This window comes from Peribacillus sp. FSL K6-1552 (assembly GCF_038005205.1).
In the GTDB taxonomy this organism is placed as follows: Bacteria; Bacillota; Bacilli; order Bacillales; family DSM-1321; genus Peribacillus; species Peribacillus butanolivorans.
The window spans coordinates 3,574,072-3,689,414 of sequence record NZ_JBBOST010000001.1 but is presented as its reverse complement, the minus strand read 5'-3'; the positions used below and the strand labels follow the sequence as shown (position 1 = coordinate 3,689,414).

112 protein-coding genes and 2 pseudogenes (2 of these 114 only partly in view) are annotated in these 115,343 nt (G+C 36.7%); 88 read left to right on the top strand and 26 right to left on the bottom strand.

Features of this window, described 5'->3' with window-relative positions; all coding sequences use genetic code 11:
* The 14 genes from NST21_RS17645 to NST21_RS17585 all read left to right on the top strand — a co-directional run.
* Positions 1–474, top strand: partial view of a PTS sugar transporter subunit IIC gene (locus tag NST21_RS17645; protein WP_201185545.1) — the final stretch only. The gene continues 816 nt to the left of window position 1, outside the view; the window shows 474 of its 1,290 coding nt (coding positions 817–1,290); its start codon lies beyond the left edge, outside the window; the stop codon is at positions 472–474.
* 74 nt (positions 475–548) lie between these two features.
* Complete coding sequence (locus tag NST21_RS17640; RefSeq protein ID WP_056524851.1) at positions 549–833, top strand: hypothetical protein; 285 nt, start codon at positions 549–551, stop codon at positions 831–833.
* 54 nt (positions 834–887) lie between these two features.
* On the top strand, positions 888–2,231 hold the full coding sequence (locus NST21_RS17635; RefSeq protein WP_340890454.1) for a 6-phospho-beta-glucosidase: 1,344 nt from the start codon (positions 888–890) through the stop codon (positions 2,229–2,231).
* Positions 2,232–2,327: 96 nt separating this feature from the next.
* Entirely contained in the window at positions 2,328–2,657 is a 330-nt protein-coding gene (locus tag NST21_RS17630) for a PTS lactose/cellobiose transporter subunit IIA (protein ID WP_056524848.1), read from the top strand.
* Between the two features lie 27 nt (positions 2,658–2,684).
* Positions 2,685–3,770 carry a DUF871 domain-containing protein gene (locus NST21_RS17625; RefSeq protein WP_340890452.1) on the top strand — a complete coding sequence of 362 codons (1,086 nt, stop codon included), beginning with the start codon at positions 2,685–2,687 and terminating at the stop codon, positions 3,768–3,770.
* Between the two features lie 68 nt (positions 3,771–3,838).
* Positions 3,839–4,735, top strand: a complete 897-nt coding sequence (locus tag NST21_RS17620; RefSeq protein WP_340890451.1) for an N-acetylglucosamine kinase — start codon at positions 3,839–3,841, stop codon at positions 4,733–4,735.
* A 24-nt stretch (positions 4,736–4,759) separates the two neighbouring features.
* Positions 4,760–5,635: a MurR/RpiR family transcriptional regulator gene (locus NST21_RS17615; RefSeq protein WP_340890450.1), complete on the top strand. Its 876-nt coding sequence runs from the start codon at positions 4,760–4,762 to the stop codon at positions 5,633–5,635.
* A 152-nt stretch (positions 5,636–5,787) separates the two neighbouring features.
* Positions 5,788–6,516 (top strand): GntR family transcriptional regulator, encoded by a 729-nt coding sequence (locus tag NST21_RS17610; RefSeq protein WP_340890448.1) that lies wholly within the window; start codon positions 5,788–5,790, stop codon positions 6,514–6,516.
* Positions 6,517–7,871: 1,355 nt separating this feature from the next.
* Positions 7,872–9,320 carry a sensor histidine kinase gene (locus NST21_RS17605; RefSeq protein ID WP_340890446.1) on the top strand — a complete coding sequence of 483 codons (1,449 nt, stop codon included), beginning with the start codon at positions 7,872–7,874 and terminating at the stop codon, positions 9,318–9,320.
* Entirely contained in the window at positions 9,317–10,003 is a 687-nt protein-coding gene (locus NST21_RS17600) for a response regulator transcription factor (protein ID WP_053346696.1), read from the top strand. Before NST21_RS17605 ends, NST21_RS17600 begins: the two co-directional genes overlap by 4 nt.
* A gap of 151 nt (positions 10,004–10,154) precedes the next feature.
* A complete protein-coding gene (locus NST21_RS28915) occupies positions 10,155–10,442 on the top strand; it encodes a deaminase (protein ID WP_445670602.1) in 288 nt (95 codons plus the stop codon).
* A gap of 77 nt (positions 10,443–10,519) precedes the next feature.
* Positions 10,520–11,218: an ankyrin repeat domain-containing protein gene (locus NST21_RS17595; protein ID WP_340890445.1), complete on the top strand. Its 699-nt coding sequence runs from the start codon at positions 10,520–10,522 to the stop codon at positions 11,216–11,218.
* A 41-nt stretch (positions 11,219–11,259) separates the two neighbouring features.
* Entirely contained in the window at positions 11,260–11,643 is a 384-nt protein-coding gene (locus NST21_RS17590; protein ID WP_340890444.1) for a hypothetical protein, read from the top strand.
* Positions 11,644–11,846: 203 nt separating this feature from the next.
* Positions 11,847–12,929, top strand: a complete 1,083-nt coding sequence (locus NST21_RS17585; protein ID WP_340890443.1) for a hypothetical protein — start codon at positions 11,847–11,849, stop codon at positions 12,927–12,929.
* 536 nt (positions 12,930–13,465) lie between these two features.
* Here NST21_RS17585 and NST21_RS17580 read toward each other — a convergent pair.
* Positions 13,466–14,854, bottom strand: coding sequence for a cytochrome P450 (locus NST21_RS17580; RefSeq protein ID WP_340890441.1), 1,389 nt, complete (start codon positions 14,852–14,854; stop codon positions 13,466–13,468).
* A 1,639-nt stretch (positions 14,855–16,493) separates the two neighbouring features.
* Between NST21_RS17580 and NST21_RS17575 the strand changes: the two genes are divergently transcribed.
* Complete coding sequence (locus NST21_RS17575) at positions 16,494–18,683, top strand: PrsW family glutamic-type intramembrane protease (RefSeq protein WP_340890440.1); 2,190 nt, start codon at positions 16,494–16,496, stop codon at positions 18,681–18,683.
* A gap of 22 nt (positions 18,684–18,705) precedes the next feature.
* A complete protein-coding gene (gene cdiI, locus NST21_RS17570) occupies positions 18,706–19,068 on the top strand; it encodes a ribonuclease toxin immunity protein CdiI (protein ID WP_056524806.1) in 363 nt (120 codons plus the stop codon).
* Between the two features lie 503 nt (positions 19,069–19,571).
* Here the strand turns inward: cdiI and NST21_RS17565 are convergent.
* Complete coding sequence (locus tag NST21_RS17565; protein ID WP_340890439.1) at positions 19,572–20,501, bottom strand: PhzF family phenazine biosynthesis protein; 930 nt, start codon at positions 20,499–20,501, stop codon at positions 19,572–19,574.
* Between the two features lie 520 nt (positions 20,502–21,021).
* Positions 21,022–22,194: an MFS transporter gene (locus NST21_RS17560; protein WP_340892583.1), complete on the bottom strand. Its 1,173-nt coding sequence runs from the start codon at positions 22,192–22,194 to the stop codon at positions 21,022–21,024.
* 302 nt (positions 22,195–22,496) lie between these two features.
* Between NST21_RS17560 and NST21_RS17555 the strand changes: the two genes are divergently transcribed.
* From NST21_RS17555 to NST21_RS17530, 6 genes are all read left to right on the top strand, one after another.
* Positions 22,497–23,039 carry an ester cyclase gene (locus tag NST21_RS17555; RefSeq protein ID WP_445670530.1) on the top strand — a complete coding sequence of 181 codons (543 nt, stop codon included), beginning with the start codon at positions 22,497–22,499 and terminating at the stop codon, positions 23,037–23,039.
* A 44-nt stretch (positions 23,040–23,083) separates the two neighbouring features.
* Positions 23,084–23,665: a TetR/AcrR family transcriptional regulator gene (locus NST21_RS17550; protein ID WP_340890438.1), complete on the top strand. Its 582-nt coding sequence runs from the start codon at positions 23,084–23,086 to the stop codon at positions 23,663–23,665.
* 615 nt (positions 23,666–24,280) lie between these two features.
* The gene (locus NST21_RS17545) at positions 24,281–24,403 is read left to right on the top strand and encodes a hypothetical protein (RefSeq protein ID WP_340890437.1); all 123 of its coding nucleotides are present in this window, start codon (positions 24,281–24,283) and stop codon (positions 24,401–24,403) included.
* A 342-nt stretch (positions 24,404–24,745) separates the two neighbouring features.
* Complete coding sequence (locus NST21_RS17540) at positions 24,746–25,228, top strand: DUF2975 domain-containing protein (protein ID WP_252434241.1); 483 nt, start codon at positions 24,746–24,748, stop codon at positions 25,226–25,228.
* A gap of 10 nt (positions 25,229–25,238) precedes the next feature.
* On the top strand, positions 25,239–25,460 hold the full coding sequence (locus tag NST21_RS17535) for a helix-turn-helix domain-containing protein (protein ID WP_056524788.1): 222 nt from the start codon (positions 25,239–25,241) through the stop codon (positions 25,458–25,460).
* Positions 25,461–25,556: 96 nt separating this feature from the next.
* Positions 25,557–26,348, top strand: coding sequence for a DUF817 domain-containing protein (locus NST21_RS17530; RefSeq protein ID WP_340892582.1), 792 nt, complete (start codon positions 25,557–25,559; stop codon positions 26,346–26,348).
* 360 nt (positions 26,349–26,708) lie between these two features.
* Here the strand turns inward: NST21_RS17530 and NST21_RS17525 are convergent, their stop codons facing one another.
* Positions 26,709–26,987, bottom strand: coding sequence for a hypothetical protein (locus tag NST21_RS17525; protein WP_340888220.1), 279 nt, complete (start codon positions 26,985–26,987; stop codon positions 26,709–26,711).
* A 5-nt stretch (positions 26,988–26,992) separates the two neighbouring features.
* On the bottom strand, positions 26,993–27,940 hold the full coding sequence (locus tag NST21_RS17520; protein WP_340888221.1) for an IS110 family transposase: 948 nt from the start codon (positions 27,938–27,940) through the stop codon (positions 26,993–26,995).
* Between the two features lie 534 nt (positions 27,941–28,474).
* Here NST21_RS17520 and NST21_RS17515 point away from each other — a divergent pair.
* From NST21_RS17515 to NST21_RS17495, 5 genes are all read left to right on the top strand, one after another.
* On the top strand, positions 28,475–28,918 hold the full coding sequence (locus tag NST21_RS17515) for a carboxymuconolactone decarboxylase family protein (RefSeq protein ID WP_056524782.1): 444 nt from the start codon (positions 28,475–28,477) through the stop codon (positions 28,916–28,918).
* Positions 28,919–29,172: 254 nt separating this feature from the next.
* Complete coding sequence (locus NST21_RS17510) at positions 29,173–29,640, top strand: hypothetical protein (protein ID WP_340890436.1); 468 nt, start codon at positions 29,173–29,175, stop codon at positions 29,638–29,640.
* A gap of 622 nt (positions 29,641–30,262) precedes the next feature.
* Complete coding sequence (gene ltrA, locus NST21_RS17505) at positions 30,263–31,525, top strand: group II intron reverse transcriptase/maturase (protein ID WP_053344638.1); 1,263 nt, start codon at positions 30,263–30,265, stop codon at positions 31,523–31,525.
* A gap of 183 nt (positions 31,526–31,708) precedes the next feature.
* Complete coding sequence (locus tag NST21_RS17500) at positions 31,709–32,734, top strand: DUF1835 domain-containing protein (protein WP_340890435.1); 1,026 nt, start codon at positions 31,709–31,711, stop codon at positions 32,732–32,734.
* Between the two features lie 654 nt (positions 32,735–33,388).
* Positions 33,389–34,306 carry a DUF3885 domain-containing protein gene (locus NST21_RS17495; protein WP_340890434.1) on the top strand — a complete coding sequence of 306 codons (918 nt, stop codon included), beginning with the start codon at positions 33,389–33,391 and terminating at the stop codon, positions 34,304–34,306.
* A 522-nt stretch (positions 34,307–34,828) separates the two neighbouring features.
* Here the strand turns inward: NST21_RS17495 and NST21_RS17490 are convergent.
* Positions 34,829–36,103: an IS110 family transposase gene (locus NST21_RS17490; RefSeq protein WP_340890433.1), complete on the bottom strand. Its 1,275-nt coding sequence runs from the start codon at positions 36,101–36,103 to the stop codon at positions 34,829–34,831.
* Between the two features lie 177 nt (positions 36,104–36,280).
* On the opposite strand from NST21_RS17490, the gene NST21_RS17485 reads away from it, so the two are divergent.
* The 3 genes from NST21_RS17485 (at position 36,281) to NST21_RS17475 (ending at position 38,346) form a co-directional block, all read left to right on the top strand.
* On the top strand, positions 36,281–36,481 hold the full coding sequence (locus NST21_RS17485; protein WP_340890432.1) for a hypothetical protein: 201 nt from the start codon (positions 36,281–36,283) through the stop codon (positions 36,479–36,481).
* A gap of 144 nt (positions 36,482–36,625) precedes the next feature.
* On the top strand, positions 36,626–36,907 hold the full coding sequence (locus tag NST21_RS17480) for a hypothetical protein (RefSeq protein WP_340890431.1): 282 nt from the start codon (positions 36,626–36,628) through the stop codon (positions 36,905–36,907).
* Between the two features lie 164 nt (positions 36,908–37,071).
* Entirely contained in the window at positions 37,072–38,346 is a 1,275-nt protein-coding gene (locus NST21_RS17475; protein WP_340890412.1) for an IS110 family transposase, read from the top strand.
* Positions 38,347–38,982: 636 nt separating this feature from the next.
* Here the strand turns inward: NST21_RS17475 and NST21_RS17470 are convergent.
* Positions 38,983–39,099 (bottom strand): annotated as a pseudogene (locus tag NST21_RS17470) (YjcZ family sporulation protein); the annotation flags it as partial.
* 320 nt (positions 39,100–39,419) lie between these two features.
* Here NST21_RS17470 and NST21_RS17465 point away from each other — a divergent pair.
* Positions 39,420–39,551, top strand: a pseudogene (locus NST21_RS17465) (recombinase family protein); the annotation flags it as partial.
* Between the two features lie 197 nt (positions 39,552–39,748).
* Here NST21_RS17465 and NST21_RS17460 read toward each other — a convergent pair.
* The 3 genes from NST21_RS17460 to NST21_RS17450 form a co-directional block, all read right to left on the bottom strand.
* Complete coding sequence (locus NST21_RS17460; protein ID WP_214796378.1) at positions 39,749–40,042, bottom strand: putative quinol monooxygenase; 294 nt, start codon at positions 40,040–40,042, stop codon at positions 39,749–39,751.
* 60 nt (positions 40,043–40,102) lie between these two features.
* A complete protein-coding gene (locus NST21_RS17455; RefSeq protein ID WP_056529677.1) occupies positions 40,103–40,744 on the bottom strand; it encodes a nitroreductase family protein in 642 nt (213 codons plus the stop codon).
* Between the two features lie 79 nt (positions 40,745–40,823).
* Positions 40,824–41,252, bottom strand: a complete 429-nt coding sequence (locus NST21_RS17450) for a MarR family winged helix-turn-helix transcriptional regulator (protein WP_214796381.1) — start codon at positions 41,250–41,252, stop codon at positions 40,824–40,826.
* A 1,036-nt stretch (positions 41,253–42,288) separates the two neighbouring features.
* On the opposite strand from NST21_RS17450, the gene NST21_RS17445 reads away from it, so the two are divergent.
* The 6 genes from NST21_RS17445 to NST21_RS17420 all read left to right on the top strand — a co-directional run bounded on the left by NST21_RS17445 (position 42,289) and on the right by NST21_RS17420 (position 48,809).
* Positions 42,289–42,738 (top strand): hypothetical protein, encoded by a 450-nt coding sequence (locus NST21_RS17445; protein WP_340890430.1) that lies wholly within the window; start codon positions 42,289–42,291, stop codon positions 42,736–42,738.
* A 751-nt stretch (positions 42,739–43,489) separates the two neighbouring features.
* The gene (locus NST21_RS17440; RefSeq protein WP_157443972.1) at positions 43,490–43,648 is read left to right on the top strand and encodes a hypothetical protein; all 159 of its coding nucleotides are present in this window, start codon (positions 43,490–43,492) and stop codon (positions 43,646–43,648) included.
* Positions 43,649–43,996: 348 nt separating this feature from the next.
* Positions 43,997–45,538, top strand: a complete 1,542-nt coding sequence (locus tag NST21_RS17435; protein ID WP_340890429.1) for a multicopper oxidase family protein — start codon at positions 43,997–43,999, stop codon at positions 45,536–45,538.
* Positions 45,539–45,974: 436 nt separating this feature from the next.
* Positions 45,975–46,514: a hypothetical protein gene (locus tag NST21_RS17430; protein WP_340890428.1), complete on the top strand. Its 540-nt coding sequence runs from the start codon at positions 45,975–45,977 to the stop codon at positions 46,512–46,514.
* Between the two features lie 644 nt (positions 46,515–47,158).
* Complete coding sequence (gene ltrA / locus NST21_RS17425) at positions 47,159–48,337, top strand: group II intron reverse transcriptase/maturase (protein WP_340890427.1); 1,179 nt, start codon at positions 47,159–47,161, stop codon at positions 48,335–48,337.
* A 58-nt stretch (positions 48,338–48,395) separates the two neighbouring features.
* Positions 48,396–48,809 (top strand): hypothetical protein, encoded by a 414-nt coding sequence (locus tag NST21_RS17420; RefSeq protein WP_340890426.1) that lies wholly within the window; start codon positions 48,396–48,398, stop codon positions 48,807–48,809.
* Between the two features lie 341 nt (positions 48,810–49,150).
* Here the strand turns inward: NST21_RS17420 and NST21_RS17415 are convergent, their stop codons facing one another.
* The 3 genes from NST21_RS17415 to NST21_RS17405 all read right to left on the bottom strand — a co-directional run bounded on the left by NST21_RS17415 (position 49,151) and on the right by NST21_RS17405 (position 51,160).
* Positions 49,151–49,777, bottom strand: coding sequence for an FMN-dependent NADH-azoreductase (locus NST21_RS17415; protein ID WP_340890425.1), 627 nt, complete (start codon positions 49,775–49,777; stop codon positions 49,151–49,153).
* 71 nt (positions 49,778–49,848) lie between these two features.
* Entirely contained in the window at positions 49,849–50,433 is a 585-nt protein-coding gene (locus NST21_RS17410; RefSeq protein WP_340890424.1) for a DUF3238 domain-containing protein, read from the bottom strand.
* 142 nt (positions 50,434–50,575) lie between these two features.
* Positions 50,576–51,160: a DUF3238 domain-containing protein gene (locus NST21_RS17405; RefSeq protein WP_340890423.1), complete on the bottom strand. Its 585-nt coding sequence runs from the start codon at positions 51,158–51,160 to the stop codon at positions 50,576–50,578.
* Positions 51,161–51,311: 151 nt separating this feature from the next.
* On the opposite strand from NST21_RS17405, the gene NST21_RS17400 reads away from it, so the two are divergent.
* The 3 genes from NST21_RS17400 to NST21_RS17390 all read left to right on the top strand — a co-directional run bounded on the left by NST21_RS17400 (position 51,312) and on the right by NST21_RS17390 (position 54,476).
* A complete protein-coding gene (locus NST21_RS17400) occupies positions 51,312–51,785 on the top strand; it encodes a MarR family winged helix-turn-helix transcriptional regulator (protein ID WP_340890422.1) in 474 nt (157 codons plus the stop codon).
* Between the two features lie 360 nt (positions 51,786–52,145).
* Complete coding sequence (locus NST21_RS17395) at positions 52,146–52,529, top strand: YkvA family protein (RefSeq protein ID WP_340890421.1); 384 nt, start codon at positions 52,146–52,148, stop codon at positions 52,527–52,529.
* A gap of 1,326 nt (positions 52,530–53,855) precedes the next feature.
* Positions 53,856–54,476: a hypothetical protein gene (locus NST21_RS17390; RefSeq protein ID WP_340888982.1), complete on the top strand. Its 621-nt coding sequence runs from the start codon at positions 53,856–53,858 to the stop codon at positions 54,474–54,476.
* A gap of 421 nt (positions 54,477–54,897) precedes the next feature.
* Here NST21_RS17390 and NST21_RS17385 read toward each other — a convergent pair.
* Positions 54,898–56,048 (bottom strand): IS3 family transposase gene (locus NST21_RS17385; RefSeq protein ID WP_445670500.1). Its coding sequence is split into 2 segments (ribosomal slippage): positions 54,898–55,799 and positions 55,799–56,048, totalling 1,152 coding nucleotides; the frame shifts between segments, so codons are not numbered across the junction.
* A 232-nt stretch (positions 56,049–56,280) separates the two neighbouring features.
* Here NST21_RS17385 and NST21_RS17380 point away from each other — a divergent pair.
* Entirely contained in the window at positions 56,281–56,475 is a 195-nt protein-coding gene (locus tag NST21_RS17380) for a hypothetical protein (RefSeq protein ID WP_340890420.1), read from the top strand.
* Positions 56,476–56,751: 276 nt separating this feature from the next.
* On the opposite strand, the gene NST21_RS17375 is transcribed toward NST21_RS17380, so the two are convergent.
* Both NST21_RS17375 and NST21_RS17370 read right to left on the bottom strand, forming a co-directional pair.
* Positions 56,752–57,030, bottom strand: a complete 279-nt coding sequence (locus tag NST21_RS17375; protein WP_340888220.1) for a hypothetical protein — start codon at positions 57,028–57,030, stop codon at positions 56,752–56,754.
* Between the two features lie 5 nt (positions 57,031–57,035).
* On the bottom strand, positions 57,036–57,983 hold the full coding sequence (locus tag NST21_RS17370) for an IS110 family transposase (RefSeq protein WP_340888221.1): 948 nt from the start codon (positions 57,981–57,983) through the stop codon (positions 57,036–57,038).
* Positions 57,984–58,365: 382 nt separating this feature from the next.
* Here NST21_RS17370 and NST21_RS17365 point away from each other — a divergent pair, with 382 nt between their 5' ends.
* The 3 genes from NST21_RS17365 to ltrA (NST21_RS17355) all read left to right on the top strand — a co-directional run bounded on the left by NST21_RS17365 (position 58,366) and on the right by ltrA (NST21_RS17355) (position 61,490).
* On the top strand, positions 58,366–58,536 hold the full coding sequence (locus NST21_RS17365; RefSeq protein WP_207196649.1) for a Fe3+ hydroxamate ABC transporter substrate-binding protein: 171 nt from the start codon (positions 58,366–58,368) through the stop codon (positions 58,534–58,536).
* Between the two features lie 196 nt (positions 58,537–58,732).
* Positions 58,733–59,500 carry a hypothetical protein gene (locus NST21_RS17360; protein ID WP_340890419.1) on the top strand — a complete coding sequence of 256 codons (768 nt, stop codon included), beginning with the start codon at positions 58,733–58,735 and terminating at the stop codon, positions 59,498–59,500.
* A 727-nt stretch (positions 59,501–60,227) separates the two neighbouring features.
* Entirely contained in the window at positions 60,228–61,490 is a 1,263-nt protein-coding gene (gene ltrA, locus NST21_RS17355) for a group II intron reverse transcriptase/maturase (RefSeq protein WP_053344638.1), read from the top strand.
* A 619-nt stretch (positions 61,491–62,109) separates the two neighbouring features.
* Here the strand turns inward: ltrA (NST21_RS17355) and NST21_RS17350 are convergent.
* Entirely contained in the window at positions 62,110–63,372 is a 1,263-nt protein-coding gene (locus NST21_RS17350; protein WP_340890418.1) for a cation:dicarboxylate symporter family transporter, read from the bottom strand.
* A 1,391-nt stretch (positions 63,373–64,763) separates the two neighbouring features.
* Here NST21_RS17350 and NST21_RS17345 point away from each other — a divergent pair.
* The 3 genes from NST21_RS17345 to NST21_RS17335 all read left to right on the top strand — a co-directional run bounded on the left by NST21_RS17345 (position 64,764) and on the right by NST21_RS17335 (position 66,966).
* A complete protein-coding gene (locus NST21_RS17345) occupies positions 64,764–66,170 on the top strand; it encodes a catalase (protein WP_340890417.1) in 1,407 nt (468 codons plus the stop codon).
* A 167-nt stretch (positions 66,171–66,337) separates the two neighbouring features.
* Positions 66,338–66,550, top strand: coding sequence for a DUF6366 family protein (locus tag NST21_RS17340; RefSeq protein ID WP_340890416.1), 213 nt, complete (start codon positions 66,338–66,340; stop codon positions 66,548–66,550).
* Between the two features lie 272 nt (positions 66,551–66,822).
* Complete coding sequence (locus tag NST21_RS17335) at positions 66,823–66,966, top strand: hypothetical protein (RefSeq protein ID WP_162245338.1); 144 nt, start codon at positions 66,823–66,825, stop codon at positions 66,964–66,966.
* 108 nt (positions 66,967–67,074) lie between these two features.
* On the opposite strand, the gene NST21_RS17330 is transcribed toward NST21_RS17335, so the two are convergent.
* Positions 67,075–67,236 (bottom strand): hypothetical protein, encoded by a 162-nt coding sequence (locus tag NST21_RS17330; protein WP_098178196.1) that lies wholly within the window; start codon positions 67,234–67,236, stop codon positions 67,075–67,077.
* 667 nt (positions 67,237–67,903) lie between these two features.
* Between NST21_RS17330 and NST21_RS17325 the strand changes: the two genes are divergently transcribed.
* The 3 genes from NST21_RS17325 (at position 67,904) to NST21_RS17315 (ending at position 70,870) form a co-directional block, all read left to right on the top strand.
* Positions 67,904–68,293: a cupredoxin domain-containing protein gene (locus NST21_RS17325; RefSeq protein WP_340890415.1), complete on the top strand. Its 390-nt coding sequence runs from the start codon at positions 67,904–67,906 to the stop codon at positions 68,291–68,293.
* 986 nt (positions 68,294–69,279) lie between these two features.
* Positions 69,280–69,969 (top strand): alpha/beta fold hydrolase, encoded by a 690-nt coding sequence (locus tag NST21_RS17320; protein WP_340890414.1) that lies wholly within the window; start codon positions 69,280–69,282, stop codon positions 69,967–69,969.
* A 388-nt stretch (positions 69,970–70,357) separates the two neighbouring features.
* A complete protein-coding gene (locus NST21_RS17315) occupies positions 70,358–70,870 on the top strand; it encodes a DUF2306 domain-containing protein (RefSeq protein ID WP_340890413.1) in 513 nt (170 codons plus the stop codon).
* 556 nt (positions 70,871–71,426) lie between these two features.
* Here NST21_RS17315 and NST21_RS17310 read toward each other — a convergent pair.
* A complete protein-coding gene (locus NST21_RS17310) occupies positions 71,427–72,701 on the bottom strand; it encodes an IS110 family transposase (protein ID WP_340890412.1) in 1,275 nt (424 codons plus the stop codon).
* 401 nt (positions 72,702–73,102) lie between these two features.
* Complete coding sequence (locus NST21_RS17305) at positions 73,103–73,882, bottom strand: IS3 family transposase (RefSeq protein WP_445670528.1); 780 nt, start codon at positions 73,880–73,882, stop codon at positions 73,103–73,105.
* Between the two features lie 285 nt (positions 73,883–74,167).
* Here NST21_RS17305 and NST21_RS17295 point away from each other — a divergent pair, with 285 nt between their 5' ends.
* The 3 genes from NST21_RS17295 (at position 74,168) to NST21_RS17285 (ending at position 76,731) form a co-directional block, all read left to right on the top strand.
* On the top strand, positions 74,168–74,458 hold the full coding sequence (locus NST21_RS17295) for a GNAT family N-acetyltransferase (RefSeq protein ID WP_340890411.1): 291 nt from the start codon (positions 74,168–74,170) through the stop codon (positions 74,456–74,458).
* Positions 74,440–74,550 carry a GNAT family N-acetyltransferase gene (locus tag NST21_RS17290; protein ID WP_340890410.1) on the top strand — a complete coding sequence of 37 codons (111 nt, stop codon included), beginning with the start codon at positions 74,440–74,442 and terminating at the stop codon, positions 74,548–74,550. The genes NST21_RS17295 and NST21_RS17290 overlap by 19 nt, the downstream gene beginning before the upstream one ends.
* A 510-nt stretch (positions 74,551–75,060) precedes the next feature.
* The gene (locus NST21_RS17285) at positions 75,061–76,731 is read left to right on the top strand and encodes a M4 family metallopeptidase (RefSeq protein ID WP_340890409.1); all 1,671 of its coding nucleotides are present in this window, start codon (positions 75,061–75,063) and stop codon (positions 76,729–76,731) included.
* A 632-nt stretch (positions 76,732–77,363) separates the two neighbouring features.
* Here the strand turns inward: NST21_RS17285 and NST21_RS17280 are convergent.
* Entirely contained in the window at positions 77,364–78,053 is a 690-nt protein-coding gene (locus NST21_RS17280; RefSeq protein ID WP_340890408.1) for a DGQHR domain-containing protein, read from the bottom strand.
* Between the two features lie 188 nt (positions 78,054–78,241).
* On the opposite strand from NST21_RS17280, the gene NST21_RS17275 reads away from it, so the two are divergent.
* From NST21_RS17275 to NST21_RS17260, 4 genes are all read left to right on the top strand, one after another.
* On the top strand, positions 78,242–80,416 hold the full coding sequence (locus NST21_RS17275) for a DNA topoisomerase III (protein WP_340890407.1): 2,175 nt from the start codon (positions 78,242–78,244) through the stop codon (positions 80,414–80,416).
* Positions 80,417–80,518: 102 nt separating this feature from the next.
* Complete coding sequence (gene mntR / locus NST21_RS17270; protein WP_053346643.1) at positions 80,519–80,947, top strand: transcriptional regulator MntR; 429 nt, start codon at positions 80,519–80,521, stop codon at positions 80,945–80,947.
* 315 nt (positions 80,948–81,262) lie between these two features.
* Positions 81,263–81,958, top strand: a complete 696-nt coding sequence (locus NST21_RS17265) for a class I SAM-dependent methyltransferase (RefSeq protein WP_056520867.1) — start codon at positions 81,263–81,265, stop codon at positions 81,956–81,958.
* On the top strand, positions 81,958–82,653 hold the full coding sequence (locus NST21_RS17260) for an AIM24 family protein (RefSeq protein WP_056520866.1): 696 nt from the start codon (positions 81,958–81,960) through the stop codon (positions 82,651–82,653). Before NST21_RS17265 ends, NST21_RS17260 begins: the two co-directional genes overlap by 1 nt.
* A gap of 175 nt (positions 82,654–82,828) precedes the next feature.
* Here the strand turns inward: NST21_RS17260 and metA are convergent, their stop codons facing one another.
* The gene (metA, locus tag NST21_RS17255; protein WP_056520864.1) at positions 82,829–83,737 is read right to left on the bottom strand and encodes a homoserine O-acetyltransferase MetA; all 909 of its coding nucleotides are present in this window, start codon (positions 83,735–83,737) and stop codon (positions 82,829–82,831) included.
* A gap of 181 nt (positions 83,738–83,918) precedes the next feature.
* Here metA and NST21_RS17250 point away from each other — a divergent pair, with 181 nt between their 5' ends.
* The 9 genes from NST21_RS17250 to NST21_RS17210 all read left to right on the top strand — a co-directional run bounded on the left by NST21_RS17250 (position 83,919) and on the right by NST21_RS17210 (position 93,616).
* On the top strand, positions 83,919–84,458 hold the full coding sequence (locus tag NST21_RS17250; protein WP_340890405.1) for a hypothetical protein: 540 nt from the start codon (positions 83,919–83,921) through the stop codon (positions 84,456–84,458).
* Between the two features lie 80 nt (positions 84,459–84,538).
* The gene (locus tag NST21_RS17245; RefSeq protein ID WP_098176277.1) at positions 84,539–85,015 is read left to right on the top strand and encodes a glutathione peroxidase; all 477 of its coding nucleotides are present in this window, start codon (positions 84,539–84,541) and stop codon (positions 85,013–85,015) included.
* 175 nt (positions 85,016–85,190) lie between these two features.
* Complete coding sequence (locus NST21_RS17240; protein WP_340890404.1) at positions 85,191–86,036, top strand: DegV family protein; 846 nt, start codon at positions 85,191–85,193, stop codon at positions 86,034–86,036.
* Positions 86,037–86,086: 50 nt separating this feature from the next.
* The gene (locus tag NST21_RS17235; RefSeq protein ID WP_057216833.1) at positions 86,087–86,731 is read left to right on the top strand and encodes an HD domain-containing protein; all 645 of its coding nucleotides are present in this window, start codon (positions 86,087–86,089) and stop codon (positions 86,729–86,731) included.
* Entirely contained in the window at positions 86,728–88,605 is a 1,878-nt protein-coding gene (locus NST21_RS17230; RefSeq protein WP_340890403.1) for an ABC-F family ATP-binding cassette domain-containing protein, read from the top strand. Before NST21_RS17235 ends, NST21_RS17230 begins: the two co-directional genes overlap by 4 nt.
* A gap of 129 nt (positions 88,606–88,734) precedes the next feature.
* Positions 88,735–89,871, top strand: coding sequence for a conserved virulence factor C family protein (locus NST21_RS17225; protein ID WP_340890400.1), 1,137 nt, complete (start codon positions 88,735–88,737; stop codon positions 89,869–89,871).
* Positions 89,872–90,427: 556 nt separating this feature from the next.
* Positions 90,428–92,098, top strand: a complete 1,671-nt coding sequence (gene ilvD, locus NST21_RS17220) for a dihydroxy-acid dehydratase (RefSeq protein WP_056520884.1) — start codon at positions 90,428–90,430, stop codon at positions 92,096–92,098.
* A gap of 231 nt (positions 92,099–92,329) precedes the next feature.
* Entirely contained in the window at positions 92,330–92,764 is a 435-nt protein-coding gene (locus NST21_RS17215; RefSeq protein WP_056520852.1) for a BrxA/BrxB family bacilliredoxin, read from the top strand.
* Positions 92,765–92,836: 72 nt separating this feature from the next.
* Positions 92,837–93,616, top strand: coding sequence for a class I SAM-dependent methyltransferase (locus tag NST21_RS17210; RefSeq protein WP_340890398.1), 780 nt, complete (start codon positions 92,837–92,839; stop codon positions 93,614–93,616).
* On the opposite strand, the gene ggt is transcribed toward NST21_RS17210, so the two are convergent.
* Positions 93,617–95,305, bottom strand: a complete 1,689-nt coding sequence (gene ggt, locus NST21_RS17205; protein WP_340890397.1) for a gamma-glutamyltransferase — start codon at positions 95,303–95,305, stop codon at positions 93,617–93,619.
* 436 nt (positions 95,306–95,741) lie between these two features.
* Here ggt and NST21_RS17200 point away from each other — a divergent pair, with 436 nt between their 5' ends.
* Positions 95,742–96,359 (top strand): YpjP family protein, encoded by a 618-nt coding sequence (locus NST21_RS17200; protein ID WP_056520848.1) that lies wholly within the window; start codon positions 95,742–95,744, stop codon positions 96,357–96,359.
* Between the two features lie 200 nt (positions 96,360–96,559).
* Entirely contained in the window at positions 96,560–97,330 is a 771-nt protein-coding gene (locus NST21_RS17195) for a TerC family protein (protein ID WP_340890394.1), read from the top strand.
* 34 nt (positions 97,331–97,364) lie between these two features.
* Here the strand turns inward: NST21_RS17195 and NST21_RS17190 are convergent, their stop codons facing one another.
* Positions 97,365–97,607 (bottom strand): hypothetical protein, encoded by a 243-nt coding sequence (locus NST21_RS17190; protein ID WP_340890393.1) that lies wholly within the window; start codon positions 97,605–97,607, stop codon positions 97,365–97,367.
* Between the two features lie 225 nt (positions 97,608–97,832).
* On the opposite strand from NST21_RS17190, the gene NST21_RS17185 reads away from it, so the two are divergent.
* The 11 genes from NST21_RS17185 to NST21_RS17135 all read left to right on the top strand — a co-directional run bounded on the left by NST21_RS17185 (position 97,833) and on the right by NST21_RS17135 (position 106,467).
* Positions 97,833–98,543 (top strand): anthrax toxin lethal factor-related metalloendopeptidase, encoded by a 711-nt coding sequence (locus tag NST21_RS17185; protein ID WP_340890392.1) that lies wholly within the window; start codon positions 97,833–97,835, stop codon positions 98,541–98,543.
* 57 nt (positions 98,544–98,600) lie between these two features.
* Entirely contained in the window at positions 98,601–99,395 is a 795-nt protein-coding gene (locus NST21_RS17180; protein ID WP_053346627.1) for a thymidylate synthase, read from the top strand.
* Positions 99,392–99,877 (top strand): dihydrofolate reductase, encoded by a 486-nt coding sequence (locus tag NST21_RS17175; RefSeq protein ID WP_340890391.1) that lies wholly within the window; start codon positions 99,392–99,394, stop codon positions 99,875–99,877. The genes NST21_RS17180 and NST21_RS17175 overlap by 4 nt, the downstream gene beginning before the upstream one ends.
* A gap of 149 nt (positions 99,878–100,026) precedes the next feature.
* Positions 100,027–101,295, top strand: a complete 1,269-nt coding sequence (ilvA, locus tag NST21_RS17170) for a threonine ammonia-lyase IlvA (RefSeq protein ID WP_340890390.1) — start codon at positions 100,027–100,029, stop codon at positions 101,293–101,295.
* 193 nt (positions 101,296–101,488) lie between these two features.
* The gene (tatA, locus tag NST21_RS17165; protein WP_056520838.1) at positions 101,489–101,680 is read left to right on the top strand and encodes a twin-arginine translocase TatA/TatE family subunit; all 192 of its coding nucleotides are present in this window, start codon (positions 101,489–101,491) and stop codon (positions 101,678–101,680) included.
* A gap of 85 nt (positions 101,681–101,765) precedes the next feature.
* Complete coding sequence (tatC, locus tag NST21_RS17160) at positions 101,766–102,518, top strand: twin-arginine translocase subunit TatC (protein WP_056520836.1); 753 nt, start codon at positions 101,766–101,768, stop codon at positions 102,516–102,518.
* 49 nt (positions 102,519–102,567) lie between these two features.
* Positions 102,568–102,921, top strand: a complete 354-nt coding sequence (locus NST21_RS17155) for a DUF2535 family protein (protein WP_340890388.1) — start codon at positions 102,568–102,570, stop codon at positions 102,919–102,921.
* Between the two features lie 225 nt (positions 102,922–103,146).
* Entirely contained in the window at positions 103,147–103,989 is an 843-nt protein-coding gene (locus tag NST21_RS17150; RefSeq protein WP_056520834.1) for a DegV family protein, read from the top strand.
* 165 nt (positions 103,990–104,154) lie between these two features.
* Positions 104,155–104,745: an SCO family protein gene (locus NST21_RS17145; RefSeq protein WP_340890386.1), complete on the top strand. Its 591-nt coding sequence runs from the start codon at positions 104,155–104,157 to the stop codon at positions 104,743–104,745.
* Positions 104,746–105,043: 298 nt separating this feature from the next.
* Complete coding sequence (locus NST21_RS17140; RefSeq protein ID WP_340890385.1) at positions 105,044–105,886, top strand: SGNH/GDSL hydrolase family protein; 843 nt, start codon at positions 105,044–105,046, stop codon at positions 105,884–105,886.
* On the top strand, positions 105,883–106,467 hold the full coding sequence (locus NST21_RS17135; protein ID WP_053346618.1) for a YpmS family protein: 585 nt from the start codon (positions 105,883–105,885) through the stop codon (positions 106,465–106,467). Before NST21_RS17140 ends, NST21_RS17135 begins: the two co-directional genes overlap by 4 nt.
* A 55-nt stretch (positions 106,468–106,522) precedes the next feature.
* Here the strand turns inward: NST21_RS17135 and NST21_RS17130 are convergent, their stop codons facing one another.
* Complete coding sequence (locus NST21_RS17130) at positions 106,523–107,266, bottom strand: DUF4397 domain-containing protein (protein ID WP_340890384.1); 744 nt, start codon at positions 107,264–107,266, stop codon at positions 106,523–106,525.
* Between the two features lie 242 nt (positions 107,267–107,508).
* Here NST21_RS17130 and msrA point away from each other — a divergent pair, with 242 nt between their 5' ends.
* Both msrA and msrB read left to right on the top strand, forming a co-directional pair.
* Positions 107,509–108,000 (top strand): peptide-methionine (S)-S-oxide reductase MsrA, encoded by a 492-nt coding sequence (gene msrA / locus NST21_RS17125; protein WP_445670601.1) that lies wholly within the window; start codon positions 107,509–107,511, stop codon positions 107,998–108,000.
* Positions 107,990–108,418: a peptide-methionine (R)-S-oxide reductase MsrB gene (gene msrB / locus NST21_RS17120; RefSeq protein WP_340890382.1), complete on the top strand. Its 429-nt coding sequence runs from the start codon at positions 107,990–107,992 to the stop codon at positions 108,416–108,418. Before msrA ends, msrB begins: the two co-directional genes overlap by 11 nt.
* Positions 108,419–108,461: 43 nt before the next feature.
* On the opposite strand, the gene NST21_RS17115 is transcribed toward msrB, so the two are convergent.
* On the bottom strand, positions 108,462–109,565 hold the full coding sequence (locus NST21_RS17115) for a GDSL-type esterase/lipase family protein (RefSeq protein WP_340890381.1): 1,104 nt from the start codon (positions 109,563–109,565) through the stop codon (positions 108,462–108,464).
* 314 nt (positions 109,566–109,879) lie between these two features.
* Here NST21_RS17115 and NST21_RS17110 point away from each other — a divergent pair, with 314 nt between their 5' ends.
* From NST21_RS17110 to NST21_RS17080, 7 genes are all read left to right on the top strand, one after another.
* Positions 109,880–110,023: a YjcZ family sporulation protein gene (locus NST21_RS17110; protein ID WP_340890380.1), complete on the top strand. Its 144-nt coding sequence runs from the start codon at positions 109,880–109,882 to the stop codon at positions 110,021–110,023.
* A gap of 330 nt (positions 110,024–110,353) precedes the next feature.
* Positions 110,354–111,328 carry a S66 family peptidase gene (locus NST21_RS17105; RefSeq protein ID WP_056520822.1) on the top strand — a complete coding sequence of 325 codons (975 nt, stop codon included), beginning with the start codon at positions 110,354–110,356 and terminating at the stop codon, positions 111,326–111,328.
* Between the two features lie 261 nt (positions 111,329–111,589).
* A complete protein-coding gene (locus tag NST21_RS17100) occupies positions 111,590–111,919 on the top strand; it encodes a hypothetical protein (RefSeq protein ID WP_057216807.1) in 330 nt (109 codons plus the stop codon).
* Between the two features lie 196 nt (positions 111,920–112,115).
* Complete coding sequence (locus NST21_RS17095; RefSeq protein ID WP_340890379.1) at positions 112,116–113,468, top strand: aspartate aminotransferase family protein; 1,353 nt, start codon at positions 112,116–112,118, stop codon at positions 113,466–113,468.
* A 17-nt stretch (positions 113,469–113,485) separates the two neighbouring features.
* Entirely contained in the window at positions 113,486–114,199 is a 714-nt protein-coding gene (locus NST21_RS17090; RefSeq protein ID WP_340890378.1) for a CoA transferase subunit A, read from the top strand.
* Positions 114,166–114,831: a 3-oxoacid CoA-transferase subunit B gene (locus tag NST21_RS17085; protein WP_057216799.1), complete on the top strand. Its 666-nt coding sequence runs from the start codon at positions 114,166–114,168 to the stop codon at positions 114,829–114,831. The genes NST21_RS17090 and NST21_RS17085 overlap by 34 nt, the downstream gene beginning before the upstream one ends.
* A gap of 17 nt (positions 114,832–114,848) precedes the next feature.
* Positions 114,849–115,343, top strand: partial view of a peptidase gene (locus NST21_RS17080; RefSeq protein WP_340890377.1) — the beginning only. It continues 771 nt past the right edge of the window; only the first 495 of its 1,266 coding nucleotides appear in the window; it begins with the start codon at positions 114,849–114,851; its stop codon lies beyond the right edge, outside the window.

Genomic DNA, 115,343 nt, shown 5'->3' with positions numbered 1-115,343 from the left:
GAAACATTCTTTCAATGGTTTATTTGGATTGGTGGGTCTGGTGCAACCTTGGGGTTAGTAATTGCTATGCTCTTAACTGCAAAATCTACTTATAGTAAAGCCATGGGGAAAGCAACAATTGTTCCAAGCATCTTTAACATCAATGAACCAGTTATCTTTGGGATGCCAATTGTATTAAATCCAATATTGATTATTCCATTTATCATAACTCCACTAATTGGTGCGACACTTGCATATATAGCAACGTCTATTGGGCTAGTAAACCCCACATATGTAATGGTTCCCTGGACATTACCAGCTCCAATAGGTGCCTATCTTTCAACAGGCGGTGATTGGAGAGCAATTATTCTCGTGCTGGTGAATTTAACAATCTCAGTTGTTATTTATCTGCCATTCTTTAAAATGTACGATAAAAAGCTTTTGGCACAGGAAAACATGGTAGAAACAACAGATAATAAAAATATCGCTTTATAAGGAATATCTGAAAGGGAGTTTGGGACTAAAAGCTCCAAACTCCTTTTAATATAATAGAGAGAGGGAGGATAAACATGAATTCAACAACCAGAATTCACTTTTTTAGTTACAAAAGTGCCTTTCTATTTTTTAGTTTTATTCTTGTTTTTAATTTTATCTTTAACACATTAATGAATGCCTTTGGGATAGATAAACAATTATCACTGTACTTAGGAAATACCTTTGCCATAAGCGCAGGATTGACGATTGTTATTATTTTGGTTGAAGGTAAGTTTAAAAACAAGAAACAAGCGACACTTTTATTCTTGTCTTTATTAGCAGTAAGCGCACTGGTTTGTTATGCAATTATCTATGCGTAAATGAAAAATTGCAGGTTTTTGTTAAATAAATGCTTACTATGAGGTGTTAGGAAAATGGAAATGAAAAAAGGATTAAAAATTGCTACAATTGGAGGCGGCTCTAGTTATACACCAGAATTAATAGAAGGTTTTATTAAACGTTTTGATGAGTTACCTATTAGAGAACTTTGGTTAGTGGATATCGAAGCAGGAAGAGAAAAACTTGAGATTGTAGGAACCTTCGCAAGGAGAATGGTAGAAAAAGCAGGAGTTCCAATGGAAATTCATCTAACATTAGACCGCCGTCAAGCATTGCATAATGCTGATTTTGTCACTACGCAAATGAGAGTTGGTTTACTTGATGCACGAGTCAAAGACGAGCGTATCCCATTGGAATTAGGATTAATTGGTCAAGAAACCAATGGTGCAGGTGGTTTGTTTAAGGCACTACGAACCATACCTGTTCTACTAGAAATCGCAGAAGAAATGCAAGAGCTTTGCCCCAATGCATGGTTAATTAACTTCACAAACCCAGCTGGAATGGTAACGGAAGCTCTTCTCCGTTACAGCAAGCATAAAAAGGTCATTGGGGTATGCAATGTCCCATTTAATATGCATATGTCTATTTCTAAAATGTTGGGTGTTGAAATGGAGAGAGTACACATAGATTTCGCTGGGTTAAACCATATGGTATTCGGGATTCATGTGTTCGTTGATGATCAAGAAGTAACAGATAAAGTGCTTGAAATGCTGGGTAATCCAGAAATTCAGATGACGATGAAGAATATTGCTCCTCTGGCTTGGAACCGAAGATTTTTGAAATCATTAGGAGTTGTACCTTGTCCTTACCATCGCTATTATTACAAAACACAAACTATTTTAGATGATGAGTTAGAAGCATTCAAATCAGGGGAAACTCGAGCTGAAATTGTGAAAAAATTAGAAGTAGGTTTGTTTGACCTATACAAAGATGAAACCCTTGACATCAAGCCTCCACAATTAGAGCAACGCGGCGGTGCTTACTATAGCGATGCAGCGTGTAATGTAATTTCTTCTATTTATAATGATAAAAAAGACATTCAAGTTTTAAATGTACAAAACAAAGGAGCGCTTACTGAAATTGATTATGATTCAGCAGTCGAAGTAAGCTGTATCGTCACCAAAAATGGACCAATTCCTATGACAATGGGTAAATTACCCGTACAAGTACATGGCTTAATTCAACAAATTAAATCATTTGAAAGAATAGGTGCAGAAGCAGCTGTTACAGGTTCTTATGATAAAGCGTTATTAGCTTTAACTATTAACCCCCTTATTCCAAGTGATGATCTAGCTGAATTGGTTTTACAAAAACTATTAAAAGCGCATGAAGAATACTTACCACAATTCTTCAATCAAAATGGTCTACCTAACATCTAGTAAATTTTCTCCAGTAATTCAAACTGGAATATTATAATCCAATCTTTTTAATGAGAATATTGCTTTCATAATATATTTAAATAGGAGTGTAATTATATGTCATCTGAAATTAACAATAACGAAATGGAAATTTTTGAAATAATATCACATAGTGGAAATGCGAGAGGATTAGCATTTGAAGCATTGGCAGAAGCGGAAGAATTTAATTTTGAAAAAGCAGTAGACCTAATTAAACAAGCTGAGGAAGAATTAAACTTGGCCCATAAGACACAAACCAAGTTAATTCAGGCTGAATTGAATGGAGTTCCCAGTGAAAAAACTTTATTAATGATTCATGCTCAGGATCACTTAATGACGGCAATGAGTGAACAAAAACTAATTGAACATATGATTCGTATTATAAAAAAACTAGCCCCACAACAGTAAAAAAATAAACAAAGAGGTGATTAAACTATGGGGAAACTTGGTATTTCTATCTATCCAGAACATTCAACCGTTGATAAAGACATAGAATACATTGCGCTTGCACACAAATATGGATTCAGAAAAATTTTTACTTGCTTGCTTTCAGTTGAAGGCGATAAAGAGAAGATTTTAAAAGAATTTAAAGAAACGATTTTGTTTGCAAATCAACTGAATATGGAAGTGATGGTCGATATTGCTCCTCGAGTATTTGGGGCGCTAGGTATATCTTATAATGATTTATCATTCTTTGCAGAGTTAGGTGCGTATGGAATCAGGCTAGACATGGGTTTTACAGGAAATGAAGAGTCCATTATGACACATAATCCATATGATTTAAAAATTGAAATAAACATGAGCAATGCAACAAAATATTTAGAAAATATCATGGATTACAAACCTAAAAAAGAAAATTTAGTTGGATCACATAACTTCTATCCTCATCGCTATGCAGGATTGAGCTATCCACATTTTATAAAATGCTGTGAACAATTCAAAAAGCATAATATTCACACGGCAGCTTTCATTAGCTCACATGCAGCGACGTACGGACCTTGGCCTATAACTGAAGGATTATGTACATTAGAAATGCACCGGGAATTACCCATTACTACACAAGCGAAGCACTTATTTGCAACTGGATTAATTGATGATGTAATTATTGCAAATGCCTACGCATCTGAAGATGAATTAAAACATCTTAGTATGTTAAACAGTGGATTGATAACATTTAATGTTAATCTTCACGACACTATAACAGATTTAGAGAAAAAAATAGTATTGGAAGAATTTCATTTTTACCGTGGAGACGTATCTGATTATCTTATTCGCTCCACACAATCACGCGTAAAATATAAGAATGAAGATTTTAAACCAACATTCACCCCTGATATTAGACGTGGTGATATTTTAATTGAAAATGAGCTCTATGGACAATATAAAGGTGAATTGCAGATTGCATTGAAAGAAATGAAGAACTCAGGGAAAACAAATGTAGTTGGCCGATTAGCAGAAGAGGAAATTTTTCTGCTAGATTATTTGGAACCATGGGGGAAATTCCAATTCAATATTAATTAGAATCTTCAAAGAAGATAAAGGGAAGGAACAGTGATACTCCTTCCTTTTTTACTGAATAGGAGAATGATATGAGTTATATTATCGGTGTTGACGGTGGTGGCTCTAAAACCGAAGCAGTTGCTTATGATTTAGAGGGTAATAAATTAAGTGAAGGCAAATCGGGATATGGAAATTTGCTTATAAATGAAAAACAAGCCATTTCTAACATTATTCAGGCAATTGAACAATGCGTAGCTCCTATTAATAATGGAAATTGTCACTACATTTGCTTAGGATTAGCAGGGTATGGAGGAGTTAAAAATCCACAGGGGATAAAAAGTGCATTAAGCAAGGCATTTAATATCCCATTTACAATTGTAAATGATGGAATTATTGCTCATGCTGCTTTACTAAAAGGAAAAGATGGCATTTTGACAATTTCAGGAACAGGTTCTGTAAGTATTGGAATTCATAATAGTATTGAGAAATTGGCTGGTGGCTGGGGACACATTCTTGGGGATGAAGGAAGCGGCTATTGGATTGCCATGCAGACTTTTATAAAAATGACGAAAGAAGAAGATGAGGGATTAAATTATAGCCATTTAACTAAGTTAATACTTACAAAACTTGGCTATCACAGTGTATTAGAACTGAAGAAATTTATTTATACCGCAACGAAAGCCGAGATTGCTGCATTTGTTCCACTAATTGTCCAACATGCAGAAACCGGCGATGATTTCTCGCAAAATATTCTGAGACAGGCAGGATATCACCTTTCTAAGAATACCCTTGATGTTTGCAAGAAGTTGAATTTTAGAGAGAATGTTACAATTGCAATTAAAGGTAGTATATTGACTAATATACCATTGGTGCAAAGCTCTTTTATTAATCATATTAAACTTGAAAAACCGGAAGTAAAACTTGTTTTAGAAGACGTATCTTCTACATTAGGTTGTTATTACATAGCATTGAAGCATATAAGTTAATTAAAGATCAAGGGAGAAAATAATATGCACGTTGAAAATGTTTTATTAAGAATTGAAAGTTTATTAAATCAATTGCCTAAATCAGAAAGAAAAATTGCACAATATATCTTAGAAAATCCAAAGGATATTATAAGAATGACTATACATGAATTAGCTGCTCAAGCCAATGCCAGCAGTTCGGCTGTAACAAGATTTTGTCGTTCTATAAAAGTTAACAGCTTTTCAGAACTAAAGGTATCTTTATCATCTCTTATTTCGCAACCAGAGAAAAAAGGTTTCTATGACATTGAACCTAATGAAACAATAGCGTCCATTAAAGATAAAATAGTTTCTAACTCTGTACAAGCTATACAAGAAACCGCACATTATTTGGATGAAGCCGTTCTAGACAATATAGTTGAAACCATGAAAAGTGCAGATGTAATTTACGTCTATGGAATAGGAGCTTCATGGCTCATTGCTGAAGATATTACACAGAAATGGTTACGATTAGGAAAGATTGTAAGTGCAAATCAAGACCCTCATATTACTGCCACAGCGCTTGCTGCATCATCAAAGAATACCGTTTTTTTCTGTATATCTAATAGTGGCGAAACTGAAGAAGTTCTGCAACTTGTTGATATTGCTAAAGCATATGGTATTAAAACAATTGGCTTATCACGATTAGGGAACAATGGATTAACTAAAAAAGTCGATATGTCTTTACACCATGTACGTGCACCAGAGGCTAAATTTCGAAGCGCAGCAACAAGTTCCCTGTTTGCACAATTTCTAACGGTTAGTATTATTTTCTATGCGTATGTTTCAAAGTTCTATAATGAGAATAAAAATGAAATTGAACGTTCAAGAGAGTCTGTATTAAAATTCACAAAAAGAAATCTAGATACTTTAGAAAAGTGAATCTAATCTGCTGAAATTTTTTATCGTGTGTTTTTTACTTTCAAAAAGCATTGGTAGGATCAGGAATGATTTTACGCTATTTTAGCTTGAGATGATCCCGATCAGGATGCCTTTTCAAAATTACATCACGATGAAAGGAAGATGTACGCTAAATGATCCAAAAGAATTCTCCGCTTCCGATTTATTATCAACTTGAAGAGGCGATTAAAGAAGCGATTCAAAACCATGAATTAGAGCCAGGCGAGATGACACCTTCAGAAAGAGAATACACTGAAAAATATGAAATAAGCAGGATGACGGTGAGACAAGCCATTTCTAATCTTGTGAATGAAGGTTATTTATACAGGCAGCGCGGAAAAGGAACATTCGTTGCCCACAAGAAAATCGAGCAACCCCTGCAAGGATTAACAAGCTTTTCAGAGGATATGCGTTCAAGAGGACTTGAACCAAGTACACGTGTTATCAGTTTTACAGAGGTCAACGCAGATCATGATCTCGCTGCAAAGCTTGAGGTTGAAGCAGGAACTCCTATTTTCGAGCTGAAACGTGTAAGGCTTGCTGATCAGCAGCCGATGGCATATGAAATGCTATATATTTCAAAAGATCTTGCCCTGGGTCTAACGAAAGAAATAGCCATAACCTCCATTTATAGCTATGTAGAAACAACGTTTGGCTTAAAAATTCAGCATGGCAGACAGGTGATTGAAGCATCAATTGCTCAAAAAAAAGAGGCGGAAATGCTAGAGATAGCTGAAGGGGCCCCGGTATTGCTAATTGAACGAATAAGCACGCTTGATACAAAAAAACCACTTGAGGTTGTAAGATCCGTCTACCGTGCAGATCGATATAAATTCACAATGAATATGGAGCGACTATCATAATTAGTAAAAGGCTATAGAAGCAAAAAGTGAGAGGACTACGATATTAACAGGTAAGTTGTCTTCAACTCTAATTGGGTACATTTGAAGTGAAATCCACGCTAATACTTTTAAGTATTTAAAAGGATGATATGGACTCTAAGCAGTTATCCTAAAACGTACTTCTCAAAAAATAGTGGTAATTTGTTTTGGGGAAGTAGTTTGGGAGTGAAAATACGACGAATTGAGTAGTTTGATAGTCAATCATATAACTTCCTATAACAACCAATTAAGGTAATACCCTTAATTATCAAGGGTGTCAGCTTTAGTACGGAACATGTGATAAAAAGTTGTTGTTTTCAATAGAAGAAACTCGTTGACGATAATCGCTTAATATTTTTCTTAAGCCTAATAAAAATTGTTAGTGAAAAATGAATAGGTACAATAATTTGTAAGTGATATATTTGATTCCTGAAAACCAAATATAAAGAGGGCGATTCTATATTAAGAAGGATCGCCTTTTCGTGTGTCAGCATGTTAGTAATGACTGTTAAATAACCCGATCTGAGTGGGCAGAAAAATTAGAAAAACCGTAGTGTTTTCGTATTTCTTCCATATCATCTTGTGTAAGGGTATAGTCGTATGCTAATTCTCAATTGCTTAAAGTAGAAATGATTGTCAAGAGATCCTTTCTTTTATCAGTTGCAAGTAGTTCCGTTGCTCTTATGTCCACAGGATAATCCCTCTATTCCAACCCCAAGGTTAAATTTTTTCCTAAGCTCGATATAATACTGATCTACTAACACCCGTCATATCCGTAATTTCTTTGATGTTAAATTGATGAGAAGTATGTAGTTTTAAAGCACCTTCTACCATCTTATGGTCTTTGAAGGTCTTCTTCTGTATCGACCCATTCTTGCAGATTGTAATCCTGATAGGGTAAGCTCACTGATAATATCCCGTTTTTTAGAAAATTTTAGAGAAGTGGCATTTACCTGACTCATCCTATTCATCCTTTTTAATTCCCTGAAAAAATACTTCTGCCATTTCATGAAACAATAAGAAGACCTAGCGCTGTCAATCGGTTGGAATTATCCCATTTTGAAATCGACCAAGTTCGTCTGATGTGATATTTCAACAAGATATTTTAAAATGTTTAGGGATTTTTCATACATATTTTAGAAAGTTTTAAGGTTTGTATGATATTGTTCTTTTAGTTTCTTTGTAAATGGTAAATCCCCATTTTAAGCACAAGCTAGTGATAAGGTGTTTAATACACCATACTGAATAAAAAACAAAAATTCTAAGGAAAATGGTTTATATAGTGCCAAATATACTTTTAAGAAGCAGAGTGAAAAGTAAGTACTGAGGTGATTAACATGTCAATTAAAACGAGATTTCTATTGTCTTATGTTGGAGTGATACTTTTTTCTATCACTTTATTGTTAGCGGCTGGGTTTTTAATTATTATTGCGATAACGGGCGATATAAAATCTATAGAGTATTTTTACAAAAAATCTTATGTCCAAAAACCATTGACTACAATAGAAGAAAGTGCGTTTCTCGATTTAAAGCTATTGGCTAAAAATAATCCTACACAGCTTCTAAACGAAGAGCAGCTGAAGAAAATTGAACAGAAGGATATCGAGATTGTTGTTAGAAAAGATACGAACATCGAGTATGCTTCCCCCTCTTTGGATAAGCAGGTATTGGTTAAGTCGCTTCCTGGATTTGAAGAAACAAACATCAATACGCGAGATACGATTAAAATCGAAGACTTTTTTTTCACGTATGTGAAGTTTGATTTTTATTTTTTGGATAAAAGCAAAGGAAGTATTTTTGTATTGAGAAAGGCGAGTTCCTATGCCGAGTTGGCTCGAGAGTTGTTTCCAATTTTATTTGGTCTATTGCTATTTATGTTTATTATGATTATCGGGCTTTTAAACTATTTAGTTTCACGAAGCATCATCAAGCCCATCTCAGTTCTTAAAGAAGGTGCCAAACGAATAAAATCAGGAGATTTAAACTTTGAAATCAAAGCTACTTCGAATGATGAAATCGGACAATTAAATAGAACGTTTGATGAAATGAGAATAAAATTAAAAGAGTCCGTTACTATCCAGCTTCAGTATGAGGAAAATCGAAAAGAACTTCTATCAAATATTTCACATGATTTGAAAACGCCGATTACTTCGATTATTGGATATGTTGAGGGTATAAAAGACGGTGTAGCAAACACCCCACAGAAAATGGAAAAGTATTTATCAACTGTATACTTAAAAGCTAAAGATATGGATTCATTGATAGATGAACTGTTCTTATTTTCTAAGCTGGATTTAAAAAAAGAACCATTCACTTTTGAAACTGTCGAACTGGATAAATATATGAGAGACTACGTAGAAGAGCTTCATTTGGATTTACTTCAACAAGGGATCCAGATTGAACTTCATATTATGTATAAACTGAAAAACGTGACAGCAGATAGAGAGAAATTAAAACGCGTATTGGCTAACCTAATCAGTAATTGTGTGAAGTATACGAATAAAGAAAAAAAGAACATTGCCATTTCTCTGCATGAAGGACCATATGATGTAGTCGTGCAAGTAACAGATAACGGGCAAGGAATAGAGCCATCTGCTTTACCTTACATTTTTGATCGCTTTTACCGCGCAGAACAATCTAGAAATTCTCAGACAGGCGGAAGTGGCTTAGGACTTGCGATTGCAAAACAAATTATTTACGAGCATGGAGGGGATATTTGGGCTACTAGCGAAATAGGAAAAGGCACAAGTGTCTTCTTTTCCCTAAAGAAAGGTGAGGAAATATGAAAAAAATATTACTTATTGAAGACGATGTTAGCATTGCAGAATTGCAGAGAGATTATTTAGAAATTAATGATTTTAGTGTCAATATTCAACATACAGGTGATGCTGGACTTCAACAGGCTCTTCAAGAAAATAATGATTTAATTATTCTAGATATCATGCTTCCAGGAGTAAATGGATTTGAGATATGCAAACAAATACGTGCTGTCAAAGACATTCCAATTTTGCTTGTGTCCGCCAAAAATGAAGATATTGATAAAATTCGAGGTCTTGGTTTAGGGGCAGACGATTATATTACAAAGCCTTTTAGTCCAAATGAACTGGTTGCTAGAGTGAAAGCGCATTTAGCCCGTTATGAACGTTTAGCAGGAAGTCAAGCCAAAACAAATACAGTTTTCGTTCATGGAATTTCAATCGATAAGTCGGCGCGAAAAGTTCATGTTAATGGAGAGGAAATTCCGTTTACTACAAAGGAATTCGATTTGTTACTGTTTCTTGTGATGCACCCGAACCAAGTGTTGAGCAAAGAGCAACTTTATGAAAGAATTTGGGGGATGGAGTCAGCTGCGGATGTTTCAACTGTGACCGTCCATATCAGAAAATTACGTGAAAAAATCGAAAGAGATCCTGCACATCCAAAATTCTTGGAAACCGTTTGGGGAGCCGGATATCGCTTTAATGTTTAAATAATGTGTTTTGACCCGTCACAAAGGTGGCGGGTATTTTTTATAAACATTAATAAATTTTATTAATAAGTTTATCTTTTTTTAAGAAATTGTTTAGAGGGAGTTTAAGATTAAGTACTAACATAATTTAAGACGGAATAAAAAAGTTTAACTGAAAATTTATAAGGGAGGAATATTTCATGGAGCCTCAATAATTGCACATCAGAATGTACCTGAAAAAGGAGAACGTCCTTTAGGGGCTGTTATTGTACAAAACGGGAAAATCATTGCTATCGGTATTAATGATGCATTGGAAACAAGGAATCCGACAAATCACACCGAAATGAAAGCATTCGGGAAGCGAATTTCTCTCCGTTTGAGAGATTTAAGCCAGTGGCGACCTTGCCCTACGTGTTTAGGAGAGATGAGAAAGAAGGACACTTTCATAATATTGAGATGAAAAGTGCATCTAGGCCTTTGATTTATGGGTCAAGGAAAAACAGTGATAATAACAAATTTTAAAGGAACGTGTATTTTATGCGGAAGTGGCTGGCAGTAATCATAGGATGCATTCTCTTGCTTCAAGGGTGTGTCTCAGAAGACAAGGAAGACCTGAAAATACAGGGAAAGGAGAGAGAAGGAGTGAATGAACAACTAATTCAAGCAGCAGAACGAAAAGAAACAGAAACGATAAGCAGGTTGATTGAGGAAGGTGCAGATATTAATACACAGGACTCCGAAGGGCGAACTGCCACTATGATTGCGACTTATAACAATGATGTTGAGACTGCAAAAATCCTAATTACAGCAGGTGCAGATGTTAATATCCAAGATGACATGAAAAACAATCCCTTCCTATATGCGGGTGCAGAAGGTTACCTTGAAATCCTGAAGCTTACAATTAATGCAGGTGCGGATCCCACGATTACCAATCGTTATGGAGGAACTGCTTTGATCCCTGCTTCGGAACATGGCTATGTGAATGTGATCAAAGAACTTCTTACCAATACTGATATTGATATAAATCACGTTAATAACCTAGGTTGGACGGCTCTATTGGAGGCAATTATATTGAGTAATGGAGATGAAAAACAGCAGCAAACAGTACAATTGCTGATAGATCATGGGGCGGATGTGAACATAGCTGATCATAATAATGTGACCCCTTTGCAACATGCCCGCGAGAAAGGCTTTAAAGAGATTGAACAGATTTTGACAAAAGAAGGGGCAAAATAACCAGATGGTCTAAGCCTTCCTATTGTGGTGAAATCAAACTGTTGCATTTACCAGAAGGTCAAAATTTAACATCTTATACGACATATACCGTAATATGTGATTGGGCAAAAATCAAAAATCCAAGCTTTATTGCTGAAGCGATTGCCTCACCTCCACTCAAGTCTGCAGAAGCAATCGACAACAAATTGTTCCAGATAACTTTTGATAAAAATCTGGGTATGGAGCTATTTCCTGGTCGTAAAGTGGAATTAAAGGGTGATGACGGCAGAAATATAGAAGCTCAATACCGCTTCTCCCCCTGCAAAGGACCATACGGAATCTTTGATGTGTTAAACGATAATACATTTAAATCAGGCGTCAAATACTCAGTAGTAACTATGGGTAACTGGGCAAACCCAGATACAGTCACATTAACAGCAAAATAAGAAGAGAATCTATAAGAACTCAATAATATATCAAGCTGAAAAGAGGGATCCTATTCGTCCAGAGTTCCCTATTTTATGTAGTTTTCATAGTAAAAGAAATTAATAAATTTAATATTTTATTAAGAATTTTTTTATAGCCAGTTTAGATGTTACTTGTATTATAAATTTTATAACAAATAACAAAATAAAGGAGATAGAGAAAAATGAATATAAAAAAACGTATAGTACCAGCTGTATTAGTTGTATCTGTAATATCGTCTGGAATAGCGACATATAACCAAACATTAAACGTAGAGGCTTCAGGTAACCACCTAGTAGAACAAGAAAAGAAACAACAAGAAGCAAGGATTACGAACATAAATGTATTGAATACGATGACTTTACAGGTCACTTTTAATAAACCATTAGCTGCAGAAGATGTGGATCCAAACAATTTGGAGAATATTAAGAAACAATTCGAATTTAATCATGGCATGAGCATAGTCAATGTTCCACGTTTGAAAACAGGAGCAAAAAGCACATACATCGTGCCAGTTACAATACAAAAGGATGACACCAAATACTCAATGAGCTACAAAGGGCAACGAGTAAAAACCTTTGAAGGAACAGATGAGAAAATTAATATTCGTAACACCCAACAAGTAACAAATGACACATTTGAATTGGAATCATTTTTAGAAGATGGTGTAACAGACTACGCAAATATTATCGAAGCGTATCGGGCAGGTCGAGGTGATTTAGCATTTGAATTAGATAACAGAAACAAAGACGAAAATGGGAAACGTTTCGAAATTATTTCGTCCTTACGTGATCGTGTTGTAACGATTACAGGCAGAAACGGAGAACGTTTCGTTGCGAATTACGTTCCTTTTACACAAGCAGCAGATGGAAGACAAGCCCCAAAATTTCGATTACCAGCAGGACAACAATTGAAACCAGGTGTAACATATACAGTGACATCAAAATGGGCAGATCTTGAAAATAAAAGGTTTAAAGCACAATACATCGCCCCACTTAAACTTCAATCGGCAGAAGCTATTGATAACAAGACCATTAAAATTGTATTAGATAAAGACCCAGGCATGGAGTTATTTGCAGGCAGAAGCATACAATTGCAAGGCGAAGATGGAAGCACGGTACAAGCACAATATCGTTTCTCTTCTCGTAAAGGCTCGGTTGGTATTTTCGATGTTACAAATAACACATTGAAGACTGGTGTAAAATATAAAGTAGTACCCATGAACAATTGGGCAACTGCAGATTTTATACCTTTAATAGTTAAGTGAAATTTAGTATAATAGGAAGAGAGACAATTAATGTTCTCTCTCTTTTTCTTGTAAGGAAGTTGGCTTTTATTGACATAAAATGTCGTAGCCTAGGTTTTATGTCAAAATGTTGGCGGAACCCCATGCAATCAAGCTAACAACGTAATTTACTAGATTCGAAATGATCCTTTTTTCAAAATCAGCGAGTGTAAAAAATAGCCATACAATCTTTCATGCCGGTGATATAAATTCATGTGTCCAATAATTTAATAGCTATCCTGAAGCTTTAAATATATGTATCTATCATTTTGGCATAATGCCTAGAAACATGAAAAGACCGCAATGCTTTCTTGAAGAAGAACATTGCAGCCTTTTGTTTCTTTGTTTCAGAGGTTAAAATGAATAGTGTTTTCTTAGAAATCTATCACATGATATTATGTCTCCTACGAAAGATCTGCTAAAAATGGTTACTGAAAGAATAGGATCTTTTAAAATGGCCAACACACCCAAATACTCCAAACCCAAATGGCCGCCTCAAGTCATTTAAATCTATATTACTATTCATCAACTAAGGGTTCACGAAAAGACTCTTTTCTATCTTCGACTATCATGCGCAATCCACGCTTTGGTCTAAGTGTAATAGACGGAAGTGGTTTTACTTCATGATGGTCCGGCGCAAGCCTTATCCGATATCGTTGAGCAATGCACGCTAGGACAAGCACAGCTTCCATCATTGCGAAATGATTACCGATACAAACTCTCGCACCTCCGCCAAACGGAAAGTAAGCGAACTGAGGTAGAGTTTTCACAAAGTTGTTTTCAAATCGCTCAGGATTAAAAGAATCTGGATTATCAAAATACTCAGGCTTGTGGTGCATAACATACTGACTTATCAAGATCATATCGCCTTTTTTAAAATGATATCCTCCTATTACTACATCCTCCTCCGCTTTCCGTGATACGATATAGCCAGGCGGGTATATACGCATTGATTCCATGATAATATTTTGTGTGTACGTTAATTTCATATAATCGCCAGGTGTAGGGTTACGATTACCGATTACGCTATCTATTTCATTGAAAAGTTTAGTTTCCACATCAGGGTGTTGTGAAAGCAAGTATAAGGTCCAGGAAAGTACGTTTGCAGTTGTTTCGTGACCGGCAAGGAAAATGGTCATTAGCTCATCACGTACCTGCTGGTTTGTCATAGCTAAACCATCCTCATCATCTCGAGCATCCATTAGAATCCCAAGCATATCCTCATGTCTCTCTGCATCTGCCCTACGTTTTTCAATAAAGCTATAAATCACTGTATCAAGTCTTTGTATCGAATTTTTAAATTCACGGTTATTTTTAGTTGGAACCCATAGTGGCAATTGAAGAAGTGTTCTCATCCTTTTAACAGCAATTCTCATAGATGATTCTATAGGTTCCCCGAGCTCGTCATATCCTTCTTTGAGGTTCATACTGAACATGGTCTTGCTGATAATACCGAGAGCAAGGCTCATCATATCCTCCGTCATAATCCGTTCTTCCCTGTTTTTCCAAGTGGAAATATAGTTCATTGTTATATCAATCATATCCTGTGCATAATTGCTAATATGAGACTTTTTGAAAGCAGGTTGAATAAGCCTTCTTTGGCGCATGTGAATTTCTTTTTCACTTGTAAGAAGGCCTTCTCCAAGTAATGGTTTTAAAGCATGGAAGTCCTTAGATTTCAAGAAGGATTTTTGTTTTGTTACAAGTACCTGCTTAATTAAATCTGGATTTGAAATGAAGTAAACATTTTGGAAAGGTCCAAAACGAATTTTAGCAACATCTCCATATTCTTTTGCTAAGTGGGTAAGAAAGCCAAGTGTATCTGAAATAAACTCCTTTGAATGGCCAGTAATTAGTCTTCCTTTTGGGCCCTTGGGAGAATCATGTAATAAATCTGTGTCACTCAATGGTTTGTTTCCTCCATTTCGATATAAGTACTTTTAATCATTCTATGAGGAAAGTATTAATTGGTTTGGACAGGTTGTTAAAAAGAATACTAACAAATATTTTTTTTAAAAAAAGTTTAAACAAATTGAATGAAATTACAAATGTGGATAATGGAATACAGTTTAAAACCGAGGCTAAAATGTTTAAGAAATTGTAAAGTAAAACACAATGGAAGATAAATTTATTTTAATAAACGAGTGGTATTGGGTAAATTGCTTAATCTCCTTTCTTATTCAGCTAACTTCAATAAAGTTTTTTCGATAAGTTAAACATAGAAAATAACAATTTTTAGAAAAGATAAGAGAGTTAATCAATTTTGTAGAATGATAATTGGAGTTTGTATAGTTTCATGGGCACATTTTAGTTAAGTCCTTACAATGATTTTTGAGAGGATGTGATCGTCATGGAACGAAAGAATACAGGTGAAAAATATAATAATAAATTCAAGAAAATCATAGTAAATCTTTATCACACGGGTATTCGGTACGAGAACTAAGCAGCGAATATGGCATATCAGAAGTTCCTATTAATATATGGGTTAAAGAATTTACTTCTATGCTAAAGCTTGTGCAGACAGGTTGTGGGTATGAATGCATCAAGAGCGTATAGTATTTTATAGAAACAAAGGGGCGTGTCGGATGTTTTTACAGCTGGCAGGATTCAGACGCATACCCTCGCTTTGAGCTCAAGTCTGAACTGTTTTAGGAAGTGTTTGCTGACTTCAAGATGGATGGAAAGAAATATCAAGGAAAGTGGAAGTTGAACAGCGAGTTCTAGAATCAAGTCAAAAGAAACTGCTGATAAAATAGCCGCCTTTTTCAAGGGGAATGAAGCTGAAATACTAAGAATTATTCATATATAAAAAGCTGATTGGCAACTAACACCAATCAGCTTTTTTGAAATATTACATCTTTCTATATGTTTTATAGCCTGTAATTGCATTAAAGCCTCTTTCTAAAAAAAACTACATCCTTGATCAGCAAGGATCGTAGGCTTTTTAGTTATTATTTAAATTCACTTTTCACAACGCCATTTCCTTCTATAAATTCTTTATTCAATGCATAGTAATCTTTTACCTCATCTATAATCCATAGTTTAGAATTTTCATTAAAAGTTAAAAACGATGTACCATTTGAGGAATGGTTCTATTTAGAGGAATCAAAGGGGAAATAACTATAAAAATCCAAAAGTTACAGACTGTTATTTGTGCTGGTGTTATTGGATGTATGATGATAGGTGGATTCTTAGGTGTATAAATAAGGGGTGAAGAAACTGGTTAATACTGGGTGCGAACTAGGCGCTTGTAAAAAAGGGCTATGGTATCCATTCTTGTCACAACCAAGGTATATATCAACAAATAATTCATTCATAGCTCAGATTTTTATCCTCTAAAACCCTGATGTTGTTGTCTTTAGGTTTTTTTGAGTTCCTATTTTTACCATCCAATTATGTATATGTCCTTTTCTAGATATTAATATAGGAATAATGAATTAAAAATATTTGTAAAATTCGACCTATTCCATTTTTTAGCTAATTGGAGTATAGTATGAAATCGTAAGAAGCGGTTATCCTCATAAACTTTATTTAAATCATGTAGGAATGAAAATAACTGCATCGGAGTGGTGCAATATGACGAGTCAGGTTGAAAAGTTTAGAGTGACTTTAAGGAAGAAGCTCGAGTCTATCTTTCACCTTTGGAATGTATGGATTCAGAACCATCCATACATTTTAAGAATCTTTACGATTTTTTCTTGGATATCGCTATGTGCCTTGGTATTAAGCTTAATTTTTATGGAAGACTCCCGAAAAATGTTCGTCCAGTTTTTGTGGTCATTTTACGTCATTTTGCAATTTTGGTTTTTATGTCGTAGTAAAACTTTAACATGGAAGAAGTACACCTATTTCTTTTTGGTGGGGGCATGGATAATCGTACCGTTGAATTCTTTTATCGTTAGTTTCATTACGGCTATTTTCGGTGGGATGGAACAGGATGTATGGAGTCAAGCATTTATAACCCCGATTGCTGAAGAAGTGTTAAAACTGATCCCCATTGGAGTTTATCTATTTTTGTCACGACGTGCATCCAGTTTAAGTTTAAGCGATTATGCCCTTATTGGTGCGGCAACGGGAGCTGGTTTTCAATTTTTGGAGGAAACCACACGTCGATTGGTTTCTGGAGGTATTTTCGATTATGGTGTGACACTATTTGGAGGGAAAGTGCTCCATTGGGATTTATTCACACTATTTCCTGGCTACTTTGAGGAGGGCTTTTTACCTGACAAAATGTCTGCTGGACATTCGTTGCTAACCGCTATGGTAACGTTAGGAATCGGGTTAGCAGTGAGGTTTAAAAGTAAATTAAAGAGATCTTCTTATATTTTTCCTGTTATCCTTTTAGTTTGGGCCATTTTTGATCACTCAATATGGAATGCTAGTTACCGAGCTCCGGATTGGTTAACCGGAATTCATGATTTATTAGGAAGCGGCTATGCCGCAAAACCGGTGTTTTTAATGATGCTCGGTGCTGCGGTAATCATCGATTATTGGGAATTGAACCGAGTAAGAGAGAAGATTCTTCTGCTGGATGGGGAAACCATTATCAATCCTGTTTCTGAATTGTGGAATTTATTCAGAAGTGTTTTTGAGGAAAGACAGCGTTTTGGATACTTGCTACTATTTTATCGAGAACGGAGAGAACTAGGATTTACACTGTTACACGGTAAAACAGAAGCCAGGGAACTTTTATCAGGCTTAGAAGTCAATATTCAGAAGTACTACAAAGCTTTAATCGTCGTGTTTGTAGCATTATTCACAGCTATGTTTCTATCTAACTGGGGAATTACAGCCAATGGCACCGAGGCTTGTATTGCCTGTTTATTTGATAATCTTCAAAACTGGTGGAATGGTTTATCTGCTTGGGAAAAAGGGTTGATTGTACTTGGAGCATTTGCCTTAACGTTCCCGTTATTAGGATTCTGGTCGGCAATAGGTGCTGTATCGACTGGAATCGGAATTGCTGCAGGTGGTAGTCAGATTGCAGACATCATCCGCAATCCTAAAAAATTACTTACGCCAGAAACGGCTCTTGCACTGGGAATTAGTGCACTGTTAAGTCGAATTCCATTTGGGAAAGCCCTTGTAAAACTAGGTGACTCGGTTTCACCGAAACTAAAACCTTATATAAAAAAGTTCTTAAAATCGTTCACTGGAAAGAAAAGTAATAGTAACAAACAACACCATGACCAGAATTCCTCTGGGAAAAAAGCTCACCAGGAAGAAGATCCTCAGAATAAGAACGATAGTAAAGATGATTCTAAAGAAACTAAGGAACTGAATAAAAATATTACGTTTAAACCAGGATATGAAAAACATTTAGCGGAAGTAGAAGATATTGTTAGGAAAAAAGGCAAGGGTGTAGTTGGAGGACATAATCTCCATAATTTCGAAAAAGCATTTAAAGAGAAGGGGTGGGATTTAGAGGAATGTATCATATCAAAAAGAAAGCACCCATCTATCGAGGGAGTATATGAAATAGAATATGGCTTACCTAAACTAGACATGGAGGGGAAGTTAATACCTGGAGAACTTAAGAATGTTTCCCATCCAAAAACAGTTTACGATCCTAACACAATATCAGACAAACAGATACTAAAATGGGGAGAAGAAGCTATGAAAAATGGGAAGATCGTTGGGAGAGAGATAACAGGTGTTTCCCCTAACGGACTCCAATTTAGAGGATTTATTAATGAATCCGGAGAAATATCAAATTTCTTCCCTACACTAGATTAATTATTAAGGAGTTGGAAGCATCGTGGAAGATAAAAAGAGAAAATTGATAAGGTACTTCTATCACCATATGGGAGACGGTAAATTTTTAAGAATCTTAAGAAGTTATGCGGATGGTGAAGGATATGGAACCGAATATGCAAGGTTTGTGTTTGCCGACTATTATGAAGAGTGGGAAGAAGATTATTTTGGTAAAGAAGGAATAGCCTATTACATTGATCGTCCTGCAGTAGAGGAAGACGAAGAAATTATTTTAGATTATCTGACATTCTATAGATATCTAAGAGAAGATTGTGTTAGTTATCTTGAAGACTATCCCCAAGATAAATCAGAAGTAGAAGAACAATTAGAAAGGATTAAAGAAAGATTTAATATACAAGAACCTTGATTAGCTTTATCCTACTACTAAAAAAGAAAGTTAGGTCAAGATTTAAAATGGAGGATTACATGCGTAACCAAGTGTTGTCGCATAACTTACATTATTTCTAGCAGGTTCTAAATTCTAAGGGTTTTTCTTTATATCTGATGGTAAAAGTTTTTATCGTACATTCTAACTAAAAAAAATCCTATGGTATTATGTCGCTTGTTGAACTAACAGGTGCGTTAGTAGTATAAGAAAGCCACCAATTTGGTGGCTTTTGTTGGTTTGGAATAAAGTTTGATTAAAAGTATCGTGAAAAGCCTTACTTAGAAACAAATAAAAACGAACCGGTTTGAAAAAATTTGAGTAAAACCTTTTATGATTTTCGGATAATAACATTTCTGTTTGTAAAAAAGTTTAATCATTTCGGTAGACGAATCTTCCATTTTCGCCTCATAGGAAAATAAAAAAGCTTAGATATCATCTAACCTATACCTTATCTACGCCAGTTATATTATGTTTAAATTTGCTTATACTTCGTCATGTAAATAAATTTGACCCGAACCGATGATTATTGCTGGCCCGCCAACCTTAATTTGTTGAATTGTATTTTGAGTTTTTTGAATGGTTATGTCGATATAGCTTCGGCGTCCCATTTCAAATCCTTGCTCACCGCGAATATGGTATACTCCTTCTTCTGTACTAGGTATAACACCATATTCTATTAAATAAGCACCTAATGGTCCACTTGCTCCACCTGTTGCTGGATCTTCTGCAATTCCCATGGCAGGTGCAAACATACGGCTATGTACATGGGAGGTTTTCTCAACTGTTTCTGTCGTAAAAGTAAAAATATGCTGGCGTTCTAGATTTGCGCTAAAATGCTCTTTCCAAATATCTGTGCGGAAGCGAATTTTTTCCATCGCCTCTAAAGAACAAATTGGGATAAATAAAAATGGGACACCCGTCGAAACCGTTTGTATAGGTAGTGTTGTATCAATATCATCAGTATGGAGTGATAATAGCTGTGCGACCACTTCCGCATCCAAAAACTTTTCGCCAAACTCCGCAAGGGGCTGTTCCATTTCAGTTTTTTTAATGACATCCTTCTCTTTATGTACAGTTAGTGGAATATCGCCTACTCCTTCTTCAAAAACCCATTCATTGCGACCTTCTTCTGTAGCAACGATTTCCTTTGCTGCTAACACGGTGGCTGTTCCTATTGTCGGATGCCCTGCCATTGGAAGTTCTAACTTCGGTGTAAAAATGCGCACCTTTTTCGTCTTGTGCGGTTCACTTGCTGAAAATACAAAGGCAGTCTCAGATAAATTCAATTCATTTGCAAGCACTTGCATCATTTTTGTAGTAAGCCCTTCTGCATCTTCAAAAACGGCAAGTTGATTGCCTCCGAATGATTCCGTCGTAAATACATCGACCAATGTATACTCGTATTTTTTCATAAGCCTTTCTCCTTGTCTAATACTACTGTCCGAATAATAAATATCTAAATATTCAATATTCTTTTTTAACTGTAACATAAATAACAAAAAAGACACTATTTCTAGTATCGGATCTCATATTTTATTGAACCTACAGCGAGAAAACGGCCGAAATTTTTTATAAACCTCGCGAATTTATTCAAATGGCTTTTTGACAGTAGCCACAACATGAAAAATACCTTGTATTACTGTTGTTAATTGGCAATAAAGATGTTTAAACCAGTAAATAAAGTTGCTATATTTATTAATTTTGTTTAAAAACGTTAGTCGTGTTATTCCATTAAAGGGCCATTTAAATGAATAAGTGTATATTGAAATAAAGCTGCACTGCTTTGAAAAAACTCTGTATATATACGTGCGTTTGTTGAACAAGAAGTAAAAGGGTGATACATATTATACATGACTAATATGTATCATCCTTTTTTGTAACTTTGTATGATTTTAGGTCTTGAAAAATTTCAAACCAACATAAAAATCGGTATTATTTCTCTCTAATCTGCTCCGTTAGACGGTAGGTTATTACCCAATACAAAAGGGCCAAAGCGCTGACAGTGGCACCAAATAGACATACTCCGATCCATCCATAGTTTGCGTATATATTGGTTGAAACAATTGAACCCATGGCACTGCCGATGGAATAAAAAATCATGTAAGCAGCAGTAAGTCGGCTTCTCGCCTCAGGACGCACTGTGAAAATCATACTCTGATTGGTGACATGTACTGCTTGCACAGCCAGGTCAAGAAAGATAACGCCAATAACTAATGCGATCAGTGAGTGTTCGGTAAAGCTGATTAGGAACCATGATGCTAGCAATAAAACTAGGGCTATGCAGGTTGTTCGCTGCCCTAACCCTCGATCAGCCAGACCCCCAGCACGAGCAGCAGCTAATGCTCCGGCAACTCCAGCGAGACCAAACGCTCCAATAGCGGTATGTGAAAGAGAGTATGGTGGAGCACTGAGAGGTAGCACCAGCGAAGTCCACAATGTACTAAACGCGGTAAAAATCAGCAAAGCCAGTACTCCGCGGATGAGTAGGATTCGTTCTTGCATGAACAATGTGAGCACCGAACGAAGCAGCTGCGGATAGGATAGTGACTCTCTTTCGCTTTCATCACGCGGAAGTACTCGGAACAACACGCCAGTCATGATGAGCATCATCGCGGCAGAAACTAGATAGACCGAACGCCAACCGGCGAGATCGGTTAGTACACCAGCGAATGTTCGTGCGAGCAGAATGCCGATCACGACTCCGCTTTGCACCAAGCCGACTATACGTCCACGATCGGCTGGGGCAGCCAAAGTCGATGCGAACGCTACGAGCACCTGAGTCACCACGGCAAGCAGTCCGACCGCAGCTAACCCCGTGAACAGCACTGTGATGATGGGGGCGATGCTAACCACAATCAGAGACAACACGGATAAAAGCATCTGACCGACGATTAGCCGACGTCGATTCAGTAGATCACCGAGCGGTACCAGCAGTAGCAGTCCTAGCGCGTAACAAAGCTGAGTAATGGTAATGACAATGCCGATGGATGAATGGGCGATACCGAACTCGGTCGCCAGAGAGTCTAGCAACGGTTGTGCATAGTATATGTTGGCGACAGCCATCCCGCAGGCTGTTGCAAACAATAGTGCCATATAGCGAGTCATGGTTGATCTGGATACTATTTGTAACTGATCCGTTCTCGTATCATGATCTTCAACTTTAATTGTTGTTTTTTCTTTAACCTTTACCATTACTTACATCCCCTTTTTATACTTAACAGTATAATATATCGTTCGGTATAAAATAATTCCTAATAAGGATAACCAACAAAATGTTTTGATGTCAAGTAAGTTATGCAGTTGTTTGAATACTGTTCTTGAAAGAATCATCACAATTTGACAATAGGACTTTAATTAAATAAAATCATAATATACCGATTGGTAATTAAAAGGAGGATTAATTTTCCATGGATCGAATTCGGCAACTTGATAAGGAAAGGACATTAGATGAATTGAATCAATTACCGGGGAATAACGAATTAACTGAAATATCTGGGGGCGATTCACCATCTCCAAAATTCCTACAGACAAACGAACAGATTATAAAAAGCTTCTTTGAAGTTGTCAGATCAGGTTGCACTCCCGAACAAGCTAAGGTTTTTATGGCGAAAGAGGTAAGAGCACATCAAGTGAATTCAGAAAGCATGGTGACAATTATAAGGTCACCTGAGAATTATGCCGATCATATAAGAGAAATGATAGATTCATGGGGGAAATTTAAAATAGAAATTCAAGAATTAATTTCTCAAAATCAAAAAGTTCATGTCAGATGGAAGCAGACAGGAATGCATATTGGAGAGTATGAGGATTATCTGCCTACAAATAAAGAGGTTATTGAAATAGGTAGTGCCGTATACCGATTAGAGGATCGAAAAATAGTGGAATACTGGATTCAAGTGGACAGATTCGGAATCATTGAGCAAATAAAAAAGAATCAAGAACAAGATTAATTATCTAGTGAAGAAATTTTGTTTTTTGAAATGAGGGATTTATTATGGTTCGACAACGTGAATTTGATGAGGAAAAAGCGTTGGATGATGCTATGTGGCTTTTTTGGGAGAAGGGGTACAAGGCTACTTCGCTAAGCGATTTGACTGCCAAAATGGGGATACAACGACCAAGCTTATACTCAGCTTTTGGAGACAAAGAGGAATTGTTTGAAGCTGCATTACGCAAATATACAAAGCTACATGCTTCCCATGTTCGAACAAAACTTCAAAACAATCTATCTGTAAAGGAAGCATTTAACACATTTTTTGAAGATTTGGTGGAAGAGGAATATAAAGAAAGTACGAACAAGGGATGTTTTTGCATTAATACAATGGTGGAACTTGCCCCTCACGATGAAAAATTTGAAATCCTTACAAGGGAGCATCAGATGTATCTTTCGATCATATTTCAAGAAACGATTGTCCGAGGTATTCGCTCAGGTGAGCTCGAAAGCAGCCTTAATGCTAAAGTTTTAGCACAGACACTAGTCGTTTCATTAATCGGACTTACCGTGTTAATGAAATCTCGTCCAGAGCGTTCATTTGTAGATAATTCTGTAGCGATGATATTATCATTATTAAAATAAATTTATCAAAATTCCAGTTTTATCAATCATGTCAGTCTCCGTGAATAAAGGGGGTTTGTATAAAGCCCAATCTATAAAATCGATTGCAGCTGTAATTCTAATTTTTATTAATCAAGTTACGGCAAGTTTTTTTAATAAAAGAATGATTCATTGATTATATTAAAAGCGTATTTTGATCAATCTTTTTTCAAAACACGCTTTTTCTTTTTGTTCGTTTATCAAGGTTATTAGTATCAATTTGATCAAACTTTATTTAAAGCAACAATACCATTGAGTTTTCACCTGATATTTTTGCAATTAGTTAACAGCAATACTAACTAATATTAGTAAAGTATTCTTCAATTAAAGGGCGCAATTGTTGAATAATTCCCATTTCTCATTTATATCACTGAGAGATTGGGATTTTTTAATATTGGAATATCTTTAACGTTGTAAATCCGCGTTTTGCTGGCGGTACCCCATTAAGAAGGATCGCTTTTTCTTATGCAACTAAAGGGGCAGGATAGTTTAATAAGATAACCCCAATAATCACCAAAGACTGAATGGTGATTATTTGTTACAATCCCCTAAGTAGAGACGCTTGACTACTATCCAGTAGTTATAAGAGGTGTATTCATGGGTACTCGTCTTATATTCTTAGCAATTTATTGGGTTGGAATAATTATTTGGTCACTAAGAAATATGGAAAAGGCTAAAAAAGAATTACTTCAAATAAAAACAATTGGAAGACAGGAGTAATAGTATTTTTACTTGTTTTTTTCCATTTTTAGTTGTGGCTCTTATGGCATTTGTACTGTAATTTATTGTACCTTATTAAACTAACAGGTGTTTTACTTCAATAACAGGTGGTTGCTCTTTTCCTATGGAACTAACGGGGCAGGTTAGTAGAACAAGTTATGAATTGAATAGTTTAAAGTTATAGAGCATTTCTTCGTAATGAGGAATGCTTTTTTATCTTTTTTTAAAATGAAAGGATATTTCGGTAACAATAATTATATAATAAAAAACAACAATGTTTTATTGTAAAACGATAAATAGCGTGTTAAATTAAATTGACAATAAATAAGTGAGGTGCTTTTTATGAAACGAGGAACAACACTCTTTTTAAAGATAGCTGTTATTCTTATTGGAATTCCAGTTCTTGCTTTGTGCATATTTTTGGTGCCTGAGATAGCGAAGTTTGCAGCAGAATTGTATCCGGATATGACTTATATCAAATATCTCGTATTAATCGATTTGTATGCATCGGCGATACCTTTTTACTTTGCTCTATATCAAGCTTTTAAACTTTTAAGCTATATTGACAAGAACAAAGCTTTCTCGGAATTATCTGTAAGAGCTTTAACAAAAATAAAATACTGTGCAATCACAATCAGTATCTTGTATGTGGTAGGCATGCCGCTCTTTTATCTCATAGCGGAGCTGGACGACGCCCCAGGTATCATATTAATCGGATTGGTCATAATTTTTGCTTCAATGGTCATTGCAGTCTTTGCTGCTGTTCTTCAAAGGCTTTTACAAGAAGCCATCGATATAAAATCAGAGAATGACTTAATAGTCTGAGGTGAATAACATGGCAATTATAATCAATATTGATGTGATGCTGGCTAAAAGGAAAATGAGTGTTACAGAACTTTCTGAGAGGGTTGGAATAACGATGGCTAACCTTTCTATATTGAAAAACGGCAAGGCAAAAGCGATTCGATTATCAACTTTAGAGGCGATTTGTAAGGCTTTAGAATGTCAGCCCGGAGATATTTTAGAATACCGAAATGATGAAGACACCCAGAATTAATAAAGTGGGAATATTTAAGATTGAAAAGAAAAGAAAGATTTCATAAAAGGGGAGTTACTCATGAATTTAACCATTAAAAAAATGGAGGCACAAATCATGAGAGCACTAAAACAACTCGTTCGTTTTGGTTGGGAGCAGGTCCTATCATGTTTATTTCCTGCCGTTATTTTTGCCTCTTTGGCTTTTACAAAATTCATGCCGCTTCCCTTCCTGCCAAGGTATGACTGGCTGCTCATCATCTGCCTTCTGATGCAGTGGTGGATGGTGCGTTCTGGGCTTGAAACACGGGATGAACTAAAGGTTATCACATTGTTTCACCTTATTGGTCTTGCTCTTGAACTTTTCAAGGTACATATGGGCTCCTGGTCTTATCCAGAGGAAGGGTTTTTCAAAATTTTTGGAGTGCCTTTGTATAGCGGATTCATGTACGCAAGTGTAGCGAGTTATCTTTGCCAGGCGTGGAGAAGGTTAGAGGTTGAACTGGTTAAGTGGCCACCGTTTTTGGTAGTTGTTCCTCTTGCAGCTGCGATTTATTTGAATTTTTTCACCCACCATTATTGGATTGATGTTCGTTGGTTGTTGTCTGGACTTGTCATTATCGTCTTTTGGCGATCATGGGTCATATACGAGGTTGCTGGAACTCGTTATCGTATGCCAATCGCACTTTCTTTTGTGCTCATCGGATTTTTTATATGGATAGCCGAAAATATCGCAACGTTCTTTGGAGCTTGGGAATATCCAAACCAAACCGATGCATGGAGTCTCGTTCATCTAGGAAAGGTAAGTTCATGGCTCTTATTAGTGATTGTTAGCTTTCTTATAGTAGCGACGTTAAAGCAGGTTAAAGGGAAAAATTCCACTAGGATAGATACTAGTCAATTTTTATAACTGGTAAGAACCCTCTTTTAAAAAAGTCGGATCCTTAGCATAGTAAGGAATTCGACTTTTTTTAGGCTGAAGTTCTCCTAGCGTACAAAATTCTGAATAAGATAAATTGGAAAAAGCAACTTTCGAATTGTTTCTTTTTTCTTTATAAATAGCTTTTGATAATACTGCCGGAATGCATTTATTAGGGGTTCTTGTGAAAATATTCAATTAAACTATAGGGTGCTTTACTTGAATAAGGGAGGTTGCTGCGGCAGCCTTTTTTGTATGAAAACACTTTAGTGAAAGGCCATACTTAAATAAGCCCACCATATTCTAATTTTTTTGAAGGACGTAAATGTACTATGTCGTTATTTTAACTGGTTATGCAGTTTTTTGTTCTGATGGATCGATTGTATAGCCTTTCTTTTTTAGGTATTCGATCATTTTTAATTCTTTGTTCATTTGTTTTTCTTCAAGGTAATTTGAGCCTAGTTCATGATAGGGTTCTCCGGTTTTTAAGATGTTGTAAGCAATCGTCAATAGTAAATGAGCAGAAGCAATTCGTCCCTTCATTTTCCCCTGTCGTTTGGTAATCCTTTTTCGATGTGAAGCAATTCGATTATTTTGCCTTGAGGTTGCCAGTACACACTCTACGGCCATCGTTTTTAATGCTTTGTTTCCTTCTGTGGTTTTACTTGTTTTTTTTTACCAGCACTTTCATAATTTCCGGGACTCACGCCAGCCCATGAGGCAAGATGTTTAGCCGACTTAAATACGGTCATATTAACGCCCATCTCTGCGATAAAAGTTGCTGCGGCTGCTTTGTTCACACCAGGTATACCATCCAATAATTCTACTTCCTTACGATATGGGGACAGGAGTTGATCGATTTGTTTTTCCAATTCTTCTATGGCTTCTTCTAAATAACCCATATGTCCCCAATGGTAACGCAACATATCACGATGATGACGGCGAATACGACCATTAATTGCACTGGAAATGTCCGTAATACTAGCTTTTGTTCGCCTATCCACCATTTTTCGAAGACCATCGGTCTCTATTTTTTCACCGTTTAGAATCGCTTCAAGGATACGGCGTCCCGATACACCAAAAATGTCTGATAGAACGGATGTTAGCTTGATATTAGCATCTTGAAGAATTTTATGAATGCGATTCTGCTCTGAGGTGCGATGATGAATCAATTTTTTTCGATAACGAGTAAGATCTCGTAAATCACGAATATCCTCCGGTGGAACAAAATTGCTTTCAATAAGTCCGCATCTTAGAAGCTTGGCAAGCCATTCGGCATCTTTCACATCAGTTTTACGCCCTGGAACATTTTTGACATGTCTGGCATTGGCAAGAACAAGGTGAAAAGAATCTTCGAGTATATTCCATATTGGTTTCCAGTAGACTCCAGTACTTTCCATTACAACATCGGATACCTGAAGGGTAGTTAACCAATCACTTAAAGCCAAGAGTCCTGTTGTTGTAGTTGAAAAAGTTTCAATAGAGGTATTTGGCTTTTTATCTAATGGACCAAATAATACACAGGCTACTACTGTTTCTTGGTGTACATCTAGGCCAGCACACCGTTCAATCATTGCTTCCATAGGAGAATCACCTCAATAAAAGATTAACAATACATATGACAGGAGATTTGTTACAAAAATTTTTGTATACGTACTTGTAGTACACTAAATGGTTCTTCAATACTGTCACAACCAGTTTCTTATACAGGGTATCTTCCTTAAGATCCACCAAAAAAGATTCAGCCTGGTTGTATTGTTATCATCCATTATTGTCAAGGGTTTAATGGGTTAGACTTTATCTTGGGTAAAGAGCAGGTTTTCGTGGTAGATGGTGGCGGCGAGAATCGCCGCCATAGAAGTTTCTTATGGAACTAGAGAGGTAGTTTAGTTGAAGAAGCTTAATGTAAACGCACAGTTAATGACGTTTGCTTTCACAATATGACTGTATGGATATGTGCAGTACAGTCTCTCGGTTTAAACGTACTGCGAAGCAACTAGATGTACTATTTCAGCTAAAATTTCTCTTGATTATAAATATCTATAAAGTAAAATATTGGTAAAGTCGGTCGTCGGCAGGTATAATAAAATTATCTTAAAGGAAAGGGGTTGTGCCTTATGAGTCAACGAATCTCCTACAATGATGTTGCACCCGATGGTATGAAAATTATGATGGATATGGAGAAGTACACTAAAAACTCTTCTATTAATCGAACTACTAGAGAGTTGATCAAAATTAGAGCTTCTCAAATTAACGGTTGTGCCTTCTGCATCAATATGCATACATCCGATGCTCGTAAGATGGGTGAAACTGAACAAAGAATTTATTGTTTAAATACCTGGGAAGAATGCGATTTTTATTCACCTGAAGAAAAAGTTGCTTTGGAACTTACTGAGCATATTACCTTGATACCAACAAAACGAGTTCCTGATGACTTATACAAGCGTGTCCGAGGACATTATGATGAGAAACAATATGTTGATCTAGTTCTTATTATTAATCAAATAAACAGTTGGAATAGAATCTCTATTGCAATGGGCAATACTGCAACTAAGAGTTAATTTTCTTAACGAACATCCTATGGTGTTCGTTTTTTCATTTATTTTGTTGCACAATTTGTGTCAACTCTACAATAGGTCTTATAGAACTAACGGGTGCTTTACTTCAATAAGTGAGGTTGCTGCGGCAACCTTTTTCATACGGAACTAAAGGGGCAGGTTAGTACATTAAGAATTCACACTTATTTTGGAAATCATTGTTATAATAAAGTGAATAATTTCGTTAGTACAGTTCCTGGTCAAGGTGGAGTATAGATATGAAATCTAAAAAGACAGTAGTGATTATTGCTTTCGGTATAATATGTATAGCTATCTTTATAAATCTATTAAAGAAGGATTTATGGGATGTAAACGAAGAGTTATTAAAAGAAGAAGTATTATCAATTGGACATTCCCTTGAAACAATAAATTTATTAGATGTAACACCGTTTGACTGGGATGTAGTATATTCCTTTAAACCATATACCCCGAAAGATGATATATATGAAACGGTAGGTTATAAATGGGATACTATTAGCGAAACTGTAAGTGAAGGAATGAATCAAGTTGTATTTTTGAAAGATGGAAAAGTGGTCTGCTATTTATATGGTTATCCTGGTAATAATGGATATGGTATATCTTTTGAATCTGAGAATTATAAAGATGCTGGTTATATGCTTAATATTAAGGATGATTTAAATTTTCAAGTAGAAAGAAGCGACAGTGTCGTAAATTTGAGAAACTAAGCAAGGATATGATTACTTCAACTAACAGGTGCTTTTTCAACAATGAAGGTTGCTGCGGCAACCTTTTTCGTGCGCCCGGCATGGGTGCAATCTATAGGGTGAAAGTCCCGAACCATGAAGGCAGTAGTAGTGGTTAGCTTAATGCAAGGGTGTCCACGGTGACGTGGAATCTGAAGGAAGCAAGCGGCAAACCTCCGGTCTGAGGAACACGAACTTCATATAAGGCTAGGTATCATTGGATGAGTTTGCGAAACAAAACAAAGTCCTTACTGCCGAAGGTGGTACAGAGTAAATGAAGCAGATAGATGGAGGGAAAGATTGCACTCTTACCCGGGGAGGTCTGATGACAGCCAAGTACACTTGGTAACCTGTCCAGTGATGGACAGCTGAATCATCAGAAGTCAGCAGAGGTCATAGTACTTGTCTACTCGAGAAGATAAGGAAGGACCGAACAGATTAAGGAGGATGAATACTAGGCGTTCGTTATCTGCGAAGAAGCAAACAATTCCTAACGGAACTTATTTGAAGGAAGAAGTGGTGAATACACGGGGAACTTCAAAAGGGCGGAGCAGATAAAGGCACAAATAGACCATCTCGTCCACGCAGGGAAAGGATATCAACGATGTTAATGGAACAGATACTAGAGAGGGAAAACTTAATACAGGCATTGAAGCGTGTAGAAAGAAATAAGGGAAGCCATGGTGTAGATGGAATGCCGGTTCAAAACCTGAGACCGCACCTCGCAACCGAATGGTACAACATGAAAACTGCCCTTTTACAGGGTACCTATCAACCGCAGCCCGTCCGTCGTATCGAAATCCCGAAACCAAACGGCGGAGTTCGGCTATTGGGTATTCCAACCGTTCTAGACCGTTTCATTCAACAAGCCATTGCCCAAATATTGACTAAGATATATGACTCAACCTTTTCGGAGAATAGCTATGGATTTCGCCCTAACAAACAAGGGCACCAGGCGGTTCGAAAGGCAAAGTCCTATATAACCGAAGGTTATACATGGGTAGTGGATATGGACTTGGAGAAGTTCTTCGATAAAGTGAATCATGACAAGCTCATGGGAATGTTAGAGAGGAAAATTGAAGATAAAAGAGTTCTCAAACTGATTCGTAAATTCCTTCAAGCAGGCATTATGATAGGCGGACTTTTTCATAAAAGTGAGGAGGGAACTCCGCAAGGAGGTCCGTTAAGTCCTTTATTATCTAATATCATGTTAGACGATTTAGATAAAGAACTAGAGAAACGCAATCTTCGATTCGTAAGGTATGCGGATGACAGTACTATCTTTGTGAAGACACGAAAAGCCGCCAAACGTGCAATGGGAAATATCTCAAGCTTCATTGAAAATAAACTGAAGCTAAAGGTCAACTACGAGAAGTCGAAGTATGATCGCCCTTGGAACAGAACGTTTCTCGGTTTTAGTTTCACGAAGTCAAAGAAGAACCCGAAGGTTCTACTGGCTAAACAAACGGTGAAGAGAGTAAAGAAACGAATCAGGGAAATGACCTCGAGAAAATTACCGATACCCATGAAACTCCGAATAAATAAGTTAAAGCAATACCTTAGAGGTTGGATGGGGTATTTCGCCCTCATTGATACTCCGAACGTATTGAAGAATTTAGATTCATGGATTCGAAGAAGACTCAGGATGTGCCTATGGAAGCAATGGAAATTGCCAAGAACGAGGGTGAAGAAACTCAAAGGATTAGGCGTCCCATTTGGAAAAGCATATGAATGGGGAAATAGCAGAAAGGGTTATTGGCGCATAGCGCATAGTCCTATTCTAGACAAAACCCTTAATAATGTTTATTGGCTCCATCATGGGTTAGTAAATCTATATGAACGATATACAAAACTACGTCAGACTTAAACTGAACCGCCGTATACCGAACGGTATGTACGGTGGTGTGAGAGGTCGGAGGCTAGGCGCCTCCTCCTACTCGATTTATGCAACTAACGGGGCAGGTTAGTGGGAGAAGGTTTGGGAACAATATCCTAAAAAGGATACGTTAATGTGATTACTTTTAATAGATAAGATAAGGGGTTTTTTTAGATGGATATTCTCGATATAAAAAAAATAGTTAAGGACCTACCAGAACAGGAAGTAAAGTTATATCTGCAAATTATTCTTTTAAAGATTGGATTGTTGGAGGATAAGGAAAATTCTTTGGTTGAGTTTACAAATGATCTTAAAGAAATTTATAACAAAATTCTTAATCCAAAAGACAAAAACCAAAATACATTTGATAAAGGTAATTACCAAAAAGTTCATATACAATTTGGATATCCATATTTAAGACAAACATTAAAAGAATTAAATTTACTTGAAGAAGATTTTATAATTACTTTCGACGACAATATTGCTATTGCTCCAATAGGTAATTTGGATACAGAAAAAGGACAAACAGATAGATTTAATTGGTTAAAAAACAACTTACCAGATGAATATGAAATTGAAGATTATCGAGAGAGTTTTCCGAGAGTAATTTCTCAATTATTATCAATTCCTGTAAATGTACCTATTTACATATGGGTATCAGAAAATGCAAATGAACAAACAGGTCTTCTATTTACAATGTACTTGTTAAGGGAAAGGAAGAACAATATCTTTATCATTGATACTGCAACATTTTATAGAGAATTGTTTGAAAAAAAGGCTAAAAAATATGTATCATTTTTTTCTGGGGGACTAATTTTAAAAGACTTACAAACGATTTATAAATATAGTCAAGAGAATCAAAAAAATACATCTGACACAGAGCGTAAACATTTTGAAACAAAATGGTTAGATCTATCAAAAAATCCTGGTACGTTAAGAATATGGGAAAACGGAGAAATAAAGATTGTTTCGGAAGACTATTACGATTATTTTATAATAGAAAAAGCCAAGAAGCTGATTGGGAAGAAAAAGGGATTTATTATGTGTGCAAGATTAGTCGGTGAAGTGTATGGACATATTTTTCAATATATCGGCGACGGCTATTTGGAATATAGGGTTAGAAAATTAATTGAAAAGGGAATTTTTGAATATGAAGGAAGCCTAGAGGCAATGCGTTGTTATGGTATTAAATTTAGGTAATTATTTTATTGAAAGACACAAAGAAACTTCTCTATTTTTTAATAATTCTTCTTTAACTTTTGTAAAAATGTTTGTGAAAGATTGTACTTAAACTAACGGGTGCAAGAGTTGAAGATCTGGCTGCTAAAAAAGTAGCCTTTTCTTATTGAGCTAACGGAGCAGGTTAGCGGAAGAAGGTTGGAGAAAATGATTATTAATTTATCTAAATAGGGTGGGACATAACATTATGGATATGAAGTCTAAAAATAAAAAATTAACAATACTGAGTTTAGTAGTAATTTTATCTGTGTACTTTATATATTATTTTATTGGTTATTTATTTAACACTGACATCTTAAATGCTATAACTCCCCGTAGAAATGGATTTTCAATCAGTTTTATTGGGATTTTTGTATTATTAGGTACATCACTTTTAGTTATATATGTTATCGGTAAATATATAGACAAAAGAAAGAAATAAGTAGTCGTTCTTCAACTAACGGGTGCTTTACTTCAATAAGGGAGGTTGCTGCAGCAACCTTTTTGTTATGCAACTAAAGGGGCAGTTTAGTTCAACAAGGAAATGTTAAAATAGCAATGAGTGATTTTATGGGGCTATTGTTGGTTGTATATCAATCGAAGAAAATAACAGACTTAAACCATAAGGAGATAAAGATGAGATTATTGGATCAATTAAAGAAGAACTCAAATTATTCGATTCGTTTTGAATTGGGACTTATCCAATTAAAGGGTAAGGAATATTTCGATGAAATGCATCATCGAGCAACGACTATACTCAATTCTATATTCGATAAAAATGATGACATTTTGATCGTTGTTTGTATTAGTAACCCTATTGATTACAAAAAAATTGATAGTCCTAATATAAAGCGTTTTATTAAAAACAAAAAGCTGATCTACGATTTGAAATGTAAAACTATAGCTTTTGAATTTGATGAAGAAGATACAGAAATGGAAACAAAACAATACAGTTTAAAAGTTAAGAAACATGATATTCGTTTAGGCTATCTTATTCAATCAATAGGCTTTAAAGAATTTGGAATGAAACCAAGGGTTAACGGATCTTTTTATTTATTAAATTTGACGAAAGAGACGTTGTTTCATATGTATGATGATCGAGGATGTGATGTTTATGGTTTAGAAAAAGAAAAGTTACTGCCTTTATACTATAAATTCAGAAAGTGGATTTTAGACTATGACCGTATCCGATTTGACCGTATGTTTGAACAAGGCCTGTTCAATATTTATGAATCACCAGAAGATATGGAAAAAAGACTTGAATTAAACGAAAAGAAGGTGAAGGAAACAGGAATTAATCTATATCAAGTTAACACATGCTACATCACCCATGAATTCGAAATTCCGAAAGAATTTGCAGAAGAATGTTTAAGTGAGATGACACAAACAGGTTTTGAAATTAATTTTGAACAGAAGCTTAGTGACTCCATTATTCTTAGGGCAACCAAAAAGGAAGCTCTAGCACTTGTGGATTACCAAACGGAACTTATGTCTCTATATTCAAGAAAATATAAAGGGAAGTATAACGGGTGGTCAGCAATTAAAGCTTTTTGAAACAGAGAGTGAACAAGGGTCAATAGCCAATATATGAATGCTACGTCGTTCCTTTTCTTGTTGAACTCCCTCAGTATGATAGCTATATCTCTCGAATGCTCACTTATTCGCAGGATTTCATAACCCTTGAAAATACATTAACGGTTAAAAGCAATGAGCTCAGATCATTTTGGTTTCATGGAGGCATAGTTAAATAAAGGAGTAATAGGAAACTCCATATTCTACCATATAATGCACATAATCTCCACGCCGCCCCTGGAGGCTTTCCCTCCCATGTCTCAACGGGTCATCGAAAAATATGCCCTCTCATTCCTTCGTCATGCCTATCCAAGGGGTGGAGGCCAGTTATGCTAACCTAATGGGTCGGTGCCCTTTTGTTCAAGAAATCTGGTACTCCGTGCATCTTTGAGATCCTACGAATAAGAAAACATTCGACAAAAGATAAGCTGAAAATAAAGTATTAATTATTTTCAAGTGAGGTTCCCTTCGAGAACCTGTAAAGCATGATTTATTCAATAAAAACTAGGCTGTTAGAGCTGAAAAAGGTTGTAATTTTTCTGGGGAATAAGATTCATTTCGTTTGGCTATGCCTACAAATACTCGAGCCAGTTTACCAACCAATTTCATAATTGATTTCATTTTCTTTATTTTTTTCACCTTAACATTATTAGCGTGCAACGCTTTAAACTCAGGGTTATTCATGACAAGGCACATCGTCGCTAGGTATAAGAAACGCCGCAGTCTGGATCTCCCACGTTTAGAAATGACAATCTGACCTTTCCATTTACCAGAGCTCGCCTCGGAAAGATGTAACCCTGCATGACGAAGGAGAGAATTACCATGGGCGAATCCACTTAAATCTCCAGCTTCCCCTAAAATTCCAGCTAAAGAGATTTCACTGATCCCTTTAATAGCCAACAGTTTCTTTGCGAAAGGAATTTGTTGAAGCACGTTAGTGACTTCTTGTTCCACTCTTTCGAGTTGCGTTGTAGCTAGATCATACTCTTCCAGTAGTTGTTCTAAATGTAGCTTGTAAGCATCATGTGCTTGGTGGGATCCGATAGAGCGTTTAGCTAAATCTATAAGTTGATAAGCTTTTTTCAACCCAGGCTGACGCTTCATTACCGATTTCCATTTGGCTACAATATCTTGAGGTTGCATCGATCGTAACTCGATTGGTGTCGGAAACAAACGTAGAGTTGCGATTGCCCCTTTTCCTTTCACATCTTTAAACACTTGTCGTAGCTCAGGAAAGACAACATCTACCCATCGATTTAATTGATTAATAGAACTAACGAGACGTTTTACGATTACGTCACGGTTGGACATAAGAACTCGAAGTTTTTCGAAAGACTCTGAAGCCACATGAACAAAAGAATAGTATCCATTCTTGACCATATCCGCAATCACGAGAGCGTCTTTTTTATCACTTTTGGACTGAGTGTTATCTCGATTTTCTTTATTTCTTTTTACAAGGTGAGGATTGACTGTTACGACATCAACCTTTTCGTTAGATAACCATTTCGATAGATTAATCCAGTAATGACCTGTAGGTTCCATACCGACAATAGTTGTGTCTAATCTGTTTTTACCTTTTAGTTTATTAATCCATTCTAGAAATCTGTTAAAGCCTTCTTCGTTATTTTCAAAAGTAAGAGGATCACCTACCACGATTCCTCGATAATTTACAGCTCGAGCAACGTGAAATTGTTGGGCGATATCCACGCCAACAACGAGATGTCGATCAGAAATTCGTTCAATGAGTTGATTTTGTTTGTCCTGCATTTTAAAATTCATATTAGGGTTCCTCCTAAGGTTTTGAGTTAGAGTGATGTCTTACTCATATCTTACTGAGGAGCCCTATTTTTTTCAAAGTTAATAATTAACGCTCTACAGGAATGCTAACGGGGCAGAAAAGTTCAAGAAAGATAACAAAAAATATTAGTGAATATGTTTGGCGTGAAAGGAAAAGTAATGGATAAGGTAAAACTTTATTTAAAATATCGAAAGAAATCATATCTTTTAAATACTGCACTTTTTATTGCAGGTTTCATTGTTGTTATCTTTATATTTGGACCTCCGAAGTATTATGTTGTCCCCATTTTATCAATGATAACGGCTTATGGTTTTTTAGAGTTTGTAGAATATAAACGTTGGAAAAAAGAAAATTATTGAGTTTAGCATCCTCAACTAACGGGTGCTTTACTTCAATAAGGAAGGTTGCTGAGGCAGCCTTTTCTTATGGCACTAACGGGGCAGGTTAACATAATAAGAATATATCAATAAACGGTAGATAAACTTGGAAAGCAGGTGTTTCCAATGGAGAATGTTAAATGGATAAATGGAAGTTATAAAGAAGATAATCGTATTTTTGATTCAGAAATTCAAGCCGAAGAATGGGTGGATGCCTTATATCCAGATTTTGTTCCGTATTTATTTAATAAGATTAATGTTGGATATGCTACACCTGACGAGAAGGTATTCAAATACTTAGTAAATTACTTACCAGAATGGGCTCGTTATAATAATGTGAATGTTAGTATCTATACAGAGAAAATAACTAAAGATGGTCAAGTTATTTTTAAAATTTGGACACAGTAGAAGATATGAACAATGCAAGATTGTGAAAAAATGTACTTAAACTAACGGGTGCGTTAGCATTCCTGTAGATCGTTAAACATCAGGTTTGAAAAAAATAGAGCCCCTCAGTAAGATACGAGTATAGAGTCCAATCTAACTCAAAGTCTTAAGGAGGAAGCCCTACTATGAATTTTAAAATGCAAAACAAACAAAATCAACTAATTGAAAGAATTACGGATCAACATCTAGTTGTTGGTGTGGATATCGCCCAACACGTACACGTGGCCCGTGCTGTAAACTATCGGGGCATTGTGATCGGGAAACCTTTGTCTTTTGAAAATAACGAAGAGGGTTTTACTAGATTACTAAACTGGATCAAGGAACTAAAACACATGAAAAACCTAGACACCACGATAGTCGGAATGGAACCTACCGGTCATTATTGGATGAACCTTTCAAAGTGGCTAGTCAAACAAAACATTGATGTCGTTACGGTCAATCCTCACCATGTCAAAAGAAACAAAGAAAATCGTGATAATACGCAATCCAAAAGTGATAAAAAAGATGCCCTTGTCATCGCTGATATGGTGAAGAATGGCTATTATGCCTTCGTTCGTTCCACTTCAGAATCATTTGAAAAACTTCGTGTCCTTATGGCTAACCGAGATGTGATCGTTAAGCGTCTTGTTAGCTCCATCAACCAAATTAATCGCTGGGTGGATGTTGTCTTTCCCGAGCTCCGGCAAGTGTTTAAAGACGTATCATGTAAAGGGGCAATCGCAACCCTACGCCTCTTTCCTACCCCAGCTGAATTAAGTTCCTTACAGCCTCAAGATATCGTAACCGGGTGGAAATCATGTATGAAGCGACATTCCGGGCATAAAAAAGCCCGTTCCCTGCTTACATTGGCCAAGCGTTCAATTGGTACGAAACAAGCCCTTGATGCATATAAACTTCACTTGGAACAGTTATTAGAGGAATATGATCTCGCTTCATCCCAACTCGAAAGAGTGACGCAAGAAGTCACAAACGTCTTGGAACAGATTCCATTCGTTAAGCAAATACTTGCCATTAAAGGAATCAGCGGAATTTCACTGGCGGGCATCTTAGGAGAAGCTGGAGATCTGAGTGGGTTCGCTCACGGGAATGCGCTCCTTCGTCATGCAGGATTGCATCTCGCTGAGGCAAGCTCTGGGAAGTGGAAAGGCCAAATTGTTCTTTCCAAACGTGGAAGATCACGCCTGCGGCGTTACCTCTTCCTTGCGACCATGAGTCTGGTGATGAATAACCCTGAGTTTAAAGCCCTACACTCGAACAATGTTAAGGTGAAGAAGATTAAGAAAATGAAATCCATCATGAAACTATGTGGAAAACTCGCCCGTGTCCTAGTAGGGATTGCTCGTAATGGCTCTGCCTATAAACCGGAAATGATCTTCCCTCTTGAACAACTAGCAGCGTAAATTTACATTCACATTGTTATTTAACGAAAGTTGGCTTATTCGTAGGATTTCAAAGAAAGCACGAAGTACTGGATGTAATGAACAAAAGGGCAATGACCCGTTCCGTTAGCAAAACCAGCCTCCACCCCTTGGATAGGCATGACGAAGGAATGAAAGGGCATATGATTATGACCCGTTGAGACATGGGAGGGAAAGCCTCCAGGGGCAGCGTGGAAAATGCGTGCAGCATATGTAATAATATGGGATTCTCAATAGATCCCCTATTTCAATCTGCCCTCATCTTATCAAAACGTTCCTATCTCTTTCGTTCATCTAAAGCAACCTATACCATGTGGTTTGAAATCCTGCGAATAAGCGAGTATTCGTGAGCATTATCTATTAAACTGAGGGAGTTCATTAAGATATGAGATCCTTGAAGATTCTAAGCGTAGGAAATTCGGGGCTTTATTTTTCATAGAATGTATTATTATAGTTTTTCGCGCTTTGTCGTCTGGACCATAATTAGAGTCCTCAAAATAGCTGTCATTCCCAGAAATAGGAATCAAATTTGAAGAAGCCGACCAATAAAGGTCAGCTTTTTTCATACTATTTTTAACAACAGGCGCCATATCCGTAACCGCCGCCGTAACCACCGCCGTAGCCACCAACAAAGCTAGCTCCAACAATGATTAAGAGTATAAACAAGACGACTATAAAGGCGAAACCTCCACCAAATCCAAAACCGTCGTCACACCTTGATTCACAACCTGACATAAGACATCTCCTTAATTGTTTTTAAGGAGGAAATTAATTAAATGGGTTATATACCTTATGCTCTAATTAGGAAAATGACACAATAGTCTCCATCTCTGTTCATAGGATAAAAAAAATTCTCCGAAATGGGTGGTATAGCATTGTTGCTACCGTTCGTAAAAGTAGATTTTTACGAACGGTTCTTTTTTTTATAAAATAAACTCATTTTCACGTTCAATTAAAGTTGAAAAACACTTTATGAACGTTCGTGATTTTACATACACTTTTACGAACGCTTTTGGTAGAATAATAGGAAAGTAAGTAGAAAAAGGAGTAAAAAGATGGAAGTTCGTAAATTCGGATACATAAGAGTTAGTAGCAAAGATCAAAATGAAGGACGTCAACTTCAGGCCATGAAAGAAAAAGGATTAGATGAACGAGATATCTTTATGGATAAACAAAGTGGGGAAAACTGAAATTCGATAAATAAATGGAACTATTTGCATTCCTCTTTCCATGGAAATTGTCACACAAATTATGTACGCCAAATAAGCACGTGATGTTCGAGAAAATGGAATAGAAATAAACAAGAGTTGCAGCTTGTTTTACCGAAGCAGCAACTCTTTGTTTTATAAGATGGGATATAGGAAATCCCATACATTTTAACTCATTATTTTAATGGTTGTCCTTCAAATGCGTTAACATTTAAAGGTGAAGAGAGGAATTCTTTAGCTTTACCAACAAACGAGGTGAAGTGCTCACTTGAATTATGGCTTGCAACCGCTAGATGATCTTGCCAAACTTCAACCATTGTAAATTCATTGTCTTTTTCTGTAGCTTTGTGAAGATTGTAAGAAACATTTCCACTTTCCGCTCTTGAAGCTGCGATTAGCGGTTGAATCTCCTCTAGAAATGCATCTTGTTTTGCTGGATTAATATTGAATACGGCATGAATGATAATCATTAAACGTCATCCTCTCTTTTGTTAAGCATAAAAAATTTAATGAATGGATTCTTTATTACATTACTTCCATTGTGCGACTTTATCAATTGGAAGACGAACTGATTGATGGCCATTATCTGCTGCTTTACCGATTGAAATTAGCATAACTGGTACGTATCGATCTTTATCTAATCCAAAAGCTTCTGCAATCTGGTCTTTTTCATAGCCACCGATTGGATTTGTATCATAGCCATAAGCACGAGCCGCAAGCATTAGTTGCATGGATACAAGACCACCATCAACTAGAACGACCTCTTTCATCTCTTCACTAGTGATTTTTTCGAAATATCCAGCAAATGAGGCTAATATGTTTTCTTTTACTTCTAAAGGCATAAGCCCTAAATCTACAGCTTTACCGTAGATTTCTTCGCCGTTATCAAAATTGTTCATATCACCAAATACGGCAATTACTGCGGAAGATGTTTCGACTTGATTTTGGTTAAAGCGAGCAAGAGGTGCAAGTGTTGCTTTTCCCTCAGGACTATCAATTACAAGGAAGCGCCATGGTTGCATATTAACTGAAGAAGGAGCAAGTGTTGCTAAGGTAAGTATTTCCTCCATTTCTTCCCTACTGATTTTTACGGATTTGTCGTAATTTTTTATGGAGCGGCGTCCTGTGACAATTTCTTTGAAATCATTTGTTAATTGTGCTGTAGTAGTCATAGTTGATAATCTCCTCTTTTTAACTTTAGTAGTTTAATTTATAGTTATTCTCATTTCACAAATTGTAACGAATCAAGTGTTAGACTTGGCTTATATTTTTTTGAATGCGTGTCAGCATATCTGTTAACTCTTGACGTTCTTCTTCTTTAAAATCTTTAAGCATCAAAGTGACAAAACGAGCCTTTTCAGCTTGGTAGAGAATAATTTGTTTGCGACCATGATCTGAAAGACAGACAAGAGTAAATCGATTATCCTCCGGATCTTTGCGTCTTAAAATCATTCCAGTCGCTTCAAGTTGTTTTAAATGCCGGGTAATCGCTGCACCGTCAATGTTAACCTCTTTTTGAAGTGCTGTTTGACTAATTTCATCAACTTGATAAAGCTGATATAAGATATCATGTCTTGATTGACTAATGCCCGTACAACTTTCAAATTTTGAACTTATCTGTTTGTTAAGGCAGCTCATTATATATAAAATAAAAGATTCATTAGAACATGAATTCGTCAAGAAACACCCTCTTTTCATACGTTAGACAAAATAATTGATAGCTCAATAGTTGATGCGTCAATTAATATACTATACCCTAAATAATAAAGCAAGTATTTTAGTACTGCAACTTTTGCTTAAATATGATCTAGACCAAAATGTTGCTCTATCTCCTTTTTGATTAGGAAATCTTTTCAAGAAAGCTCAGTAAACCTTTGGAGCTTTTAGCCAAGGTATAAGTATGATAATCACCATGTTATAAAAACTGCCCTTAAATAAGGTGGAAAAGTTCATCTGATAGCCGTAGACCAAGACAATTCTTCGATTTATGTGCCATAATACAGAAAGTGAAGGAGCGAATGCTCCATCCTTTTCTGTATGCTACTTCAATCAATTAAATTTCATTGAGTACGATGCCTGTAAATGATATTCAAGTTCTTTGTCAGTTATTGTGTGTGGAGATTTAAATCTAATGGTGTTTGTGCACTGAATGGGCTCCTATCATCAATAAATCCAGCTAGACATAAAACAGAAGGGTTAAGTTTAGAACCATACTTTTCACACCGCATCATACAAAAGGAAATACATGAGGATAAAGTATTCGTACCAATAGATTTAAAGAGAATTTGGAATCGTTTATAGCAATGAAAAAAAGCAACCGTTTGGATATAAAACGGTTGCTTCTTTATAAACTGTGGTCTAGGAGTTTTATAATAGTCCTTTCGGGATTCCTTCGCAGGGTGCAATAATGAATATGCATTTACAGGTCCAAGTACGGAAGTTCAACATTTGTGGTTTGCTCTGTTTACTATGCTCAATATAAGGTTATCAGAAAAGTGAGCTCATTTTAGTTTACATAACACCAATTATTTACAGTATTAAAGTAGAACGAAAGAGTACAGTTTAAACCCTTGGTACATAAGGGTTTTTCCTATTTTCAGCAATGTATCAAATGAACTAACGGGGCAGATTAGTTGAATAACAATTGAGCTATTACACCTCAAAAACTGGACTATTTTTCTTGAAATTAGGAAAGATAACTTATGAGGTTAGTTTTATGAAAATGCTATATATATATATATATATATATATATTGATTATTACCATTCCGATGTTGTTTTTTTGTTCAATTCAAGGATACGCACAACCTAAAGAATGTCCTGTGTTAAGTGAATTAGAGAAAACATCGATTAAGGATAAAAAAGAGGTAATAAAAGCGTTAACTTTAATACCAAAAACTTATGGAACTGGAATAGATGATTTTCCTGACATATATACTAAGTGGGATGTAGTAACTGCCAAACCTTTTCCCGAAACAGTTGGCAATAAAGATGAAGAAGACTATTTTGGAATGGCAAAGACCTTTTGTGGCAAAGAAATTGCTGAAAAATCATGGCTTGTACGTTTAGATTTCCCCAAAGCACCTGGAGCTAGCTTAGGCCAAGGTCAAATATTTTTAGCTAAAAGTAAGGAAAAAGGATGGTTTGTTTGGTTTCAATACCATTAAACTGCTATTCCTTCTTGAACTCCCATGAAAATTAAAAATGCTCAAAATCCACCACAACAAAATAGACCCAGTAAAAACGCTTTTTAAAAAAGGCTGAGCCCTATGAGTGATCTATTTAAGTTTGGTAAATCGTTAAACAAAAACCTCCAATCATAGCAAATTAAGTAGAGGCTAGCGCGACGACCAAAAAAGGATTAATCTCCCATGAGTGCTACCCATAAAGGGCGCGACAATCGGTGGTACACCGTGGTCGTTGGAGTCAGACTAACGGGTGGGCTCAAAGGCTCCATTGTTCAACGACCTTCTTCGCCAGCCATTAAAACATTATCGACATAGAGACCAATTTTCATTCTCTGTGGTGAAGCGCTGATTTTTGCGCTTCATGGATGGCTAACGGGTGCGTTAGTTTATTAAGACAAATAAAAAATCTATTTCTTAATGTACAGGAAATCGATTTTTTGATAAGTGTATTTGAGACGCTTTAAAGGATTGATGACAGGGTAGCTGTTCTAGTCCACAGGATTACCACCAATAAAAGTAAATTGATTCTATAAATTTGTGAAGTATTGGTGATAACTCCCTAAAATTCAAAAGGTGTTCTAAAAATACCAATCAACGAAGTTTATCGGGAACTTTTTCAGTTCCTTTGTAATATTCTTCGAATAATGACCTGCTCTGAGGGTAATCTAACTATTGGTGATATTTCATTTTGTTGAAATTTCATTATCACATTAATAGGAGGAAAATATTAATGACACAACATCAACACTCTCACAAAACAGGTGAATCAGTTATGGAAACAGGTCACTATATTGACGCGGATGGTGATCATGTTGAATTAACAGCAGGACAAAAATTTCCTAGTTGCCCTTCTTCAGGACAATCTACAAGTTGGAAACATGAACAATAAAATATCGTTTTAAATAAAAAGACAGCTTACGATAAAGTAAGTCTGTCTTTTTATGTAGATAGAAATACATAGAAATATAAATAAACAAATATTAGTCCTAATGACATTTTTCTCATTTCATCTCTTACTCTTAACTCACTCTCTCCTACTTCCCCTCACACTCACTTATACTCGGGGTTTGTGTAGTAACGGAATGTATTTGATTAGGGATATTTTCAGAATACTTTTTGAATTCTACGGATTTTTCATCAACAATTCTCCAAATTTAAAATTTATTTTATTAATTCCATAATTTTTGCATATTTTTTTGTTACAGTTTTTTTGTAATAAACAGAGGGAGGAAGTAAGATGAAATCGAAATTATGGATTTTTACATTATTAGTAAGTGCAGCCATCATTGGCGGCTGTAGTGCAAGTGATTCAGATTCTGATGGAAATGCAATGGACAATTCCAACATGACCGAAGAAGAAATGGCCGATATGGAAGGCATGGATCATTCCAACATGACTGAAGAAGATATGGCTAATATGGAAGGTATGGATATGGAAAATGGCGATGCAAGCCATACAAATCAATTAGCATTAAATAACTCTACTGGAGAAAATGAACTTGCACTTCCGCCATTAGTTGAACCAAAGGATGGAATTGTTGATATTACTGCTCAACAAGGAACAACTGAAATATTTAAAGGAGTTCAAACAGAAACATTAGGATATAATGGTTCATTCTTAGGACCGGTTATTCGTATAAATAAAGGTGAAAAAGTAACATTTAGAACAGGGAATGAGATGTCGGAACCAACAACGTTTCACTGGCATGGAGTCGAGATACCTGGAGAAGGCGATGGTGGACCACATCAAGTAATACAACCTGGTAAAGCTAAAGATGTTGAATTTACAGTAAATCAAGGTGCTGCGACATTATGGTTCCATCCACATCCAGTAGGTGCCACTGCAGAACAAGTATATAAAGGTTTAGCAGGTTTCATTTATGTAGAAGATGAAAATTCTAAAAAACTTAGGTTACCCGATGAATATGGGGTTAACGATTTTCCAGTAGTATTCCAAGATAGACAATTTACTGAGGAAAAACAATTCGATTACCAAGCTGTTCTTAATGAAGATGGTACAATTGGAGATACATTATTAATTAATGGTACGTTGAATCCAAAACTTACCGTTGGGAAAGAAAAAGTTCGTTTACGTTTATTGAACGGCTCAAATGCGCGTAACTATACTTTTAAATTAAATACAGGAGATTCATTCCAACAAATTGCAACGGATGGTGGTTTGGTGAATGAACCAAATGAGATGAATGAAATTACATTAACTCCAGGTGAAAGAGCAGAAATTATTGTGGATTTTTCAAAATATAATGCAGAAAGTGACATTGCTCTTGTAAATGAAGAGGATACAATTTTATTACCATTCAAAATCGAAGGACAAAAAACAAACTCAATTGAGATTCCGGAAACATTAAATGATTATGTTGTTACAGAAGAGGAAAAAAATCTACCTGTTACGAAAAAGCTGGAGCTATTCGGTATGGGAAAAATGGTATATATTAATGGAAAACAATTTGATATGAACCGTATTGATTTCACGCAAAAACAAGGTGAAACAGAAATTTGGGAAATATATAACAAGCCTGATAAGATGGGTGGTATGACTCATCCATTCCATATTCATGGTACACAATTCAAAATTGTTTCAATCGATGGAAAAGAACCACCAATAAGTCAACAAGGATGGAAGGATTCCATTGGAGTTGAAGCTGGACAAACAGTAAAATTGGCAGTGAAATTCAATAATAAAGGTGTCTATATGTTCCACTGTCATATTCTTGAACATGAAGAAAATGGTATGATGGGTCAAGTTGAAGTTATTTAATTAAGCAAACCCCTCTAATTAAATATAGATTAATCTCCAAGTTGAATTGAGTTGATCATTCGAGTTGGAGATTTTTTATAAATGATATGCTTATCTTTAACTGATATGAACGAAACTGTCAACCCACCACACCCAAATGGTTTTAAATGGGGTTTCATTCAGAAATGGATACAATCCTAAAAGTTGAAAAGGAAAACCTTAAAGACTTGGCACGAAGGCAAAAATGCTGACGGTGGTATACAAACTGATATGCGTGGGTTGGCTACCACATTTCATTCCATCCATCACGGAGCTGCTGATCAGCTCCTTTTATTATGGAACTAAAGGGGCAGTTTAGTTCAATAATGTGGAAATATTTTCATATATGAAATAGGATTTTTTTCGCTTATGCTGAAAGTAAAAAAGTAAAATTAAAAATTTGAAAGGATTTAATGTAATGGACGATATCGATAACAAACAATCTATCAAACGAGAAAAGTCGCCCTTAATTCTTAGTAAACTATTTAAACGTATTTGGTATGTTTCCCTTGCTGTAGGAGCTGCGGTAATCATGTTACAAGGTAAATTTGCGTTTAAGGAAATGTTTTGGATTATCTCTATAAGTACACTATTCCTTGCTTTTTCTTGTGCTGTCATGCTCTTTAAAAAAGACTTTGAATTAGTAGAACGTATACTTTACGCAATCGCTACGATAGTTTTGATGTTTTTTAATCCTCATTGGTTAGACATTCCTGCTTATTTAACAAATGATTATAGAGTTATTGAAGGGGTTCCGACTGAATTTGATCATAGAAGTCCATATAAGTCGGGCAGTTATCTGCATGTTAAAGTTAATAATGAAGATCTTAAATTGCCAACAAGTATTTCAAATTCATATTCTGATAGATGGTTTGTCATTCATTACCTTCCAAATTCCAAATTCATCATGGATTACAAAATCCTAACCAAACAAGAAACGAAACTGAAAAAAGAATAATTCCCTTTGAAAAATGATTGGAAATAAGATGATGATATTAAAATCTTGATGGCTAACAGGTGCGTTAGCTGAAGATTGGAGCTGTCTTTAAGGCAGCTTTTTCGTGCGCCCGGCATGGGTGCAATCTATAGGGTGTGATGAAGGCAGTAGTAATGGTTAGCTTAATGCAAGGGTGTCCATGGTGACGTGGAATCTGAAGGAAGCAAGCGGCAAACCTCCGGTCTGAGGAACACGAACTTCATATAAGGCTAGGTATCATTGGATGAGTTTGCGAAACAAAACAAAGTCCTTACTGCCGAAGGTGGTACAGAGTAAATGAAGCAGATAGATGGAGGGAAAGATTGCACTCTTACCCGGGGAGGTCTGATGACAGCCAAGTACACTTGGTAACCTGTCCAGTGATGGACAGCTGAATCATCAGAAGTCAGCAGAGGTCATAGTACTTGTCTACTCGAGAAGATAAGGAAGGACCGAACAGATTAAGGAGGATGAATACTAGGCGTTCGTTATCTGCGAAGAAGCAAACAATTCCTAACGGAACTTATTTGAAGGAAGAAGTGGTGAATACACGGGGAACTTCAAAAGGGCGGAGCAGATAAAGGCACAAATAGACCATCTCGTCCACGCAGGAAAGGATATCAACGATGTTAATGGAACAGATACTAGAGAGGGAAAACTTAATACAGGCATTGAAGCGTGTAGAAAGAAATAAGGGAAGCCATGGTGTAGATGGAATGCCGGTTCAAAACCTGAGACCGCACCTCGCAACCGAATGGTACAACATGAAAACTGCCCTTTTACAGGGTACCTATCAACCGCAGCCCGTCCGTCGTATCGAAATCCCGAAACCAAACGGCGGAGTTCGGCTATTGGGTATTCCAACCGTTCTAGACCGTTTCATTCAACAAGCCATTGCCCAAATATTGACTAAGATATATGACTCAACCTTTTCGGAGAATAGCTATGGATTTCGCCCTAACAAACAAGGGCACCAGGCGGTTCGAAAGGCAAAGTCCTATATAACCGAAGGTTATACATGGGTAGTGGATATGGACTTGGAGAAGTTCTTCGATAAAGTGAATCATGACAAGCTCATGGGAATGTTAGAGCGGAAAATTGAAGATAAACGAGTTCTCAAACTGATTCGTAAATTCCTTCAAGCAGGCATTATGATAGGCGGACTTTTTCATAAAAGTGAGGAGGGAACTCCGCAAGGAGGTCCGTTAAGTCCTTTATTATCTAATATCATGTTAGACGATTTAGATAAAGAACTAGAGAAACGCAATCTTCGATTCGTAAGGTATGCGGATGACAGTACTATCTTTGTGAAGACACGAAAAGCCGCCAAACGTGCAATGGGAAATATCTCAAGCTTCATTGAAAATAAACTGAAGCTAAAGGTCAACTACGAGAAGTCGAAGTATGATCGCCCTTGGAACAGAACGTTTCTCGGTTTTAGTTTCACGAAGTCAAAGAAGAACCCGAAGGTTCTACTGGCTAAACAAACGGTGAAGAGAGTAAAGAAACGAATCAGGGAAATGACCTCGAGAAAATTACCGATACCCATGAAACTCCGAATAAATAAGTTAAAGCAATACCTTAGAGGTTGGATGGGGTATTTCGCCCTCATTGATACTCCGAACGTATTGAAGAATTTAGATTCATGGATTCGAAGAAGACTCAGGATGTGCCTATGGAAGCAATGGAAATTGCCAAGAACGAGGGTGAAGAAACTCAAAGGATTAGGCGTCCCATTTGGAAAAGCATATGAATGGGGAAATAGCAGAAAGGGTTATTGGCGCATAAGGGGCAGGTTAGTTTAACAAGAATTCCCTTAAATATTTGGTGTTTTGGTAAAATTAAGTTGTGGGAGGGGTTGAAATGGATAAAGAACTTGAAGATATAATTGTTAAATCTTTTTTTAATAGAAGAATCCAACAAAGAGTTTTGTTCGAACTTTTTTCGGCAAAAAAACGAATGGATGCAATAGGTAGATTAAATCATAATTACTTAACTACACTCAGGGAGGAATTTATGATTGAAATACCAAAGCCTAATTCTGACCCAGAAGAAATAGAAAATCTATTGAAAAAACAAGGTGCTGGTAATGATTGTTACGCAATGTCTTGGAATGATTCTATCGACGGAAAGTATATGTCTTTAACTTCGGCTTTAGAGGTGTCAGTCGGTGAAGGATTTCCATCAATAATCTCGTGTATCCCTGGAAAACTCGCCTACTTTGAAGCAGAACAGTCATATGGTCCTCCACCAATGTTTATTCTGAAAAGAAAATAATCCTTGTTGAACTAACGGGGCAGGATAGTTGAAGAGTGCTGTTTGACCTTTGTTCAACAATTGGGCCAGATTGTGGAAGATCATTTTAAAAGAAAATTCGATATTTGTCGGTGAGATTTTGAAGGATTGTACTTAAGCTAAAGGACAGAATAGTTGATTTTGTCCATCAACTTTTCATTGTAATGTAATCCTTCTTTCTATCGTTTTATAAGATTAAAATGGAATTATTACATCAATTGGGTTCTAACTCCTCCAAAAGTAGCAAGATAAGCGAATAAAAAAAGCAGTACCACCGCTAAAAGTGTTGGTACTGCTATATTGAGTGACAAGTTTTATATTAATTAGAATGTACTTGCTACTTTAACAGCTTTTTCAAGCCCTGCAGCAATAATTTCTTCTGCTTTATCTGAGAATTGATTGTGACCTTCAATCACTACTTTCTCTATATTTTTTACACCGAAGAAGCTCATCATACTTGCTACATATTTAACAGCCATTTCTACTTCAGCTTTTGGTCCTTCAGAATATACACCGCCACTTGCGTTTAATAATACAATTTTCATATCTCCAATCAGACCTACTGGACCTTCTGGCGTATATTTAAATGTTTTGCCCGCGCGGTTTAAATAATCAATATATGTGTGTAGTACAGCCGGAATTGTTAAGTTCCATAATGGGAATCCAAACACAACTTTATCAGCTGCAAGGAATTGTTCTAAATATTTATCAGCAACAGTTACTGCTTTTGCTTCTTCTGCTGTTAAATCAAGTCCTCTACTAGCCTTAAATGTACCGTTAATCATATCTACTCCTACATATGGCAATTCTTCCTTGTATAAATCAAGTTCTACCACTGTATCATTTGGATGTGATTCTTTATAGCTTGCTAAAAAAGCCTCATATAATTTCACACTCACCGCTTGGTTTGCGGGACGATTGTTTGCTTTTACAAATAAAACTTTTGTCATTCTCTTTTCCTCCTGTTACTCACTCTTATGTTGTTATATATTTATTCACTAAAAAAGGAATCCTATTATCTTTACAATATCTTTTTAAAACTATATTCCATGTCTCCACCTAGAGCTTCAGCTGTATCACCAGTTTCTCTGAAGTCATGTGTATGAATCTTTTCAAACTGACCATAGTTTACTTGCTTATAAAATTCATAACAAGGGAATCCGTCATGTGCACCTTGAATATCGACAGTACCATCTTTTTTGACATGTACAGTTAATAGATAATCAACGGGAGGTGCATATACATTTAATGGGTTGCTAGCACTAGCACTCATTTGAAATTTGACGTCATCTGACCTCCATACAACATCAGTGCACAAAATACCTTCCGTACTAGCTTTTCCTGTTTTTTTATTAACGGAACCATCAGTAGTTGTGATTCTTTCTGTTGTTATGCCAGTATTCGCATATGTGAAGATTTCTTTTTTATAAAAATCTACAACTACTTCTTGTTCAATTCTAGAACGCATAGCGTTTACAGCATGTGGTGAAAATTCACGTGAGTCACCTTCGAATTGAATCACGTTTCCTGTTTGAGTATCCTTCTTAGGTTCAGTCCAAGACATTGGAATAAATACACTTGCTCTAACTTTAACGATATTAGTCATGAGACACACCTCTATGATTTTTAATTTTATTTTGGATAATAATATTGAGCCATTGAGCAAAACAGATCGCAATTTCTTTCGTATAAATTATTGCTTTTCCTTTAATATTTGCTGCTTGTAAACTTCTACTTAGTATTTATATCTAGATTGTCGTTTTAAAACTGTATTCCATTTCCCCAGCTAGCGCTGCTGGAGTGTCACCAGTTTTTCTGAAATCATGTGTATATATTAATTCAAATGGAGCAAAATCTGTTTGTTTATAAAATTCATAGCAGGGGAACCCATCATGTGCACCTTCAATTTGTGCAACACCACTCTTGTTAACATGTATAGTTAATAAATAATCAGCCGCAGGTGCTGCTGCATTTAAAGGATTGCTTGCACTTGCCCTCATTTCAAAAGAAACTTCATCAGTGCCCCACGCAACATTAGTACATACAATATTTTCTGTACTTGTTTTTCCTTTTTTATAATCAATAGAACCATCTGGATTTGTAACTTTTACAGTTACGATACAAGCATTTGTATATGTGAAAATTTCTTTTTTATAAAAATCAATAATCACTTCTTGCTCTAATCTTGACCGCATAGTGTTTACAGCGTTTGGTGTAAATTCACGTGCATCACCAGTGTATTCGAATATCTTTTCTGTTACAGAATCTTTAATAGGTTCCAACCAAGCATACGGTGCAAATACACTTCCTCTAATTTTAACGATGTTAGCCATGAGAACCCTCCATAATGTATTAATTTTGTTTCGGTGAATCCTATTTCTTTTATAATTAAACTATGGTCAACTTGATTGACTACATGGTGTATAGTACAATGGACTTCAAATAAAGTCAACCTAATTGACTTTATTTAAGGAGGTTTTATGTATGAATCATGAAGTATTTAGTGAATTGGATCTTACATCACTTTTATCATTATCCTTTAGTACATCAATTAATGAATTACATGACAGATTGAGTGAATTGGGATTTGGAGATATTAGACCTGCACATGGTTTTATGTTTAAATACATCACTCCCAATGGAGCAACAGGTATAGAACTAGCCGAATATTTAGGAATTACAAAGCAAGCTGTGAGTAAAATGGTGGATTATCTTGAGAAAAGTGGCTATGTAATGCGCAAAGCTCATCCCACTGATAAGAGAGGGAAAATTATTGTTTTGACCGAACGAGGTTGGTTAGTAGTGAAAGCAAAAGAGAAGATACTAACTGAGATTGAGCAACGTTGGATTAAAAACATAGGTGCTGAACGCCTGCAAATGCTCAAAGAAGATTTAACAAAATTAGTTTATGAAGAAAATGAAGATAAACTATCATCGAGGTTAAGACCTGTCTGGTAACTATAGAGTTATAAAGGGAACTTTTAATCGTGCTTAAATTCGTACTAACAGTACAGCATTCCTGTAATGATATAAATTAGCAGCAAGGTTTGTGAAGAATTGTACGAGAGCGTTAGTTTAAGAAAACAAGCTAAATTGCATTTGTGTTTCTATTTTCATTGTTCCATTAAAGGGCGCGATTCTTGAATAAGGTTCGCTTTTCTTATAGAACTAACGGGTGCGTTAGCTGAAGATCGGAGCTGTCTTTAAGGCAGCTTTTTCTTTATGCAACTATCGGGGCAGGTTAGTGTTATAACAATCCTTTGTAAATCTTATTTTGTTATAATGGAAATAAAATCTTAACTATTATTAGGAGATAAATTGTTTAAGAAAATTAAGACTTGGGCGAGAAATTTAAAACGACAGATTTTTATCCTTTACTTTGCTTGTAAAGATGAAAGGGTACCTTGGTATGCAAAAGTATTTACGGCTTGTGTTGTAGCTTATGCATTCAGTCCGATTGACCTAATACCTGATTTTATACCCATTCTTGGCTACTTAGACGATGTAATTCTCGTTCCAATAGGGATAATGATTGCATTAAAGATGATACCAAAGACTGTACTAACCGACTGTGAAGTTAAGGCAGAAGAAATGATGAAAAACGGTAAGCCGAAGAATTGGATAGTCGGCTCAATGATAGTATTGATTTGGGGCTTAATTATAATATGGGCTATTATTAATATTTATCGCTTACTTAACTAACGGGTGCTTTAGTTCATTAACAGGGGTTGCTGCGGCAGCCTTTTTCTTATGGCACTAACGGGGCAGGTTAATGAAAGATGAAAAGGGAGTATAATATAGCAAAATAGAATGTTTAATAATTAAGGGGTTAAACCGTGAGAAACCAACATAATCAAGAAAAGACATCCAAATTAAATAAACTCTTTAAGATGTACGAAAAAGGATTAAAGAAGTTTTTAGACCTATTGTTTACAAGATAAATTATACCTCTTGTTAAGCTAACGGGTGCCTTACTTCAATAAAGGAGGTTGCTGAGGCAGCCTTTTTCTTATGGAACTAGAGAGGTAGTTTAGTTGAAAAAGCTTAGTGTGAACGCACAGTGAATGACGTTTGCTTTCACAATGTGACTGTATGGATATGTGTAGTACAGTCTCTCAGTTTATTCGGACTGTTCAGTAGCGTTTTTTTTATAACTTCCTCCTAATTTTTCGTCTAATAATATATAAAACTCGCGATAATATAGTAAACATAAGTTAAAAGACTAATTAGGATTAAGAAAATTGAACAGATATTTATTAACTTTGAATACCCCACCTTTTTAAAAAGACGGTAGAGTAATAAGAAAAGACCTAGAATAATCAATTGTAATATAAATGTTATATAGAGGTATGCATGTAAAGACTCTCCTCCTCCAATGTAAATACCTGTACCCACTAAAATAACTCCTAATAGTCCAGATATCCCAATAATATTATTACTTTCTACTATTTGTGCAGGAAACAATGTTATTCCTAACACCATGAAACATATCAAAATATGAAGCGACCATACTAACATGATTAAATCTCCTATCTTCACCTAATCGCATTTGATGCTCTGTATAATTTAGCTTTTAGAGAATTTATTCTAGCTTTTTTAATTCCTTCCTTTAATTATCGTCATTATTCCAACTATCGTAAATACCCCGTAATTTAAATGATACTTCGCAGTTTGTGTCAAGTCTACAATAAGTCTTATAGAACTAACGGGTGCATTAGTTCCATAAGATGCAATAAAAGAGACCACTTAATAGGTGGTCTCTTTTATTTGTTCTCATCGATAGAAAACGTTCCTATCTTTGAATATTTTCTCGTGTTCTCCCGAACCTTGAGACTCCTTTTCTTTTCTCTTCCTTTCCCGAGATTATTAGAGAAAATAAAATTTTGATTCCTTAACATTATAGGTACAATATATACATTATTTTAAAAAAAGAAAAAAACAGGAATTCAAGTCTCCTGTGTAGTGCTATTACATTATTAAATTAGTGAAATGGTATATATATACTTCGTTGGAAAGGAAAGTGAATCAATGCTCCAAACTAAAAAAGGTAAAGTAACACTAGCTATAGTAGGAGGCATTTGTATTTGCTGGTTTTTATATCACAATTTAGGAATCGACGATTTAGTAGAAAAAAACAAGATATATTCTAGGGCAGAGGAATCTTTTTCTGATGGAGATTACTATTTGGCAGCAAACCGTTTTAAAATGATACCCGGATTTAGAGATTCTGACCAACAACTTAAAGAGATTTATACAATCGTCGCCAAAGACTGCACGGAATTTTTGACTCAAAGGAATATGGTAAAAGCCAAACAATGTTTTGAAATGGTGAAAGATGTTCCTAAATACTCCAAACAAGCTAATGTTGCTTTACAACAGATAGAAGTAAAACAAGGAGAAAAATTAAAAAACATAGAACCTTACGAGGGAATGATTTCCTCTAATATCAAATACTCTTCCTGGGGTCCGCCTACTGAAATAGAACGAGAAGTAAACTATGATTCTTTGCGTCCAGATCGACGAGTCGAACATTATAAATGGATAGAAAAAGACGAACAGGGAAGGACCATAAGAATAAAAAGCTTATATGTTAAACAGGGTTTTGTTTTGGGTGATCCTATAATAAGCAATTACTATGTAGGTCAATAAGGTACATATATGTACCTCAAAGGGAAGTGAATCAATGCTTCACACTAAAAAGTTTAAAGTAATACTTGCTATAATAGGGGGCTTCGTGATTTGCTAGGGATTAGCTGTCTTTTAGGACGGCTTTTTTATTTATTGTTAAGATTGTGAAAGAGTGTACTTAAACTAACGTTGAGGGGTAGATTGGTATAAATAAAAAGCTAAGTTTAAGCATTTCATTAGGTATCATTATTCTAATTGGGGTCTTTTTGTTGAGTTTTATAGATAATTTAAATGTTTCAAGAATTGTTTCAAGAATCCTTGTGATATTAGGAATTGTTAACTTATTTTTTACTTTAAATATTAAACAAAAATAAAAATTAACCGTTATAAAATGTATTACTTTGGATTTGAGTCAATATTTTGGACACTAAAAAGTTAAATCTTAAGCTGTATTCCTAATTCGATCTTCAATGGCTTGTGGGGTTTGATAGCCCAGGCTGCTGTGAATTCTTTTTCGGTTATACCAACCTTCAATAAATTGGAACATCGCTAATTTAGCTGTTTGATAGTCTAGATATTGTACGTGGTTGACTTCTTCCTTTTTTAATAGGGCATGAAAGGATTCAATACAGGCATTATCGTACGGGCAACCTTTCTGACTAAAGGATTGCTTAATATGATGGTTTTGGATATGTTGAGTAAACTCACTGCTTGTATATTGTGAGCCAAGATCTGTATGAAGAACTAAGCCCTCCGAGGGCTTTTGTGAAATGTGTGCGTTATTGAAAGCTTTTATGACCAGTTCTGTCGTCATTGAACGAGAAAATGAATACCCTACTATTTTCTTAGAATGAAGGTCCAATACCGAAGCTAAATAACACCATCCGTCTTTTAACGTGTGGATATACGTAATATCTGCTACCCATTTCTCATTAATGGTCTGAGTAGTGAAGTCTCGTTTTAGCAAATTATCCAATTGAATAACCTTTTCTTTAGATGGATAGGGACGGTATTTTTTCTTAGTAATAGAACGAATTCTTGCCTTGCTCATTAAACGTTGAACACGCTTTAGACTTAGGGAAAACCCTTTGGTTAATAAGCTTTCATGAATCTTTGGAGCCCCATATCGTCCCTTGCTTTCCAGGTAAATCAGATGAATTTCCTTCGTGAGTTCTTGGTTTTCCTGTTCGCGATTTGATACGACTATTTGAAGGGACTGATAATGGCTGCTTCTTGGGATTTCTAGTATTTCACACATCTTCTGTACGGGATATTGTTTCTTGTGTTCCTCAATAAATTCGGTAAGATCTGTCTCGGTTACTTTTTCGCGAATATGGCCATAGCCTTTTTTAAGATTTCAACTTCTTGCTTTAACCGAAGGTTTTCCTTCTGTATGGCGGCTAATTCCTTTGGAGTCATGGACTCTTCCCCTAAACCGATAGGAGTAAATTCTTTAACCCATTTATAAATGGTAACTTCTGATACGCCATATTCGCCGCTTAATTCTTTGACCGAATTACCCGAGTGATAAAGATCTACAATAGTCTTCTTGAATTCATTATTATATTTTTTACCTGTATTTTTACGTTCCAAGACGGACACATCCTCTCAAAAATCATTGTAAGGACTTAACTAAAATGTGTCCATGAAACTATACTAACTCCACTTTAACAAGATATGTTTTTCTTATTGAGCTAAAGGGTGCGTTAGCTGAAGATCGGAGCTGTCTTTAAGGCAGCTTTTCCTTATGGAACTAAAGGGGCAGGTTAGCATAATAAGAATATATCAATAAACGGTAGATAAACTTGGAAAGCAGGTGTTTCCAATGGAGAATGTTAAATGGATAAATGGAAGTTATAAAGAAGATAATCGTATTTTTGATTCAGAAATTCAAGCCGAAGAATGGGTGGATGCCTTATATCCAGATTTTGTTCCGTATTTATTTAATAAGATTAATGTTGGATATGCTACACCTGACGAGAAGGTATTCAAATACTTAGCAAATTACTTACCAGAATAGGCTCGTTATAATAATGTGAATGTTAATATCTATACAGAGAAAATAACTAAAGATGGTCAAGTTATTTTTAAAATTTGGACACAGTAGAAGATATGAACTATGCAAGATCGTGAAGAAATGTACTTAAACTAACGGGTGCTTTAGTTCATTAACAGGGGTTGATGCGGCAGCCTTTTTTGTATGAAAACACTTTAGTGAAAGGCCATACTTAAATAAGCCCACCATATTCTAATTTTTTTGAAGGACGTAAATGTACTATGTCGTTATTTTAACTGGTTATGCAGTTTTTTGTTCTGATGGATCGATTGTATAGCCTTTCTTTTTTAGGTATTCGATCATTTTTAATTCTTTGTTCATTTGTTTTTCTTCAAGGTAATTTGAGCCTAGTTCATGATAGGGTTCTCCGGTTTTTAAGATGTTGTAAGCAATCGTCAATAGTAAATGAGCAGAAGCAATTCGTCCCTTCATTTTCCCCTGTCGTTTGGTAATCCTTTTTCGATGTGAAGCAATTCGATTATTTTGCCTTGAGGTTGCCAGTACACACTCTACGGCCATCGTTTTTAATGCTTTGTTTCCTTCTGTGGTTTTACTTGTTTTTTTTTACCAGCACTTTCATAATTTCCGGGACTCACGCCAGCCCATGAGGCAAGATGTTTAGCCGACTTAAATACGGTCATATTAACGCCCATCTCTGCGATAAAAGTTGCTGCGGCTGCTTTGTTCACACCAGGTATACCATCCAATAATTCTACTTCCTTACGATATGGGGACAGGAGTTGATCGATTTGTTTTTCCAATTCTTCTATGGCTTCTTCTAAATAACCCATATGTCCCCAATGGTAACGCAACATATCACGATGATGACGGCGAATACGACCATTAATTGCACTGGAAATGTCCGTAATACTAGCTTTTGTTCGCCTATCCACCATTTTTCGAAGACCATCGGTCTCTATTTTTTCACCGTTTAGAATCGCTTCAAGGATACGGCGTCCCGATACACCAAAAATGTCTGATAGAACGGATGTTAGCTTGATATTAGCATCTTGAAGAATTTTATGAATGCGATTCTGCTCTGAGGTGCGATGATGAATCAATTTTTTTCGATAACGAGTAAGATCTCGTAAATCACGAATATCCTCCGGTGGAACAAAATTGCTTTCAATAAGTCCGCATCTTAGAAGCTTGGCAAGCCATTCGGCATCTTTCACATCAGTTTTACGCCCTGGAACATTTTTGACATGTCTGGCATTGGCAAGAACAAGGTGAAAAGAATCTTCGAGTATATTCCATATTGGTTTCCAGTAGACTCCAGTACTTTCCATTACAACATCGGATACCTGAAGGGTAGTTAACCAATCACTTAAAGCCAAGAGTCCTGTTGTTGTAGTTGAAAACGTTTCAATAGAGGTATTTGGCTTTTTATCTAATGGACCAAATAATACACAGGCTACTACTGTTTCTTGGTGTACATCTAGGCCAGCACACCGTTCAATCATTGCTTCCATAGGAGAATCACCTCAATAAAAGATTAACAATACATATGACAGGAGATTTGTTACAAAAATTTTTGTATACGTACTTGTAGTACACTAAATGGTTCTTCAATACTGTCACAACCAGTTTCTTATACAGGGTATCTTCCTTAAGATCCACCAAAAAAGATTCAGCCTGGTTGTATTGTTATCATCCATTATTGTCAAGGGTTTAATGGGTTAGACTTTATCTTGGGTAAAGAGCAGGTTTTCGTGGTAGATGGTGGCGGCGAGAATCGCCGCCATAGAAGTTTCTTATGGAACTAAAGGGGCAGGATAGTTGAAGAAACTATTATAAAAGTTATTCGTATAGGTATTAAGGAAATTATTATTTGGCGGAGGAGGTTTAGTTGTGTTGTGGGATAAACCTAAATGTATTGTATGTGATAAAGAGATTAAGGAAGATGACTTTGTTTTTGTAAAAATGCGTTACCCAAAACGAAAAGGTTTTACTGAGATAAAAGCTTATTTAAGAAACGAAGGCAAATTCATTTGTGAAGACTGTTTTAATAATAAATCCTACTAAACTCTATTCAACTAACGGGGCAGGTTAGTTGCATAACAAATATGGGCTATTGTGGTAATCTTAGGTTGTAGAGGGGTGACTAAATAAATTATTTCTTTTTTAATTATTTCTTTATTAACTTTTGTAGGAGTGTGCTGTGATTGTGGAATCATACTATTTTCGTATAAAAAAATATACAACTAAAGGGAGGGATTAAATGGATGTTGAAAGTCTGATAAAGAGGAAAATAACAGTCACATATGTCACGACAACGATTACTTCTATTATCTTAGCTTATTTATATATGGCTGGCGGAATTAAGGTGGGAACTCCCTATAATTTAGGAGGTGAATTTTTAGGCTGGTTATCTATATATAGTATGTATGTGGGTGCAATTGTCTTGATTTATGGAAACCTGGTTTCGGTAGGCATTGAATATCTACAAACAAAATGGTTTATTAAACATACATGGCTTTACGTTTTGTTTCATGGTTTTTTCGGTTTATCAAATGGTTTGTTTTTTCAGGAAACGACATTAGCATTAGCCGGAATGGTAGTTGCTTTATTCTATGCTTTTATTGATAGATGGCTATATGTTAGAGCTAAAGTTCAACTGAGTACAAAGATGTTTTTTCTTTTCCCTGTCTTAGCATGTGGTTTGCTATCGGGATATTTTCAGATAATATCAGAACCTTTGCCACCCTTTTCAATGGAAGAGGCTGTTGAATTTGCCACTGCTGGTAATGGTACTGTTACTGATGTTTTCCCTGAAAATGTTGGCAAATGGGATGGAATGATTGACGGTTATCATGTCGAGAGAGAAACATCTGCAAAAGAAATAGGAAAAGAAAAATATATCATTACTTTTACTGAGGGATGGGACAAAGGAAAGGAAAAGGGTTCCTGGTTCTTTTCGTATGAAGTAGAACGTGGAACTTTATCCGCTAATGGTGGTGAGGGGGCTTACCCTCCATACTATAAATAAATGAATGGAATCTCCCAGACTCTTTTAGCTATTTGTCTTGTCCTTCATATCTTACTGGATGATATGCTAGTAAAATTCTATAACTAAATAAAGGTTGCTGCGACAACCTTTTTTCTTACGGAACTAACGGGTGCGTTAGTTGAAGATCAGAGCTGTCTTTAAGGCAGCTTTTTCGTGCGCCCGGCATGGGTGCAATCTATAGGGTGAAAGTCCCGAACCATGAAGGCAGTAGTAGTGGTTAGCTTAATGCAAGGGTGTCCACGGTGACGTGGAATCTGAAGGAAGCAAGCGGCAAACCTCCGGTCTGAGGAACACGAACTTCATATAAGGCTAGGTATCATTGGATGAGTTTGCGAAACAAAACAAAGTCCTTACTGCCGAAGGTGGTACAGAGTAAATGAAGCAGATAGATGGAGGGAAAGATTGCACTCTTACCCGGGGAGGTCTGATGACAGCCAAGTACACTTGGTAACCTGTCCAGTGATGGACAGCTGAATCATCAGAAGTCAGCAGAGGTCATAGTACTTGTCTACTCGAGAAGATAAGGAAGGACCGAACAGATTAAGGAGGATGAATACTAGGCGTTCGTTATCTGCGAAGAAGCAAACAATTCCTAACGGAACTTATTTGAAGGAAGAAGTGGTGAATACACGGGGAACTTCAAAAGGGCGGAGCAGATAAAGGCACAAATAGACCATCTCGTCCACGCAGGGAAAGGATATCAACGATGTTAATGGAACAGATACTAGAGAGGGAAAACTTAATACAGGCATTGAAGCGTGTAGAAAGAAATAAGGGAAGCCATGGTGTAGATGGAATGCCGGTTCAAAACCTGAGACCGCACCTCGCAACCGAATGGTACAACATGAAAACTGCCCTTTTACAGGGTACCTATCAACCGCAGCCCGTCCGTCGTATCGAAATCCCGAAACCAAACGGCGGAGTTCGGCTATTGGGTATTCCAACCGTTCTAGACCGTTTCATTCAACAAGCCATTGCCCAAATATTGACTAAGATATATGACTCAACCTTTTCGGAGAATAGCTATGGATTTCGCCCTAACAAACAAGGGCACCAGGCGGTTCGAAAGGCAAAGTCCTATATAACCGAAGGTTATACATGGGTAGTGGATATGGACTTGGAGAAGTTCTTCGATAAAGTGAATCATGACAAGCTCATGGGAATGTTAGAGCGGAAAATTGAAGATAAACGAGTTCTCAAACTGATTCGTAAATTCCTTCAAGCAGGCATTATGATAGGCGGACTTTTTCATAAAAGTGAGGAGGGAACTCCGCAAGGAGGTCCGTTAAGTCCTTTATTATCTAATATCATGTTAGACGATTTAGATAAAGAACTAGAGAAACGCAATCTTCGATTCGTAAGGTATGCGGATGACAGTACTATCTTTGTGAAGACACGAAAAGCCGCCAAACGTGCAATGGGAAATATCTCAAGCTTCATTGAAAATAAACTGAAGCTAAAGGTCAACTACGAGAAGTCGAAGTATGATCGCCCTTGGAACAGAACGTTTCTCGGTTTTAGTTTCACGAAGTCAAAGAAGAACCCGAAGGTTCTACTGGCTAAACAAACGGTGAAGAGAGTAAAGAAACGAATCAGGGAAATGACCTCGAGAAAATTACCGATACCCATGAAACTCCGAATAAATAAGTTAAAGCAATACCTTAGAGGTTGGATGGGGTATTTCGCCCTCATTGATACTCCGAACGTATTGAAGAATTTAGATTCATGGATTCGAAGAAGACTCAGGATGTGCCTATGGAAGCAATGGAAATTGCCAAGAACGAGGGTGAAGAAACTCAAAGGATTAGGCGTCCCATTTGGAAAAGCATATGAATGGGGAAATAGCAGAAAGGGTTATTGGCGCATAGCGCATAGTCCTATTCTAGACAAAACCCTTAATAATGTTTATTGGCTCCATCATGGGTTAGTAAATCTATATGAACGATATACAAAACTACGTCAGACTTAAACTGAACCGCCGTATACCGAACGGTATGTACGGTGGTGTGAGAGGTCGGAGGCTAGGCGCCTCCTCCTACTCGATTTATGGAACTATCGGGGCAGGATAGTTGAAGAACTTAGGAATTTGAAACTTTAAATCGGTTAAATCGTAATAAAGATAAATGTCAAAGGCGAAGGGAATAATCAGAGGTGAAATCCTTGAGAAATGATGAAGGTAAACGTAAAAAAAGCAAAATTGATACTGATGATGGATGGAATAGAACGTTTTATGGAAGCCCCACAATTGGAGGGGTTATTGTAGTTGGGGCAATTGTTCTATACTTTATATTTAAATAGATTTATTCTACTAACGGGCAGGTTAGCATTCCTGTAGATAGCTATTTTTTGATTTTGAAAAAAATAGAGCTCCTCAGTAAGATATGAGATTAACGAAGGAAGTAAAGCCTTAAAAGAAAGTAAATGTTAATTGAACATCTGGCAATCTGGCATTTTCATTTTTAAGACTTATGACTGAGACAAAATGAAAGTCACTAAATTTGGAAGCAGGAAGGAATGATCTGACGTGAAGGTAAACAGAAAACTACACAAAAAAAATCCAGAGTGACACACTACTCTGGATTTTAATATTAAGATACTTGTTCTAGAATTTTATTATTGGCAGGAGGGTGGAATTGACCTTCCCATTTAGAAATGACGATTGCTGCAAGTGCATTACCTACAACATTCACTGCCGTACGACCCATATCAAGAATACGGTCAATACCAGCAATAAATGCTAAGCCTTCAATTGGAATACCGACGGTGCCTAGTGTTGCCAAAAGGACGACGAAGGAGACACCTGGTACACCTGCAATTCCTTTAGATGTAATCATCAACACTAGCATTAAGGTAATTTGCTGCATGATGCTCAAATCAATTCCATACATTTGAGCAATGAAAATGGCTGCTAATGCTTGATATAACGTAGAACCATCAAGGTTGAAAGAGTAGCCTGTCGGAATTACGAATGATGCAATATGTTTTGGACATCCGGCCTTCTCCATTTTTTCCATGATTTTTGGGAGGACGGATTCCGAACTAGCTGTTGAAAATGCTAAAATTAACTCTTCTTTTAGAAGCTTAATCAATTTAAAAATACTAAACCCTACTACTTTAGCAATAATTCCAAGAACGACAAGTACAAAGAAAAGCATTGTTCCATATACTGAAAGCGCTAACTTACCTAAAGGAATTAATGACGCCAAACCGAATTTAGAGATAGTTACCCCTATTAGTGCAAATACACCGACTGGAGCGAATTTCATAATCAAGTTGGTTAAGTAGAACATCCCTTCTGCCGTACCTTGGAAGAATCGAAATACCGGTTTACCTTTTTCTCCAATTGCGGCAATACTAACGCCAAATAATACAGAGAAGAAAATAATGGCTAGCATATCGCCTTCTACCATCGCTTTAATCGGATTCGATGGTACGATGTGAACAATTGTATCTACAAAAGATTCATGCTGCTTAGTTTCTGCTGTATCTACATAACTGGATATATCTGTTTGTTCAAGCTGGTTCATGTTTATACCAGCGCCCGGCTGAAGTAAATTAGCGGAAACCAGACCAACAAGAATTGCTATTTGCGTTACTACCACAAAGTATAAAAGTGATTTGGCACCAATTTTACCTACTGATTTCAAATCGCCTACCCCTGCAACGGCAACAATCAGACTTGAAACAATGATTGGTACAACAATCATTTTAATCATGCGTAAGAATATATCTCCCAATGGTTGTAAATAGCCTTGGGCAGTCTCATTACCATAAAAAATGGCACCAACAATAATCCCTAGAATTAATCCAATGAATATTTGGCTAGCTAAACTTAATTTAATTTTCTTCATTTACTTTCCTCACATTCCATAAAGTCTTTGATGTAAAAACATTTTGTCTCGTAAGGGATACAAGTTATTAAATAGAAAGAAAGTGATTTTTATTTTTTAAAAATTCTGTCTTTATACCGAAAGAAAAGACACTTCGTTTGTCGATTCCTATTGGCGTGACTATTCATACATGTTCCCTTTAGAAGCTGACGAGGTTAGCGCTGTCGGGTTAGGAATTGGAAACACAAATACCCTATTATCTCTGAGTTCACCCCTAGTGGAAAACATCTGAAAAATGGTTTCCGGTTCTATTAATAAGATTAAGAGAACCAACTTATAATAAAAATATTAATCTATAAATATTTATTATAGGATTAAGGGACACGCCATCTTTCTCTACGATAATAAAAATTCATCCTCTTCAAATGATATTAAAACATGAGACATTTAAAATCTTTTTAAAATCGCAAGTTGGATATAAAGTTTGGTAATCTTTGAGATATGTGTGTGGTGTAAATCCCCATTTACGCTTCCTCTTTTACCAATTTCATCCTCCTTTTTTATCTATGTAGTTCTATTCAGTGAATATAAAATACTTCCTTTCTTCCTTATTTTTAAGGGATGAATCAATAATGTAACATTAAAATGAAGCGCTTACAATAATTATTTAAAGAAAATTCGGGAATATAAGACTTTTTTCGACATTTTTCGATAATTTCCGTATTGATCACGCACCACCATTATTGTTCTCAATATAAACACTTAATTTTCTTTATATATCGGATGATTCCTACATTTTTCAAGGTAAACTTGATTGATTTTCTGCCATAACAGTTCCCTTTTTTCATTTTTTTCTTCTATCAAGGGACATTTTAGTTTTAAAAGGAAATATTATGAAACTAATGGGGGTTCTATTCGTAAAATATAGGAAAGGGTGTGTATATATTGATTTTTTCACGTACGTAATCACTTTAGGAATTCTCGCATTTATAACCGATTATGTTAAGGAAGATATGGCAACGTCATTCCCATCAAACACTGAAAATACAGTACAGATGTAAAGACACTATTATTTATTATTGCTGTTATTGGTTTATTTAGCTTACTTATGTTTTTTCAAACTAAGAAAAGTAATACTTTTTTATTGCACATGTAATTTCCCTTCGTCATTTTCATTTTTCCATAATTCCACCTATTCCAACAGGTCCACGGCATATGAGTTTTCTTTACCTAGCGGTATGTTCAAACACTGATTTAATTTGACTTTTTTGTATTGTCCTGAAAAAAGTTGATAACTTTAAAAAACTATATTTCTAATAAATGTTGAAAATAAAAGTAGAAGATACATATTCGAGGCTTAATAATCATATTTAGTAACGATTGAAGGAAAATGAATTTTGGAGGCCATGATAATGAATGAAAAAGATTCTAAACAGAGGCAGGCTTTATCAGAAGAAGACTATAATGAAAGAAAAAAGTTATATAGAGACCTCTCCAACAGGACTAATGATGAGTCAGCTAAACTTCATTCACAGACAGTCGGCTCTAGAGGACCTGTACTGGAACAAGATAGTGTACTCCACGAGTCCTTACAAGAGTTTATTCATGAAAAAATATTAGAAAGACCGGTTCATGTGAAAGGATTTGGTGCATTTGGTTATTTTCAAACGATATATTCAATGTCCGAATACACAAAACTGAACTTTTTACAAAATCCTGATCATAAGGTACCTGTTATGGTTCGCTTTTCATTAGCTGTCAGTACGAAAGGTACACCTGATACTTCCAGAAATGTACGTGGTTTCGCTACAAAATTTTATACAGAAGAAGGTGTTTTTGACCTTTTATGTAATCATATCCCCGTCTTTTCTGTTCGTGATGCGATACGTTTCCCAGAATTTATTAAAGCATTCTTACCTTCACCCAAAAATAACTTAATTGACCCTGATAGTTTTTGGAGCTTTGTAGCAAGAGCACCCGAATCTATTCATTTTATTGTACGTCTCTACTCTGACGCAGGTACAGTAAAAAGTCTTCGTCACATACCAGGACATAGTGTGAATACATATGTTTGGAGAAATGCTCAAGGTATTAGAAAGTATGTTAAATACCATTGGTATCCATTTGAAGGTGTACAATACATTGGTCGCGAGGAAGCAAATAGACTAGCCGCTGAAAACCCTGATTATGCTGGTAAAGATCTATTCGATGCTATTGCGGGTGGTAAACCAGTGGAATATGGCTTATACGTTCAGCTCATGGATCCTGCAGATGAAGCCCATCTTTCTTATGATCCTTTAGACGATACAAAAGTATGGGATAAGAAAGAATATCCTCTTATACCAGTAGGGAAAATGGTATTAAGTAAAAATCCTGATAATTATAAGGAACAAGTAGAAAAAGTCGCCTTCTCCCCTTCAAATTTACTTGACGGTGCAGAATTATCTGATGATAAAATACTGCAGGGCCGAGCCAATGTTTATAATGATTCTCAAAGAAGAAGAATTGGGCCTGAATTTCGTAAAGTACCAGTCAATCAACAGCAAGACTGGACAACGGCTAACCAAATTACAAGTGGTGATGGAAGATATGTTGAAGGGAAACTAGAAAGAACTTCTATAACAAAGCATGATGATTTTGTGCAGGCTGGTGAATTCTACATGAAGTTAACTCCTATAGAAAAAGAGCATCTTGTAGAAAATTTGGCTAGCGACTTGATGGTCATATCCGATGATATTAGAAAGAAAGTTATGGAGTATTTAAATAAGGTATCATCTGACTTGGCAAAAAGAATTGAGATACAACTAAAAAAACAATAAAGATATAAAAATTAAAATTTACTAAGACTAATGAACTAACGGGTGCTTTACTTCAATAAGAGAGTTGCTTTGGCAGCTCTTTTTTCTTATGGAACTAACAAGGCAGGTTAGTGTAAGAAGGTATAGACGATAAATTACAGAATATTATTCGTAGGGGGGTGCTTAGTTTGAATAATCACCATGAAACGCCTGAAGAAAAAAGAGAGAGGTTAAGACAAGAAGAACTAAAAAAAAATCCAACAGGTGCATTAAAAGATGGAATTAATAGAACTGAATATGGTAATCCAGCAGACTTAGTTAGTGGTTTAGGTTGGAAAGAAACAGGAATATTAATTGTTGTTTTAATAGTTGGATATGTTTTATATAAACTATTTTTTTAAAGATTTTACTTAACCTTGTTCAACTTACGGGTACGTTAGTTTAATATCGGTATCAATATGGCCCGATTTTTAGAGGCTTTTGGAATGCAACGGACGACCGAATTAATTTAAGGAAGTATGCGTGAGTTAACAAATTTAAACGAAATTTCGACTGTTAATATCCTGATGTATGGAGATAATAAAGTTGTTTATACTTTGAATTTAAAAAGCCAAAGCCTTGTGAAATAATGTAGCGGTCTACTAAGTAAGTTTCAAAGAAAGCAGGTATGTATATGAAAAAGAAAACAATCGGTGAAATGACCAATAGTAGATTAAGTTGGGGATTTGATGCCTCAACTCGTGTGATTTTGAATAAGAAAGGCAAAGGATCATATAACCGGAGAAAAATAAAGCAAGAACTATCGAAGGGAAAGTAGTTTCTTTTTTATCTTTTTAGTATATTTATGTTATAACGTGGAATATATAAAAAAGACGAGATGCGCTAACATCTCGCCTAGTAACCAATCCAAAGTGGTCGGTTGCTCCTAAATCTTACGCTTCTTAGAAGGCCGCCCGTGCTGTTTGGATGTAGAACGGGTGGTTTTCTTTTTGACTTTTTTAGCAGGAAGGAAGCTAAATAAATATACAACTGTCGAATTGGCAACTGTTTTAGCTACTTCCACTAATACGTCTTTTAGAAGATCCATTGCGGTCACCTCCCTTCTCTCTTAGAAAAAGAGATAGGGGTAGGGAGGAAGCACCTAAGTTCATTCCATAATAGATATAATTCAACGTTGTAAGCTGGTAACGTGGAGGGCTTACTCCCAATGATGCGTTGATAAGGAAAACACTAGTGAGACTAGCCACTGTATAACTTATCTTTATATCGGGAAAGTGGTGGAATAGTACCAATGAAATGTCTTATCCACATGGAGGGATAGCCACTAGACTAATGAAGATTCATGTAATCATGTAAGGCAAATCTTTATCGGTAAATAAGGTTTTCGTAATACTAAAAAAGGTTTATCTCCCACGGGAGGCACCGACTTATTGAAACAGAAGAATTGAGACACTGAAGGGGTAACGATTTCAGAAGTGTTGATGATTAAATCGAATTGGATTAGTTGGAACGCAGTTTGAGGTGGAAATCTCATGTACGGTGTGAACGAGGGGAAAAGGGAGCGATAATGTCAAACCCTTACCTATTCGTATGAAGTAGAATGGATTCCAGAAGATCGCCATTAGAGTCGATTCTTTTTCTTTGTCACTGTTTCAAATAAAAGAGTTACTATTTGAAGCACGTTGGAACCTAATTTATAGTGATAATATTTTATGAATTGGAAAAAGATAGTCTTAGGAAAGGAGGGATTGCGAATGTCTGTGAAAAAGTGGTTAACTGGATTGGTCGTTTTGCTTGCGATGATTGTGGTTGTGACAACTCCAGGCTCACTCAGTGTATTTGCCGAGTCAGGCGTCGTAACACAGCCAATTGAGTCAGTGAAAGCGATTGAGATCGAGTTGAACGATAATTACTTTAATCCGAAAGTCATTACTATTCCGAATGGAAGAACGACAACGTTGATAGTGAAAAACAAAGATACGAAAAAGCACACCTTCACAGTGGAAAAGCTCAGTATTGACGCCGAAGTCCAGCCGGGAAATGAAAAAACCATTACCGTGAAACCGAAAAAGACCGGTACATATGATCTGATATGTCGGTACCATTTACAAGAAGGAATGGTTGGAAAAGTAATAGTCAAATAACAAGCAGGGCCAAACGGGCCTTGCTTTTTTAATAGGCAACGGTAACTTACTTATTATTACCCTGACATCATCATAACAGCTAACTTTCCTCCACAAACGGATGCTCCTTTAAAAAGGGAAATGCTAACTTTTTGTAAAGTAAAGAGGTAGGTGAGAAAAAGATTTTTTCCATATTCACTAGTGTTAATGGTACTAATAAAATTGAAGTAAATATTGAGCTAACGGGGCAGGATACTTTAAAAATAATTGAGGGGATTTCTTAATGTCTATAAAGAAAGGGCGTTAAAATGAAGTTTTTATACGGGTTAGTAATTATAGCTTGGTATTTTCTGATTACGATTTTAGCTACAACGTATTGGAAAGGACTTGGTTGGTGGTTTTTAATAATTTGTGCAATTGTTTTGTTTTTAGGTGACGGCTTGATAAGGAGATTTTTTAAAAATACAAAAGTAGTAGGATAGTTTAAGAGGATATAACTCGTATTGTAAACTGGAATTAAGATTTGAAACCAAAATTCATCCTGGAGGAACCAATGAGAAACAAGTATGAAACCAGATATTTTTATATTATCAGCCTAAGTGATGATAAATTTATTCAGTGGAATACAGTTAAGGGAATCCTTAACGAAGATATAGTAGATGATTATGAAATAATTAACTGATTTAATGGTCAAGATGTTCGAGATAAGTTTGGGATATAGCCAAAGATGAATTTGAACAGAGAATAAAGCCTAAGATAAATTAAAATTCCTTAACCTAATTGAACTAACAGGTGCGTTAGTTGAGATCAGGGCTGCCATTTGGTGGATTTTTTCCTTAATCAACTAAACGGGCAGAATAGTGAAGAAGAAATGATATTAGAGACTATTTAACTAAAGGGAAGAAGAGTTTAAAAAGGAATATTCACACATTCGCTGAATATATAGGTACGGACATTAAATAAATCGGGTTTCAAATGATAAAACCTACCCTAGGAGATGATCGGAGATGGAAACACGGGTGAATCAAATTGAACTGAATGGACTCACTTTTCAATATCGCGAGAGTGGAGAACCTTCTGCCCCACCACTTGTTGCACTTCACGCGCTGGGGACAAGTGCAGAAACATGGGATCAAGTTGCTGCTGTATTAGGAGAAAAATACCGAGTTTTAGCTTTAGATCAACGGGGGCACGGTGGGAGTGCGAGAACTAGTACATACACTTTTGAACTGATGTCCGATGACTTGCTTCATTTTGCGAATGCTATGAATTTGGAACGTTTTACGCTAATTGGTCATTCCATGGGAGGAACAGTATCCTATCTTTTCGCGGAAACATATCCGTCAAGAATAGAAAGGTTGATTGTTGAAGACACTCCTCCTCCTGTTCCAGATAAGATGTTCGAAGTTCCTTCCAAACCTTCTGATCCCCTACCGTTTGATTGGCGGGTTGTGCCTTCGATTCTACGGCAACTAAATGAACCCAATCCCGAATGGTGGGAGCGTCTTTCGGACATTATCATGCCGACTCTTATTATAGGCGGTGGTTCCAGTCATATTCCTCAAAACAAATTGCAGGAAGTTTCTGAGCTTATACCGAATTGCGAATTGGTGACGATAGAAGATGCCGGGCACTTTGTGCATGATGCTAATTTACCAGCCTTCTTAGCTGCCGTAAAAAGTTTTCTTAATTCATGAGTTTCCAACGCTTTCACTGCTAGCCTAATTCTTATTAAACAAACGGGCGCAATTCTGTAGAAAGGATTGTGCTATTTCTTTATGTAGAGGGCCATTTAATTGAATAAGAGGTTGCATAAAACCCTACTTTTTATGCAGCCATCAGGCGCTCTTGAGCAAGCGTAAACGATGATTTATCAACGAGGTATAATAAATCATTCATAAACGATAAATGGCGATAAGAGAAAACCCTTTGGTGCCAAGGGTTTTGGTTTTGGTTGGGTTCCCTTTAAGAAGCATTTTGTAAACTGGGTTTGAATAGCACATGTAATACAATTATTAATGATTTTTTACATCTTCTTCGAATATATTAATGGTATATGTTGTTATAAATGGAAGGGGGATTACTTTGGATACTTTTCAAATACTTTTAATCATTCATATTATATTCGGAATAATATGCTTATTTTCAGGTGTAATAGCTATGTCCGCCAAAAAAAGAAGAGGTACTCATACAAAATGGGGTGAACTCTACCATGCATCTTACGTTGTAATATTTATTACTGCAATCATCTTGTCAATTTTGCGATGGGAAGAAATCGCTTATTTGTTTTATGTGGCCCTTTTTTCTTACTCCTTTGCGATATATGGTTACCTTGCACGTAAAAGACGTTGGAAAAACTGGATTCATCACCACATTAGAGGTATGTTAGGTTCTTATATCGGTGCTGTAACAGCTCTTTTGGTTAATATTGGGGATATGGTTCCTCTACTTAACCAACTGCCCAAACTATGGCTTTGGTTTATACCTACCATCATCGGAACACCCTTGATTTATATCGTAAGCCAAAAATACACAAGAAATAAAAAAGAAGAACCGGGAAAAGAGTTGTCCAAGAAAGAAAACAACAATACTTTATAACAGAGCCTAGTATTAAAAAACAACATTATTTCTTTAACAGAACCAAGGTTTTTAAAAAACTCTGATAATCCTGACTTATGTTAAATAAGGCACAAAGAGAAATATGTTATTCTTGTTCAGCAATCGGGCACGATTCTTTAATAAGAAATGCTTTTCTTAATGAACTCCCTCAGTTTAATAGATAATGCTCACGAATACTCGCTTATTCGCAGGATTTCAAACCACATGGTATAGGTTGCTTTAGATGAACGAAAGAGATAGGAACGTTTTGATAAGATGAGGGCAGATTGAAATAGGGGATCTATTGAGAATCCCATATTATTACATATGCTGCACGCATTTTCCACGCTGCCCCTGGAGGCTTTCCCTCCCATGTCTCAACGGGTCATAATCATATGCCCTTTCATTCCTTCGTCATGCCTATCCAAGGGGTGGAGGCTGGTTTTGCTAACGGAACGGGTCATTGCCCTTTTGTTCATTACATCCAGTACTTCGTGCTTTCTTTGAAATCCTACGAATAAGCCAACTTTCGTTAAATAACAATGTGAATGTAAATTTACGCTGCTAGTTGTTCAAGAGGGAAGATCATTTCCGGTTTATAGGCAGAGCCATTACGAGCAATCCCTACTAGGACACGGGCGAGTTTTCCACATAGTTTCATGATGGATTTCATTTTCTTAATCTTCTTCACCTTAACATTGTTCGAGTGTAGGGCTTTAAACTCAGGGTTATTCATCACCAGACTCATGGTCGCAAGGAAGAGGTAACGCCGCAGGCGTGATCTTCCACGTTTGGAAAGAACAATTTGGCCTTTCCACTTCCCAGAGCTTGCCTCAGCGAGATGCAATCCTGCATGACGAAGGAGCGCATTCCCGTGAGCGAACCCACTCAGATCTCCAGCTTCTCCTAAGATGCCCGCCAGTGAAATTCCGCTGATTCCTTTAATGGCAAGTATTTGCTTAACGAATGGAATCTGTTCCAAGACGTTTGTGACTTCTTGCGTCACTCTTTCGAGTTGGGATGAAGCGAGATCATATTCCTCTAATAACTGTTCCAAGTGAAGTTTATATGCATCAAGGGCTTGTTTCGTACCAATTGAACGCTTGGCCAATGTAAGCAGGGAACGGGCTTTTTTATGCCCGGAATGTCGCTTCATACATGATTTCCACCCGGTTACGATATCTTGAGGCTGTAAGGAACTTAATTCAGCTGGGGTAGGAAAGAGGCGTAGGGTTGCGATTGCCCCTTTACATGATACGTCTTTAAACACTTGCCGGAGCTCGGGAAAGACAACATCCACCCAGCGATTAATTTGGTTGATGGAGCTAACAAGACGCTTAACGATCACATCTCGGTTAGCCATAAGGACACGAAGTTTTTCAAATGATTCTGAAGTGGAACGAACGAAGGCATAATAGCCATTCTTCACCATATCAGCGATGACAAGGGCATCTTTTTTATCACTTTTGGATTGCGTATTATCACGATTTTCTTTGTTTCTTTTGACATGGTGAGGATTGACCGTAACGACATCAATGTTTTGTTTGACTAGCCACTTTGAAAGGTTCATCCAATAATGACCGGTAGGTTCCATTCCGACTATCGTGGTGTCTAGGTTTTTCATGTGTTTTAGTTCCTTGATCCAGTTTAGTAATCTAGTAAAACCCTCTTCGTTATTTTCAAAAGACAAAGGTTTCCCGATCACAATGCCCCGATAGTTTACAGCACGGGCCACGTGTACGTGTTGGGCGATATCCACACCAACAACTAGATGTTGATCCGTAATTCTTTCAATTAGTTGATTTTGTTTGTTTTGCATTTTAAAATTCATAGTAGGGCTTCCTCCTTAAGACTTTGAGTTAGATTGGACTCTATACTCGTATCTTACTGAGGGGCTCTATTTTTTTCAAACCTGATGTTTAACGATCTACAGGAATGCTAACAGGTGCTTTACTTCAATAAGAGAGGTTGCTGAGGCAGCCTTTTTCTTATGGCACTAACGGGGCAGATTAGTTTAAGATAATTAACAACATTATTGTTGAACTTTCAACAATAATGTTGACTTTTCAACAATACGAATGTAGTAAAGTCATTGTATTCCATAATTAGTTCTCTTTGGAAAGTGGGTATGCTATGCAACAAATACTTAGAAAGATATGTCAATTATCCCGGTGTTTTGAAACAATTAGTAATATTGAATTTAAAGACTATAATCTTGGGAGAGGTCAATATTTATACTGATTCAATACAGGCATTATCGTACGGGCAACCTTTCTGACTAAAGGATTGCTTAATATGATGGTTTTGGATATGTTGAGTAAACTCACTGCTTGTATATTGTGAGCCAAGATCTGTATGAAGAACTAAGCCCTCCGAGGGCTTTTGTGAAATGTGTGCGTTATTGAAAGCTTTTATGACCAGTTCTGTCGTCATTGAACGAGAAAATGAATACCCTACTATTTTCTTAGAATGAAGGTCCAATACCGAAGCTAAATAACACCATCCGTCTTTTAACGTGTGGATATACGTAATATCTGCTACCCATTTCTCATTAATGGTCTGAGTAGTGAAGTCTCGTTTTAGCAAATTATCCAATTGAATAACCTTTTCTTTAGATGGATAGGGACGGTATTTTTTCTTAGTAATAGAACGAATTCTTGCCTTGCTCATTAAACGTTGAACACGCTTTAGACTTAGGGAAAACCCTTTGGTTAATAAGCTTTCATGAATCTTTCGTCCTAGTATCAGCGCGGCTTGCTTTAAAATATCATTCTCCATCTGTAACTTCTTCTGTTCTTTTAGTAGTTTAATAAGTTCTTGTTCCTCAGGAGAACGGTTATCTTTTTCTTTAAAAGAACCTGTGTTTTCACTCTGTTGTATCCACCGGTCTAAAGAAGAAGGAGTAAGTTCATATTCTTTAATAAGAGCCTTACGGTTTTTCCCATTTAGGTAGAGTTGAATGATCTGTTGTTTAAATTCGGAAGTGAACGTACGGCGTTCTCGCTTGGTCATTTTGAGTGCTCCCTTATCTGTAGAGAGTTAAGTGTATCTGCCCTTAAAACCTCTGTCCAGATAAGTGTAGACGATTCAGGGCAGGATTTACATTTTGTAGGTAAAGGGAGCCGATTGACTGGGATATGTTCGTGAAAAATTAATGATCACGACAGAAAGGCTCGTCCTTAGATTATTTCAAACATCCGATGCGGCAGCGGTTGCGACGCTTTGCAATAACTATAATATTTCAAACATACATAGTACCTGCCTTATCCGTATAGTTTAAACGATGCAGTGTCGTGGATGGAGCACCATTACGATAATTTTATGGCGGATAAATCGTATGAGTTCGCGGTAACAGACAAAGAAACTGGCGAATTATTTGGAGCAATTGCGTTATCGAACAATAAACGTTTTAACCATGGAGAAATAGCCTATTGGATTGACGAGCCATATTGGGGAAATGGCTATGTGACAGAGGCAGCGCAGTCGATTTTACAATTTGCTTTTGAAGAAAAGAAACTGCACAAAGTGTTTGCGCGATATTTCCATCGAACCTTGCTTCGGGGAAAGTTATGGAGAAGATTGGTATGAAAAAAGAGGGAATTTTAAATGAACATGTCATAAAAGACAGTAAATATGTGGATTTAGTATATTACGGAATTATTAATGAAAAAGATGAATAATTAACATGCGAAATTAAGAAGTGGGGGCGATTATTACTTATTCTCCATTCGAAAAAATAAGAGTATTCGAGTTTCATTTCGAATACACTATTAATTTGAAGAAAATCAACTAAATTGGAAGGTGCCTGGCACTTCTTTTCTTGGGACTGACCCAAATGTCGCTAACTCTCCTAAAACCTTACGGCATGGCCGTGCATCATGCCCGCAGAGCTTCCGTGTCAAACCGACTATCATTATACCTATTATAATGCATATTCCAAATTAACTAGCTAAGATCCTACTTTTTATAATTAGTTTAAATTAACTACAAAAAAAGTATAGAAAATCCAATAAATTTAGAGGTATTTTTAATTTCATCACCATGTCAAGTGGTAAATTGTACCTACCGTAAGGTAGCATCCGGGTTTTTCTTAATAGTTTTTATAAAATTAAAATAATTCCAATTATTCATGTAAATTAACTTTTATTAATCTATAATAAAGTCAATGGAAAAAAATGGGGGTATCGATATTGAAGAAAAAGTTTATTGTTCCTGCAGTTCTATCGTCAGCGTTGTTGGTAGGTTCTATCCCAGTCGGTAATGTATTTGCGAAGCCTGTTGATTCGAAGGTGGCTAGTAGTGTACAAGCTTCTAAAAAGTGGAATGAGAAGGCAAGCGTTCCTGTTTTTGTGAAGGAGCGATTTGCTGAGAAATTCTCTTCTAGCAACCCTTCCAATGCACTAAATTATTTAAAGAAAAACGAAGGTAAAACCGGAATTAAAAATCCAGATAAAAACCTAAAAGTAAAAGATTCACAAAAAGATAAACTCGGTATGACCAACGTTCGCTTTAATCAATCAATAAATGGAGTGAACGTAGAAGGATCCGAAGTTATTGTTCATTTTAATAAGAATAATGAAGTCGTATCCGTCAACGGAAGAGTAAATCAGACGATTGCCGATGATGCGGTGGACACGACTGCCTCCTTAAGCAGTGATGCAGCACTAAAGCAGGCACTATCATCTGTCAATGCCCCTGAAGAGCTAACGTATGAGCCAACTTCTGAGCTTGTAGTCTATCCTTTTGAAGGAGAGAATCATACAGCTTATAAAGTGAATGTTAACTTCATGGGGGATGAGCCTGGCAACTGGTTTGTCTTTGTGGATGCAAACACGGGAGAAATCATCGATAAGTATAATGGTTTAATGCATGCTGATGAAATGAAAACACAAAAAGGTGCTGGAAAAGGGGTACATGGTGATCACAGGGAATTACATATTACCCAAGTGAAGGAACCTAAATCTGGAACTCAGTTTGCGTTAGCTGATTACTCTCATAATGGTCTTGATGGAATACTTACGTATGATGCTAAAAATGATAATAGTTCCAGTAATGATACTCTATATGTGGGGAATTCTGCTGCATTTATCGGCGACTATGATCGGGCTCTTGTCGATGCACACTATAATTCGGAAAAGGTATATGATTATTACCTTAATGAGCATGGCCGAAATTCTCTTGACGGTGAAGGAATGGCAATCATTTCTAAGGTCCACTATGGCAATAATTACAACAATGCATCCTGGAATGGGCGTTGGATGACCTATGGGGATGGTGACGGTGAGTTCTTTATTTCACTATCAGCCGGTCTTGACGTTGCTGCCCACGAAATGACTCATGGCGTCATCACTCATACAGCAAATTTAGTTTACCGCAATCAATCTGGAGCACTAAACGAATCATTTGCTGACGTCTTTGGTGCACTTGTTGACGACGATGATTGGGAAATGGGTGAGGATATTATGGCACCAGCTGCTAAAGCTGACGGTGTAACGAGATTGCGCAGCTTGAGTAATCCAAACAGTGTTGTAGTAAGTAATGCGGAAAGAGCTGCATATGGCAGTGGAGTCTATCCGGCTCATATGGATGAATTTTATCACATGCCAACTTCGGTAGATGGCGGCGGTGTCCATGTTAACTCCTCGATTACAAACCACGCTGCATACTTGATTGGTCAAGAAATTGGAAGGCACAAGTTAGGACAAATCTACTATCGTGCAATAAGCGTTTATTTAACGCCAAATTCCGATTTTAGTGACGCTCGTAAGGCTATTGTTCAGTCTGCAATTGATATTTATGGTGAAGGCAGCAAGGAAGAGGCTGCAGCTGCTGCCGGATTTGATTCGGTGGGAATTTACTAAGTATATAATTGGATCCGCCCGCAGGAATCAATATTTTTAGCGGATTTTAGAAGAATATTGAAGTGCGTTTTATGTTCCCCCAGAATAAGAGTTTGGGGGATTTTTTGTTATGGTCTCACCAGCCTCCATGTGTTGCCACATACACTCTGGACACGTGGAGTGCTGTTCACTACTTGTAAGGAAAGATAGATAAGAGATGTAACAGTGATTAAAGAGCCTTTTGTAAGTCTCTTTAATTTTATTAAGTATAGAGGGTTTTAAATAGATTGCTTATATTAACAATACATAGATAAATACTGACCTCTATGCTGCCAGAGATATAATGATCACTAAAAAAATAATCAAACAATTTTATAAAAATTGTATACTAAATCACTAGAAAAGAACCTATTTTGATCAATCTCTTTTCAAAATGGATTGTATTTATTTTCGCTAATATGAGGGTTCAGGAGGACCTTTTGATCAATCTTTATTTCAAAGCTACAGTTGATTCTTTTTTTAACAGATGCTTTAGCACAATACATACATGAACTGAGCTGGAATGTTCCCTCCAAAGAATAAGGAATAAGAATGGCCGAAAATCAATTTGATTTTTCGGCCATTTTAATATTTGAATATGGGGAATTCAAGAATTATTTTTCTACAGATGCAATGATGTCTTCAGCTAAGAGTTTAGAACCACTAGCACCTTTTAGATATTTCAATGTTCCTTCACTAGACCAATCAAATATCTTTATACTACTCATTCTTTTATTTACTTCTTTAATGTTTAACTGGTTAGAAACAAAATTATAATTTGAAGGAATAATTTTATTGCCGGCTATAGCAAAAGCATTTAAACAGACTATATGAGTTAGTCTATATTGCTTATAATCACTCCATTCAACAGGTAACAACTCTTTTATACAATTAAAATAAGTAAGAGTTATATTAAGTATTTTTTCCTTAGGTAATTCGGCTATCTTTGTATTTTTAATTAATAACAAAAGAAAGTTATATACATTTTGTAAAGTAATATGCTTTTCTTTAGTTCTTTTGCCAATTAACGTTCCTTTATTATACAAGGGGCTGTTAGGGTCAATAATTAGCTGTGTTGCAATCCAACTAAGATTATCACTTTCTCTTTTTAAAAATCTACTTAACGAAGTACCTATACCTTTAGCTTTTGTATTAATAATATCAAAAAATTTAATTTCCTCATCTTCATCTAACCAATGGAAGGCAAGAAAAGGAACATGTAACATTGAATTTGTTGTTTTTGTATATAGCTCAATTCCTCCTAATCTATGTTGTCCATCCATTAATGAAGCTTTTTTTTGCATTTTAATCTGCCTAAATTTGGACGAGTCTTATCATATGCATGAAAATTCCATTCTCCACCGGCGTTAAGTAATTATTCTATCCCGTTACAGGAGCAGTTCTGTAAAAACTAACTCAAATCTAGCCGATATATATATTTAAGGTATAATAATAAAGAAAGATATTTTTTAACGGATTAGGTGACGAAAATATGAAGCTAATCATTGCGGAGAAACCAGATCAAGGTTCAACGTTAGCAGGTCAATTTAAAACGAAGAAACAGCAAGGCTATATAGAAATTTTGCCGAATGAACTTTTTCCGGATGGTGCTTATGTAACATGGGCAGTCGGGCATTTATGTCAACTAGTTTCACCGGAAACGTATCATTCAAAATGGAAAAAATGGTCGATTGATACATTGCCGATGATTCCTGAGAAATTCCAATATGAAGTGACTCGACAAAAGGCAAAGCAATTCAATGTTGTGAAAACTTTGCTTAGGAAGTCGGATGTGGATGAAATTATTCATGCTGGCGATGCCGGTCGTGAAGGAGAATTGATTGTACGCAATATCGTCAATCTATGCAGCGTCAAAAAACCGATGAAACGTTTATGGATTTCCTCTTTGACTCCGAAAGCCATTTATGAAGGTTTCCAAAATCTGATTAGCGAAGAAAAAACAAGGCCACTTTATTATGAAGCATATACGAGAGCTTGTGCAGACTGGGTTGTTGGTATGAATGCTTCTAGAGCTTATAGCATTTTATTGAAACAAAGAGGGGTGTCGGATGTATTTTCAGCCGGCAGGGTTCAGACGCCTACCCTCGCTTTGATAGTAAAAAGGGAAATGGAAATTGAACAGTTCAAATCTGAACCGTTTTGGGAAGTATTTGCTGACTTCAAGATGGATGGAAATAAATATCAAGGAAAGTGGCAGCAGAACAACGATCCGAGGATTAAAACAAAAGAACTTGCTGAAAAAATTGCCGCCTTTTGCAAGGGTAAAGAAGCTGAAATTGCAGAAATGGATACAGAAAGAAAAGAATTTCAGCCACCTTTATTATTTAATCTATCTTCTTTACAGGCAACCGTGAATAAGATTTATAAATATTCACCGAAAAAGACGCTGGATATTGTTCAAAGTTTATATCAAAAAGGGATTGTTTCTTACCCGCGTTCTGACTCCAATTATGTTACAGAGGGGGAAGCCGAGACATTTCCCGATATTTTGCAAAAAATAAGCAGGTTTTCAGAGTATGAATCCCTGTTTCCGTTGCCTCAATCAAGCATCATAAATAATAAACGGTTTGTAAATGAAAAAAAAGTGACTGATCACTATGCAATTATCCCTACTGAGCAGGTCACAGACCCAAAGCGCCTTTCCGCTGAAGAACGCAATATCTATGACTTGGTGGTACGCCGCCTGATTGCGGCTCATTATGAGAAGGCGATTTTCGATTATACAACAATTAAAACGCTTGTCGATAAGCGGGCCGAATTCATTTCGAAAGGCAAGCAGCAAATCCAAGAGGGATGGCGCAAGGTGATTTTCCAAAATGATAAGGATGATGACGATATCATTTTGCCCCCCGTCAAAAAAGGGGATTCTGGACAGGTAGCCAGTGTAAAAGTGAAAGAAGGAAAAACCCAGCCTCCTAAGCGCTATACAGAGGGTCAGTTGATTACATTGATGAAAACTGCCGGAAAACATCTGGATAATGAAGAGCTAGAAAAGGTTTTGATGAAAACAGAAGGACTTGGAACTGAGGCTACTCGTGCAGGCATTATAACTATGCTGAAAGACCGTAAATATATTGATGTTAAAAAAAATCAGGTATTTGCGACAGATAAAGGGAAAGTACTGATTACTGCCATCGGAGAAAAAATTCTGGCTTCACCTGAAATGACGGCTAAATGGGAACAGCGCTTAAGGGAAATCGGGGAAGGAAAGGCTTCCGCTGGTGAATTTATGGAAGCTGTTAAGAAGATGTCGGCTAAAATTATCAGTGATGCAGTTGAATCATCGGAAAACTGGGATTTCCAAGGACTGGATACTGAATCAATTCAACGGAGCGGTTCTAAAAAAAGAAATACTGCATCTGTAGGCAGCTGCAAGTTATGCGGTTCGAAGATTGTCGATAAAGGTGAATTTTATGGATGTGTGAGTTATCAGAAAACCAAGTGTAACTTCACTATCTCCAAAAAAATCCTGAATAAAAAGATCAGTCAAGCAAATATAAAAAAGCTGTTGGCAAGTGGCGAAACGGATTTAATAAGTGGCTTTAAAAAAGGAGAAAAGACCTTTGACGCAATTTTATCTTGGTCCGATTCTGAAAAGAAGATTAGTTTTACATTTCCAACAGAACAAGCCGTCAAGCAAACTTAATGATAAACTTCTTTAAAAGACGTCCTGAGACGATATCTTCTTGTTTCGGGGTCGTTTATATAGTAAAATTTTTAGATATGCGTTTGAATGGGAGGATTCCGAATGCCTACACCGAGCATGGAGGATTACATAGAACAAATTTATTTACTTATTGAAGAAAAAGGGTATGCCAGGGTTTCCGATATTGCAGAAAATCTTTCCGTCCATCCCTCTTCAGTTACAAAAATGGTTCAAAAACTAGATCATGAAAAATATTTAATATATGAAAAGTACCGTGGTCTCGTTTTGACTGCAAATGGGAAAAAAGTGGGTAAAAGGCTCGTATACCGACATGAACTATTAGAACAGATGCTAAGATTGATTGGGGTCAAAGAAGAAAATATCTATCAGGATGTTGAAGGTATCGAACATCACCTTAGTTGGAATGCTATCGATCGGATTGGAGATCTTGTCGAATTCTTTGAGGAATCTCCTAGTCGTGTCGAGGATTTAAGAAATATACAAAAAAGAAACGAAGAGAACTCAAAATAAGCTGCCACTGGCAGTTTTTTTTTTGACTTTTATAAATTAAATGACTTATAAACCAGTCAGCTATTATTGTACGGAATAAACAATCTAACTAGTTATAAAACAAATGATGTTCAATAAGTGGATAATAGGAAAGGGTAAAAAAGGGATTTTTAGAGTCAGAGCAGAATAGCTATAAATAAGCCTCAGCAGTCAGGGGTAGAGACGGGCTTTTCTATACTAGGTGATGTAATCAAAAAGTTAAGAAACAAGTTATTTCTTTAACAATTCTATGTGTTCATATGAAACAAAGATTTAAATGGAATGGGGGAATGCCGGATGGATTTACATACTTGGCATAAAGAATCGGAAAAGAAATGGGATGACTTTGCTTCTAAGTGGGTGGAGAATTCGCAAGAAATGTGGGAAACAGGAAGTCGAAAAAATATAATCCCGTTTTTTTCTCAATATGTGCCTACGGGAAGTAAGGTAGCTGATATAGGCTGTGGAGATGGAGTTGGTTCTCTTAAACTTGCTGAAGCGGGTTATGAAGTAACTGGAATTGATCTTTCTAACGTCATGATTGAATTTGCAATGGAAAAGACCGTACATCAGCCTAAACTTTCATTTATTCAAGGTGATTTTTATCGTCTTCCATTTAAGGACGAAGAAATGGATGCGGCATTGGTAATTAATTCTCTTGAATACACAGGTGAACCATTAACTGTGGTGAAGGAAATTCACCGTATAATAAAGCCTGGCGGCTATGCCTGTTTTGGAATACTTGGTCCGACTGCGGAACCACGTAAAAAGTTTAGTTTCCAACGTTTATTGGGCGACAAAGTAATCATGAACACGATGCAGCCGTGGGAGTTTGAGAAAATAGCAGTTGAAAGCGGATGGAAAGCAGTCGCTGATACCGGCGTCGCCAAGAGAGGGGTAGACTTTACAAAACTAGGTCACTTTTCAAAGGATTTAAAGCAAGCCGTATCTTTTATGTGGTTGTTTCTCCTTCAAAAAGAGGGTAATCAGTGATGGAAAAGTATCAAATCAATCAATTCGTCGAAAAAACGAAACAGCAGGATAAGGGGCAAGGTTTGTTTGAACTTGAAACGGAAAGAATTTTGGAAATAAATCTTGAACAACAAATCTGGGCGAAAATGGGGACAATGATTTCTTATCGGGGCAATATTAAATTCGAACGAGAAGGAATATTAGAACACGGATTTGGCAAACTCTTTAAAAAGGCCTTTACAGGTGAGGGTGCATCTTTGATGAAAGCGACTGGAAGTGGAAAGTTGTATGTGGCAGATCAAGGGAAGAAGATTTCCATCTTACATTTGAATGGGGAATCAATTAGTGTAAACGGTAACGATTTACTTGCCTTTGAGCCGAGCATACAATGGGATATTAAAATGATGCGGCGTATTGCCGGTTTGCTAGCGGGGGGATTGTTCAATGTTAGACTTGAAGGGAAAGGGATGGTGGCATTCACTTCTCATTATGAACCTCTCACATTAATGGTAGAAAGGGGGAACCCAGTCTATACGGATCCAAATGCAACCGTCGCTTGGTCTGGAGACCTACAACCTGAGTTTGTAACCGATGTGTCATTAAAGTCGTTTTTTGGAAGAGGAAGTGGGGAATCGGTTCAGATGAAATTTGAAGGACAGGGATTTGTAGTAGTCCAACCTTTTGAAGAGGTGTATTTTGGTAATAAAGAGTCTTGATAAAAAACACCATAAAGCAAATACAAGAAATTTTTTAAGCTAGAATTCCAGAAAAACTTCAAAATGAAAAAACCTGAGTCAAGAACTCAGGTTTTTTCATCCATACTAAATTCAGCAGGTTTCCCCGAAAAAAAGTACTTCACTTAATGAGAGAGCTTCTTTTTTTCTTTCCCTTTCAATCCCACTCATAAGGGGTCAATTGGTAGACATAATAATTCAGCCAGTTGGAGAACATGAGGCTACAGTGACTTTTCCAGCGGTGAAGCGGCACCTTAGTTGGATCGTTGTCAGGATAGTAGTTTTCAGGGAGCTGTGTATCAATTCCACGTTCCCTATCACGTTTATACTCTTCACCGAGTGTTTCGGCATCATACTCGAAATGACCTGTAACCATTATTCTTCTTCCATCAACAGAGGCGGCAATCAATACTCCGGCCTGATCTGACTGAGCTAAAATCTTCAATTCTGGATGATTAACTAATTTTTGATAGTCAATATCAGTATGGCGCGAATGAGGCGCCATGAAATTGTCATCGAAGCCACGGACTAGATTTTCATTTGGTTCGAGTACTTCATGCTTATAAATGCCAAAGCACTTCTCAGGTAGTTCGTATTTACCTATTCCATAATGATGGTAAAGCGCTGCTTGAGCTCCCCAACAGATATGTAGTGTAGATGTGACGTTTTCGGCTGACCAGTTCATAATATCTTGTAGTTCTTCCCAATAATTAACATCTGTGAATTCCAATTTTTCAACTGGAGCTCCTGTGATAATCAAGCCATCATATTTTTTAGAACGGATTTCATCAAATGATTTATAAAATTGATCTAAATGAAATTTACTTGTGTTTTTCGATTCATGTGTGCTTAAGCGTAGAAATGATATGTTTACCTGAATAGGAGTATTGCCAAGAAAGCGTAGCAGTTGAGCCTCTGTTTTTACTTTCTCAGGCATAAGGTTTAAAATCAATATATTTAATGGGCGAATTTCTTGCCTAGTTGCCCTTTCCTCATCCATTACAAAGATATTTTCCTGTTCTAAAATTTCCTTAGCTGGCAGTTTTTCAGGTATTCTGATTGGCATAATTAGCCTCCTTCTTCAAAAATCATAATATTTTAATTATATAGAAAATTTCCAAATAGAAAAGCTATTTTAATAATTTATTGTAAATCCTCTAACGAATTCTCGAGAATGGTAAAATGGGGAGGAGATATATACATAGTTCTTTTTGAAAAACTAAAGAGGTTGGAGAGGTGTATGGAGATTGTTTGATCCCACAGCATTTGAGAATATGAAAGTAGTATTAGAAGGGGCAGTTTATGATCGTGACTTTATTGGAGATATATTGGTCAAAGCCCGTGATGATATTGTTAATCTCTCAACAATGTCAAGAACATATAAGATTGAGATGGAATTGAAGGAACCTTTCGCACCTATTTCTGTTGTTGGTGGCATTGAGTTACATGCTTCACTCGAGAATTTAAGTTCAGAGTTACTCGAATTCAATAGTAATGAAACATATGCTGGATGTACGGTTGATATATTCATTTCATTTCAGGAAAAACTTGGGGTAGGAGAAGTTGAAGATATCTTTATTGAGCTGGAGAAAATTTGGGGGAAGCAAAGAATCATTACAGTGACGACCACCGAAACGATTAGTAAAATAGATCGGCCAGTAAATTCTTCTACGTTTAAAGTTTCATTTGGTAGGCTTGTAAAAGAAGAGCAAATGGATGATTTGGAAGATATGGTAGAGTATTTGATCCAATCTCTAAAAGGAGCCAAGGGGATAGAGAAAAATTAAAAAGAAAGAATATTAAAGTTGGAAAAGTGATCTTTAAATACGGTAAAATGACAGCATCATACTTTAGGGAGAGATCATACATGTCCATTTATGAATTTGAAGTGAAAAAAATCAATGGCGAGACCGTTTCGCTTGAGGAATACAAAGGGAAAGTAATGATTATTGTAAATACCGCAAGTAAATGCGGTTTTTCGCCACAGTATGATGATTTGCAAAGCTTATATATACAATATAAAGAAGATGGTTTAGTCATCCTTGGTTTTCCATGTAATCAATTTCTTAACCAGGAGCCTGGTGATGACCTGGAAATCGATTCTTACTGTAAATTGAATCATGGCGTAACTTTCCCGATGTTTGCAAAAGTGAATGTTAATGGGAAGGATGCACATCCATTATTCAGTTATATTACCGAAAATGCGCCTGGAGTGATGGGTTCAAAATCGATAAAATGGAATTTTACCAAATTCCTGATTGACCGCGAAGGAAATATTGTCAGTCGATATGCGCCTCGAACAAAACCATTGGAAATAGAAGACGATTTAAAAGAATTATTATAAAAAATGAAAAATGAGTTCATCAGAAGAAGTCTTCCTGGTGAGCTCTTTTTCTGTAACGTTAATATGGTTTTTTCTTTTGTTCGAAATATACCAAATACATTCGATTCCAAGAGGGGAAAGATGAGGAAAAAGTTGAATATAATAAAGAACAACTATTTTACTCAGGAGGTAAACTATGGAACGAATTGCATGGGTAACGGACAGTACAGGATTATTAGACGAAGAATTATCACAAAATGAACATGTATATGTAGTTCCGATGATTGTCATCATTGATGGCAAGGAATATGAAGATGGTGTTGACCTTTCATCTGAGGAATTATATCGCAGGATGAATGAAGAAAAGATAAACCCGACTACTTCCCAGCCGTCTGTGGGGAGATTTTATGAGTTATATAAGATGCTTGAAAAACGCTATGATAGAGTCATTTCCGTTCATCTTTCCAGTAAACTGAGCGGTACAGTTTCGGCTAGCCAGCAGGCCGCACAGATGGTTACGATACCTGTAGATGTTTTTGATTCATTACTAATTTCTTTTCCGATGCTATTAATACTGAAACGGCTCATGCATTATGTTGAAAATGGTCACTCAATTGATGAAGCTTTCGTTAAAACAAGAAAATATGCAGATAGCCATGAAACCTATGTGTTAATAGGTTCTTTAGATCAGCTGTACCGCAGTGGTAGGTTAACAAATGCTCAATATTTTCTCGGAAGCCTATTAAGTTTTAAACCCATCATTTCAATTGAAGATGGGTTGCTTCATACTAAATCGAAACCTAGAAACTTAAAAAAAGCGGAAAAACAAATTTTCAGCGATTTTCGCAAATCATTTGCAACAGGAAAAGTGAAAGAATGCACTATATTATATGGGGCGCTGTCGGAGCAGACCCAGAAGTGGAAAGCAATGATTTCTGAAGAATTTCCTAATGTAAAGACGCATGTATCTCCACTCGGCAGTGCGATAGGGGTGCATACGGGTGAACAAACGATTGGAATCAGTTGGTTCAATGAAGATTAAGGCACATTAATAAGAACCATGGTAAAATAGAATGGACTTGGAGTGGTGAAATGAAACAAACTATAATTGAACTTACGGAAAAGTATGTATATAACCAATTGAATTCTGATGCCAGTGGTCATGATTGGTTCCATATCGATCGCGTTCGTAAGCTGGCTTTACATATTGCAAGAGAAGAAAAAAAAGGAAATGAATTTATCATTGAATTGGCGGCTCTCCTTCATGATATTCCGGATGATAAATTAAATCAAGATGTCGATGCAGGTTGGAGAAAGCTGGATGACTGGTTTAGGGAAATTAACTTGGATGTAGATACTGTTAAGGATATTAAACAGATTATCACCACAATTTCTTATAGTTCTGGACACGTACAACTTCCTTCTATTGAGGCGGAAATTGTTCAGGATGCGGACCGTTTGGATGCGATTGGTGCCATTGGGATTGCCAGGACATTTGCATATGGCGGAAAAAAGGGGCAACCAATGTATGATCCGTCACTTATTGTACGTGAGAAGATGACAAAACAGGAATATCGGATGGGTAAAAGCTCTTCCGTTCATCACTTCTATGAAAAATTATTACGGTTACAAGACATGCTTAACACCTGTACAGCTAAGAAGATTGCAAGTGAAAGGCATGAGTATATGGTTAGCTTTTTAGAGGAATTTTACAAGGAATGGGATGTACGATTATGAAAGTTTTTAGCATGGAACATGTAATGAAAACACAAGGGGAAAAGCTATTATTTAAAGATGTTTCTTTTTCTATTACCGAAGGCGAAAAGATTGGGATCGTTGGTATAAACGGAACTGGAAAATCCACACTTTTGAATATTATTGCAGGTTTAGAAGATAGTGATTTGGGAACGAAGGATCATCCAAATGATTACACGATTTCCTATTTATCTCAAGATCCTTATTTTGATGAAAAATTAACGATTATGGAGTATATGTATGAAAGTTCAACTCCAGTATTTTCGTTAATTAAGGAATATGAAAAAACACTCGTTCAGCTGCAATTAGATCCACAGAATAGCACAACTCAAGACCGGTTGTTAAAGCAACAACAGGAAATGGATGCCCTTAGTGCCTGGGATACAAGTGCGAACGCACGAACTATATTGACAAAGCTTGGTCTTCCAGATCATTCAAGGAAATTGGGTGAACTGTCAGGTGGCCAAAAAAAACGTGCCGCTCTGGCAAAGACTTTGATTGAAACTCCTGATCTGCTTATTTTGGATGAACCTACGAATCATCTTGATTTTGAAAGCATTACCTGGCTCGAAGAATATTTGGCTAAATATCAGAAGTCCGTTTTATTTGTGACCCATGATCGTTATTTTCTTGATCGGGTTTCCAATAAGATTTGGGAAATCGCACAGTCACAGCTTTTCGAATATAAAGGAAACTATGCTGACTATTTAGAATCAAGAGCTATTCGGGAAGAAAACGAATCGACCGAACGAACGAAAAAGGAAAGTCTATTTAAAAAAGAATTAGCCTGGATTCGTAAAGGTGCAAAGGCACGTACCACAAAACAAAAGGCACGGATTCAACGTTTTGAAACATTAGAAACGGGTGTGAAAGATAAGCAAAAAACTGAAAGTCTTGAAATGGAATTAAGTGGTGCCCGCCTTGGGAAAAAAGTTCTGGAGATGCAAGATATTTCTAAATCTTTTGGTGATCAGTCTATCATCAAACATTTTTCCTTCCTATTCAAGCCAGGTGACCGCATTGGAATCGTAGGTAATAATGGCAGCGGAAAGTCTACGTTATTGAACATTTTGGCTGGGCGAGAATCGATAGATGAAGGAAATCTTGAAATAGGACAAACAGTGAAAATTGGTTATTATACGCAAGAAAGCGTTGATATGGATGAGAATCTTCGCATGATAGAATATATCCGGGAAACAGCTGATTCAATCGCTCTTAAAGATGGCAGTTTTATTTCTGCTGCACAGATGCTTGAGAGATTTTTATTCCCAATGGGTTCTCATGGTACCCCAATACGCAAGCTGTCCGGAGGAGAAAAAAGACGTTTGTATCTGCTTAACATCTTAATGGGAGCACCTAATGTCCTGCTTTTGGATGAACCGACGAATGACTTGGACACGCAAACTTTGACAGTTCTCGAGGACTATTTAGAAACGTTTTCAGGTGTAGTTATTACCGTATCACATGATCGTTATTTTCTTGATAAAACCTGTCATCAGCTCCTTGTCTTCAAAAATAAAGGTGAAATTGATTTTTATTATGGCAACTATTCAGAGTTCTTAGAGGAAAAAACAGAAGAGACCGTTCTTGAAAAAAAGCCAGAGCCTCAGATAAACCGCACAGAAAAGAAAAAGAAAAAACTAACCTATGCGGAAAGTAAGGAATGGGAAGAAATCGAAGGTAACATGGAACATGTCGAGCAGCGTCTGACAGACATCACAACAGAAATGTCAGCAGCGGGGAGCGATTTTGAAAAAGTTCGTCTGCTTCTTGAAGAGGAAAAAGAACTAACAGATAAATTAGAGTATATGATGGAAAGATGGACGTATTTAGCAGAAAAATTAGAAGAGGAATAAGTGAGAGACTGGTCCAGGGGAAGTATGCTTGGTCCAGTCTTTTTTTGTCTATCTCAATTGCATGAGAATCTGTGGCCATTGTGATAATATCTAGTACATGGGTACGTCTTGTAAAAGGAGAGAAAAGTATTGAAAATAAAATCAATAGAACCTACACCAAGTCCAAATACAATGAAAATTAATCTAACAGAAGAGCTCTTAGCAGGTAAAAGTAATAATTATAAAAAAAATCAAGCCGATCAAGCACCTCAGCTTATTAAAGATTTATTTACGATTGAAGGGGTGAAAGGCGTTTATCATGTTGCCGACTTTTTAGCCGTTGAGCGTAATGCGAAATATGATTGGAAAGATATCTTGGTCCAAATTCGTAAAGTGTTTGGTGAGAAAACTGAAGAACAAAATCAACAAGCGGTAATAAATGAACATTATGGTGAAGTAACAGTTGCTATTCAACAATTCAAAGGAATTCCGATGCAAATTAAAGCAAGTGATAGCCAACATGAAAAACGCTTTGCTTTACCAGAATATTTTATTAAAGGTATTGCTGCTGCTCAAAAAGAAGACGATAATGTAGTCTTGCTCCGAAAATGGAAGGATTATGGTATCCGTTACGGGGATATGGATGACATCGTGAAAGAAGTAGCGGATGAGTTGGTTGCCGCTTTTCCCGAAGAACGAATTAACCAGCTAGTAGCTGCTGCTCAAGAAACCGTTGATAAAAAAGAGGCATTCGTGAAACGTCCCAAAATAAAACTAACCGCAGAAATGTTGAATGATGAAAATTGGGAAAAACGTTATCAAGCCTTAGAACAAATGGAAGATCCAACGGTTGAAGAGATTCCAGTATTGGATATAGCCTTGTCTGATAGTAAAGTCTCTATTCGTCGACTTGCTGTTGTTTACTTAGGTATGATCGAGGATACAAAAGTACTTCCGAGCTTGTACAAAGCATTGAAAGATTCAAGTGTGGCAGTAAGACGAACAGCGGGTGACTGTTTATCTGATCTAGGTTTTGAAGAAGCAATGGGAGAAATGTCGCAATCCTTATCAGATAAAAATAAACTAGTAAGGTGGAGGGCTGCGATGTTCTTATATGAAGTGGGAAATGAAACAGTCCTACCCTATTTAAAACAAGCTGAACAGGACCCAGAGTTCGAAGTGGCTCTACAGGTTAAAATGGCTATTGACCGAATAGAAAATGGAGAAGAAGCAAAGGGTTCGGTTTGGAAGCAAATGACAGAATCAAGGCAAACAAATGACAAGTGACTTTGATTAAAAATCGTTTTATCAACAAATCATACAAATTGCATGTTTCTATTTTGTAGGCAAAAGGTATTCGGATGGACTTAATTCCGGATGCCTTTTGTTATTTTTATACTCTAAAAATGTCCCGCTTTAGGGCATATTTTGTAACCAGGTTTTCAGTTAGTCAGATTCACAGTGAGCATCCTCTGCAGAAATGATTTTTTTATATGCCTTGGTGTAACCATTGATACCATAAGAGCTTTGGACTTGGATAATTTCAGTGAAAATTATGCTTGTCGATTGAACGAGTACCGTTTTTACTGACCAATCATGTGTTTTGGATTTGTTAACAGTCAAAAACATGCGAAATAGTATGTTTTCTACATGAAACCATTGCTTATAGGAGAAAAATATCTTTTCTATTATTTTAGTAAAACTTTTTTATGGATATTTAAGAGTTGAATGGTTGCATTTGTATGTAAATATGTTAGAATTTTTAGAGTATACAAAAAATTGAATTATATAAAATTATTAGAGAAGTGAAAATTGGGGGTTACAACAAATGTCTACATCAAATATGAGAAGCGACATGATTACAAAAGGAGTCGACCGTGCACCACACAGAAGTCTTTTGCGTGCAGCAGGTGTTAAAGAAGAAGATTTCGGAAAACCATTTATCGCGGTTTGTAATTCATACATTGATATCGTTCCTGGTCATGTTCACCTTCAGGAATTCGGTAAAATAGTGAAGGAAGCGATTCGTGAAGCGGGCGGTGTTCCTTTTGAATTTAATACAATTGGGGTAGACGATGGAATTGCCATGGGCCATATTGGTATGCGCTATTCTTTACCAAGCCGTGAGATTATTGCTGATTCTGTAGAAACGGTCGTATCTGCACATTGGTTTGACGGTATGGTTTGTATTCCAAACTGTGACAAGATTACACCGGGTATGATGATGGCAGCTCTTCGTGTTAATATTCCTACAATATTTGTAAGTGGCGGGCCTATGAAGGCAGGGAAAGACAAAAACGGTAAATCTCTTTCTTTAACGTCTGTTTTTGAAGGTGTAGGAGCATACCAAGCGGGTAATATAAATGAAGAAGATTTGCAAGAACTTGAGCAAGTTGCATGTCCTACGTGCGGTTCTTGTTCAGGGATGTTTACAGCAAATTCCATGAACTGTTTGGCCGAAGGTTTAGGTCTTGCACTTCCAGGTAATGGTACAATATTGGCTGTAGCCGAAGAACGTAAGGATTTTGTTAAAAAATCTGCCAAACAATTGATGGAAATAATCAAACAAGATATTAAACCTCGTGATATCGTAACGATTGATGCAATTGATAACGCATTTGCTTTGGATATGGCGATGGGTGGTTCGACTAACACAGTGCTTCATACACTTGCATTGGCACATGAAGCAGGTTTTGAATATCCTATGGAACGCATCAATGAAATAGCAAACCGCGTACCACATCTTGCGAAGATTGCCCCAGCATCTGATTATCATATTGAAGATGTACACAATGCTGGTGGTGTGAGCGCAATTATTCATGAGTTACTTAAAAAACCAGGTGCCTTTAACGGTGATTGTCTTTCTGTTTCAGGTAAAACGCTACGCGAAAATGTTGAGGGTTGTGAAATATTGGACAAGGATGTTATTCATCCGTTGGATAACCCGCATTCTGAACGTGGTGGTCTTGCTGTATTGTTTGGTAACCTTGCTCCTCAAGGCTCAATTATTAAAGTGGGTGCTGTTGACGAATCTGTTGGTGGCTACCACAGAGGGCCAGCGATCTGCTTCGATTCACAAGAAGATGCACTATCTGGAATTATTACTGGCAAAGTAAAAGAAGGTAATGTTGTTGTCATCCGCTATGAAGGTCCAAAAGGCGGACCGGGCATGCCGGAAATGCTGGCGCCTACTTCCCAAATCGTTGGCCGAGGTCTTGGTGCTAAAGTGGGATTAATTACTGATGGACGTTTTTCAGGTGCATCCCGAGGCATCAGTATCGGTCATATCTCCCCAGAAGCAGCTGAAGGTGGTCCAATCGCATTTGTAGAAGATGGAGATATCATCGAGTTAGATTTGAATAATCGTAAAATCGAATTAGAAATTTCCGATGAAGAATTTGAAAAACGCAAAGCTAACTGGAAAGGTTTCGAGTCAAAAGTTAAAACAGGCTATTTAGCCCGTTACTCTAAACTTGTAACTAATGCTAGTTCAGGCGGCGTAATGAAAGTTTAATTTAGATCATGTGAAATAAAAACACGGTAGAAGAATTAAATCAATTCTTTTACCGTGTTTCTTTGAGAAGACTATTTTTATAGTGTTTAATATTTGATATTTGACCAGTTTGTGTGCAAACACGGTTTCATAAATACTTTAACAAAAGTTGTAAGCGTCATTTTTGCATATGGACTTAAGAATATAGTATGATTATACTAATTGAAGAATTGTAACCAAGGAGGTTTTTTTATGTCTATGGCATATGATGAATATATGAAACAAATGGTAAAGCCTATGCGTGCTGAATTAGTTCAAGCAGGTTTTGAGGAGTTAGAAACCGCTGAAGCTGTTGAAAACTTTATGGAATCTGTCGAGGGTACAACATTGGTTGTAGTGAATTCAGTTTGTGGCTGTGCTGCCGGGTTAGCTCGTCCAGCTGCTACTCAAGCTGTTCTCCAAGCAGAGGATAAACCAAAGCATCTTGTAACCGTATTTGCTGGTCAAGATAAAGAAGCAACAGCCAAAATGCGTGAGTATTTTGATGGAATTGAACCTTCTTCGCCATCCATGGCTCTTTTAAAAGGCAAAGAAGTCTTACATTTCATTCCACGTCATGAAATTGAAGGCCAGCCTATGGAAGCTATTATGGATAACTTGTTAGCAGCATTTAGTCAAGTGAAATAAGTGATAAAGTAGAATGTCCTGGAAACAGGGCATTCTTTTTCAAATTTTTAACAGTTTAAAGGGGTAGGACAGATGTTTATCACAACAGCAGGAAGAGCCGATAATGAGACAATAATGATGGCCAAAAAGTTAGCAGGAAAATTACATATTCCTTTTATTGCCCGGAGAAAACGCTCGGTTAGGACGATTCAATCAGAAAATGGTGAAGATGATTGCCTTGTTTTTGGAAAAGTGAGAATGGAGCTATATCGGTTTGAAGAAAAAGAGCCATTCTTTTTTCATCCAAACCTTGCCATGATCCGAATAAAAAGAATAAAACAAGGAGAAAGTGATCCTTTTCTCGTTGCTGGAGATATAAAGGAAGGAAGTACTGTGCTTGATTGTACAATGGGCTTGGGCTCAGATGCGATTGTCTCAAGTTTTGCTGCTGGAGAAAATGGACAGGTTAGTGCTTTGGAAGAAAATCAATACCTAGCCTTGCTCGTAGACCATGGTTTGAAAACATGGGAGAATGCAGATGAAAAGATGATTCAAGCGATGAGAAGAATTAAGGTCATTCATACTGATCATTACGAGTTATTGAAAACATTACCGGATAATCATTTCGATGTAGTATATTTCGATCCAATGTTTGAGGAAACGATTCAAGAATCAAATGGGATTAGGGGATTGGCTCATTTTGCGGAAGGTCACGACTTAACAATGGAAATAATGAAAGAAGCCAAGCGGGTTGCGCGAAAGAGAGTCGTGTTGAAGGACCATTTTCGCAGCTCCCGCTTTGAGGAATTTGGATTTGAAGTATTAAAGAGAAAAACATCCAAATTTCATTATGGCTACATTTCTTTACTGTGATTAAGCCTTGTAATCTGACTCATTTAGACCTACCGCACAGCCCTCACGGCTTGAATCTGCAGCACCATAGCTTGACCCGTCAGCCGGGTTGATTTGTATTGCCTGAACATTCCCTATAGAATGGGGCACTTCATTAAATGCAAAGCCCATTGCTTCTAAGTGGCCTTTGCTAATCATATCAATACCTGATTCCCATTCAATATGAGGGCCCATAGGAGTGAAAATTCTAGGTTCTTCAATGGCTGCTTTTAAGTCCATTTTTAAATCAAGTACATTGATGATCGTTTGTACGACTGAACTTATGATTGTCGGTCCTCCTGGAGAACCTAGCGTCAAAATAGGCTCACCGTCTTTAAAGATGATGGTCGGGCTTTTACAGCTGACAGGACGCTTATTTGGCTGTACTTCATTCATACCGCCTGGAATGGAATCGAAATCCGTCAGTTCGTTATTCAGCATGAAGCCATAGTCTGAAACCATGATACCGGAACCGAATGGATGTTCGACAGTAGATGTACATGCGGCAATATTTCCCCATCTGTCACGGACAGTAAAATGAGTCGTTTCACTACGTTCTTCGTCATTTGGTTGTGGAATGATATCCCTTTGTTTCACAGAATCATATATCCAAGGATTTCCGAAGTCAATTGCATTATTTCTTGCCTTAAAATTAATGAATGAGCGTCGTTTAGCTATATATTCATCATGCAAAAGACCCTTTAATGGTAATTCGGCAAATTCGGGATCAGCTAGAAAAGCCTTTTTGTCAGTAAATGCTAGACGCATCGCTTCTGCAATTAAGTAATATTTTTCCCATGAGTGTACATCATATTGTTCTAAGTGGAAGCTCTCCAATATTTTTAGAATTTGAATGACAGTGAAACCTCCTGCACTTGGGGCCATCGATGAAGCAATTTGGTAATCCTTATAAGTACCAAACATTGGTTCATCAATGGTTGCTTTATAGTCCTGTAAATCAGAAAGTTCCATAAAACCTCCAAGTTCCTGAATACAGGAAATGATTCCTTCTCCGATTTCACCTTCATAAAAAGCGGAAATTCCATCACGCTGTAATATTCGATAGGTATTAGCTAATTTTTCTTTTATTAGGAGGTCACCAGCTTTGTATGGTTTACCGTTTGGAATGAAGAATTTACGGGCTTCCTCACCTAACCGATACTCGAAATTTTCAAGGGCATCACAAAATACCCAATTGACAGGAACTCCTTTTTCAGCGAATTCAATAGAGGGCTCAATAAGTTCTGCTAATGTCTTACTACCGTATTCGGAGAGAGCTTCATCCATAGCCTTAAGAATTCCTGGAATACCAACTGCTGTAGCTTTAATCGAACGTTTTTTAAATGGGATGACTTCCCCTTTTTCATCAAGAAACATGTTTGGATGCGCGGCTTTAGGTGCTCTTACATGGCCATCGAATATTTTAGTTTCCTTATTCTTTTCGTTATATACCATAAGAAAACCACTGCCACCGATACCAGTCATCATAGGTTCTACAATATTCAGAGCAAATTGGATGGCAACCGCCGCATCAACCGCATTTCCACCTTCACGTAATATTTTTTCCCCAATGGAAGTAGCTACGGGATGAGCGGTAACGACCATTCCGGCCTTCCCTGTGGCTGTTTCCCTCTTGTAATCATCTTTAGTGTTTCCATTGTTGTTTTCCAAAGTAATTCCTCCAGTATTCATTCCTTTTATCTGCCAAGTCGTAACGCCTTTTTTAAAAGAAAACCTTGTCATTACTGATGAATGACAAGGAGATTTTTCGTAGGTATTTATTTATTCTTAATCAGCAAATGATAAATATACGAAAAATGCTAACGTTACAAGACATAAAGCCACCATGGCAGTCGTAGTCAAAGCCATATAAGACCCCTCCTTAAAAAGACTTGAATCTAATTAAGTTCTCCAAATATCGTCAAAATCCTTCATTTACAAATTGAATAGGGGATATTTAGTAAAAAAGTTTGGGTTCATGAACTTTATATAGGTATTTATCCTTTTTTAAGATTTTTGAAACCTGGGTAACTATATATTCGTAATTACTAAAAAATAAAAGTATACTAAATATAAAGAAAATAATAAGAAGAAGGGGGAGTGTGATTTGAAAGCAGCGGTTTGGTTCAGGAAAAGTCTCGTCATTTTAGTATCCGTTTTGACATTTGGGCTTGTCACCCCTTCAGATCTATCGTGGCTGGCTGAAGCCAATTCGTTAAAGGATACTAAAAAAGGGTTAGTAGAAGAAGAACATTTATCCTATCTTTCTTCTCAAAAACCTACTGATATAGAAGAGGAATTTAATCGGGAAGAGTTCTTATCAGGCATTCTGAATAAAGCTGAGGAAAACGCATTTATGAAATTTGGCGAGAAAATCAATCCTAAAATTGGTGATGAATTCAAAATAGCCATATTACCAAAAATGGAAGATGCTATTACAGAAATAACGGCCCAATTTCCTGATGAAAAATTACAGCAATTAACGATTACAGAGCAGCCAAGTGCGGGTAGAGCGGAGAAAATTTTTCATATATTTGATTCGATAAGCGGCAAGGATATCATGCGGTTCCATGTCAGGCAGGAGAATCCGCCATTAGAGGGATATTGGTTTGATTTTCATTATCATACCTATCATGATTCATATGCGACCCATTATGATTTAGGAAAAATATATTGGGATAAAAATACACCCCCAGAGTGGACAAGTAAACAAAGACTCTCTTAGTAGCTTGGTTTCATTGATTTTAAGCACATGTAAGAGTATGATAATTGTTATATAAGTATTAAATGATACGTTGTTATGCAACGTATTTATTTTGTGTTAAACAAAGTACAAGATTAGATATTTTAAAGCTAGTTAAGTAAGATGATCTTTTTCAATTGGGTTTCTACTTTTATAGTTACAGTAGCAGAGGAGTCTTCATCATGTCAGAGTTGTTAAATAACGTCATTAATACATATGCTCAATTTTTTGACTGGAATATGTGGGGTGAGGTTTTAACCGATCCGGTTAGCTGGGGATTGATTGGTACGCTCGTATTAATGGAAGGACTACTATCAGCGGATAACGCTTTGGTTTTGGCGGTAATGGTCAGGCACCTGCCGGAAAGACAACGGAGAAAAGCTCTTTTTTATGGTTTGTTAGGTGCTTATGCTTTCCGGTTTGTAGCAATTGGAATAGGTGTTTTCCTCATTAAACTTTCGTGGGTGAAGGTCATTGGAGCCGCCTACCTTGGTTGGCTCTCGTTCAAATACTTTAGAGATAAAAGAAAAAAACAAGCTGGAAACGATGAAGATATTCAGGGAATGAGTAAAAACAGCTTGCTGATCCGTATGTTTGGTACCTTATGGGGAACGGTTGCTGCTGTAGAATTGATGGATATTGCATTTTCCGTCGATAGCGTATTGGCCGCCTTTGGGGTAAGTGAAAAAGTCTGGGTCCTCTTAACCGGTGGGATGATTGGTGTCTTGATGATGCGGGGCGTAGCTGGGTTATTTTTAAAGCTGATTGATAAGATTCCAGAATTAGAAACTGCAGCATATGTTTTAATAGGGTTCATTGCTATAAAAATGCTTATTGCTGTTGCAGGGATTGAAATTCCTCATGCTATCTTCTTTGCCTTTATTTTCATTATTTTCGGCACTACGATCGTATTTCATTTTAAGAAAGAAAAAAGGGTTAAAGAACACGGTTAAACACTCAATAATAAAAGCTGACATCAAAATGATGTCAGCTTTTTCTTTGGAAAATATCAAATAGTTGAAGAATGACAGTAAATGTTGTGAAAAAAAGAAAAGGTAAAAAAAAGTTAAGCCAGAGTGAAGTGAGTATAGGATGTAGCAATATACCGAAGAAAATAGAGAACAGCAAAAGGTCGAGAATGATAAACACTTTTAAACTGTAGATATCAAGAACTTCTTCGGCAAGTTCACGGTGCTCATGCAGGATGGCCTTTTTATTAATCGATTTCATGTAATCACCTTAAACCTTTTACGATTAGATACTGTTGATATATGAAAAATCCGGAGAATTGGTGCTTCGTGGGAGAAATCTTCAGCCAAATTTACCAGAAAAACATAAAGTTAATATATTGCCTTAATATGCTATACTAATATAATAGTATAGGGATTTTTTTGTAGTTTAATATACATATATTTTCGCAATATACATTGGATTTAAGGAAAGGAAGGGTTGAAGGTGAAATATAAAAATTGGATGGCAATACTTGTATTATTTGCTTGTTTCCTTTCAATGCTTTCCCTTTCCTTAGCTAAAGCGGAAGGAGTGAAATGGCGGAATTTGACGAAAGATAATCCTTTAAGGCAGGCGGAAATATTGCAGGATAATAAAGAACTGCAAAGTTTATTTTTATTTCCTGAAGAGGATTTCGATGAACAGGAAGCCTTAAGGATTGTAGAAACTATTGATGCACTTCCTCATTCCCTATTGTTGAAAACTGTAGACCATGGAGTGAGAATGAAGCTATTCAACGGAAATCTGACAGAAAATCAATCAGCGGCCTATTTAAAAGGGAAAGCTCCGCGTGGTTATTTGAATAAAGATACAACATGGGATTCCGTTCCAGGCATGGGTGGTTCATATACCGTATTAGTTAAAATCGGTGCAAGCGATAAGGGAAACGGACATGGTTCTGTAAATTTGGAGCTACATGAGCTTGCGCATTCGATTGATAATATTGTCTATGATGGCATCCGTGAGGACATAGATTATTTGAGAATTTGGGGAAAGGAAGTAGATGTACTGTTTCCTGGACAGTCCTATTTTTTAAATTATCCTGAAGAATACTTTGCAGAAACATTTGCCATGTTTTATGTAAACTTTGAAGAAAATCAACTACTTAGACAAAAAGCACCTGAGACTTATAATTTTATTAAACAATTAGATTAAACATTGAGCTGAAATACGTTAAAATAAGAAGGATGAATGTAGAAAAGGTGGTTTACCATGAAGCAATATTTAGATTTATGTAAGCATGTACTTGAAAATGGAACTCAAAAAGGTGATCGTACGGGAACAGGAACGATAAGTACCTTTGGATATCAAATGAGATTCAATTTAAAGGATGGGTTCCCTGTCCTTACAACGAAAAAAGTTAGTTTAAAAGCGATTATTCATGAATTATTATGGTTTTTAAAGGGTGACACAAATGTCGGCTACCTTCAGGAAAATAGCGTGCGCATTTGGAATGAATGGGCTGATGAAAAGGGAGAATTAGGTCCGATTTATGGTCATCAATGGCGTTCTTGGGGAGCAGCGGATGGAAGACAAATCGACCAAATCAGTGAAGTGATTGAACAAATTAAAACCAATCCAAATTCAAGAAGATTGATAGTAAGTGCTTGGAATGTGGGCGAACTGGACGAAATGGCATTGCCGCCTTGCCATGCTTTCTTTCAATTCTATGTGGCTGATGGCAAGCTTTCGTGCCAGCTTTATCAGCGTTCTGCCGATGTATTTTTAGGTGTTCCGTTTAATATAGCTTCATATGCGCTATTAACGATGATGATTGCCCAAGTATGTGATTTAGAAGTTGGTGAATTTGTACATACATTTGGGGACGTTCATATTTATTCGAATCACCTTGACCAAGTGGAGCTGCAGTTGACACGAGATCCCAAACCACTGCCAATCATGAAAATAAATCCGGAAGTGAAAAATATCTTTGATTTTAATTTCGAGGACTTTGTTCTGGAAAACTACGAAGCCCATCCCCATATAAAAGGTGAGGTTAGCATATGATTTCGTTGATAGTAGCTATGGATCAAAATCGAGTGATAGGGAAAAACAATCAACTACCGTGGTATTTACCAGCAGATCTCCAGTATTTTAAAAAAGTGACGATGGGTCATCCAATCGTGATGGGTCGTAAAACATTTGCATCAATCGGGAGGGTACTGCCTGGTCGGGAAAATGTCATCGTTACACGAAATCTGGATTTTACTGCAGAAGGTTGCGCCGTATTACATGATATTTCAGAAATTAAGACGTTTGCGGATAAAAGTGACAAGGAAGTCTTCGTGATTGGTGGAGCGGAAATCTTCAAAGAAATACTTCCTTTTACAGACCGCTTATATATTACGGAAATTCATGAGAACTTTGAAGGTGACACTTATTTTCCGGAAATTAATGATGAAGAATGGGAAAAGATCTCATCTCTCCCGGGTATCATGGATGAAAAAAATCTCTATCCGCATGAATATATTATCCTACAAAAAAAATAAGAGTGAAATCCGATTATGGAACATTAGCCATAATCGGATTTTTTGGTTTAAAACAAACAAAAGATAGAATTTTTAGAAAAATCAATTACATTAATAACAGTAAAGTGCTATAATAATTGAATTGATTAGGAAGGAAATGAGGGATTGTTATGAACCAGACTGTATCTATGAATAGGGGGATTCAATTGGAAGATATTCTAATTGCCTATAGAGAACTAAAAGAGATTGTTTTACATACTCCTTTACAAAAAAATCAGAGGCTCTCTGAAAAATATGAATGTAATGTTTATTTAAAACGAGAGGACCTTCAACATGTACGTTCCTTTAAATTAAGAGGAGCTTACTATAAAATGAAAAGCTTGACCCAGGAAGAGACGAAGAACGGAGTCGTATGCGCCAGTGCAGGAAATCATGCACAAGGAGTGGCCTTTTCCTGTAGTCAATTAGGAATTCATGGGAAAATTTATATGCCTGCTACAACACCAAGGCAAAAAGTCGATCAAGTTCAGTTATTTGGCAGAGAAAATGTTGAAATAATCTTAATTGGTGATACATTTGATGATGCATTTGCCATGGCGATGGAATGTTGTGAAAAAGAAGACCGTTCCTTTATCCATCCTTTCAATGATGAAAAGGTAATCGCCGGGCAAGGTACAACAGCTGTTGAAATCCTAAATGATTGTGAAGATGGAATTGACTATGTATTCGCAGCAATCGGTGGTGGGGGACTAATGGCCGGTGTTTCAAGTTATTTCAAATCGGTCTCGCCGAAAACGAAATGTATTGGAGTAGAGCCACTTGGTGCTGCTTCAATGGAATATTCGTTCAAAGAAGGAAAAGCGACTGAACTTGAAAACATAGATACCTTTGTTGATGGTGCGGCTGTTAAGTATGTAGGAGAGATGACATATCAGATTTGTAAGGAAAACTTGGAAGATATCGTTGTCGTTCCTGAAGGGAAAATCTGCACCACGATACTGGATTTATATAATCAGCATGCGATTGTGGCTGAACCGGCTGGGGCGTTATCAGTAGCTGCACTGGATTTATATAAAGAACAAATCAAAGGAAAAACAGTTGTTTGTCTTGTCAGTGGGGGTAACAACGATATTGGCCGTATGCAGGAAATTAAGGAAAAGTCTCTATTATATGAAGGTCTGCTTTATTACTTTATCGTAAATTTCCCTCAACGGGCGGGAGCGCTAAGGGAATTCCTTGATGAGGTGTTAGGACCGAATGATGATATAAGCCGTTTTGAATATACGAAGAAAAACAATAAAGAAAGCGGGCCGGCCCTTGTTGGTGTGGAGTTAAAAGACAAAAATGATTATAATGGACTGATTCAAAGAATGAATAAAAAAGGATTCTCCTTTGTTGAAGTCAATAAAGACAGTAATTTATTTCACTTATTAATTTAATTATAGACAAAATGGTAAATTAGGATAGAATAATACATATGTTTTTACATTTTATTCTACCTGCACATTTGTTACAAATAATCTGTCGATAATTGTTACCATTTTATGAAGAAATGCCAGTTTACTTTCAATTGGTTGGAAATGGTATTATAATCAGAGTAGGTCGAATTACAACACCAAAGGGGATGTATCCATGTCGAACATTGGAGTACCTGGTCTAATTCTCATCTTAATATTAGCATTAATTATTTTCGGTCCGAAGAAACTTCCCGAGATTGGTCGTGCTTTTGGACAAACACTGCGTGAATTTAAAAAATCTACGAGTGAATTAACAAAAGGTGATTATGAAGAAGAAAAGAAAATACAACAAAAAAATCATGAATAATTAAATGCTGGGCGTAAGATGGTACCGTCTTGCGCCTTTATGCTGAAACAAAGATACGGATTTTCAGATGAAGGCGTGATCAACTTTGGAAGATAAAGAATTAAATATCATCGATCATCTCGATGAATTGAGAAAACGGCTTATCATTACAGCTGTTGCTTTTTTCATCTTTTTTATCGTCAGTTTTATTTATGTTAAAGATATCTATAATTGGTTTGTGAAGGATCTTGATTTCGACTTAATGGTATTAGGACCGAGTGATATTATCTGGATTTACTTTATGCTTTCAGGAGTTGTAGCCATTGCCGCAACGATTCCGATAATTGCTCTGCAAATCTGGTTATTTGTTAAACCGGCTTTGATGCCAAATGAAGTAAGAGCCACGCTCGCCTATATACCTGCTCTCTTCTTACTTTTTATCGGAGGACTTGCTTTTGGTTATTTTGTCATCTTCCCAACCGTTCTTCAATTTTTGATTGAATTGGGCGATGATATGTTCATAACCAACTTTACAGCGGATAAGTATTTTTCATTCGTCTTGAATATGACGCTTCCTTTTGCTGTTTTATTTGAGCTCCCTGTAGTTACCATGTTTTTGACCTCTATTGGTGTAATTAACCCATACGTGCTTCAAAAATTAAGGAAGTATGCTTATTTTGTACTTGTGGTTATAGCGGTTTGTATTACGCCACCTGATTTTATGTCAGACTTTTTGGTTATGGTTCCTCTATTGTTATTATATGAAATCAGTATTTCACTATCTAAAATAGTCTATAAACGTAAGGTGAAGCGAGAAAGTTTACTTGAAGAAACCTTTAATAACGAGGAAGATTTATAAAAAAAATGACCCATGAAGGCATTATGCCCTTGTGGGTCATTTTTGTAATATGAAAAATGCTGGGGCTTGTCAGTTTTTTATAGATATGAATATTTATACTTTTGGGTTTATTGTGTATAATATAAGCAATCGGTTAAAAATGAGGATTGATAATTTGATGTTCAAATGCTTGGAATTCAAAGATTGTTTTGGACATAAGGTCACAATTTCAGAAATTCCTGTTTTATTGCCTAGTGATCCGGATTTTTTTATGTTGACCGTGCGTTTGGAAGTGTTTGTAAAACGAGTTTTTGATAATAAAGATCATAAAGAAAATTACTCATTTAAGCATTATTTAGCATCAGTACTTAAACGGCCTGTTTATCACAAGATTTTTTATGAGAATTTACTTAATAATGCTTAATGTGGACTGTTCCATAGCTAACTTCTCCTATAAAAGAGATGCCTCTAATTCCATGTAATATCGAATAAGCGGCGTGTGGTTAGTTGGCTTATGGGATGGTCTTTTTTTTGTGTAATCATTTAGAATTAAATGTATTCTTTAACATAGAAAATGAATAGTTTAGTTTGAATGCGTTCTTTGAGTAGGTATAATACAATAGATATGTTAATTTAGGGATGTGTAATGATGAATAAAGTAAAGATAGTAACAGACTCAACAGTAGATATGACACCAGAAGAACTAGAATATTATGATATAACAATGGTTCCTCTATCAATCTATATTGATGGAGAGACTTTTTTGGATAAGGTTGAAATAGAGCAGGAAGAATTCTTGATAAGAATGAATCTGTCTAAAGAACTTCCAAAAAGCTCTCAACCAGCAGTAGGAACCTTTGTAGAGGTATATGATGAACTTGGGAAAGACGGTAGTGAGATTATTTCTATTCATATGACTGGTGGTATGAGTGGCACAGTCCGCTCAGCGGAGAGCGCGGCTAGTATGTCTGATGCAAAAGTTACCGTTTTAGACTCTAAATTCATTTCGAAGGCCATGTCATTTCAGGTTATTGAGGCAGCGAAAATGGCGAAAGAAGGGAAATCTTCTGAAGAGATAATTGAACGCCTAGAAAACATTAAAAAGCAGTCAAGTTTAATCATTGTCATTGAAACTCTTGATAACCTTGTGAAGGGTGGAAGAATTGGTAAAGTTTCTGCGTTTATCGGTTCCCTATTGCACATCAAGCCGATTGCTCTTCTTGACGATGGTGTACTGAATCCTGTGTCCAAAGCTAGAAGCCAGTCACAAGTTGTGAAATATATTGTAAAGAAATTCAAGGAAGATACACACGGAAAAACAATTAAAAGCATTGGCTTTGTTCATGCAAACGGTTTTGAAATTGCGGATAAAGTTCGTAAATCCATATCAGAATTATCAGGTTTTCACGATATAAAGATAGAGGCAACTACTGCTGTAGTCAGTACCCATACAGGTGAAGGCGCCATGGCTATTATGTATTATTGGGACTGATTTCTTATAGAAAAGCAGTTACTGAAGTTATGTGTATGATTTGAGCTATTTCATTGTTCAATAAATTGTCTTTAGTTTGTAGAAAGAGTTACTTTTCTCACACCACTTGGTCTGGTAGAATAAATGAAGTAACAGAATATTTTATACATAAAGGACGGGGTAGGGATGAGAATACTGCATTTGCTTAAGGCAGCTATAGGCACAACGGTATTATTGCTGTTAACAGCATGCGGTTCAAGCGGAGTACCTGATGCGAAAAACTGGGACCTTGAAAATTTCAGTTACATAGATCAGGAAGGGGAACCCTTTTCAAAAAGTGACCTTAAAGGAAAGGTTTGGGTCACGGACTTTATCTTTACAAGTTGTGAGGATGTATGTCTGCCAATGACTTCAAATATGTCTAAACTTCAACAAATGTTGAAGGACGAAGGCATCTCAGATGTAGAGTTTGTTTCCTTTTCAGTGGATCCAGAGATTGACAAACCCGATGTATTAAAAAAGTTTGGAGATCAATTTAATGTAGACTACGGAAACTGGCACTTCCTAACTGGTTACGGCCAAGAAGAAATCGAGCAGTTTGCATTGGAGAACTTTAAAACACTTGTTAAGAAGCCTGAAAAAGAGGACCAGGTTATCCACGGGACTAGCTTTTTTCTAGTGGATCAGGATGGGAAGATTATTCAAGAATACACAGGTTTGCAGGATATTCCATTTGATGAAATCATCAAGCATATTAAAATTTTACAGAATTATTGAACAGGTTAAATTACCTGTTCTTTCTGTTTTTATAGTTTTAAAATGAAAATAAAGGGAAAAGTCCATTATCCTATAGTCAAATAGTTGTAAATCGTTTATGAACGAAACAGCAGAAGTGAAGAATGATTTTACATGCTAAGTACATGCTAAAATTTATAGGACTAGCTTTTAATCCCTGCTTTTTTTCATAGTATATAGTAACTATTGCTTTAGCAAAGAGTAGAATAGAAAGAGGGTATATTGTTTGCAATCTTTCGTTTTCTACATGATATAATATATGGGTAGGAAGGTGAGGATCATGTGGTACAAAATCACCTGTCTTTTCATATGCCTAGTTTGGATTTCAGGTTGCAGTCAAAGTGAAACTGTTTCAAATCAGTCATCAGTTCAGCAAAAGAGCGTCATTGAACTGAGTGAAAAGGGAACCATTCCAGCCAGCTTTTTTCCGGATCCTGTTCAAATTGTTTCCATCGGTGATTCCTTGACCCAAGGTGTCGGGGATAGCAAAGATAATGGCGGCTATCTGCCTTATTTACAAAATAAGCTGGAAAAAGAACCATCCATTATTTCTGTAGAGATGATTAATCATGGCATTCGGGGAAATCGGACCGATCAACTTTTAAAAAGATTGGATAAGGCAGAAATTCAAGAAGACATTGAACAAGCCGACTCCATAGTTGTCACAATCGGTGGAAATGATATCATGAAGGTATTTAAACAGAATTTTTCCAACTTGGAACTGAATCAGTTTGATTCAGCAAAAATAGGATATGAAAAAAGATTAAGACAGATACTTGATAAGGTGCGCTCTGAAAATGATCACGCCCAGATTTACCTTGTGGGTGTATATAATCCATTTTCAAAATGGTTTGCCGATTTTTATGAACTTGATATGATCATGAATGATTGGAATGAAAGCGGGAAAGAGATTATCAAGGAATATGATTCAGCTTATTTTATCGAGATAGATGATATTTTTAAAAACTCTGAAGAAGACTTGCTGTATGCTGAGGATTATTTTCATCCGAATGATCGCGGGTATGAGCTAATTGCAACAAGAATCTATAATAACATGGAAATTACCACAATTGGAAAGGACACGTTAGAAGCTAGTGCCAAAGGAGATGATGACCAAGAATGACAAAAGTCAAATGGAAGGCTTTGTTTATTTCTTTATTAGCCCTAAACATCCTGGTCATCCTGTTCGTCCTGATTTTAGTTAATCTTCCGGCTAAAGATAAAGAGCTGATACCAAAAGTAAGTTACGAAGAGGATATACAATTTCAGATTCATACGAATCGGGAAGACCTGACTCGATTAATCAACCAGTATCTTGATAAAGAAGGATTGACAGGATCTATTCATTATGAAGTTTTTTTAACGGATGAAGTCGAGCTGTATGGAACAATGCCATTTTTCAATCGTGAAGTTGAAATGAAATTAACGTTTGAACCAATTGCTCAAAAGAATGGTGATTTGATCTTAAAGCAAAAATCTGTTGCTGTTGGACAGATGAATCTTCCGGTTTCATATGTCATGAGTTTAATAAACGATCGGTATAATATGCCGGAGTGGGTCAGTATTCGCCCCAACGACGAAAGTATTTATGTATCACTGCAGGATATGGAACTTAAAAGCGACATTAGGGTAAAGGCAAAAGAATTTGATCTGAAAAATGATGATATTTCATTTTTATTGACCATCCCGTCTTCGCTGCAGTGAATAAAGAATAAATGTGTAAAAAACCAGGATCAAGGTATCCTGGTTTTTTACACATTTATGGAGTTAATGTAAGTGTTTCTAATGCAGGTTGATCTTGATTCAATCCGATTATATAAATAGTTGAGGAGGTATCTGCTTGAAAATCTGTGTTAGGTAATGAGAGTGCAACATCTTTTGTACCAGCGGTCCTCACTTCAAAATCAACTTTCATAGGGTATAGATTTAAATATTCGCTTACTTTACGAAACGGAAGGTTTGCAAACACGACATCTCCATCTTTTACGGCAATATCGACTGAAGGTGTATCATATGATAGATGGATAAATCGTACCTTGGCTTCATTTTGAGGAACATATGGATTATCTTCTAAAGTTAACATTTTCAACGATTCATTTGCCCCAGCGGCTGCGACTGTAAATGATTTTCCACTTTCGAGCCCGACCTTTCGGCTCAATATGGTTGAAGTGGTTTGCCCAGTAGGGTATATATCAATTTGATACATTCCAGGGGGTAATGATAAATAACCACTGTTACCTTTATATACAAAGTTCTTGAGAATGCGCATTTCATTTACATATACATCGATAGCTGGAGCCTTTGGGGCAGCGTGTAAAATTCTTACATATGAGGGTGCTACTGCATTTCTTTGTTCATATCTCATGGGTTGTGTTGCTTTTTCGAGACTTTTTAAGTGCTTATGATAATAATAATCATGCAGATGTGGATTGCTGTATTTATAGTAAGAGGATAGTAAATCATAAGCTACCGCTTTTTGTAAAAATGATTGTTTATCGCTCAAATTCCTTCACCTCTCATTATATTCATTATGAACCCATCATATGGAAGTATGCTTGGGCATGTGTCAAACCTAACTTGAAGTGGTGAGGCAGCATATATTAATAATTTTGAACGGCAAAATATTTTACAGGGCAAAATAAAAGCGTTAAAATGCATTCAATGGAACGTTTGCATAAAAGGAGGATATTTCATTTGACTAAGCAATTAGAGAAAGCAACATTCGCAGGCGGCTGTTTCTGGTGTATGGTAAAGCCATTCGATGAGCAGCCTGGTATCGAATCCGTTATCTCAGGCTATACAGGGGGTACAAAGGAAAATCCTACTTACAAAGAGGTTTGTTCTGAAACCACGGGACATTATGAGGCTGTTCAGATTACTTTTGATCCGAGTGTATATCCTTATGAAAAATTAATCGAATTGTTTTGGCAGCAAATTGACCCAACTGATCCAGGAGGACAATTTTATGACCGTGGCAGTTCCTATCAAACCGCGATTTTTTATCATGACGAAAATCAACGTGAAATTGCCGAAGCTACCAAAGTAAAACTGCAGGAGAGCGGCAAATTTTCCAAATCAATTGTTACTCCGATTATTCCTGCCCAAACGTTTTATCAGGCTGAGACGTATCACCAGCATTATTATAAAAAGCAACCTGAGCATTACGAAAGGTATTCGATTGGGTCAGGACGTAAATCATTTTTACAACATCATTGGGGGGAAAAAGATGAACAGTAAAGAAGAATTAAAACAGAAACTTTCACCAATTCAATATGAAGTCACTCAAAATAATGGGACAGAACCAGCTTTTCATAATGAATATTGGAACTTGAAGGAAGCGGGACTATATGTAGACGTCGTGTCCGGCAACCCTCTATTTACTTCAAAGGAAAAGTTTGATTCTGGCTGCGGATGGCCAAGCTTCACTAAACCTATAGTGGAAGAAGAAGTGGTAGAAAATCTAGATACTAGCTACGGTATGAGAAGGATTGAAGTGCGCTCAAAAACTGCCGATTCTCATCTTGGTCATGTTTTCAATGATGGACCCGGACCATCCGGATTACGTTATTGCATCAATTCTGCCTCGTTAAAGTTCATTCCGGTCCAAGATCTTGAAAAAGAAGGATACGGGGAATATAAGAAGTTGTTTGATTAAACAGAAAACCCTATCACTAGATGATAGGGTTTTTTTATCTGCTTTAGTAGTGGTTTATATCATCGGTGATGATCGATGATATACGGACATATGGTAATGTGGTCGGATCGCTTGCCATTGTTCTTCCGGTTACTTCAAAACGGACAGTGTGTGAACCGGGAGAAAGTCCATTGGTGATAAACAAATATCTTTCTCGGGCAAAGGGCCACCAGGTATTTAAAGATGTGATATTATTTCCATCGATAAATACAGCCACTTCCCCGCCATCAGGGCTTCTAAGTAGTTTCACACCAAGAATACTCCCTTTGAAATTGTATTCAATCAGGCTCCCTTTTGCATTACTTGTAAAGTAGTCTCCTCTTGGACGAAAACCGATCATCTTTTCATAGTTGTCAACTTCTGATAAATCTAATTCAGAACCGGCGTGAAGCTTGGAGGGAAGGCTTGCTATTGGCTTCTCCTGCTTTAAATTATCAAGAAATTGTTCATAAATTGCATTAGCATAAAATTGATAGCCTAGTCCATTTGGATGAATCAAGTCTTTAGTCAGCTGTTTTTCAGTATAGCCTGAAGTCTGAAAAATTGGCCGCATATCTACATTAGTAGCCCCATAATGTTTAGATAATAGTTCGATAGCTGATGCAAATTCCTCATATTTCAAGCTGCTTTCCGTTATTGTAAACATTTCTGCATTAGGATGGAGACGCTTCGCCTTCCTGATTAACGCCTCATACGTCATGATGAAATCGTCTACCTTCATGTATTTGCGGTCATTCTCGCCGAATACGATGAAAATTAAATCTTTATGGTCATGTTTCTTTCTTTGGGAGAGCTTAAAGAGGCCTTCAAAAGCAGTGGAGCCGCTTTGGACCACATAATCCCCGTGAAAAGGAATATCGTTGACGTCAATCATCTTGTTTTCTAGCTGTTTGAACCATGTTAAATTAGGATTTTCAGCTCCAGAGCCTCTTCCAATACTATCACCAACAACAAGGTATTGAATCGGCTGGCCGGATTGAAATTTTTGATAAACATTTAATGAATCATCTGATCCATAGGTTTTAGGAACTTTTTGAAGGATATAGCTGATTAGAAGAATCGTGGCAATTGCAGCGAAAGGGATGAAGGGTTTTGCGTTCTTTTTCAATGTAGTTCCCCCGAATTAACATTTTATTTATCTAAATAGGTAAAAGATAGCTTAAAGACTTAAAGAGGCTAAGAATGGTTTTTTCCTTATTATATCCCAATTTGAAACTTACACAATAAGTACTAAACGATATTTTGACATTTTTCGCGGTTGCCCTTGGCTGTTCACCTAATATGATTTATAAAGATGAAAGCAATAATTGGAAAGTTTTTTCTTAAATCTAGAAAAATAGGCTAATGCACAGACCAAGGCGGGCTTAATGACATATGGTAAGGTGTAAAGAGAAATCAGAAATCAAGAAGGAGTGAAACTTAATGTACGGATATGGTGGATATGGTGGCGGAGGATATGGTTATGGTGGTGGCTGCGGTGGCGGTTGCGGTTTTGGTTCAGGTTTCGCGTTAATCGTTGTATTATTCATTCTGCTGATTATCATCGGTGCTTCATTCTGTTGCTAACAAAAGAAAAAACTAAAAGACCAGTAAATGCTGGTCTTTTCTTTATGTTAGTAATTTAAAGGAATAAATCCTATTTAATTACTTACTTTCTCAGACCAGTGTCTGGGGGGGCTGGATTGCCCGTGAAATTATCGAAAAAAACCAACTGAAAAATATCGAAGAACCGGTTTTTAGCTGGTGAAAGAAAATAACCAGGAATCCTAGTTATTTTTTTTGTGGAATAAACTATGAAATAATACGAATACACGTTCTTAAGTGTCCTGGTTTTTCTTTATTCAGCATATCTGCTAAAATAACGAAAGATGTAATTATTTTAGGGGGAAAAAAGATATGAAACCTTCTCGTTTAAAAGCTGGCGATGAAATCCGGGTTATTGCACCTTCGAGAAGTCTGGCGATTGTCAAAGGGGAACAACGCAGGCTGGCAGAAGAAAGATTAATGGAGCTTGGATTTAAAGTGACGTATGGTAATACGGCTTTGGTCCATGACGACTTTTTCTCCAATTCAATTGAAGATCGAATTGAGGATTTACATGATGCGTTTCGGGACCCAAATGTAAAGGGAATCTTTACGGCTATTGGCGGTTATAATGCCAACCAATTACTACGATATATTGACTACGATTTGATTAAAGAAAATCCAAAAGTGTTGATGGGATATAGTGATATAACGGCTATCTTATTGGCAATTTATAAAAAAACAGGCTTAACTACATACCCTGGTCCTCATTTCTCGACGTTCGGCATGAAGGCTGGGCTGGAATATACAATGGAATACTTTAAAAAAGCAGTTCTCCAAGTTGAAGACTTTTATCTTGAACCAAGTGAAACGTGGAGTGATGATTCATGGCATTTAGAGCAGGATGATCGCACTTTCCATACAAATTCAGGATATATGGTCATTCAGGAAGGGGAAGCGACAGGGACAATCATTGGAGGCAACCTTTGTACAATCAATCTTTTACAGGGTACAGAGTATATGCCTTCTTTAAAGGATAGTATCCTGTTTATAGAAGATGATGAAGAAAGCCATCCATTCAGTTTTGACCGAGATTTACAGTCATTGCTTCAATTGCCAGATGCAAGCGGAATAAAAGGAATTGTCATAGGCCGTTTCCAAAAGGAATCCGGGATGACTGATTATGCGTTGCAGGAAATTATTGCAACAAAGAAAGAAATAAATGGTATACCTGTCATCGCGAATGCTAACTTTGGACATGTTCATCCATTTGTAACGGTCCCGGTAGGTGCAAAAGCAGTGATGAATGTGAAAAACGGAAAAGTAACTGTTAATGTCCTTTCATAAAAAACTATAGATAAGACGCCGTTCAAAAGTGGACGGTGTTTTAAGTTATTTTGGGTTTGGTCTGGTAATTCCCTATAATATGAATATATTTCTACTTGCCTGAAGCTATGTTTTTTTGGTTTATTTTAGGAGTAATACCTCTTGTCAGCGCTGAATATTTTACTATTTTACAAGCATTATTAGGGAATATGAGGCTAATTGTTCAAATTCTATGTTTTTCTGATATAATACTAAGAGATTTAAAATAGAAAAGGTGATTATGTGTTATTAACAATTCCCGCATCCATTCGTTTAGAAGGGGCTTTGGCCGAATATAATAAAAAAGGCCGTGTAAGCCATACTTGTTTCGTTTGTAACGAAGACACTTCAAATGGGGATGCAAGTAACTTGAACTACTATAAGTTAGGTACTAAAAAAGTTTGTCATTCATGCATGAAACATGTTTTACGTCATCCATCTTTAAAAGAGTATGAATATGTACATACCTCAGTTATTGATAAAACTGCTTTTTATAAAAATGTGCTGGCTGTTTTAAAGGATGAAAATTTTTTAGAGTCAATTCGTCAAGAAAAGCTAAATAGCGCATTGTAAGAAAAAAGTGTATCTCTTGTGGATACACTTTTTTTGTACCCTTTTAAGAAACCTCCCTATAATGGCCTATCATGAATCTAAAAGAAATTTATAAGTTTACAAGCTTAGGTCAATTTCCTTAGCAAGATTCTCTCAATCAGGACATACACTTTACTATAATGCTAGTTTGTTTCCCAGAGAAGGAGAGTGTGGGCATATGGAGCAGTCTTCATTGATCAAGCCGGTCCTAGGAGGAGCCTACCCGACTATCAGTCATGGTGAGGGAGTATTTTTATACGATAAAGAAGGAAAGAACTACCTGGATGCTTCATCCGGTGCTGTTACTGCTAACATCGGTCATGGTGTTCAGGAAATTATTGATGCGATGAAAAAACAGGCTAATCAGGTTTCATTTGTGTATCGTTCACAGTTTACGAGTGAACCAGCGGAGAAACTCGCCAAAAAAATTGCTGAACTAACAAAAGGGGAACTGAATTATAGCTTTTTTGTAAATAGCGGATCCGAAGCGACCGAAACTGCCTTGAAAATTGCCATTCAGCATTGGCAGGAAAAAGGGAAACCTAAGAAACATAAAATTATATCCAGATGGATGAGCTACCACGGCATCACGATGGGGGCTCTTTCGATGTCGGGCCATCCGATTCGCCGTGAACGGTTTACTACTATGCTTGAATCATATCCTTCCGTTTCTCCTCCATATTGCTACCGCTGCCCACTTCAACTTGATCCCCATACGTGCGGAATGGCCTGTGCTAAGGAATTGGAAGCAACAATTAGACGCATTGGTGGTGACAATATTGCCGCTTTTATTGCTGAGCCTGTCATTGGCGCAGCCGGGGGAGCTATTGTTCCACCGGATGGTTATTTTCAAAAACTCAAGAAAATTTGTGAAGAACATGACATTTTATTCATTGCCGATGAAGTTATGACTGGATTCGGTCGGACCGGTAAGATGCTTGCTTCCGAATATTGGGATGTAGAACCTGATATCGTAACATTCGGAAAGGGAATGAGTGGGGGGTATACTCCTATAGCTGCCGCTGTAATGACGAGAAAAGTGATGGAGCCAATCATGAGTGGCTCTCAGTCGATTATCGGAGGGCATACACTTAGCGCCAATCCATTATCATGTGCGGTATCGTTAGCGGTGTTAGAATATGTAGAAAAAAACAATCTCGTTGAAAAATCAGCCGACAGAGGGAAAAACTTAATTAGAGGACTGAAGAAGTTAGGAGAGAAGTATTCCTTTATCGGAGACATCCGTGGAAGGGGTTTATTGATTGGTATGGAATTTGTCCAGGATAAATCGACAAAGTCTCCGCTTCCAAAGGTTGTCGACGTGACTAATGAAATCATTAAATTGGGAATGAAAAATGGAATCCTATTGTACCCTGCAGCAGCGGGTCTAGATGGTGTAACCGGGGCTGCAATTATCATATCTCCTCCTTTAACGATTTCGGAGGATGAGTGTGCAGAATTGTTAATGAGGCTCGATATAACACTTCGACAATTTAATGAGCAGATCCTACCGGGTCATCTGTCATCCTAACAAGGAAGTGAGTTAGTATGTTAGAAAATTCATTCCAGAAAATTTGCCGTTTTGAGGATGTTCTACATCTCTTTAAAGATAATCAGTCTATTCTTTTTGGAGGGTTCGGTGGCATCGGTACCCCGCCGGGATTGATCAATTTAATCTTGGATTCAGGTATTAAAAATTTAACCCTAATCGGAAATGATACTGGTTTTCCAGATATAGGGGTCGGGAAACTGGTCACACAGCGGCGTGCGAAAAAAATCATCGTTTCTCATATTGGTTCTAACCCAAATGCGGGCCTATTTATGAACAATGGAGAGCTGGAAGTAGAGTTCTCACCGCAAGGGACGCTTGTCGAACGTATCCGGGCAGGTGGGATGGGTCTTGGTGGGATATTGACCGACATTGGCCTGGACGCCGATATAGTCCGTGACGGAAAACAAACCATAAGGCTGGGTGAGAAAAATTATCTAGTGGAACCTGCGTTGACTGCAGATATCGCAATTGTTTATGCAGAAAAGGCAGATCCTTATGGAAATCTAATATTTGATAAAAGTGCTCGGAATACGAATCCGCTCGTAGCAACTGCCGGACAAATCACCATAGTCGAAGCAGTGCAAATCGTTCCACTTGGCGCTTTGAATCCGGAAGAAATTATTGTTCCGGGTGCATTTGTGGATTATATCATTCCATCAAAAGGAGTCGATTGGAAATGGGTTTGGGAACCAAAGTCAGAAATCGATTAGCGAAACGAGCCGCAGCAGAGATAAGCAATGGCATGCTGGTCAATTTGGGAATTGGCATACCATCCCTTGTGCCGAATCATCTTTTGAATGATCATCGAGTTATGTTTCATGCTGAAAATGGGCTTGTTGGAATCGGGAGTTCTCCAAAAAAGGGGAAGGAAGATCCGCATCTCTGTAATGCTGGAGGTCTTCCCATTACCATTAGAGAAGGAGCTTCATACTGTGACAGTACGATCGCATTTGGAATGATACGCCGGGGCAGGGTGGATATCACGATTCTTGGAGCACTACAAGTAAGCGAATTAGGTGACTTGGCTAATTGGAATGTGCCAGGAAAAAGAGTACCAGGGATGGGTGGGGCGATGGAACTTGCGGCAAAGGCCAAAAAGGTCATCGTATTAATGGAGCATACTGATAAAATAGGCATGTCTAAATTAGTAAAAGAATGTACGTTACCATTAACGGCTAAAGAATGCGTACATATGATTATCACGGAGCTTGGCGTATTTTCTGTGACGCCCGAAGGCCTCTTATTAACTGATTTATTTGAAAATTCTAGTATCGAGGAAATCAGGAATCAAACCGAAGCCTCGTTTACAGTCTCTAAAAATATCCATATTTTAAAAGAATGAGAGAGGAGAATGGTGATATGTATGAAGAGAAAATCAGCACTTGGTTGAATGAACATCGAACGAATGGAATTAGGCTGTTACAAAAACTGGTACAGGAACCGAGCAAGCGAGGCCAAGAGGGGAGTGCGCAAGCTATTGTAGTTGAAAAGTGCAGACAGCTTGGTCTCGAAATAGATTTATGGGAGATTGGGGATGAAAAATTAAGAAATCATCCCCATTTTTATTGTGATCGTAAAGATTTTAAAGGAAACCCCAACCTTGTTGCGATTAAAAGAGGAATCGGCAACGGCAAATCTCTCATTTTAAATGGTCATATTGATGTGGTTCCCGAGGGAGATCATACTGCGTGGCACGATGACCCATATAGCGGCATGGCAAAAGACGGAAAAGTGTTTGGGCGTGGAACGACCGATATGAAAGGTGGCAATGTTTCTTTATTATTAGCACTCGAGGCAATTATTGAATCTGGTATACAATTGAAGGGGGATGTTATTTTCCAAAGTGTGATTGAA

Bases quoted from the DNA above. Each gene is read 5' to 3' on its own strand.
- NST21_RS17640 (WP_056524851.1), top strand. From the start codon at position 549: ATGAATTCAACAACCAGAATTCACTTTTTTAGTTACAAAAGTGCCTTT.
- NST21_RS17635 (WP_340890454.1), top strand. From the start codon at position 888: ATGGAAATGAAAAAAGGATTAAAAATTGCTACAATTGGAGGCGGCTCT.
- NST21_RS17630 (WP_056524848.1), top strand. From the start codon at position 2,328: ATGTCATCTGAAATTAACAATAACGAAATGGAAATTTTTGAAATAATA.
- NST21_RS17625 (WP_340890452.1), top strand. From the start codon at position 2,685: ATGGGGAAACTTGGTATTTCTATCTATCCAGAACATTCAACCGTTGAT.
- NST21_RS17620 (WP_340890451.1), top strand. From the start codon at position 3,839: ATGAGTTATATTATCGGTGTTGACGGTGGTGGCTCTAAAACCGAAGCA.
- NST21_RS17615 (WP_340890450.1), top strand. From the start codon at position 4,760: ATGCACGTTGAAAATGTTTTATTAAGAATTGAAAGTTTATTAAATCAA.
- NST21_RS17610 (WP_340890448.1), top strand. From the start codon at position 5,788: ATGATCCAAAAGAATTCTCCGCTTCCGATTTATTATCAACTTGAAGAG.
- NST21_RS17605 (WP_340890446.1), top strand. From the start codon at position 7,872: ATGTCAATTAAAACGAGATTTCTATTGTCTTATGTTGGAGTGATACTT.
- NST21_RS17600 (WP_053346696.1), top strand. From the start codon at position 9,317: ATGAAAAAAATATTACTTATTGAAGACGATGTTAGCATTGCAGAATTG.
- NST21_RS17595 (WP_340890445.1), top strand. From the start codon at position 10,520: ATGCGGAAGTGGCTGGCAGTAATCATAGGATGCATTCTCTTGCTTCAA.
- NST21_RS17585 (WP_340890443.1), top strand. From the start codon at position 11,847: ATGAATATAAAAAAACGTATAGTACCAGCTGTATTAGTTGTATCTGTA.
- NST21_RS17575 (WP_340890440.1), top strand. From the start codon at position 16,494: ATGAAAATAACTGCATCGGAGTGGTGCAATATGACGAGTCAGGTTGAA.
- NST21_RS17565 (WP_340890439.1), bottom strand. From the start codon at position 20,501: ATGAAAAAATACGAGTATACATTGGTCGATGTATTTACGACGGAATCA.
- NST21_RS17560 (WP_340892583.1), bottom strand. From the start codon at position 22,194: ATGACTCGCTATATGGCACTATTGTTTGCAACAGCCTGCGGGATGGCT.
- NST21_RS17555 (WP_445670530.1), top strand. From the start codon at position 22,497: ATGGATCGAATTCGGCAACTTGATAAGGAAAGGACATTAGATGAATTG.
- NST21_RS17550 (WP_340890438.1), top strand. From the start codon at position 23,084: ATGGTTCGACAACGTGAATTTGATGAGGAAAAAGCGTTGGATGATGCT.
- NST21_RS17545 (WP_340890437.1), top strand. From the start codon at position 24,281: ATGGGTACTCGTCTTATATTCTTAGCAATTTATTGGGTTGGAATAATT.
- NST21_RS17540 (WP_252434241.1), top strand. From the start codon at position 24,746: ATGAAACGAGGAACAACACTCTTTTTAAAGATAGCTGTTATTCTTATT.
- NST21_RS17535 (WP_056524788.1), top strand. From the start codon at position 25,239: ATGGCAATTATAATCAATATTGATGTGATGCTGGCTAAAAGGAAAATG.
- NST21_RS17530 (WP_340892582.1), top strand. From the start codon at position 25,557: ATGAGAGCACTAAAACAACTCGTTCGTTTTGGTTGGGAGCAGGTCCTA.
- NST21_RS17525 (WP_340888220.1), bottom strand. From the start codon at position 26,987: ATGGCCGTAGAGTGTGTACTGGCAACCTCAAGGCAAAATAATCGAATT.
- NST21_RS17520 (WP_340888221.1), bottom strand. From the start codon at position 27,940: ATGGAAGCAATGATTGAACGGTGTGCTGGCCTAGATGTACACCAAGAA.
- NST21_RS17515 (WP_056524782.1), top strand. From the start codon at position 28,475: ATGAGTCAACGAATCTCCTACAATGATGTTGCACCCGATGGTATGAAA.
- NST21_RS17510 (WP_340890436.1), top strand. From the start codon at position 29,173: ATGAAATCTAAAAAGACAGTAGTGATTATTGCTTTCGGTATAATATGT.
- ltrA (WP_053344638.1), top strand. From the start codon at position 30,263: ATGTTAATGGAACAGATACTAGAGAGGGAAAACTTAATACAGGCATTG.
- NST21_RS17500 (WP_340890435.1), top strand. From the start codon at position 31,709: ATGGATATTCTCGATATAAAAAAAATAGTTAAGGACCTACCAGAACAG.
- NST21_RS17495 (WP_340890434.1), top strand. From the start codon at position 33,389: ATGAGATTATTGGATCAATTAAAGAAGAACTCAAATTATTCGATTCGT.
- NST21_RS17490 (WP_340890433.1), bottom strand. From the start codon at position 36,103: ATGAATTTTAAAATGCAGGACAAACAAAATCAACTCATTGAACGAATT.
- NST21_RS17485 (WP_340890432.1), top strand. From the start codon at position 36,281: ATGGATAAGGTAAAACTTTATTTAAAATATCGAAAGAAATCATATCTT.
- NST21_RS17480 (WP_340890431.1), top strand. From the start codon at position 36,626: ATGGAGAATGTTAAATGGATAAATGGAAGTTATAAAGAAGATAATCGT.
- NST21_RS17475 (WP_340890412.1), top strand. From the start codon at position 37,072: ATGAATTTTAAAATGCAAAACAAACAAAATCAACTAATTGAAAGAATT.
- NST21_RS17460 (WP_214796378.1), bottom strand. From the start codon at position 40,042: ATGATTATCATTCATGCCGTATTCAATATTAATCCAGCAAAACAAGAT.
- NST21_RS17455 (WP_056529677.1), bottom strand. From the start codon at position 40,744: ATGACTACTACAGCACAATTAACAAATGATTTCAAAGAAATTGTCACA.
- NST21_RS17445 (WP_340890430.1), top strand. From the start codon at position 42,289: ATGAAAATGCTATATATATATATATATATATATATATTGATTATTACC.
- NST21_RS17440 (WP_157443972.1), top strand. From the start codon at position 43,490: ATGACACAACATCAACACTCTCACAAAACAGGTGAATCAGTTATGGAA.
- NST21_RS17435 (WP_340890429.1), top strand. From the start codon at position 43,997: ATGAAATCGAAATTATGGATTTTTACATTATTAGTAAGTGCAGCCATC.
- NST21_RS17430 (WP_340890428.1), top strand. From the start codon at position 45,975: ATGGACGATATCGATAACAAACAATCTATCAAACGAGAAAAGTCGCCC.
- ltrA (WP_340890427.1), top strand. From the start codon at position 47,159: ATGTTAATGGAACAGATACTAGAGAGGGAAAACTTAATACAGGCATTG.
- NST21_RS17420 (WP_340890426.1), top strand. From the start codon at position 48,396: ATGGATAAAGAACTTGAAGATATAATTGTTAAATCTTTTTTTAATAGA.
- NST21_RS17415 (WP_340890425.1), bottom strand. From the start codon at position 49,777: ATGACAAAAGTTTTATTTGTAAAAGCAAACAATCGTCCCGCAAACCAA.
- NST21_RS17410 (WP_340890424.1), bottom strand. From the start codon at position 50,433: ATGACTAATATCGTTAAAGTTAGAGCAAGTGTATTTATTCCAATGTCT.
- NST21_RS17405 (WP_340890423.1), bottom strand. From the start codon at position 51,160: ATGGCTAACATCGTTAAAATTAGAGGAAGTGTATTTGCACCGTATGCT.
- NST21_RS17400 (WP_340890422.1), top strand. From the start codon at position 51,312: ATGAATCATGAAGTATTTAGTGAATTGGATCTTACATCACTTTTATCA.
- NST21_RS17390 (WP_340888982.1), top strand. From the start codon at position 53,856: ATGCTCCAAACTAAAAAAGGTAAAGTAACACTAGCTATAGTAGGAGGC.
- NST21_RS17380 (WP_340890420.1), top strand. From the start codon at position 56,281: ATGGAGAATGTTAAATGGATAAATGGAAGTTATAAAGAAGATAATCGT.
- NST21_RS17375 (WP_340888220.1), bottom strand. From the start codon at position 57,030: ATGGCCGTAGAGTGTGTACTGGCAACCTCAAGGCAAAATAATCGAATT.
- NST21_RS17370 (WP_340888221.1), bottom strand. From the start codon at position 57,983: ATGGAAGCAATGATTGAACGGTGTGCTGGCCTAGATGTACACCAAGAA.
- NST21_RS17360 (WP_340890419.1), top strand. From the start codon at position 58,733: ATGGATGTTGAAAGTCTGATAAAGAGGAAAATAACAGTCACATATGTC.
- ltrA (WP_053344638.1), top strand. From the start codon at position 60,228: ATGTTAATGGAACAGATACTAGAGAGGGAAAACTTAATACAGGCATTG.
- NST21_RS17350 (WP_340890418.1), bottom strand. From the start codon at position 63,372: ATGAAGAAAATTAAATTAAGTTTAGCTAGCCAAATATTCATTGGATTA.
- NST21_RS17345 (WP_340890417.1), top strand. From the start codon at position 64,764: ATGAATGAAAAAGATTCTAAACAGAGGCAGGCTTTATCAGAAGAAGAC.
- NST21_RS17335 (WP_162245338.1), top strand. From the start codon at position 66,823: ATGAAAAAGAAAACAATCGGTGAAATGACCAATAGTAGATTAAGTTGG.
- NST21_RS17330 (WP_098178196.1), bottom strand. From the start codon at position 67,236: ATGGATCTTCTAAAAGACGTATTAGTGGAAGTAGCTAAAACAGTTGCC.
- NST21_RS17325 (WP_340890415.1), top strand. From the start codon at position 67,904: ATGTCTGTGAAAAAGTGGTTAACTGGATTGGTCGTTTTGCTTGCGATG.
- NST21_RS17320 (WP_340890414.1), top strand. From the start codon at position 69,280: ATGGAAACACGGGTGAATCAAATTGAACTGAATGGACTCACTTTTCAA.
- NST21_RS17310 (WP_340890412.1), bottom strand. From the start codon at position 72,701: ATGAATTTTAAAATGCAAAACAAACAAAATCAACTAATTGAAAGAATT.
- NST21_RS17305 (WP_445670528.1), bottom strand. From the start codon at position 73,882: ATGACCAAGCGAGAACGCCGTACGTTCACTTCCGAATTTAAACAACAG.
- NST21_RS17295 (WP_340890411.1), top strand. From the start codon at position 74,168: ATGGAGCACCATTACGATAATTTTATGGCGGATAAATCGTATGAGTTC.
- NST21_RS17290 (WP_340890410.1), top strand. From the start codon at position 74,440: ATGGAGAAGATTGGTATGAAAAAAGAGGGAATTTTAAATGAACATGTC.
- NST21_RS17280 (WP_340890408.1), bottom strand. From the start codon at position 78,053: ATGCAAAAAAAAGCTTCATTAATGGATGGACAACATAGATTAGGAGGA.
- NST21_RS17275 (WP_340890407.1), top strand. From the start codon at position 78,242: ATGAAGCTAATCATTGCGGAGAAACCAGATCAAGGTTCAACGTTAGCA.
- mntR (WP_053346643.1), top strand. From the start codon at position 80,519: ATGCCTACACCGAGCATGGAGGATTACATAGAACAAATTTATTTACTT.
- NST21_RS17265 (WP_056520867.1), top strand. From the start codon at position 81,263: ATGGATTTACATACTTGGCATAAAGAATCGGAAAAGAAATGGGATGAC.
- NST21_RS17260 (WP_056520866.1), top strand. From the start codon at position 81,958: ATGGAAAAGTATCAAATCAATCAATTCGTCGAAAAAACGAAACAGCAG.
- metA (WP_056520864.1), bottom strand. From the start codon at position 83,737: ATGCCAATCAGAATACCTGAAAAACTGCCAGCTAAGGAAATTTTAGAA.
- NST21_RS17245 (WP_098176277.1), top strand. From the start codon at position 84,539: ATGTCCATTTATGAATTTGAAGTGAAAAAAATCAATGGCGAGACCGTT.
- NST21_RS17240 (WP_340890404.1), top strand. From the start codon at position 85,191: ATGGAACGAATTGCATGGGTAACGGACAGTACAGGATTATTAGACGAA.
- NST21_RS17235 (WP_057216833.1), top strand. From the start codon at position 86,087: ATGAAACAAACTATAATTGAACTTACGGAAAAGTATGTATATAACCAA.
- NST21_RS17230 (WP_340890403.1), top strand. From the start codon at position 86,728: ATGAAAGTTTTTAGCATGGAACATGTAATGAAAACACAAGGGGAAAAG.
- ilvD (WP_056520884.1), top strand. From the start codon at position 90,428: ATGAGAAGCGACATGATTACAAAAGGAGTCGACCGTGCACCACACAGA.
- NST21_RS17215 (WP_056520852.1), top strand. From the start codon at position 92,330: ATGTCTATGGCATATGATGAATATATGAAACAAATGGTAAAGCCTATG.
- NST21_RS17210 (WP_340890398.1), top strand. From the start codon at position 92,837: ATGTTTATCACAACAGCAGGAAGAGCCGATAATGAGACAATAATGATG.
- NST21_RS17195 (WP_340890394.1), top strand. From the start codon at position 96,560: ATGTCAGAGTTGTTAAATAACGTCATTAATACATATGCTCAATTTTTT.
- NST21_RS17190 (WP_340890393.1), bottom strand. From the start codon at position 97,607: ATGAAATCGATTAATAAAAAGGCCATCCTGCATGAGCACCGTGAACTT.
- NST21_RS17180 (WP_053346627.1), top strand. From the start codon at position 98,601: ATGAAGCAATATTTAGATTTATGTAAGCATGTACTTGAAAATGGAACT.
- NST21_RS17175 (WP_340890391.1), top strand. From the start codon at position 99,392: ATGATTTCGTTGATAGTAGCTATGGATCAAAATCGAGTGATAGGGAAA.
- ilvA (WP_340890390.1), top strand. From the start codon at position 100,027: ATGAACCAGACTGTATCTATGAATAGGGGGATTCAATTGGAAGATATT.
- tatA (WP_056520838.1), top strand. From the start codon at position 101,489: ATGTCGAACATTGGAGTACCTGGTCTAATTCTCATCTTAATATTAGCA.
- NST21_RS17155 (WP_340890388.1), top strand. From the start codon at position 102,568: ATGAAAAATGCTGGGGCTTGTCAGTTTTTTATAGATATGAATATTTAT.
- NST21_RS17150 (WP_056520834.1), top strand. From the start codon at position 103,147: ATGAATAAAGTAAAGATAGTAACAGACTCAACAGTAGATATGACACCA.
- NST21_RS17145 (WP_340890386.1), top strand. From the start codon at position 104,155: ATGAGAATACTGCATTTGCTTAAGGCAGCTATAGGCACAACGGTATTA.
- NST21_RS17140 (WP_340890385.1), top strand. From the start codon at position 105,044: ATGTGGTACAAAATCACCTGTCTTTTCATATGCCTAGTTTGGATTTCA.
- NST21_RS17135 (WP_053346618.1), top strand. From the start codon at position 105,883: ATGACAAAAGTCAAATGGAAGGCTTTGTTTATTTCTTTATTAGCCCTA.
- msrA (WP_445670601.1), top strand. From the start codon at position 107,509: ATGGTAAAGCCATTCGATGAGCAGCCTGGTATCGAATCCGTTATCTCA.
- msrB (WP_340890382.1), top strand. From the start codon at position 107,990: ATGAACAGTAAAGAAGAATTAAAACAGAAACTTTCACCAATTCAATAT.
- NST21_RS17110 (WP_340890380.1), top strand. From the start codon at position 109,880: ATGTACGGATATGGTGGATATGGTGGCGGAGGATATGGTTATGGTGGT.
- NST21_RS17105 (WP_056520822.1), top strand. From the start codon at position 110,354: ATGAAACCTTCTCGTTTAAAAGCTGGCGATGAAATCCGGGTTATTGCA.
- NST21_RS17095 (WP_340890379.1), top strand. From the start codon at position 112,116: ATGGAGCAGTCTTCATTGATCAAGCCGGTCCTAGGAGGAGCCTACCCG.
- NST21_RS17090 (WP_340890378.1), top strand. From the start codon at position 113,486: ATGTTAGAAAATTCATTCCAGAAAATTTGCCGTTTTGAGGATGTTCTA.
- NST21_RS17085 (WP_057216799.1), top strand. From the start codon at position 114,166: ATGGGTTTGGGAACCAAAGTCAGAAATCGATTAGCGAAACGAGCCGCA.